The organism is Pelomonas sp. Root405 (assembly GCF_001425165.1).
Lineage (GTDB): Bacteria > Pseudomonadota > Gammaproteobacteria > Burkholderiales > Burkholderiaceae_C > Pelomonas.
This window is the reverse complement of the sequence record NZ_LMDU01000015.1, coordinates 165512-253822: the sequence shown is the minus strand read 5'-3', so window position 1 is coordinate 253822 and position 88311 is coordinate 165512. Positions and strand designations below refer to the sequence as shown.

Below are 88311 nucleotides of genomic sequence, written 5' to 3'. Positions count from 1 at the left end.
CACGATCTCTACAGACTCCGTCCGCCTAGTCATATTCACAGTCCTACTCCTATCCTCAAAGATAAGCGATGGACCGTGTCCGGTCATTCAGGGGGCTAGCTCATGCTGCAGCCTGTGCGGGGGTTCGATGAACTTTGGATTCGGGCGGAAGCAGCCATCAAATTGGAGATCGCCACCGGCTCCTCTGGGCACTGACCTGCCCGCGAGGCGCGGACCGGCAGGCCTTATGGCCCTCCTTCTTGCAATAATTAGCGGACGATGCGCCACCATATTTGGTCTGGCATTCTTCCAATGCATCCCGGCGTTTGCAAACGGCTTGCAGGCACGAACTTGCCAAGAGCAATATCCATCGTCGACGCTTGTCCGATCAGCATCCGGTGACGTGTACTGCATCCCAATATCGTCCTTGAAGGACGAGAAATTGTCACATGCGACTCCCTCCATAATCTGGATGGAGGTTATTTGGCCGGAAATGCTTGGGCGCCGCTTCAGCGGTACAGAAAGGAATCATCAATTTCTTTCCGAATCGGAAAAGGAGCAGACCCTGTCGATATCGTTGAATTCAGGAGTTCCGCGCGGCAGTTACCTCTTTAACAGGATGATTGGTGAGTACGCTGTTGATGAGGATCCTGCCACGATGGTTCCGGCCAACCCGAGCGTGCCGGATGATGTGTTGGACAAAAGAATTCGCGTAACGGTGGTAGAGGGTCTGCTGACTTATGAGATCGACCGCGAGAGGGTCAGGTCAAAATTTAGCGAAACTTCTCGCATCCTTGATCAAATCGCACTTGCCTCATACAACGATTGGCATATTCGGCGCGGCCAGAACGGTGAAATACAGACTTTCATTAGATGCACTACAGCCTTGATTGGCAAATCGACCGATTCGGCGGATGAGCATAAGCTGCCTGTGCCGCAGTGCATTCATGGCATGTTTCTAAATGAACGCCGTGACATTTATCTAGAACTACGCTATCGACGAAATATGCTGAAAGACTGGTTTGCGATCGAACGATCGGTGTCTAACTTTGTTTGCAGCCTGCGATATAACTAAACATTTGGAGGACTAGTGGCTGGCAGGCTCTGAGCTGGACCAGCCTTCTAGGATTTGGGCTGAATTTGCGTTCCAGCGCTCCCATGCCAACTCCGCTGACTGGTCAGCAGAAGTTGAACGTTGAATGCCAGCTTTTCGACGGTTCCGGGCCCAGTTCGAGTTCGGGCACTGCCCTGTCCCCAAGGCGTGGACCGGCAGGTCGTCGGCAGCGTGGTGCCCAAAGCAACGGTTCATTGAGGAAGCTCACCAATGGCCGCTTTCTGGCAAAGGCCTTCCGAACAACGAGTACGTCCAGCAGCGGCTTCAGAGGGCTGGCATCCTATTTCAATAGAAACACCAGAATTGCCGCTGCCATAGCCCCTTCTTCTCTTCAGGCGCCATCGTCTCGAGATAGACGCCATCGCTAAGACGCCAAATGCCGACAAGCAATCGCCGATGAGGCGGGTCCTTTTCAATGAGGTAGCCTATCCTTACTTTCAAACCGTTGGCTTCCACATTGCATACTCGCATCGTTAGCCCGCCTAACTTCGTGTATCTTCCGTAGTATCGAATGCCGTCAACTTCATAATCACCTCGAGGTCCATATTTGGTTGCATCTGGTATGCACGCCGCTTTGCCGTCGGTGTAACGTACATCCGCGATGTCCACCGCAGGGGCGACCATGTTAATCGGGAACATTACGAAAGCGCCCACTGCGATACACATAAAAATCAATACGTGTATCACCCATGCACTGCGACCGGTCAAAAAACGTTGTTCATTTGCCATGGACGGGCTCATTTATCTGTAGACCACAGGGCGAGTTTGATGGATCCCGCCAACTGTGGCCTAACCGATATGCCAACGGAGCGACTCTACTCTGAGGCCCATGGCGGACGACCTATGGGCGCCTTTGTTCTGCGTCGACGCTGTTTGAGAGCGTGTAGACGACGCCAATTTGGGTTAAGCAGTGTGGCAGGTCCTCAGCAAGATCTGGCACCATCGTTCGTTTAATATTGAAACCCTCATTCACCAATACACCACCTTCAAGTCTATGGCTCGATTTCTCTTTTCGAGAGTTCCATTGCGTATTAAGTAGGTCCAAAATTTCTTTTGGACGAAAGCAAATGCCGTCCAACGTGGGCGGTGGCGGGAGGAGAACTAATTGAATAACTACGATCTTGTCTTTTTCAGGCTGTACTCTTGAAACTCTTATCCATTGACTCGCAGCCGTTATGCCTCGTGACGAGCGTATCTTATTGCTATCGCCGACAAATCTATGAGGGCGGTCTTCCCGCGCATGCAGTGGCATTATTCTTTGCAGCTCTTCAATAGAAGGCGAGCAGATTTCTGCAACTGCCGCCGCCAGACGATTGATGTTTTTTTCCTCCATCTCGATTGAGACCGGGGTTGCGCAGGACGAAGCAATCGCGTTTTCAACACAAAAAGCAAAATAAATGGCTAATGAGGTTGAATTCCGTACGGTCATTTTTCACGGAGCCATGGTTGAAGAGTTGAGGTGTATGACCAACTTTATGAGCAAGGGTTCGGCGAAATCGGCTATGGGCACTGACCTGCCCTCCAGACGCGGACCGGCAGGCCGTCGGCAGCTTGGTGCCGACGGAGGACGGCACGGCAGCGCGAGCGGCCACTAGACTCGTCGCCGCTACCTGCATCAGCTAGCTCCTTCTTCTTCGATATGCTCTATTGGCTCTATTGGCTCTACTGGTTTAGTGGCAATACCCCTGGCACCGACGAATACGTGTGCTATTCAGAGATCGATGATGAAGGGTATTGGAATCGATACGTCGAGATCAGTTCGACGGGCGAAGCGCTTCGCTACAGCCGAGACTACGCTGCAGACAACGAGCACGAGGATTCATTAAAGGAATTCGGATCGGTGATCTCCATTTCCGCGAAGCTATTTGACGCCGTCTGGGCATCAACGCGTTGCGTGAACGCCTMTGTCTAGATCCGGAACCAGCGTGTTGCCTCAGCTCGGGCAGTGTCGACTTTGGGCACGAAGCTGCTGCCGACTCGACGACGACAGTCAGAAATGTGCCCGAAGCCGAAATTGATCGGGTGGCAGTCGGAGGTTGATTGCTGCCATTCGCCGAGAGCCTGGCGCGGGATGACAGCCGTCACCGTCACCTGGCCAGCCAGTGCCACCGTCGGGTGCGTCGCCTGGATGCGCGAGCTGCTCCGATGATCCGCATCGACGCGATGTGGCTGACGGCGCTGACTGAATTCGGCATCGAAGTGGTGAAGCTTGAATCGTCGCTCACGGCGCCCGACCCCGAGAACGGTCGTCACCTGCGCACCAGGCGCGATCAGATGGGTCACCTGGCCGACTGGTTCGACTGAGTTCCTGGGGCCGACACCAGCCGTCGCGGCCCGAGCGTCATCGCCTCGCGGATGGCAGCGACCACCAGTTCGGGGTTCTGGACGTGAATCCGGTGAGAGGAGTCCACCACGTGCTTGCGCGCTCGCGGGTAGAGCTGCCGAACGAACTGCCCGGTTTCCGGGCTCTCGTCGAAGACCCCGAGGGTCACCCCCACCGCCGTCTTGCTCTTGGGCACGTTGAAGAGCTGCACCACGCGCGTGTCATCGAAGGCGGGCATGGCGAGTATCGATTCGCCCGTGGCGTGGATCTCGTCCACCTCGTCGGCCTCGGCACGCGACAGCAACCAGCGCTTGCCCAGCTTGGCGTACCAGGGAAAGTCCTGCGGCTTCTTGATGAGGCGCGGGTACATCGCATCGACCAGCACCAGCGCCTGCACCTCTTCGGGGTAGCGGTGAGCGAACCACTGCACATACAGCCCGCCGAGGGAATGGCCGACGAGGATGTAGGGCGGCTTCAGCCCCTTGGCGGCGAGCAACGCCCGCAGCCCCTCGACGACGGCCTCGCCACCGCGCGGCCCCTCGGCCGCTTCGCTCTGGCCGTAGCCGGCGCGGTTGTGCGCGAGCATGGTCGCGTCCAGCGCGAGGCCGTCGATGACGGCGTTCCAGCTGTCGAGCGTCATGCGCGCGCCGTTTTCGAACACGACGACTGGGGCGCCGGCAGCAGGCCCGGCGACGCGCGCTTCGACGCGTCGCCCACGCACCGTCTCGAGCGTGGGCGGCGCCGCGAACGCCGGCGCCAGGCTCAGGCAGAGCGCAGCGACGGCGAACCAGCGGGACATGGGAAACGGCAGGGCGGGCGAGTGGGGTTTGATCATCCGCCCATGATCTGCAGCCGCGCTGCGTGGCTCAACGTCGATGCGACAGGCTGCATCTCTGGCCGCATGAGCGGCTCGGCCATGACCGGTTTCCGGGCACGCCTTCACAGCCCCGAGCCTGGTCGCCTAAGGGCCGCGCCGGAAGGCGCGGTTTCCCACGGGAAACATAAGTTCGACACATTGACCTTCACCATCCGCGGGACGCAGCGGCATTGTTTCGAACTCTTGACGCTCGGTGCGGGTCGGGGAAAAACAAAACCCCGGAAGGAGCGAGCCTGCCGGGGTTGTTTGACTTGGGTGCTGCGAAATCTTGATTTACTTCTTCGGATCGTCGCCACCAGCCCAGGCGATGAACAGCCACTTGCCACCTTCCTTCACGAGGACGTCCGTGTAGTGGCCGGTGACGCTCTCGCGTTCCTTCTTGTGGTTTTCGCGCGCCAGCATGTAGTAGTACTGGACGACCGCGACGTTGCCGGTGATGGTCGTCGAGATCGGCAGCAACTCGTATTCGAGCGTCGTGCTGTTGCTGTTGTCAAAGCGTGCCCAATGCTGCAGCGACGCCTTTCCGCGCGGCATCGGCGAGCCGGCTTCCCACATGCGCAGATTCGGATGGACCATGGTGTCGATCCAGCTCGTGTCCTTCGCGGCGGCGAGCTTCCACTGCTGCTGTTCAACCTTCCAGACGTCCTGCTGGTCATCGGCCCGTGCGCTGCCAATGAAGCCGGCCAGGGCCAGCGTCGTGGCGATCATCCAATGCGTGCGGTGTTTCATGAGCGGTCCTTGCTTGCGCTTTCGCGGGGTTGTGCGGAGCGCGTGACCAGCCGATGGTTCAGGTCCAAGCCGGATGTCCGTGGGGTCCGCCGGGCCAGTATGTTCGTCGCGGTGGCCCGCCGCAATGACCATCTTCCCGGCGTTCAAGCCTGCTTGGGAACCAGCTGCGCCGTCGTTGCGTTGCGATAGGGCGCGCAGAGCTGCTCGACATAGGCCTGGTGGCCGTGCAGGCCACCGGCGATGCGCGCGGCCTTGGTGTGGATGTCGCCGAGGAACTGGTTGAGCTCGCTCGGGCCCATCAGGTCGGCCACCGGGTGGTAGCTGTGCGGCGTGATGCCCTGGCCCATCATGACCTGGATCCAGGAGTTCTCGGCAAACAGCTCGTCGCTGGGGCGGAAGACGCGGGCGCTCTCGGTGAAGAGGTCGATGCGGTGCCTCAGCGTGGCGGGCACCTCCATCGTGCGCACATGGTTCCATAGCGCGGAGTCGCTGCGGTGGGTCACGTGGTAGTGCAGGATGATGAAGTCGCGGATGTGGGTCAGCTCGCGCTCGCACTGCAGGTTGAACTCGTTCACGTCGGCCGGGTTGATGCCCTGGGTCGGAAAGAGCTGCATCAGCCGGATGGCCGAGCGCTGGATGAGGTGGATGCTGGTGGACTCCAGCGGCTCGATGAAGCCGCTGGCCAAGCCGACGGCAATGCAGTTGCGGTGCCAGACCTTGTGGCGCTGCCCCGGCAGGAACTTGATGACGCGGGGCTGGATCAGCACCTCGCCCTCGACGTTCTTCTTCAGCATCTCGGGGGCGTCTGCGTCGCTGAGTTCCTTGCTGCTGTAGACCAGGCCGTTGCCGACGCGGTGCTGCAGCGGGATGCGCCACTGCCAGCCGAAGGGGTGCGCGATGGAGCGCGTATAGGGCCAGGCCTCGCGCACCGAGGCGGTCTGCACGGCCACGGCGCGGTCACAGGGCAGCCAGTGCGACCAGTCCTCGTAGCCCACGCCGAGCGCTTCGCCGATCAGCATCGCGCGAAAACCCGTGCAGTCGATGAAGAGGTCGCCGTCGATGCGGCTGCCGTCCTGCATCTGCAGTGCGGTGATGTCGCCGTCGCGGCCCTCGGGGCCATCCATCAGCACCGCGGCGATCTTGCCCTCGATGCGCTGCACGCCGTAGCCCTCGCTCATGGCTCGCAGGTATTTGGCATAGCGGCCGGCGTCGAGGTGGTAGGCGTAGTTGAGGCCGTTCCGCGGCACATGGCCGAAGCGGTCGGCGTAGGCGGCCAGCGTCTCGGGGTTGTAGTCGGTGTAGTCCCGGGCGATGCCGGCGGCTCGGCCCTTGAGCCAGAAGTGCTGGAAGCCGGCGCTCCAGTGGTCGTTGCCGGTGCTGCCGAAGGAGTGGAAGTAGTCCTGGCTGATGTCCTTCCAGCCCTCGAACTTGATGCCGAGCTTGAAGGTCGCGTTGGTCGCGGCCATGAACTCGGCCTCGGTGATGCCGAGCAGGTTGTGATAGGTCAGCAGCGCCGGGATGGTGGCCTCGCCCACGCCCACGGTGCCGATCTCCTCGGACTCGATGAGCTTGATGTCGAGCTGCTTGCCCAGCAGCTTGCCCATCAGGGTGGCCATCATCCAGCCGGCGGTGCCGCCACCGGCGATGACGACGCGGCGCGGAGGCTTGGTGGAGGTGTTCATCGTTTGAGTTGGGTCAGGAGTTGCGCGCGGGCCCGGCGCGAGGTGTCGTCGTCGATGGGGCCGAGCAGGCCGCGGGCGGCCGCGGGAATGTGCGCCCAGGTGCTGTCATCGGCATCGAAGACGAAATGCTGGAAGTGGTGCTGCCAGACGCGACGCTCCTTTTCGGGGAGGTCGCGGAGGGTCATCAGGGCGAGGTGAAGCGCGTTCAGCGGCGAGTCGACGTAGTCGGGCGTCTGGCGCCACCAGGCGTTGATGAGGAGGTTGACCGGCGCCAGCCCCTCGATGTGGTGGAACCACATGCTGGGGATGAAGATGGCGTCGCCCGGCGCCAGTTCGGCCACCTCGCCGGCGTCCAGCGCGCGTGCGAAGCGTGGGAAGCGTTCGAGGTCGGGCTTGTCGAAGTCGACCAGGCTGATAGGCTGGCCGGCCGGCGTCGGATCGAGCGGGCCCATGTAGAGGTTGCCGATCTGCTCGGGTGGAAACACCGTGAAGCGGCGCCGGCCGGCGGCGACGACGGCGAGGTTGTCCGGCAGGTCGTAGTGGGCGGCAATGCGGGTGCGGTTGCCCAGCCACAGGCTGACGAGGGCCTGGCTCGCTGCCTGCGCGCTCAGGCCCAGCACGTTGGCGTCGAGGAAGCCGGGCAGCACGGCTTCCACGGTGGTCGAGCCGACATAGAGGGCTGGAGGCTCGGGCGTCTCGGCGAGGCCCAGCAGGCCGGTCAGCACCTGGTCCAGCGTGGCGTGATGGCGGCTGAAATTGAAGCCCTGCAGCGTCTCGTCGGCATAGAAGACGCGCCCACGCGCGTCGGGCGCGAGCTGGAAAAGCCCGATGCGCATGCCGTTGTAGAGGCCCATCAGGTAGCGGGCCAGCGATTCGTCGGACTGGCGTGCGGCCTGCACCACGGGCCAGTGCGCGAAGCCGCCGCGGACGATGTAGGGCCGGTCGGCCGTCAGCAGCTCGGCGGGCAGGTTGTCGGGGTCGAACGGCCCGATCCAGTCAGGTACTGCACGCATGGGTCAACTCAATGCAGGCCGAGCGCCGGGCCGCTCCCAAGCCGGCCTGCGCTGGCGATGTGCCTGCGGCTCAATGCCGCAGGTATCGCCGTCCCCGCGGGGGACCGGCCAACGTAAGCGTTGGACGAGGGGCTCATCGATTCGCTCGCTCAACGAGGACGGGCAGCTGGGCCAGCGAGGCGATCTGCATGTAGATGGGCATCAGATGGCCCTCGCGCGCCAGCGCCTCCAGCGCGGCGCCGGGCAGGGCGGCCAGTCGCTCCTCGTTGATGGTGAAAAGGCCAGTCAGCCGGCTTTGTTCGCCGCTCTGCGTCTCGATGTCGAGAACGAAGGGCTCCAGCAGTTGGTGGCGCGTCAGCGCCTCGATGAAGACCGGCAGGTGCTGGACCTGGGCATGCAGGTGCTCCATCAGCGTCACGAGACGATCAAGGTAGTCGCTGAAGCCGCCGTGCGGCAGGAAGATGGCGGTGCCCACGTCGCCCTCTTCAGGCCGCACGATGCGCGGGCTGTCCATGTCGATGTGCAACTGCAGGCCGTCGTCAGGGGCGCGGCCGATCATGAAGGGATCGCGCTGCAGGGACATGGGCACGGCGGGGGAATCCCAGCCGTTGTGGGTGAGGAACAGGTTCTGGCCTTCTTCCAGGCCGAACAGGACGATGGGCTGAAAGCCGCCCTTGCCGGCTTCACCTTCCACCAACTGGAAGACGATGGGGAAATGGGCCTGCAGCTGGCGGAACTCGCCCGGCAGGGCCAGGGCGGATTGGCGGGCGTCGCCCAGGGCGGCCGAGCGCTCGGTGCGGACGCGCAGATGGCGGTGGGTGACGTTGTCGAGCAGGGTGGGGCGGGTCATGTCTCGATGTGGTTCTTGATGTGGTCGATCAGGCTGCGGTGGCCCGGCAGGGCGCCGACGAAGCGGCGGGCCTGGCGGGCGGCCTCGTCGAAGCAGGCCTGGGCTGCCTGGAGTTTGGCGGCGGAGAGACTCTGGGCGTCAGGGCGGAAACCCATGCCGTAGAGCACGTACTGGTAGCTGGCCGAGGGGAAGACTTCGTCGATGCGGCCGAAGTCATGGCGGGCCGGCGCGCGCAGCTTCCACATCGGCAGCAGTTCGCGCAGGCGCTCGGGCCAGCTGGCGGGGTCGCGGTGCGCGCGCCAGTAGTCGCTGTCGTCGCGGCTGCTGAGGGCGTAGTGCAGCTTCAGGAAGTCGATGACGCGGGCCCAGCGGTAGCTGAAGTCATCGTTGAAGCGGCGGGCGACGGCGTCCATGGAGGCTCGCGTCATTGGCAGCTCGTCGCAAAGGCGCTGGGCCGAGAGTTCGACCAGGGCCAGGGCCGACGCCTCCAGCGGCTCGATGAAGCCCGAGGACAGGCCGATGGCGACGCAGTTGCGCACCCAGAACTGCTCGCGGTAGCCGGGGTCGAAGCGGATGCTGCGGGGTTCGGGGCGATCTGTCGGGGCGCCGGTGGCATCGAGGTAGGCCTGCAGCGCGGCTTGTGCCTCATCGTCGCTGGCGTGTGCACGGGAGTAGACGCAGCCGACGCCGCGGCGCGTGGGCAGGCCGATGTCCCAGATCCACCCCTTGGCCCAGGCCGTGGCGATGGTGACCGGGGCCAATGGCGCTTCCGCCTGCGCGTAGGCCACCTGCACGGGCAGGGCGGCGTTGTTGAAGAGCACGTCGCGCTCGCTCTTCAGCGGTATGCCGAAGTGCGTTCCGATCAGGCGCGAGGTGAGGCCGGAGCAGTCGATGAAGAGGTCGGCCTTCAATTCACCATGCGAGCGCGTTTGCAAGGCAGCGATGTCGCCGTTCTCATGGCTCAGCACGGCGTCGACATGGTCGATGACATGGTGCACGCCGAGCTTGGCGATGGCGTGCTCGCGCAGCATCTGGCCAAACAGGCCGGCGTCGAAGTGATAGGCGTAGTTGGCCACGGCGCCAAACCCGGGCGTCTGCACCTGCTTGGGCGCACGACCGGCCTCGCAGACCTGCACCGAGGGGCTGACGACATCGGCGAAGGGGCGCTGGCCTTGCGTGGCAAGCCAGGTCTGCACGAGGTCGGCGTCGCCGTAACCGACGGGCAGCATGAAGGGGTGGTAGTAGCGGTCGCCTTCGCTGCCTGCAGCGCCGCGGGCCCAGCCGTCGAAGCGCGAGCCCTGCTTGAACGAGACCTGGCAGCGGCGGATGAACTCGGGCTCGGACAGGCCGATGCGGCGCAGCGTGTCGCGCATGGACGGCCAGGTGCCCTCGCCGACGCCTATGGTCGGCACGTCGCTGGATTCGATCAGCGTGATGCGCAGATCGGGATGTTCGGCTGCAAGCAGGCCGGCAACCAGCCAGCCCGCCGAGCCACCACCGAGCACCACCACTTCTCGCAACCTGTCGTCCACGCACCGGCTCCCGAAAACAAAAAAAGCCGCTTGCGCGGCCTCGCCAAACGGCGAACAAGGGCGGCACCCCAGAGCGCAAGCACCGCCGAACCAGACTTTGCCTCACAAGGAAGCGTCGGAAGCTCCCGACTTTCCTTGACCTTTCGGGCGGGCCGGGGAAGCCCCCGGCCCTGAAGCTGCCGCTCAGAACTTGTAGCGCGCGCCGACCATGATGCGACGGCCCAGCTGGGTGACGGCACCCATCTGGTTCTCGTTGCGCATGTGGGTGCGGGTGTACTCGTCCGTCAGGTTGATGGCTTCGAACTGCAAGCGCAGGTGCTGGTTGAAGTTGTAGCCCACGCTCAGGTCCAGCTGGCCATAGGGTTCGACGTACAGCGGCTGGGCGCCTTCCACGCCGCCGAAGTTGGCGGCCAGGAACTTGCCGCGCCAGTTGTAGGCCAGGCGGGTCGTGAAGGTCTCGTTCTCGAAGAAGCCGACCAGGTTGCCCGAGTCGCCCATGCCGACCAGCACGTCCGTCTGCGCACCACGCTTGTTGTTGTCGTAGGCCAGGTTGGACTTCACCTTCGTGAAGTTGGCCGACACGCCGAAGCCGCTGTTGCCGAAGATGTGCTGCGCGTTCAGCTCGATGCCGTTGATCTTGCTGGTGCGCGTGTTGTTGACGTAGGTGCCCAGGTTGAACAGCAGCAAGGGGTCGTTGGGCTGGGCAGTGATGGTGCCGAGCGAGGTGCCGGGCGTACCGGGGCTGACGCCGGGAGCGGTCGGGAAGTTCGCGAAGATGTACTTGCGGATGCAGTCGGAATCGGCACCGCAGCCGCCAGCCGTCTGGGCCTGGTTGTACATCGCGCTGCCGATCGGTGTGCGCAGGCCGAACAGGTTGGTCCGTGTGATGACGGCTTCGTTGTAGTCCTTCAGCTCCTTGCGGAAGTAGCTTGCCGCAACGTAGCTGCTCTTGGCGTAGTAATGCTCGGCGGAGAAGTCGAAGTTGCTCGACTTCAGCGGCCTCAGGTTGGGGTTGCCCACCGAGCCCGAGCCGCCATCGACACGGGCGAGCGGGTCGATTCGTTGCCCGCCCTGAATGGCGTTCCAAAGGGGGCGGCCGATGGTCTGGCCGTAGCTGACGCGCAGCTTGGTGTCAGAAGTCAGGTCGGCGCTCAAGTCGATGGATGGCAGGACGTAGTCGTACTTGCCTTCACGCTCTGCGGAACGCGTGCCGCTGAAGGTGATGGGCACCTCGTTGTTGGCAACCCATGCCACCGAAACGGGGATCTTTTCCGAGGATGGCGAAGCGACCCGGGTGCGCTCGTAGCGGGCGCCCACGGCTGCTTCCATTGGCACACCCCACTCCCAGGCCAGGTTGTACTGGCCGAACACGGCCTGCGACTTTTCCGTCGTGCGGTACTCGTCCTGCCAGTCGAATGAGGCCTTCAGCAGCGCGTCGGAGCCCAGGGTCTTGATCGCTGCGGCCCGCAGGTCTTCGAAGTTGAAATAGAAGAACTGGTTGAACAGACGCGAGTCGCCCGAACCGGGGATGCGGCTGAAGTACTTGCTGATCGAGTCGACCTTCCAGATGTCGTCCGGCAGGCCGACGGGGCCGCCCGCAGCGCCGCCGCCCCAGGTGTCGCGCTGCACGTTGGCGAAGGCCGAGCGGTTCTTGACGTCGGTCAGGGACAGGCCGAAGTCCAGGCTGCTGTCTTCGTTGATCTTCCAGTTGCCCTTGGTCTGCAACTGGCTGACCTGGTTCTTCTGATAGCTGTTGCCGAACACCGAGCCCTGCAGCTCCTGCTTGGTCGCGTCCAGCGCCGTGCCCGGCATGCCCAGCACCGGGAACTTGTTGCTGAAGTCGACAAAGGTGTCGCCGCGGTTCAGCGAAGCGGTGCCCAGCGTCACGGCGGTGCCCAGCGGGTCGTCGGCACCCGAGGTGGCGGTGGAGTGGTGGGCGTCGAGGTCGAAGCTCAGCGTGTCGGTGGCCTTCCACTTCAAGTTCAGGCCGACCTGCTGGTTCCTGTTCTTGGTCTGGATGCGCGACGCACCCATGGCCAAGTCAGCGTTGGCCATGTGCTCGCCGTAGATGACGGGCGAGGAGGGCGAGCCGGTCTGGAATTCACCGAACTGACCACCGTAGTTGAACCAGGCGGAGATGTCGTTGCGGCGCTGGCGGAACTTCTGCTCCGACATGACGAAGTCAAGCGTGCCGACCAGATCCTTCATCGGCTTGAACTGCAGCACCAGCTGGCCGTTCAGGCGCTCGCGATGCACGCCGGTGAACGAGTAGTTCAGGTTCTGCGGCACGCTGTAGATGGAGCCCACGGCCGGGCGGTTCTTGATCTCGGGCGACGTCTTGGGCAGACCGCCCCAGACGGCGTTCGGGCCGCTCCAGTCGTTGTCCTGGATGCCGTCAAACGTCTTCCAGCCGCTGCTGACGTTGGCCTGGGCGTAGCCGGAATCGCGCACTTGGTACGTGCCCATCAGCGCAATGCCGAACATGCCGTCGGCGCTTTGCGTGCTGTAGATGCCGCTCAGTTCAGGCGTGGCGTTCTTGCCTTGCTGCTCGCCGGGCAGGCGGCGGGCCGAGTCGTCGCTCACCAGCTTCACGCCGACCTGGGCGATGGTTTCCTTGGTGTCGAAGGGGCGCGGCGTGCGGATGTTGATGGTCGCGCCCATGCCGCCGGTCGGGCTGCTGGCGCGGCTGGTCTTGTAGACCTCCAGGGCCGCGACGGCGTCGGCGGCGAGGTTGGAGAAGTCGAACGACCGCGAGCTCGGCGCGCTGCCGTCGACACTGGCGCCGGGCATCTGGCGTCCGTTGAGCAGCACGAGGTTGAAGTCCGGGCCCATGCCGCGCACCGTGACGCGCGTGCCTTCGCCATTGCTGCGATCAATGGACACGCCGCTGATGCGGCTCAGCGATTCAGCCAGGTTGGTGTCGGGGAACTTGCCGATGTCTTCAGCAACGATGCCGTCGACCAGGCCCGAGGACGAGCGCTTCAGGTTGACCGAGGTTTCCAGCGAGCGGCGGATGCCGGTCACGATGACAGTTTCCAGCTGCGTGGTGCTGGCCAGTGCCTGGGGCACGGACGTGCTGGCGGTGGGACCCGCGTTCGGGTTGACGGGGCCCTGGCCGGGGCCGCCTTGCGCCAGCGCAGCGGCGCTGGCAAACAGCAGGCCGCTGGCGGTGGCCAGGGTCGTGAGGCGAAGGGCAGGGCGAGGCTGTCTCATTCACTTGTCTCCAGAGTTGATCTTGTCGTTTAGCGCTCATGACGAGCTGAAAGCGCTTTCAAGAATACGTCAGTGGCAGCGCTTTCAACCTAGGCAACACCCTCGGTCTGCGGCTTTGTCGCAACGCGTACGCCGGGTATTGCAGGAGGGCGCGTCGTCGGAGACATGTGACCGCTCCCATGGGAAGGAGTGCACGGAAAGTCCCGGTGTTAGGGGAAATTCTGGTTGAAAAACGGAGACCCGCTGAAAGCATTGAAAGCGCTTTCACTGGATGGTGCGTCGCTGCCGATAGTTCGGCCACATGGTTTACCCCGGTCGAACAACGGTCAACGCGGGTCGCGCGGCGCCGCCGGCTTCCGGTGGATGTACTTGCAGAGGCGGCGCCCAAGCCGCAGCGGCCACTCCCGCGTCCGCTTCAGGCGGTCAGCGCCTTGACGAGCGCTCGCCAGTTCAGCGCGCCATCCGGCGCGTGCTCTCACGCACAACCAGCTCGGGCCCCGGGAGGTCAGCCTTGGGCTGGCCACCGCGCAGCATCTGGAGCATGGCCGTCGCGGCCTCGACGCCAATCTCGTAGACCGACTGGCGCACGGTGGTCAGCGGCGGCATGGCGTAACGCGCCATGATGAGGTCGTCGAAGCCGACCAGCGACACATCGTCCGGCACGCGCAGATTGCGCCGGTGCAGGCCGAGGCAGGCGCCAATGGCCATCTGGTCGTTGGAGGCGAACAGCGCCGTGAAATGGGCGTCGCGCTCCAGCAACCGGGTGACCGACAGCATGCCGCCGGCCTCGGTGTAGTCGCTTTGCACGATGAGGTTGTGATCGACCGCGATGCCAGCGGCGCCCAACGCGTCGAAATAGCCGTTCTGGCGCTCGACCGCGTCGTCGTGCATGAGGTCGCCCGCGATGAAAGCGATGCGGCGGTGGCCTTGCTCGACCAGATGCTGGGTGGCCAGCCGCGCGCCCTGGCGGTTGTCGAAGCTGAAGCTGAACAGCTGGGCGCCGGACAGTTGGCGGCCGACGACGACAACGGGCAGGCTGTCCGACACCTTGGCCAGCTCGGCGTCGGAGATGCGGCCCGCCAGCACGATGACACCATCGACCCGGCGCGACAGCAGCGTCTCGATGGCCTTGCGCTCGTCTTCCTCGTGCCAGTTGCCGGACACGAACAGCGGCACATAGCCGGCCCGCTCCAACTCACGCTCGATGCCGAGCAGTGCTTCTCCGTAGAACGGGCTGGAGATGATCTGGGTGACGACACCAATGGAAAGGGTTTTGCCACCGGCGAGACCACGCGCCACGGGATTGGGCCGGAAGCCCAGGTCGCGAATGGCGGCCTGGACGGCGTCCTTCTTGGCTTCGGACACCGCGGCCGTGCCATTGAGGATTCGCGACACCGTGCTGGGCGACACGCCGGCCAGCTCCGCCACCTGTTCCAGCGTGACGACGCCATCCGGACGGGTTGAAGGCGCTTTCTTGGCGGTAGTTGGCTTGTCGTTCATCGGCAGTGGCAGGGGATGCGCGAGTGTAGGCGTGGCCGCTCGCGCTTTCGGGCCGAGCGCCGGGCCGCTCCCGAGCCGGCCCGTCTGGCGATGTGCTTGCGGCTCAATGCCGCAAGCATCGCCGTCCCCCAGGGGGACCGACCGAACTCGCCCGCGTTAAGCGGCCAGGGCGGGCGAGGGCCTCACAGTTTGGTGAACTTGATCCAGTTCAGGTTCCAACCGCCCTGAGCCGCAAAGACGCCAACGTTGTAGGTGCCGGCATTGATGTTGACGGTCTGCGAAATGGTCGTCCAGTTCTGCCAGCCACCGGTGTTGGGCACGCCGACCTGGCCGAGCGGAACACTGCCGGCATTCAGGTCCAGCGACAGCGTGCCGCCGGCGGCACTTGCGACGCGGTACTCGACGCGGTAGCTGCCGCTGGTGGGAAAGCTGATGCTGTTGTAGGCCATCCAGTCGTTGGTGTCGATCCAGCCCACGTTCTGGCCGCCCTCCGAGCAGGCTTCCAATTGCACGCCGGCCTGAGCGCTGAAAGCCTCGGCCTCGATCTGGCGCGACCAGGCCGTGGACACCTTGGAGACCACGACTGAGGTCGCCCGGTCGTTGAAGGCGTTGTCGACGAGGCAGCCGCTGTCGCCGGTACGGGTCACGCTGGCGCCGGTGAAGTTGTCGCCGTCGAACAGCTGCACCTGGTAGCCAGCGCTCACGCGCAGCGACGACAGGTCGTTGTCGTTCACGCCGCGGGCCTGCAGCTGCGCGCGCGTGTAGCTGCCTTCCGGCAGCGCGGCAGCATAGCCGCCGTAGTTGCAGTGCTGGTAGACCGTGGCCACGCCGCTGGAAGCCGGCGCGTACACGCGCACATAGTCCACATACATCTTGGCGGGCAGGGCAGCGGTGTTGACGTTAAAGCCCGGCCAGTTGCCGCCGATGGCAAAGTTCAGCAGCAGGAAGAAGTCGTTCTGGAACTCGCTGGTGCCATTGACGCCATTGGCGATGCTGGCCTCGTGGTACTTGGTGCCGTCCACATACCAGCGGATGGTGTTGGTGTCCCACTCGACGGCGTAGACGTGCCAGTCGGTCACGGTGGTGGCCAAGTTGCCGCTGTACTGGGCGTACTGGCCGGTGTGGTCTTGCCAGTGGATGGTGCCGTAGACCTTCTGCTCGTCGTTGATCTTCTCCATCACGTCGATCTCGCCGGAGGCCGGCCAGCCGACCTGCGGCAGGTTGGCGCCCAGCATCCAGAAGGCGGGCCAGGCGCCGAGGAAAGAGGGCAGGCGCATGCGCGCCTCGATGCGGCCGAACTTGAAGGTCTTGAGTCCCTGCGTCTTCATGCGTGCCGAGGTGTAGGCCATGCCGCCGAAGTTCTCGCGCTTGGCCGTGATGACCAGGGCGTTGTTCTCGATGGTGGCGTTCTCGCGGCGGTAGTACTGCAGTTCGTTGTTGCCCCAGCCGTTGGAGCCGGTGCCGGTTTCAAAGACCCAGTGCGGGCCGACGCTGCCGTTGAATTCGTCGCTCCAGACGAGTTGCCACTGGGCGTGGGCGAGGCTGCTGGCTGCGGCCAGCAAGGCCGCGGCGATGAAACGCAAAGATCTCATGAATGTCTCCTGTGGTGGTGGGAAATGCTCCGAGTACGTTGCTCAGAGCTTGGTGAACTTGATCCAGTTCAGATTCCAGCCGGCGGCCGGCGCGTAGACGCCGACGCTGTAGGTCCCCGCATTGATCGTCACGGTGTGGGAGACCGTGGTCCAGTTTTGCCAGCCGCCAGTGGCGGGGATGGCCACCTGCCCGAGCTGGATGCTGCCGGCGTTGAGGTCGAGCGCGAGCCGGGCGCCGCTGGCGCTGGCGACGCGGTACTCGACGCGGTAGCTGCCGCTCGTCGGAAAGCTGACGTTGCCGTAGGCCATCCAGTCGCCAGCGTCGATCCAGCCGACGTTGCGGCCGCCTTCGGAGCAGGCTTCGGTCTGCACGCCGCTCTGGTTGCTGAAGCTCTCGGCTTCGATCTGAAGCGACCAGGCCGAGCCGGTCCGGGCGACGACGGCGGAGGTGGCGAGGTCGTTGAAAGCGTCGTCCACTAGGCAGCCCGCGCTGCCGGTCTTGGTCACGCTGCGACCGGCAAAGTTGTCGTTCTCGTACAGCGTGAGCTGGTAGCCGCCGCTCACCCTGGCGGATGACAGGTCGTCGTTGCGCACGCCCAGCGACTGCAGTTGGGACAGCGTGTAGCGGCCTTCGTTCAGACCCACCGCGTAGCCGCCGTAGTTGCAGTTCTGGTAGACCGTGGCCACGCCAGTCGGCTGCGGGTTGCCGATCTCCGCGCGCACGGCGCTCAGCAGGCTGTTGGCGCCGACGGGGTCCTGTGACAGCTCCCAGATCATCACGCCCGCGCCCTGCTGCAGCGCCAGCCGCGTCTTGGCCTTGATGGTGGGAATGCCGTTGTAGGTGATGTAGGCGCAGTTGGCGCAGAGCTGGCCGATCAGATCGCCCTGCGCCGCCGCCGCGCCGAACTGGTTGACGATGTCGGAGAAGGCGTAGCTGGCCGCATAGCCGTTGAAGCCGTAGCCGTAGAAGGGCAGGCCCAACACCAGCTTGCTTCTGGGCAGCCCGCGCGCCTGCCAGGTGGCGATGTGGCTCTGCGCCATCGAATAGGGCGAATGCTCGGTGCCGACCGTGCCCCAGCCCGGCCCGACCGCGTCGTAGGCCATCAGCGTGACGAAGTCGAAGTGAGGCAGTGACGACACCGGCACCATGCCGCCCTCGTAGGTGGCCGTGGCAGCGGTGACCAGCTTGCCGGGCAGCGCGGCACGAAGGGCCTGGATGAAGGGCGTGTAGTTGCCGGCGTTGTCGATGGACGTCAGCAGGGCGCCTTCGATGTCGACGTCCACGCCGTCGAGGCCGTAGCTGTTGACGAACTGCACCAGGCTGTTGACGACCGTGGCGCGGCTGCTTGGTTGCAGCAGCGTCTGCCAATTGCCCGAGCAGCTGGGGATGACGCCGCCTGCCAGCGAGACCAGCACCTTGACGCCGGCCGCATGGGCCTTCTGCGCGACGTAGCTGATGTCCGCGCCGGTGGCTGCTTCCATGCAGGCGGGGTTGCCGCCGTTGAGAAAGCTGCCGCCCGGCGCCGGGTTCGCGAACGCGAGGTTGATGTGGGTCAGCTTGGCCAGGTCCGTCCGGTCGGCCACGGCGCGCAGGCCCTTGTATGACGGGATGTAGCCGACGACTTTGGTCTGCGCGAAGGCGGTGCCGGCCCAACCGAGAAGGGTCAGCGCAGCGAGGGAACGAAACAGTCTCATGGGAAGTCTCCAGGGTTGAGGTGCTGACCGCCGATGACTGCTTGAAGCTGAAAGCGCTTTCAAGACTAAGCGGACGAGTACCGGGGCGGCAACAGGGTTGTGTGCCAGAACTCAGGGACGGGTGGACCCCAGGTGAGGGTTTGCCCCCCCGCCCAGTCGCGCTGCGCTGAGCGGGCGCGTCTGGTTGGTCCCCCAAGGGGGACGGCGATGCAGCGGCGTTGAGCCGCATGCACATCGCCATAGGCAGGCCGGCTTGGAGTGGCCCGGCGCCCGGCCCGAAAGCGCCAGGCCCGGCGCGTCAGGGCAAGGCGTTCAGCGCGTTGCGCACGCCGTTCGAGAACGACTGTCCATCCTTCTTGTCCCAGTTGATGGACCAGGTCATCACGCCGCTGAACGTCGGGTAAGCCACCGCGGGCTTGATCGCGCCGCACTGGGCCAACCGGGTCAGGCAGTTCAGCGCCGCGGTGATGGTCGCGACGCTCGCCTGGCCTGAGTTGGCCGATGACGGTCCGGACGGGATGCCAAGTGACACCTGATCCGGACGCAGTCCCTGGAAGCGGTAGGTGCCCGTGCCGTTGTTGGTCGTGAAGCCTTCGATCAGCATCTTGCTGGCGCCGACCAGCATGTCGACGCTGCCCTCCGCCAGGCCCTGCGTGGCGTAGGGCGTGTACAGCGCGCCGTTGTTGTAGTACTGGACATGCAGCAGGTTCAGCTCGTTGCGCAGGCCATCGATGATGGGCAGGTAGGCGCCCCAGATGCCGCTGTAGGCCGAGTAGCCGCCCTGCACATACGGATGCTCGGGCGCCATCGACAGATAGAAGCTGCTGCCGATGCGGGCCCTGAGTTGCTTGACCGCGCTGATGAGGTTGTTGATCACCGGCGCGCCCGCCGTGACGCCCGCACCGCTCTCCAGGTCGATGTCGATGCCGTCGAAGCCGTACTTGCGCAGGATGGCCTCGACGCTATTGACGAAGTTGGCCACGTTCGTCACGTTGTTCAGCGTCACCGTGCCGTTCTGGCCGCCGAAGGACAGCACGACCTTCTTGCCCTTGGCCTTCGCTGCTGCAATGTCGGCGATGAACTTGGCCTCGCCACCGGCACCGGGGTCCAGGTTGAAGGTGATCGCGCCGTTGCCGCCGTCGTCGGCGAAGGCCACGACGATGACGTCATAGGCGTTCGGCACGTTCGCGATCGGGAAGGTCGGACCGGACGGGTTGGTGAAGTTGTGCCAGTAGCCGACCAGCTGGTGCTTGCCATTCGGCGACGGCGACGGGGCCGGGCTCGGGCTTGGCGAAGGCGAGGGGCTCGGGCTGGGCGAGGGAGATGGGGAAGGGCTTGGGCTGGGCGCCGGCGATGGGCTGGGCGCCGGGCCGGTGGTGCAGGCACCCTGCGAGGTCCACGGCTGGCCGCTGCCGGTGGGGCCGTTGTTGGTGGCGGGGTCGTTGCCCTGGGTCCACCAATTGGCCCTGTAGTTGGTCGCGCCCTTGCTGGCGATGGCGCCGCCGCCGTAGGCGGTGCTGCTCGACCAGACCGGTGCGCAGTTGCCGCTGGGCGCGGGAGCAGGGCTGGGCGCGGGTGACGGCGCTGGCGTGGGGGCGGGCGTCGGGGCAGGGGTGGGCGCCGGCGAAGGTGCCGGACCATTGGCCGCGCCGATGTCCGTCCACAACGAGGCATTGGTCGGGTTCCAGCCGGTGGAGGCGTAGTCCGTCTGGTTGACGTTGGCGCGGTAGATGCGGCCTTGGTAAGTGACGACGGTGCCGGCCGTGTAGTAGACATCCGGCGCCCAGGCGGGATAGCTCTGGGCAAAGGCGGCCGAAGAGAAGGCGAGTGCGCCGGCGAGCAGCCAGGGGCCAGCCGCGCGCGGCAGGGGAGGGCGCGAGATCATGGAGTTCTCCAAGGGGGTGGAAAGAGGAAAGGCCGCCCGCCGGTACTCCGGCGCGGCGGCAATTCAGCTCATGGGATGAGCAGCTTTACTTCCAGGGCGCGTTCTGCAGCGCCGGGTCGTCGACCAGGCCCAGCGTGTTGGCGACCTTTTTGCCGATGCTGCCGGGCGAGGCCAGCGGTGCGTTGCCGCAACTGCCGGTCGCCGTCTTCAGCGCCTGCCACAGCATGGCGCCGTCACGCGCGTTCCGGTTCGCCAGGTTGCTGGTCACGACCGCGTTCAGATAGCGCTCGACGGAGTAGGGCTGGTTGATGTTGACGCCGTAGCTGTTCTTCAAGATGACCGAACCTGTGCACTGCGCATCGGCGTTGTTGACCACCAGCTGCGCGCCAGCCCAGCCTTCCGGGGCCGTCTCGAAGCCGATCGACACGATGGTGCTGCTCGGGAACAGCTGGCGGTACTGCCGCCAGGAGGTTGGGCCGTCGAAGTTCTCGTAGCGCGCGTCGTAAGTCATGATGTTGACCAGGTTGAACGCGGTCTTCAGCGCCGGGTAGCTGTTGACCAGCTGGCGCTCCAGGCCGGCCTTGCCACCCCAGTAGCTGACGCCCACGCCCGCACATTGCGGATCGTTCTGCGTCGCACCCGTGCAGTCCGCGCCGGTGGACCAGCCCGCCACGCTGAGGATGCGCCCGCCGCCGGCCAGGTCGACCGCCTTGCGCATCGCCTTCACGGCGCCGGCATAGCCATCGAGGCCCTCGATCTCGTAGTCAACATCCAGACCGTCGAAACCGACGTCCTTCATGATGTTGGCCAGCGCCGTGATGGTCGGTCCGCTGCCGGCATGGCCTTCGGCGGACAGCGTGCTCCAGCTGTTGTAGGTCGCACCGCCCACGGCCAGGATGACCTTGATGTTGCGGGCGTGCAGCACGTCGATGGCGGCCTTGATATCCGACGGCCGGCCGTTGAAGTTGATGCCGGTGCCCGACCAGTTGTTGGCCGCCATGCCGCCCCAGGTGAAGTTGGGCTGCGCGAAGGCTGCCACCACATGGGTGTAGTTGGCGGGGATGCGCGCGAAGTTGCTGGCCTGGAAGACCTGGTTCATCGTCTTGCCGGTGGCATCGAACCAGTTGTCGCTCCAGCTCGGGTAGTAGACGGTGTAGGCGCGGCCGTTCTGGTTGGCGGACTTGGCGGCCGGATCGCTGAGGCCGGGCGCGGGTGCCGGCGCGGGAGACGGACCGGGGGAAGGCGCGGGGCTCGGGCTGGGCGACGGGGAAGGGCTCGGGCTCGGTGAAGGCGACGGTGCCGGCCCCGTCGTGCAGGCGCCCTGGGACGTCCAGGGCTGGCCGCTTCCGGTCGGACCGTTGTTGGTGGCCGGGTCGTTGCCCTGAGTCCACCAGTTCGCCTTGTAGTTGGTCGTGCCCTTGCTGGCGATGGCGCCGCCCCCATAGGCCGTGGCGGCCACCCACACGGGCGCGCAGCTGCCGGTGGGCGCCGGGGCCGGACTGGGCGCGGGCGTCGGTGCAGGCGTGGGTGCCGGGGTTGGTGCAGGTGCGGGAGCCGGGCTGGTGCTGCCGCCGATGTCGGTCCACAGCGAGGCGTTGGTCGGGTTCCAGCCTGTGCTGGCGTAGTCGGTCTGGTTGACGTTGGCGCGATAGATGCGGCCGTTGTAGGTCACGACGGTGCCGGCCGTGTAGTAGGTGTCCGGGGCCCAGGCCGGATAGCTCTGGGCGCTGGCACCGGTCCCTGCCCCGAGGGCGAAGGCGGCGGCCGAGATGACGGCGAGGCGACGCAGTTGCTGCGTGGAGATGCCGAGGGCGGGTTGCTTCATGGGAGGCGGTCCTGTGCTGAAAGCTCGAAAAGGCTCGTTGGAAGGAGGAGCCCGTTGGGGATCTCTCCGGCGGCTGACCTGCCTCTCCACGCAGGTTCTCCGAGCTGGCTTCAACTGGTATGCATCCAGTTTGCGACATCTGCCACCTCTTAAATACCACTTTGCAAACCAATCCTTAAGGCGTCACGGGTGTTAACCCCATATTGGGTGACAAAACGTTGCAGGCAACGGGTTCTAGGGAGGCGCGAGTCTGCGTGCCGGCTTGCCCTAGGGTTTGTGCTGCTGGGGCACCGGACGCCATGAAGCACAATCTTGAAAGCGCTTTCAAGATCATGTCAGAGACCCTCTCCTTCAACCGCCGTCATTTGCTCGCGGCCGCTCTCGGCGGCGGCGCGGGCTGGGCAAACGCGAAAGAGCGGCAGCCGCTGACCGTTGCCGCCTTCCCGCTCGTCGACGTCATTGCCAAAGACTTGCTCAAGGGCTGGAGCCAGCGTCACCCGGACGTGCGCGCCGAGGTCATCAGCCGCCAGTACGACGACCACCACACGGCGATGACGACGGCGCTGTCGACATCCGGCCATCTGCCCGACGTCATCGCACTGGAGACGAGCTATCTGGGACGCTTTTCGCTCGGTCTCGGCCTCGAGGACCTGTCCGCGCCGGCCTTCGGGGCGGAGCGTTTCAAGGACAGCTTCGTGTCCTTCGCCATCGACACGGCGCGCAATCGTCAGGGCGCCATCGTGGCCCTGCCCAGCGACATCGGCCCGGGCTCGCTGTTCTATCGCATCGACCTGCTGACGCAGGCCGGCTTGAAAGAGGCCGACCTGACGCGCTCGTGGGAGGACTACGTCGAAGCCGGTATCCAGCTCAAGGCCAAAACGGGCGCCTATCTGATCGGCGATGTGCGCCTGCTCAAGGACATCATCGTGCGCGGCGGCACGCCGCCGGGCGAAGGCCAGTTCTTCGACAACCAACAGCGCCCGCAGATCACGTCGCCACGCTTCGTGCGTGCCTTCGAGCTGGCGCAGAAGGTGCGCCGCAAGGGGCTGGATGCGCGGGTCGAGGTCTGGCAGAACGACTGGGCCGAGATGCTCAAGCGCGGCCGACTGGTCACCGAGATGTCGGGCGGATGGATGGCCGGCCAGATGGCCAACTGGGTGGCGCCCGGTACGGCAGGCAAGTGGCGCGTGGCCCAGCTGCCCGAGAACACCTATTGCTCCTACGGCGGCACCTACTACGCGATCCCGCGGCGCTCGGCACCCGAGCGCAAGCAGCTCGCCTGGCAGCTCGTTCAGGAGTTGACGCTCGACCGCCAGCGCCAGCTCGACGCCTTCCGCTCGCAGGACGCCTTCCCGGCGCTGCTCGCCGCCCAGCAGGACGCCTTCTTCGACCAGCCCGTGCCATTCCTCGGCGGTCAGAAGGCGCGCCAACTGTGGCGCGACGCCGCGCGACGCATCCCCGTCGTCAAGATGCACAAGCAGCACAAGTTCGCCGATGAGGTCATCAACGCCGAGCTCGACAACGTGCTCGAGTACGGCAAGCCCATCCCCAAGGCCCTGGAAGACGCCCAGGCCCTGCTCCTGCACAGGGCCAACCGCTGATGATCCGCCGCATCCCCGCCGCCTGGGCACCCTACATCCTCGTCGCCCCTTTCCTGATCCTCTTCGCCGTCTTCGGCCTGTTCCCACTGCTGTTCTCGCTGTGGCTGGCCTTCCAGTCCTGGGAGCCGACCAGCGGCCTGGATTCGATGACGTTTGTCGGTCTCGACAACTTCGCCTTCGCGCTGACCGATGGGTGGTTCTGGAAGTCGCTCTACAACACGCTATGGCTGGCGATCGCGGCGGGGCTACCGCAGCACCTCGTCGCGCTGCCGCTGGCCGTCTTCCTGCACCAGGCCTTCGGGCGCTGGCGCGGCGTGTTCTCGGGCGCGTACTTTCTGCCCTATATCACGTCCACCGTTGCCATCGCGATGCTGTTCGGCTCGCTGTTCTCCAACGACTACGGGCTGATCAACCAGGCCCTGCATGCCATGTTCGGCATGGAGAACATCAACTGGATGCGCTCGCCGGAGGCCATCAAGCCGGCCGTCGCCATCGTCGTGTTCTGGCGCTATGTCGGCTTCAACTTGGTGCTGTATCTGGCGGCGCTGCAGACCATCCCCAAGGACCTCTACCAGGCCGCCACGCTCGACGGTGCCGGCCCCTGGCAGCAGTTCCTGCGCATCACGCTGCCCGGCCTCAAGCCCATGATCCTGTTCGGCGTGACGCTGTCCGTCATCGGTGGCCTGCAGCTGTTCGAGGAACCTTTCATCCTGACCAACGGCAAGGGCGGCGCCGACCAGGCCGCCATGACGGTGGGCATGTACCTCTACCGCCTGGCCTTCGACTTCAGCGACTTCGGCGGCGCGAGCGCCCTGGCTTGGATCATGTTCGGCGTCATCGCGCTGATGACCTGGCTGACCAACAAGGCCTTCGCGGAACGGCAGGTGAAGGCATGACAAGAACCACATCACGTTTTGCGGCCTACGCCATCGTCGGCATCGGCGCGCTGATCATGCTGGCGCCGTTCTATTTCATGTTCGTGTTCGCGACGCAGTCGCGCACCGACATCTTCAACGTGCCGCCGCCGCTGTTCTTCAGCGACGAACTGCTCAACAACATCAAGGTGCTGACGACACGGCTGCCGTTCTGGAAGAACGTCGGCTGGAGCCTCTATGTCGGCCTGATGTCCACGGCACTGACGCTGCTGTTCTGCTCCATGGCCGGCTATGCCTTCGCGATGCTGCAGTTCCGTTTCAAGAGGCTGCTGTTCGCCCTCGTCATGGCGACCATGATGGTGCCGGAGTTCATGAAGATGATCCCCAGCTTCATGGTCATGGATGCGCTGGGCTGGATCGACACCCACCGCGCGCTGTACCTGCCGGGCGCGGCCAGCGCCTTCGGCATCTTCCTGATGCGCCAGTTCGCCGCCTCCACGGTGCCGCACGAGTTGCTGAACGCGGCGCGGATCGATGGCGCCAGCGAGCTGGGCATCTACTGGCGCATTGCGCTACCGCTGATGAAGCCGGCCCTCGGCACCCTCGGCCTCATCACCTTCATCAGCTCCTGGAACAACTTCATGGGCCCGCTGATCGTGCTGCGGAGCGCCGACAACTACACGCTGCCGCTGGCCCTGCGCAGCCTCTTCAGCACCACCAGCACCGAATGGGGCGCGCTGATGGCGGGCTCCGCCATCGCCACGCTGCCCCTCATCGTCCTGTTCGTCATTTCGTCGCGCCAGCTCATCGCGGGCCTGACCGCCGGCGCTGTCAAGTAAAGAAGAAGATCGTCCATGTCCCAAGCCCCCTTGCACCGTCCTTTGCATCAGCACTTTCCGCCCGATTTCGTCTGGGGCGTCGCCACCAGCAGCTTCCAGATTGAAGGCGCCGCCCACGTCGACGGCAAGGGCGAGTCCATCTGGGACCGCTTCTGCAAGCAGCCCGGCGCCATTGCGGACGCGAGCAATGGCGACGTCGCCTGCGATCACTTCAACCGCCTGGAGGAAGACCTCGACCTCATCGCGTCGCTGGGCGTCAACGCCTACCGCTTCTCCATCGCCTGGCCGCGCGTGCAGGCGCTGGGCCATGGCGAGTTCAACCCCAAGGGCCTGGACTTCTACGAGCGCCTTGTCGATGGCCTGAAAGCACGCGGCATCCAGGCCTGGGCGACGCTCAACCACTGGGACCTGCCGCAGGGCCTGCAGGACCGCGGCGGCTGGAACGACCGCGATACCGTGCACCGCTTCGTCGACTACGCCCGCCACGTGCAATCGCGCATCGGCGACCGCATCGATGGACTCACGACGCACAACGAGCCGTGGGTGGTCGCCACGCTGGGCAACGACAAGGGCATCTTTGCGCCGGGCATCAAGAGCAAGAAGATCGCCGCGCAGGTGTCCCACCACCTGCTGCTGTCCCACGGCCTGGCGCTGCAGGCGCTGCGCGCAGACGGCGCAAAGAGTCAGCTCGGCATCGTGCTGAATCTTTCCTCCTGCGTGCCTGCCACCGCCATGCCCGCCGACATCTCCGCCGCCAGCCTCGCCGATTCGCGCGGCCGCCGCTGGTATGCCGACCCGCTGTTCAAGGGCGCCTACCCTGACGACGTGCTGGCCGAGCTGGGCGCTGATGCGCCCGTCGTCGTGGACGGCGACATGGCCGCCGTCGCCCAGCCGATGGACTATCTCGGCGTCAATTACTACACCCGAAGCGTCGTCTCTGCCGGCGGCGAGGAGTGGGACGCCAAGGGCCGCGGCCTGCCGGTGTCGGACATGGACTGGGAGATCTACCCGCAAGGACTGACCGACCTGCTCGTTCTGCTCAAGCACGACTACGCGAAGCTGCCGCCCGTCTACGTGACCGAGAACGGCGGCGCCTTCAAGGACGACATGCTCGTCGGCGGCCGCGTGCAGGACGACGACCGCACCGCCTATCTGCGCGACCACATCGCCGCGGTGGCCAGTGCCATGCAGCAGGGCGTCCCCATGGCCGGCTACATGGTCTGGAGCCTGATGGACAACTTCGAATGGGCCAGCGGCTACCTCAAGCGCTTCGGCATCGTGCATGTCGACTACGCCACGCAGGCCCGCACGCCGAAGGCCAGCGCCGACTGGTACCGCGGCTTTCTGCGCAACTGGCGCGGCTGACACTTCATAAGAAAACAACGGAGACAAGACATGCAAGCAATCACCCGCGCACCCCGCCCCTGGCGCAGCTTTCTGCCCGCCGTCGCCGCTGCACTGACTGCCTGCGGCGGCGGCGGCGGCTCGGCCACTGCGGCCCCGGCGCCTGCACCCGTCGCGGCGCCCGCCCCGGCTCCTGCCCCCGCGCCGTCCAACAGCTGGACGCTGACCTGGAGCGACGAGTTCGACGATGCCGCCGGTACCGTGCCCAAGGCCGCCAACTGGAACTACGACCTCGGCAACGCCGAAAGCAACGGCTGGGGAAACCGCGAGTTCCAGTACTACACGTCCAGCCCGCGCAATGCGCAGACGGATGGCGCCGGCATGCTGGTCATCACCGCCGAGAAGGCCAGCAACCCCGGCCCCTGCTGGAACGGCAAGCCCTGCGACTACACATCGGCCCGCATCCACAGCAACAACAAGGTCAGCTTCACCTACGGCAAGGTCGAGGCACGCATGAAGCTGCCGACCGGCAAGGGCATCTGGCCGGCGTTCTGGACGCTGGGCACCGACATCGCCACCAACCCCTGGCCAGCCTCGGGCGAGATCGACATCATGGAGTTCGTGCCGCAGACGCCCAACTCGACCTACGGCACGCTGCACGGGCCGGGCTACTCGGGCGCGCAGGGCATCGGCAAGCCGGTCGACCTCGGCGCCCCGGTGATCAACGACTTCCACACCTACACCATCATCAAGCGGCCCAACGAGATCGTCTGGTACGTCGATGGCAAAGAGTTCCACCGCCTGACGCCGGCCAACCTTCCGGCCGGCGGCAAATGGGTGTTCGAGAAGCCCTTCTTCGTCATCCTGAACCTGGCCGTCGGCGGCGACTGGCCCGGCGCGCCGGATGCGACGACGCCGCTGCCGGCGCGGATGCTGGTGGACTGGGTGCGCATCTACAAAGAGAACTGATCGCACGGAGGCCCGCCATGCATCGTCTGCTCAGCACCCTTGCCCTTGTTGCCAGCCTGGTCTGCACGCCGGCCGCCAACGCCGCCGAGGTGAAGACCGCTTTCGGCAGCTTCAACGCGCCGGATGGCGTCACGGTGGTCAACCGTGAGGAGAAGCCCGACAAGGCCGGCAATCCCACCGGCATGGCGGTCTACTCGCGCACCGACGACCCCAAGGCCATCTTCATCGTCGTGTGGAGCTATGCCGAGCCCGACCCCGCCAAGCCCTATGACCCGCTGGACGGTGCAGTCAAGTTCGGCAACCCCGCCGACAAGAGCCTGACCCGTGACGCTGCCAAGCCGGTGCTGGTGGGCGGCGCGGAGGGCGGGCGCTATGAGCGCAAGCTGGCGAACGGCCAGCGCTCCATCAGCTACGTCGCGGTCAAGGACGGCCACCGGCTCATCGTGCTGCTCAAGGCCCCGCCGGGCAGCCCGTACAAGGATTTGATGGACCAGTTCGCCAAGGGCGTCGAAGGATTTGCGTGGGCACTGCCGGCCGAGACGGCCGCCTCCGGACCGGCGCCGTGATGGCTTGTGCGCGTCGGCCGCAGAATGGGGCATGCGCCTCCACAGCTTCATCAGCGACAACCTCGACGCGATCCTGATCGACTGGGTTGCCTTCGCTGGCGAGCAATCGCACGCGGCGGTGAACCTGGACAGGGTGGCGCTGCTGGACCGCGGTCGGCTCATCCTCGAAGAGATCGTGACCGACATGGGGCGGCCCCAGGATGACGAGGAGCGCCAAGCCAAGTCCGAAGGCAACAGTGCGACCGCGTCGACCGCGACGGATCTGCGGTCGCGCAGCCGCGCTAGGCAGCGCGAAAGGTAGGGCTTTCGCATCGAGCAATTGGTGGCCAAGTACCTCGCGCTGCGCGCCACGGTCCTGCGGCTTTCGAGCGCGGCCTCCAGCAGCGTGCACGTCCAGGACCTGGATGACGTCAACGGTTCAACGAGGCCGTGGACCAGGCCATTGCCGAGTCCCTGCAGGCTTCGTGACCGAAGTCGGCCGCGCTCGCTGCACTCCACTGGTAAAAGTACTGAGGGTGCTGTCCCGCATTCAGGTGACTGACGCTGCCAACGTCTAACAAGGCCCCGCTAAACTTTTTCAATGCGGAGTCCTTCGTGCCCTAGCGGCCGAGCGGCTTCGTTGAATTACAGCAATAGAGGCGTACAGCGCTCAGGTTGTTCCAGGGAGGGCTTGCTCAGTGGCGGCGATGTTCATCGCCGCCTGATCGTCAGCACAGTGCCGACGAATGGACGAGCGGGCGCGATTGCCGCGCCGCAGTCTTCCTCCTGGATCACCTTGACGTGCCGATGCCGGATACGCAGAGGTCATGGTGAATCGAGAAATGTTCCGTAAGTTCGCTCAATGCTGGGCGGTCCCGGCGGCGTTGCTTGTCGTCCAGACGGCGCACGCGTTGAGCGTCGGCAGCGGCGGCCAAGCTAGTTACGGACTACAGATTGCTGTCCCCCCTGGCGTAGCCGGCATGGCTCCGAACTTGGCGCTTAGCTATGTTGATGGCGGGCTTAACGGACCGGTCGGCGTCGGCTGGAGCGTGCAGGGAATCTCTACCGTGACTCGCTGTCCGTCAAGCAAGTTGATTGACGGCATTGTTGTTAACGGAGTAAAGGTGCTTACCGGCAGCCGGCGCAGCACAGTTCGTTTCGATGCGCAGGATCGCTTGTGTTTGGATGGTCAGCGGCTTATTGCGGTAAATCAAGCAGGCACCCCGGCCGGCGGGTCAGTTGATGACGCTGCGGGTATGAGCGGCGCCACCGTCCGAGAGTTCCGCACAGAAAAAGACAGTTTCGCGCGCATTCGTGCTTACGGCATGGCCGTCAGCGGCAATCCTGACGCTGGACCGGAGTACTTCAAGGTATGGACGAAAAGTGGCCAGATTTACGAGTACGGTACCTCGCCCGCCGGGAGCGTCGCATCCCAAGCACGCATCAATGCGCAGGGCACCGCGAAGGTTGCCGTTTGGGCCGTGAGTCGCATCAGCGATACGGTGGGCAATTACATCGATTTCAAATATGAGCAGCTCATCCGCCCGTGGGGAAGCGGTCCGACGCTGGCAGGGGTTGACGGCCTGGAGTGGAACCTGCGGGAGGTGCAATACGGCGGCAACGCCAGTTCCGTTAATAAAGTGGTTTTCAATTACAGCGACCGAGATGCCGCTACTACGTCGGCCGCGTCGGATCGAAGCGAGGCGTACCAAGGCAGTAGCAAGAACATCAGCATCCGTCGGCTAAGCAGCATTCAGACGTTTGTCAATTCAGCTAACAGGGAGGCGCTTGGAGCGGCTTCCTCAGCAGTACTGGTTCGCTCGTGGATGTTGGCGTATGAGATCAGCCCTCGCAGTGGGCGAAGCCGCCTCACCAGCGTAAAAGAGTGCAGCGATGCAGCAGCTAGCAAATGCCTGCCAGCCACGACGCTGATCTACAGCAATGGTGCGGCCCCCAATTTTGTGCTTCAAACTGGCTTTGCGACTTCGCCGCTTGCCACTGCTCAGTTAATCGACCCTCAGGGCGGACGAGGCAATCTGACAGGCGACTTTAATGGGGATGGCAAAACTGACATTATTCGCTGGAGCAACAACCCACTAGAAAACGAGCTTTGGCAATCTAGCGGTGGGGGTTCCTTTTCACGGATTCAGACCATGAATCTAAACAGCACGGATCGAGCGCTGTTTGACCGTGACGGCTGCTACTCATCTATTGTGATGGATTTTAACGGTGACGGCCGTTCCGACATACTAAGAATTGCTAAGACGACATGTGCGCATCCAACTAATATTTATATTTCAGAAGGCGCTGGTTTATTTACGGCCAAACCATTGCCGGCGGGGGTTAATCTAACGCAATCCAAAACGACTGTACAAAGTTATCGCACGTCCTGCACCGCTGTAGACAGCTCGCCGCCTACATCTCCGGCAATGGCAATGGCGGGTAAGCCGGCGTCCGATTTGAGTGATGCGCCTGCGAGTTTGTCGCCGTCTCTCGTCGCGTCGCCCACTGCGATCGGGAGTGGTGATTGTCTGCAAACGGTTTTCAGCCAGGGGCGCCGATTTCATTTGCTCGATGTAAATAGCGACGGCTTGCCGGATATTGTCACGACGCTCTTTCCACACACTATGTGGAACAGCGCGCGCGGGCAGATGCCCCACCTGAATCAACGTTGCAGTAATGCGGCGGCGTTTTTTGATTATTCAAATGATCTAATTTGCACGCAGGTCTATCTCAACAAAAACAACGGCGTGTTTGAAGAGGTGGTGAATCATCCCAATGCTAAGCATCTGCTTTACAACGACCCACCCGCAAGCGCATCGCGTGTCAACCCATATTGGAAGCCCCTAACCGAGGCTGATATGGATGGTGACGGGCTGATCGATATCGTCGCCAAGTATTCAGGGTTATGGAGAAGTAAAGGTGATGGCGAATTTGAACCGTTGTCTAATCCGGATTACGGTGCGCTTTGCGCCCTAAAAATAGATTTTAACGCCGACCAACGGGGCGACTGCCTGCAGCCCGACGCAAATCCGTCAAACCAAGTGTTGACAGTTTATGGCGGCGCGCTGCCATTCTCGACGGCATCTTTCAACCTGAAATCACCCGGCCAACAGTTGTATGCCGCTGATGCCGCCGGGAACCAGACTTTAGGCGTTATTGTTGAAGACGTCGACGGCGATGGGCGGCAGGATATTTTGCGATGGAGCAATACAACCTCTGAAAACGGTGTATTTCTGTCCAACGGAGACGGTTCGTTCAGGGTCAGTACTCCGGCGGGGTTGAATGCTTTACCTGAGCCTTTGACTAGTCTTGATGGCACTCGCTCGTTTATCACGGGTGACTTTCTGGGCAATGGCTCGCTGCAACTGCTTCAATTGCGCAGCGACTCCGCGCCCGGTGGCACTTATCCGCGAGGCGGCGGTTATGCAGCCAAAGCCAACGTGCTATTGACGTTGGAAGGCGACCGTACGCCCGTCGACCATCTCATCAGTGTCACAACCGGCTCAGGCGTTGTTTTTAGCGTGGATAGGCGTGAGCCGTTGACCACCTCTGAAAGCTATGCCAGTGACCGTGGTACACCCAATGCGGCGGCCAACGGGCAGGTGGACATTCAGCCACCGAGTTACGTCATCACTGCCGTAAGCAAGACTACTCCCGGTTACGGCTCGGTTCAAACGAAATACAGCTATCACGGCTTCAAGGCTGAAAGAGATGGGCGTGGGATGCTGGGTTTCCGCGAGACCAGGCAGCAAAACAAGGCGCCCAATGGGACCGACCTGACCGTCGTCACTCGCAACCTGCTCACGCATCCCTACATAGGTGTGGCTGGTGCCACCGAAACCTACCTCGGCGCATTTGCCAACAGCGCTGCCATCAGCGGATACACACCCCTGAGCCGCACCACATACAGCTATTGCGACAAAACGTCCGGGGAAACTGCCAGACCAGTTGCCACAGGTGGTGTCGCGCCTCTGCCCTGTATCACGACGTCGGTTATCCAGCGGCCTTATCTATCGGAGAGCTTGGAGGAAGGGTGGGACTTATTTGGCTCCGTCCTGCCGAGTGTTCGCACAACCAACCTTTACAACGACTTCGGCGATCCGACGAATATTGCGGTAGTTACCATAGGGAGCGGGGCAGGTGCTACACAGACCTTCAAGAAAACTGTAGCGAACGAATACCAAGCTCCGGAAACGTCTGGGGATAACTGGATTTTGGGGCGACTTCAGAGTGCAGCCGTCACACAGTCTGTATCTCCAGCAAACTTGCCAACGACTAGTGCGGGATTGGCGGGGAGAGCAACTCAAAGGGACGGAAATGTGCCCATAGTGCAGCCGCCGCCTCAACCCGTCAACTTGGCAGCTTTGTTGGCAATTCTGTTTGACGACTGAAGGACGTTGTTAGGCCGAGAGGTTTGAAAAGAAGTATTTTCTGGTGGTACTCAATTAAGTGCGTTATCGCGGTACGTCAGCCGCAAAATAGGAGGAACAGCGGTGAGAAAAATTATTAGATGGGGTATTTTGGCAATTTGCGCCATGGCTTCGTTGGTAGCTCAGGCGGCTCCCCCTACCGCAAGCACGCACCGGTGGTTTCCTTATCGGCCCATCGATGCGCCGCTTGCCAATGCAGCGCAGCTGACCGCGGTACAGGTGATCGAAAACGGGGACTTCATTCTGAGTTTTAGTAGTGATGTCGACCCTATCTGCACCACCGGCACGGCTGGCAATGGCAGTATTCAAAAGAATCGACTTTATTTCCGCGCCGGTTATGAGGACTTATCGGCTGCTGCCGTGAAGTCCCTGCTGGCCACGGCGCTGCTCGGGCTGCAGGGCGGAACTCAGATTCTGGTTATGTATAACTTCACGACCGGCACCTGCGATGGTCGATATCTGACTGCGGTAAAGAAGTAGGGTGTTGCGATAGGGTTGCTGCAGTCCGCCGCTGAGCAGCGCCTTGCTGCTTAAAACTGGGCACAGGGAGTTTTGTGAAAATACTTGAGAAGTATAGTGACGCAGCCATCTGCAACGTGACCATGTCGACGCGAGGTGTCGTCCTGGCTACGGTTCTGGCATTAGTGTCGGCCCACTGCGCCTACGCCCAAACTCCCGCCGACGTTTTCAATTACGCCCGCCAGAGTAGTTTCGAGTACCACCCGGCAGGCCATGCGCATGCAGGGTTGCTCAAGATCGAGCGAGTCGAGCCCAACAACCCTCAGTTGTGCGTCGAGACCGAGTACGGCTACGACGCCTGGGGCAACAAGGCGAGCGCCACGACCCGCAACTGCACCAACGCCAGCGGCTCTGGCGCGAGCGGGTTGGCGACGTTCACTGCGCGCACCTCAAGCAGCAACTTCACGCCTGGCGCGGGCTGGAACGCGCTCACCATTGCGGGCAAGTCAGTCTCCATACCAGCTGGCGCCTTTGCGGCCACCGCGACCAATGCGCTGAGCCAGTCGGAAAAGCGCCTCGTCGACCCGCGTTTCGGCGCCCTCGTCAAACTCGAGGGCCCCAACCAACTCACGACCGAGAACATCTTGGACGAGTGGGGTCGCGTTGTCGAAGAACAGCGCGCCGATGGCACCAGCACCAAGACCCAGTACTGCCTCATCGTTGGCCGCGCCAGCGATACCAGCAGCAACGGCCCCGGTTGCGGCAGCACGCCACCCTTGAGTGGGCGCAGCGATGAGATCCCGGTCCAGGCCTACAGCTACACCCAGGTCCAGGGTTTCCTCAAGAACACGTCGACCATCACCGGCCCCGCCCAGCGCGTCTACAAGGACCGCGAAGGTCGCGCCATCCGCCAGGTCACCGAAGCCTTCGATGGGGGTGGTGGTGCTACAGCGGGCCGCGTCATCGTCCAGGACACCGTCTACAACCTCTACGGCGTCGCCACCGTCACCAGCGGTCCCTACTTCCTGGATAGCGGCAGCGCTAACGTTGTCGGCAGCAACGACCGCACGCTGACCCGTATCACCGTGGATGCGCTAGGCCGCACCACCATGGTCGAGCAAAGCACCGACGCGCTCGATCCAAACGGCATCAGCACTTCAATTGCCGCGCACAACGGTGGTACCTATCCGGGCGCAATCAAAGTCGCCGTCACCCGCGTTGCGTTCAACGGGCTCAACACCACCACCACCAACGCGCTGCTCCAACAGCGCGTTGAAGAGAAGAACGCCAACGGCCAGCTCGTGCGCGTCACCGATGCGCACGGTGCGCAGATCGCCTACCAGCACGACGCCTTCGGCAACCTCCTGAAGACCCAGGACGCCCTGCAGAACCTCGTCACGCTCAGCTACGACATCCGTGGTCGCAAGCTCAGCATGAACGACCCCGACACCGGCACCTGGCAATACGTTTACGACGCCGTGGGCCAGCTGCGCGCCCAGCAAAGCCCCAGGCAGACCCTGGCCACGCGCACGACCATGGACTACGACCCGCTCGGTCGCATGACCCAGCGCGTCGAGCCCGAGTACACCAGCACCTGGGCCTACGACAGCTGCACCAAGGGCGTGGGCAAGCTCTGCGGCACCGCCACCACCCACGGCGTCGCCAAGACCTTCAACTACGACACCCTGGGGCGCCCCAGCACCAGCCGCGTCGCCGTCAGCGGCGGCCCGAGCTTCAACACCGGCGTGGCTTATGACGGCTTCGGCCGTGTGCAAACCCAAACCTACCCGACAGGCCTGCAGGTCAGCTACGACTACACCACGCGCGGCTTCCTCAATCAGGTCAAGTCCGTCCAGCAGCTCAACATCGTGGCCGATGCCAAGGCTGGAGAAACCGCCGGCGCCAGCGCGACATGGGCGGCCGGCAAAGTCATCTGGGCCGCCGGCAGCGTCAACGCACGGGGCCAGGCCGAGAACCAGACGCTCGGCAACGGCGTCAACAGCCGCGCCAGCTTCGACGGCCCCACCGGCCGGCTCAAGGACCTCAACGCCGGCCTGGGCAGCACCAACACGGCGGTGGCCTACACCTACACCTGGGACAGCATAGGCAATCTCAAAGGCCGCGCCGACCTCAACGGCGACGGCAGCACCGGCAACATCACCGACAGCTACGTCTACGACGCCCTCAACCGGTTGACGCAGTACACCGTGGAAGCCAGCGCCTCGGCCAGCCTCAAGCGCACCGTCGATCTGCACTACAACGCCATCGGCAACCTGCTGCACAAGAGCGACGTCGGCAACTACATCTACCCCGACTTCGGCAACAGCAGCGGCACCACCCGGCCCCGCCCGCATGCGCTGACCACGCTCAACCGCGTCAGCGGCGGCAGCATCACCTACGCCTACGACGCGAGCGGCAACGCCATCACGGCGACCGACGGCGCCTGGCGCCGCATCACCTACACCAGCTTCAACCTGCCCAGCGGCACCGTTGACCAGGCCGGTGCGGGCGGTGCCGAAGGCCCCAACGGCCTGCGCTACCTCTGGTACTACGACGAGAACCACCAGCGGCTCAAGGAAGTTCGCACGAACGCGCAAGGCACGCGCACCACCTGGAACCTGCACCCCGACAACCAGGGCGGCCTGGGCTTCGAGACCGAAAGCACCGGGTCCAGCGTCAACCTGAACCGCCACTACATCGCTGCGGGCGGCCAGACGCTCGTGGTCGTCACACGCGAGGCCTTGAGCGCCTATGCCGCCAGCACGGCCACCACGACGAGAAGCCTCGGCACGATCGCCGCCATCAAGGTCGAGTACTGGCACAAGGACCACCTGGGCAGCCTGGTGGCCACCACCGACCACGCCGGGGCAGTGACCAAGCGCTACGCCTACGACCCGTACGGCAAGCGGCGCCAGACCAACGGCACGTACGACGCCTTCGGGGCGCTCGTCATCGACTGGGTGGATGGCAGCAACCAGGGCACCGATCGGGGCTATACGGGCCATGAGCACCTGGATGACATCGGCATCATCCATATGAATGGGCGGCTGTTCGATCCGCTGACGGGGAGGTTCCTTCAGGCGGATCCGTTTATCCAGCAGATGGATGACTTGCAGAACTTCAACCGCTACAGCTATTGCTTTGGGAATCCGTTGAATTGCACGGATCCAACTGGGTACTTTAGTTTGAGGCGGCTTATAAAATTTGTAGCAGTAGTGGTTATTTCTTACTACCTGCCGGGAATAGTCCAAAGCTATCTAACCACCGCTGCAGGCGGAGTTAGTGGAACATTCGTAAGCTTTAGTGCAGCTGGTAAGGCAAGCTTGACATTAGTTGGCAAGTTGGCGGTTGCCGCCACTACGGGATTCGCTGCTGGAACAGTGCAAGGAGGCTCGCTCCAGAGCGGTATTCAAGGGGCGTTCAGTGCCATGCTATTTGCCGGAGTGGGCCAACACGTCGGTATGGCGGGCCTTGATAGCGCAGGTGCTGTTGTTGACGGAAGCAAGTATGCCTACGCCGTGATGCTTCACGGAGTGGCGGGCTGTATTTCAACGGTGGCAAGCGGAGGTAAATGTGGTCCTGGAGCGTTGAGTGCGGCATTCTCAAAAGCAGCGCTACCGCTCTCTGCAGGGCTTGGAGATGGTCCCGAAAGAATGCTTACGCACGCGGTGGTGGGCGGCACAGCTGCCACTTTGGGAGGTGGAAAGTTTGAGAACGGGGCAATGACAGGTGCGTTCAGCTACGCCCTAAATAATTGTCTGTATGCTAAAGAAGCGTGCTTGCGCGGGCTGCAGACTGCTTACGAAAGGATTGCAGTTCGATACGGTCCTGGGGCGACTAATATTGTGCGTATGGCAGGGGAGGCAGAGGGGGTGGGAACCTTCGGGGCTCTGCGCGGTGCAAAATCGATCTATCAGTCTGCTGTTGATGCCGGCGAGAAAATAAACCTGCACCATCCATGGCCAAAGTACCTCGGTGGTACCGAGGTGCAGGATTACGTTTCACTTCCCCAGTCAATACACACTGCGTATCATCGAGGTTTGGATGAGATTTATGGCCGATGGCTTGGGGGAAAAAGTTTCGAGGGGCTTGAGGCTGCGCAAAAGAATATTATCCTGGCTGAGTTTGAAAAATATACGCAGAAGTTTGATGCGGCTGTGGGAACTAGTATTTTGAAGGGGGCTTACAAAAATGGCTTCAGTACAAGTTCAGTTGTTAATCAAATTCCAAAATGAAACGCCTTAAAAATTCACAGTTGAGGCCAGGGGACTTCCATGAGTTCCCAGTCTGGAGATTTTCTGAGGAGGACGTGGATGGTGAGTGGTGGCTTGCGCCTGCAGTTCAGGGCCAGGTTGGTAACCTTGATGCCTTTGTTATCGGAGTTCCGGTTAAATATGCTAGCGGGGTGATGGGTTTTGGCGTCTTGGCGACATTGTCCGATCTAGACGACCCGGCATGTGTTCAGCGAGCCACTTTGTCGCTTTGGGATGGAATAGGTAATTGGTGTGTTATTTTCCCGCCTTGGCATCCGCTTGCTGCTGAGATGGGAATTTCCTCTGCGGCCCAAAAGTTGGGACTTGATGTGCGCGATTTATTTCCGGTGGCATTCGATCTGAGAAGTTACTTGGGCAGATCGGAAGATTGGTTGGTCGGAAGGTGGCCAGAATCAACGCCAACTCGAAGCGCCGCTGATGAGGCGTTGGATATGGCTCTCAAAAGCTTAAATCTTCCAAGGGCATGAAAATGCTTTGCGGCAGAAATTTTAGAACTAACGGAGAAATCGGGGTCAGGTCTCAAATCTAAAGTCCTTTGCCTTTGCCGCCGCTAACTAATTCCTAGCACGTAACCATGACTCGCCCACTGCGAATCGAGTTCCCCGGCGCGCTCTATCACGTCACTTCCCGAGGTGACCGGCGCGAGGACCTCTTTACGGATGATTCGGACCGCGCGGAGCTGCTGGCCGTGATGGCCCAGGGGCTGTCGCGGTTTGATGCGGTGTTGCCGGGCTATTGCCTGATGAGCAATCACTACCATTTCGTGCTGAACGAGAAATCGGGGTCAAGAAATCGGGGTCACGTATCAAATCTAAAGTCCTTGCCTTTGTCGCGACTCATTGCTGATTGCTAGCAACCAAACATGACTCACCCACTGCGAATCGAGTTCCCTGAGCGCTCTATCACCTCCCTAGGCACTCGGCGCGAGTACATCTTTGAGGATCACCGCACAGCGCGATGAGGTAGCGAAATTCAATGTTGTTTCTGTTGACTGGAGTTAACCATGCTTTTTAGCCGACGGCTCCCGGCAATCCTTTTCTGCGTATTTGGGGCACTCGCTCTTGGTGGGAAGGTGGGTGCGGCCAGCACCTACATCATTATGGACGGCACCATCATCGATGTTGCAAACACAGTGAACGGCATGCAGGCTTTTGCCGTGCTAGTTGCTGGTGCAACTGGGCCGTGTTCCATGCCGACGCCTGGCAAGCAGGGTGCTTGGATCATCTTTCCGGAAAATAAGGCGCAATCACCGGCTACCCATCGCATGGCACAGCAATTGGCGATGCTTGCGCTTGCAACCGGCAAGAAAGTGCGGATTGCAAACTATCAGGATGCCAGCTGTTTCGGTGCCAGCTTCATCTCGATAAGTAATGGCCCTTCGTCCACGGACTAGGTGTAGCCGCTAGCCAATCGAATATCGGTGCACTGCCTATTGGTGTGGGGCACGCTGATGGGGTGAGTTCGCTGGAGCGGGCGTGTGTTTTGACCTAAAGTTGATTTGCTGTTGAGACATAACCAAGGTAATTTTCTCTGGGTATCAGACGAAAGTATGTATGAATATGAAGCCAATATTTTTGGTGCTTGTCATTCTTGTATGTCCTTCGCTTGCATTTTCGCAAGAAACCAGGGTCTATTTAAAGGAGGCCCATATCATCGTGTCGCTGGCTGCGTCGGGTTCAACGCCTGATGGGTTGCAGATACGGGGGCTTAACCACAAGGATCAAAGAATCAACGTTGCCATATACGGCTTGGAGTCGCTGCAAGGTGGCAAGCAGGTGAAAGCAGACTGCGGCAAATTCTTTGCAATGGCCAATGCCATGCCGAAGATGCGCATGGAACTCTATGTCTCGGGCATGGCGCCTTCAGTGGCAGCGTCAGCTGATCCGCGCGGGTACCGAGCGATCACGTTTCAAGTTACGGGGCAGCCTGTGACATCGGGGTGCGTGCTGGCAGACAGCACCAAATTCAATGATCAAACCAGCTCGTCGGTTATCTGGTACGAGTTCCCGTAGTTCGTTGGTATCAAGGCTTTCCTGTCGTGCTGGTGCAGCATCCGGAAATCGACATGCCGCTGACCGCGCTTGACTTGCAGTTGATGACAAGGGCGGCGCCGGTGGTGTGGTGCGGCGCAGATCGGCTTGCGCGGCAGTGCTGGCCATGCTGATCTTGCCCAGTACACCGGGTGCGAGCCGGTTGAGCGGTGCCCGCGTCGCTGAATGGGCCCCTTGGGTTGCCGGGGCGCTGCTCTTTTCGGCGCTGGGGCTCTGGTTGTCAATCTGGTGGTGGGCTCAGTCCGTGAACGTTCAGCCCGTTGACCAGTCGAATGGGCCTTCGACCGCCCGGTTGGCGACAGCGCAGAGCGCCTTGACGCCAACCGACGCCGTCGTCCAGCCGGATGCGGTGCTGGGCTTCCTTGCGTCTACCGCCAAGGACATGGGGCTGGCTTGGGTGTCGGTGCAGGTCGATATGCCGCCTGCCGCACCCGGGCAGGCGCCCCGGCTGGACGTCTGGCAGGCCCAGGTCACGCTGCAAGGCGGCTATCCGGCGGTCAAGCGCTGGCTGCGTGAAGCCGTCGGACGCTACCCGCAACTAGTGCTTCAGAGCGGCCGGTGGGCTCGGGCCACAGGCGCAGCCGCCGTTACAGCAGGTGGGGCCGAGGCACTGGATGTGCAACTGCAGCTGGTATGGCTGCAGCGGCCGGCAGCCCAGCTGTCGGGTGCCTCGGCGGCAACAGGCAGTGGGCAGGCGCCGAGGTGACGGCAACGATGGCGAAGCTAACTCAGCGCCTGCGACGCCTGGCGCGCGTGCGCTGGCTTAACCTGGCCACGGTGCCTGGGCTGGGGCGTTTGTCGCCACTGCTGCGCTGGGCGTTGGTGGGCAGCAGTGTCGCGACGTTGGCCGTGCTTTTATTGCCGGAGCCGCCGGCGGAGGGCGTGACGGCCACTGCGCTGGACCAGGCCGATGCTTCGGGCCGGCTTTTGCCGTCGACGGCCGCGAGTGCTCCACCCGGAACCTACTGGCACGCTTATGCGGCACGCCAGCCGCCAGAGTTCGCTGAGGCGGAGCGCGACCCGTTTGCGCCTGAGGCGCCCGCTGTAATGCCGGCTCCGCCACCAGCGGTTACCGTGCCCCCCCCCGCGCCAACACCGCCACCGCCGCCACCTGCGCCGCAGTTCCGCGTCGTTGGCTGGTTTGGCGTCGAAGGTCAAGCTCAACAGGTGCTGCTGACCGACGGGCAGATCGAGATCGTGGCTCAGCCCGGCCTCGCGTTGCCCGACGGTTTTGTCGTGCAGTCCATCGATGCGCAGCGCCTTGTGCTGCGCTATCCCCCTACGCAGACCGACTACGCGTTGTCCCTGCCCGCAAGCTTGGCTGAAAGCCGTTAACTTGCGGGCCCGTCCCCGAAGTAACCCTGAGAACCGGATCGTGAGTCGTCGTCTGCCTTATTGGCCCCGTGGTTGGGTCATCGCTGTTCTGTTGGGGGTGGCCTTGCTTGCGTCCGGCTGCGCTGAGCAGCGTGTCCGCAGTGAGGCGGATGAGGCACTGGCCCGTGGTGCCTACGACGAAGGCGTGCGTGTATTGCGCGACGGTGTGCAGGCGAATCCGAGCAGTGCGCTGTTGCGATCAGGCCTGTTGCAAGCGCGCCAGCAGGCACTGGAAGCCTGGCTGCGCGAGATTCAGCAGCGCCAGGGCGCAGGCGACATCGCCGGTGCCCAACGTGCGCTGGACAAGGCGCAGGCGGCTGACCCTGACAACCCGCGGCTGCGGGCGCTGAAGGCCGAGCTTGAAATCACCGCACGCCAGCGTGCCGCATTCGCCGAGGCTCAAAGTCAGGTGGACAAGCAGCGGCCCGATCTGGCGCTGGCCGTCATCTCTCAGGCGCTGCAGGACAACCCCCAGCACGCCGAGTTGCTGGCGCTGCGCCGCAAGCTGGAGGCCGACATGCGCACTCGTGAGCAGGGCGCCTCCCGCGACGTGCTCGCCCAATCAAAGCTGGTGTCGCTGGACTTCCGCGACGCCACCCTGCGCATGGTGCTGGACCTGATCAGCCGGCACAGCAGCGTGAACTATGTTGTCGACCGCGACGTGAGGCAGGAGTTGCGCGTCACGCTGCTGTTGAAGGACGCGTTGGTTGACGATGCACTGAACCTGCTGCTGGCCACCAATCAATTGACGAAGAAGGTGGTGGACGCCCGCACCATCGTGGTCTACCCCAACACCCGGGAAAAGGCCAGGGAGTACGAAGAACAGGTCGTCAAGGTCTTCTACCTGAGCAGCGGCGACGCCAAGGGCGCAGCGGCATTCCTGAAGTCGATGTTGAAGGTGACCGACCCCTTTGTCGAGGAGCGCACCAACATGCTGGCAGTGCGCGACTCCATCGAGAACATTCGCCTGGCTGAGCGGCTGATCGGGTTGTACGACGCCGTGGAGCCTGAAGTGCTGCTGGAACTGGAGGTGCTGGAGATCAACACCAACCGGCTGAGCGAGCTGGGCGTCAAGTTCCCGTCTTCGCTCTCGCTGACACCCCTCGCACCGGCGGGTGCGACTCAGCTGACGCTCCAAAATATTGATGGAATCGGGCGTGATCGAATCGCGCTGGGCTTGGGGGGCGCAACCGTTAACCTCCGGCGCGAGACGGGTGACTTCAGCACCTTGGCCAATCCGCGCATCCGGGTCAAGAACAAGGAAAAGGCCAAGGTGCTGGTTGGCGACAAGATACCGGTCATCAGCACCGTGACGGGACAGACCGGCTTCGTGTCGGACAGCATCAGCTATCTCGACGTGGGCTTGAAGCTCGAAGTCGAGCCGGCCGTCTATGCCGACGACGATGTGGGCATCAAGGTGTCGCTGGAGGTCAGTTCCCTCGGCAACTCGGTGCGAACGGCCGCGGGTGCCTTGGCGTACCAAATTGGCACTCGCAACGCGAGCACGTGGCTGCGGTTACGCGACGGTGAGACGCAATTGCTGGCCGGCCTTATCAGCAAGGACGAGCGGACGAGTGCCAATCGCCTGCCCGGCATCGGTGATCTGCCGGTGGTGGGGCGGCTGTTTTCCTCGACTTTGGACGACGCGAAGCGGACCGAGCTGATGCTGGCTGTCACGCCGCGAATCTTGCGCAATGTGCAGCGGCCCAGCGCCAGCGAGTCAGAGATTTGGATCGGCACAGAGGCCAGGCCGGGCCTGAAGCCTGTGCGGCTACTCAAGCCGGCCCCGCCGGACGTTGCCGCCGCGTCCACCATGCCCGCTGCTGCCGCCCCCGGTGCCGCGCCAGCAGATGCGCAAGTGGCCGCATCTGCTGCTGAGGCTACTGGCGCGCAGCTGACGACGCCTTTGAAGTTGAAATGGCAGGCGCCTGACGCGGCGAAGGTTGGCGAAGTCGTCACGTTGAGCCTTGCGGCCGAGCAGGCTGCCGACCTGCGCGCCCTGCCCATGGAGCTCAGCTTCTCGCGCGACAAATGGGCCTTCGTCGGCGTGGACGAAGGCGATCTGCTCGCGCAAGGCAACACGCCCACGTCGATCGTGCAGACCGGTCAACCCGAGGTGGGGCTATGGAGCGTGTCGGTGCTGCGGCGGCCTGCCAGCGGTGCCTATGGGGCCGGACGCGTGCTGAGCCTGAAGCTGCGGGCTCTGCAGCCCGGTGACACGATGGTGGCCGTGCACAGCGCCAGGGCGTTGTCGTCGCGGGCGGACGCCGCGCTGGTAACGGACTTGCCGGTCCACAAAGTACGCATCGCGCCATGAAGCAGCGGGGCTTTTCCGTGATCGAGTTGCTGGTGGTGCTGGCGTTGTTGAGCGTGCTTGCGACCGTGGCGATGCCCTTGGCGCAGACGGTGCAGCAGCGCGAGCGCGAGCGCGAGCTGAAGCGGGCCTTGTGGACGATCCGGGACGGTATTGATGCCTATCGCCGCGCGGTGGATGAACTGCCGCCCGCGACCTTCGAGCGCACGGCGTCGGGCTACCCACCGAGCCTGCAGGCGCTGGTTCAGGGGCTGCCGGATGCGCGCGCTGCGGGCGGGCGCAGGCTGTTCCTGCGCAGCATTCCGCGCGACCCCTTTGCGACGACCGATCTGCCTGCCGATCGCACATGGAAGCTGCGCAGCTATGCCTCCGACGCCTCTCGCCCTCAAGCCGGCGATGACGTCTACGACGTCCACTCCGGTTCCTCGGTGGTCGCCCTCAGCGGGCAACCCGTGAGCGAATGGTGATTTCACGTCGCCGCATGCTGCAAGGCTTCACCATCATCGAACTGCTGGTGGTGCTGACGGTCATGGCCATCCTGCTGGGCATCGCCACACCGCGCTACGTCGCCCATGTCGATCGGGCGCGGGAGACGGCGTTGCGGCACAACTTGAAGGCCATGCGCGAGGCCATCGACCAGTTCCGGGCAGACCGTGGGGTACCACCCCAGAATCTGATCGAGTTGGTGCAGGCGCGCTACCTCCGCGAGGTGCCCGAAGACCCCATGACGGAACGCCGCGACAGCTGGGTCTTCGTGCCAGCACAGACGGCCGCGGGGGGCGCGGTCGGTACGCCAGCGGTGGCGCCGTACGCCACTGTGCGCAGCGGTGCCCTAGGCGCGGGCAAGGACGGTAGGCCCTATGCAAGCTGGTAACGCAGCGGGACTTCGAGCGCCATGCGCGGGCTTCACATTGCTTGTGATGCTTGGCTTGCTCGCCCTGCTCGGATTCGGGCTGTCCATGGCCGGGCCGGCCTGGCGTGACCAGGTCCAGCGTGAGCGCGAGACGGAGTGGCTGCGCATCGGAACGCTGTATGCCCAGGCTCTGGACAGCTACGTTCAGAGTGCGCCCGGTTCGATGACGCAGCCACCGGCGCAATTGGATGATCTGCTGCTGGACACCCGCTTCATCGGCGTGCGCCGCCACCTGCGGCAGACCTACACCGACCCGCTGCAACCGACGTTGCCCTGGCAGTTGCTCCGCGATGAGGAGGGGCGCATCGTGGGCGTCTTCAGCAGCTTTGAGGCGACGCCCTTCCTGACTCAGCCGCCGGCCGGCAGTCGAGTCCAATGGAGGCCCCAGGGGTCTGGCTACTCGCGCTGGGCCTTCGTCGTCGCCGCTCTGCCCACCAATCCTTCGGCATCCATCCGATGAAAAGACTTACTTCGCGCCGCAGAGGCTTCACCTTGCTCGAACTGCTCGTGGTGATTCTGATCATCGGCATGCTGACGGGCATCGTGGCGCCGCGCTTAATGGGGCAGATCGGCCGCTCGGAACGCACGGTGGCCCGTGGCCAGATTGATGCGCTCGACAAGGCCATCGAGTCGTTCCGCCTGGACCTGGGGCGCTACCCGACCAACGCCGAGGGCCTGCAGGCACTGGTCCAGGCGCAGGCCGCCGATTCCCGTTGGCGCGGGCCCTACCTCAAGGGAGGCGTGCCCATGGACCCCTGGGGCAGCCCGTATCAATACCGCTCGCCAGGTAGTTCGGGTCGGGACTTCGACTTGGTCAGCCTCGGCCGTGATCGTGCAGCCGGTGGCAGCGGCGACGACGCTGACATCACCAACTGAGCTTCTAGGCGGCCATGCGTTTTCAAGTCAGGGCAATGGAGTCGCTGGACGCTGGCAGCGTCATGGACATGGAGTGGACAGCTGCTGATGAAGCGCAGGTGCGGGCTCAGGCCCGCGCCCAGGGGCTGGCCGTGCTGGCGGTCCATGCGCTGCAGCCTGCGGATGCGCCAACCCGTGCGGCCCCGCGCTGGAAGCCGACTGACCTTGCCTGGTGGTGCAAGGAGCTGCACACGCTGGTGTCGGCCGGCATGACCGCAGTCGAAGCGCTGGAAACCTTGCAGGCCCAGTCGTTGTTGCGCGGCACCAGCGATGCGCGGAGCCAGATCCAGGCAGCCCTTGTCGCCGATCTCTACCGCGGGCTGCCCTTATCTCAGGCGATGGCCAACGAGGCCGGATTTCCGCCCGTCTTGGTCGCCAGCGTGCGGGCGGCGGAGCGAACGAGCGCGTTGTCAGGGGCGCTGGAGGACTATCTGCGGTATCACGAAGTGCTGGACCAATTGCGCCGCCGCGTCATCAGTGCGGCGATGTATCCGCTGCTTGTCGCCAGTGTGGGGTTCATCGTGAGCGTGTTCCTCATGGTGGTCGTCATGCCCAAGTTCCTGGGATTCCTGGAGGGCACGCGGGCCAGCCAAGCGCCGATCACTTCGATGCTCTTCGCTTTCAGCCATTGGCTCCAGTCGAACGGCATCCTGGCGGCGGGCCTAGGCTTGATGGCAGCGGCGGGGCTGGCCTGGAATTGGCGCGCTGGCAACGTCGGGCGGGCCTTGCTTTGGTTAGGGCGCCAGATCCCGCCGCTGGCGCGAACGATGTGGGCGTTCGAGATGACCCAGCTTTACCAGTCACTGGCGCTGCTCTATCGGGGCGGCTACCCGATTGAGGAGGCCGTCGGCATCTGCCAGGCCTCGTCGCAGACGCGTCATGCGCCAATTGCGGACTCGCTGGAGCGCTGCCAGCAGGCCTTGCTCCGCGGGCAAGGCCTGTCACGCGCATTCGCCGATGCTGGCTTAACGGATGGAGTGTCGGTGCGATTGCTGGCCGTCGGGGAGAGATCCGGTGGGGTCCACGGCATCCTGCAGGCCATCGCACAGCGTCATGCGCAAATCGTTGCGGATTTCGTCGACCGGGCGATGCGTATCGTCGAACCCCTGCTCCTGCTGCTCGTGGCGACGCTGGTGGGTTCGGTCGTGGTGTTGATGTACCTGCCCATCTTTGATATTGCCACCGGGTTGCCATCATGAACGAAGCTGCTTGGCGCGCCGACCTGGTGGCGGCGCGACATCGCTGGTCGAACCAAACCGGCAGCGGCCGGCTCACGGTGTGGGACATATTGACCCGTGACTTGGCGCTCGTCCCGCACGAAGCATGGACGGACCGCTTGCGCCAGATGGGCATCCAGGTTCTGACTTTCGCCGATGTTCGACCGATTGAGCTGCTCGCGCCGGGCTGCCTGCAGGTGGGTTTGGAATCGAATCCGGGTGCGCTCATGGTGGCGATGGAGGATCCCTGGGATGACGAATTTCTTGCAATGCTCGCGCGTCGCCTGGGCCGTCTGCCTGGGCTGGCCACGGCAGCCGCAGCTGACTTCGACCGGTGGACGGCGCAACTCGGTGCCACACCTGTCGATGCGAAGTCGACCGTGACGCGATCCACCGACGCATCGGATGTACAAGCGGACGGAGTGATCGGCTTTGTTGCCCAGGCCTTGCAGGAAGCAATTGCCCAGGGCGGTAGCGATATCCACTTCGAGACTGACCGCCGGGGATTGCTGGTCAAGCACCGTGTCGATGGTGTGTTGCGGCCGGGCGGCCGGATCGAGCCCGTGCAGCGCGCAGAGGAAGTGATCTCCCGCATCAAGGTGCTTGCCAAGCTGGACATCACAGAGCGGCGTATTCCTCAGGACGGCCGGGTGCGATACGAGCTACCTTCCGGTGCTGCCATGGACTTGCGCGTGTCCATCATGCCCAGTGTCCATGGCGAGGACGCGGTCCTGCGGCTGCTTGATCGGGCACAGTTGCGAACGGCCGAGGCGTCCGTGTCCCTGGATGCGCTGCAGTTTGATGCCGCCAGCGTGTCGCGGGTGAGAGAACTGGCGCAATTGCCGCACGGCATGCTGCTCATCACGGGGCCTACTGGTAGTGGCAAGACCACCACTGTGTACGGCATTCTGTCGGAGCTGAACTCTGGCGAGGAGAAGATCGTCACGATCGAGGACCCCGTCGAGTACGAGCTCCCAGGCGTGCTCCAGATCCCCGTCAACGAGCGCAAAGGCCTGACGTTTGCCAAGGGCCTCAGGTCCATCTTGCGCCATGATCCCGATCGCATTCTGGTCGGCGAGATCCGAGATGCTGAGACCGCCGAGATCGCCGTGCAGTCGGCGCTGACTGGACACCAAGTGTTCACGACAGTCCATGCCAACAGCCTGTTCGATGTGACTGGGCGCTTTCGCCACTTCGGTTTGGACATGTTTGGTTTTGTGGCGGCATTGAACGGGGTTGTGGTCCAGCGCCTCGTGCGCGCCTTGTGCAGCAACTGCTGCGGTGAGCGCATGGCGACGGACCGCGAGCGGGATTGGCTGGCGAGGCAAGGCTTCGAGGCCGCGAATCACGTGCCCCAGGTAGTGGGTTGTGACCACTGCAAAAGCACGGGATACAGCAAGCGATTTGTCCTGGCCGAGGTGCATGCGGTCGATGACGTCCTGCGGGACCTCATCACAGGGCAGCACGCCATATCGGCACTGCGCTCCCATGTGGCCGCATCAGGGGTACCTAGCCTGAGCCAGCAGGCCGCGGTGGCCATCCGGGAGCGGCGGACCAGTGTTGAGGAGGTCAGGCGTGTCGTGGGCTTGGCGTAGCAGACTGCGGCCACGTGCCACGCTCATCATTGGCAGTAGTTTCTGGGGGGCGCACACTGGGGGTGCGGCGCAGCCGTGGCAGTGGGGCTCGAGCCAGACCTGGCAGGAATCGGTGAAGCTGGCCTCGGGATCCTTGAATGCGCAGGGAATCCGGCCGGAGGTACAGGTCTGGCTGTCAGGGGCGCTGTGCCCGGCCCTGTGGCTGACGCCGCCGACCGGGTTGCTTGATGACGCAGAGTGGCAGGCGTGGGTGACGACCATTGCCGCCGCACGGCACCCGGTGGGGCAGGAGGGCGAGTCTTTTCTTGTCTGGGCAGATGACGATGCAGCGGGGCCGATCCTCGCCTGTGCCTGGCCATGCGCGTGCCTAAGGGCGCTGGAGGCAGCTTTGGGCACCAGCCGGCTTGTGTCGGTCAAGCCGCTCTGGGGTCAGGCATTCAGCGCGCGTCATGCCGTGACGAACATTGGAAGGGAGCGTTGGGCGGCGTACGACGGCGAAGCGCTTACGTCCCTCGATTGGGAAAACGGTAGGGTGACTGGTGCCGTAACCGTCGAAGGCCTGCGGGAGGGCCAGCAGGCGCTTGCCGTCTACCAGCGGCGACTCGCGACGGCCGATGTCGACAAGGCCTTTCTGCTTTGGCTGGAGAAGAGCGGCATGGCCGATGGCGCGGCATCAGGTCAGCCTGCATGGTCGGAGGTGTCGACGTGAACGTATTTCGCAACATTGAGTTGCTGCCCCTTCGACCTCGCCCTTGGCTACGTGCAGCTCTCACCATCTTGCCCGCCGTGCTGGCTATCGCGCTTGGCGCTGACGCAGCACGCCGCTATGTTGAGCATGAGCAGCAAGTCGAGCAAGCGCGGCTGGTAGCTGAGAAGCGCCAGGCAGCCGTACAGCAAACCGCAGCCGGGAACGCTGAGCGTGACATGCAATTGCGTCGCTTCGACGAGATGGTCGCTCCCTGGATGTCGGTGGTATCTTTTCCGTGGGATGAGCTGTTGGCGTCCACGGAGCGGCTGAGGGCGCCGGGTGTGAGGTTGGTGTCGCTTAGCGTCGACGCTCAGCGCAGCATGGCGCGCGTCGTTCTGGAGTGCGGCAGTCCATCGCAGGCCACTGAGTTGAGTTCGTTGCTGAACGAGGGTTACCCGCTGGGCCAAAGCAAATGGCGACTCCTTCGCACTCGCGTCGTGGCCGGCTACACAAATCTCGTCGAGGCTGAGCTCGAATTCATGCCGACGTTGGTGGTTCGCTGACGCAGGCGGTGCGACGCCATGCCGGTCACATCTCCAGCCTCTCCCCCGCGGCGTCGAACCACATCGTCTTGCCCCCATCGAAGCCAAACCTTACCCTGGCACCTTCCTGCACCTCCGGCTGGCCCGGCAGCACCGCCGACACCGTGCTGCCCGCACAGCTCAGCCAGACGACATGCTGGTTGCCAAGCGGCTCGACCAGCTGGACCTCGGCCTCGAAGGGCTCGCCCGCAGCAACGCGCACGTTTTCCGGCCGGATGGCCAGCGTCAGCACTTCGCCTTGCGGCCGTGAGGCCAGCGCGGCGGGCAGCGGCACGCTGAAGGCCGGCGACGCGAACACGCCGCCTTCGCCCACCTGGCCCTCGACCCGGTTGATGGCCGGCGACCCGACGAAGCCGGCCACCAGCAGGTTCTTGGGCTTCTCGTAGACCTCGGCCGGCGTGCCAATCTGTTGGATGACGCCCTGGTGCATGACGACGATGCGCGTGGCCAGCGTCATCGCCTCGACCTGGTCGTGGGTCACGTAGATCATCGTGTTGCCCAGGCGGCTGTGCAGCAGCTTGAGCTCACGGCGCAGGTCGGTGCGCAGCTTGGCATCGAGGTTGGACAGTGGCTCGTCCAGCAGCAGCACCTTGGCCTCGCGCACCACGGCGCGGCCGATGGCGACGCGCTGGCGCTGGCCGCCCGAGAGCTGGCCCGGCTTGCGTTCCAGCAGCGCCGTCAGCTGCAGCATGTCGGCCGCGGCGGCCACGCGCTTTTCCAGCTCGGCCTTGGGCGTCTTGGCCATCTTCAAGGGGAAGGCGAGGTTCTCCTTGACCGTCATCGTCGGGTAGAGCGCATAGCTCTGGAACACCATGCCGACGCCGCGCTGGCTGGGCTCGGCGCGCGTCATGTCGTGCTCGCCGATGTGGATGCTGCCGCCGCTGACTTGGTTTAGGCCGGCGATCGTGTGCAGCAGCGTGGACTTGCCGCAGCCCGAGGGGCCGAGCAGCACGAGGAACTCGCCGCTGTTGACGTCGAGGTCGAGGCCCTTGATGACCTCGTGGGTGCCGAAGCGGATGCTGAGGTCCTGGATGTGAACGCGGGTCAAGGCTGTCTCCTGGTGTCGGTGCTGTTGTTCGGGTTCTGCAAGATCCTGGCGATGGCCTGCTGCGCCACCTGTGCAGGAATGTCGCGGTTCCAGTAGTCGCTGACGGCGTTCTCGAGCGCCGTCAGTTGCTCGGGCGCCAACAGCATCTCGGTATTGCCGACCAGCCGGCCGGCATCGCGCAGTGCGGCCGCGCCCAGTCGCGCGCAGGCGTCGAGCGTGCGAGTGTCGAGGTCGGTGCGCACGGGCACCGAGCCCTTGCGCGCACTGAAGGCAAGCTGCGTGGACGGCGCCGTCGCGACGCGGGCCAGCAGCTGCTGCGCGGCGCGGGCGCTGCCGTCCTTGTCTTTCGGAAAGACCAGCACGTCGCCATCGACGATGTAGGGCGAACGCGGGCTCAGGCCGGTCGCGCAGCCGTAGTCGCGGCCCGGCTGCTGGCCGGCAGCCGTGAACTCGCCCTTGACCCAGTCACCCATGAACTGCAGGCCGGCGCGACCGCTGATCAGCAGCGCGGTGGTGTCGCTCCAGCTGCGCCCGGGCGAGGCGGCGTCGACATAACGGCGTAGCTTCTTGTAGTTAACGAGCACGTGGCGCAGCGCCTCGCCCTGCAACGCTGCGGCATCGCGGTCGCGCAAAACGGCGAGATACAGCTCGCGCCCGCCCTGGTTGGCCAGCATCGCGCTGAAGAGGTTCAAGTCCTGCCAGGGCTGGCCGCCATGGGCCAGCGGGATCAGCCCGGCGGCCTGCAGCTTGTCGAGCGCGGCAAAGAACTCGTCGATGCTGCGCGGCTCCTGCCGGATGCCGGCTTTGGCCAGCGCGGCCTTGGAGCTCCACAGCCACGCTGGCATGTGGATGCTGATGGGCACGGCGTAAATATGGCCGTCCACGCGCACGGCGTCCATCAGCACGGCCGGCAGCGTCTCGGCCCAGCGGTTCTGTGCGGCGATGTCGTCTAGCGCATTGAGCCGGCCCTGGCGGGCCAGTTGCACGAAGGACCGGGAGGGGTTGAACTGCGCGGCGGTCGGCGGGTTGCCGGCCTTGATGCGCTCCAGCACGACGGCGCGCGCCTGCTCCGACGCGACGACGGCCAGGTCGCGCCACTGGCCACCGGCGGCGCGGTAGGCGTCGGCCAGCGCATGCATGGCCGCGGTCTCGCCGGGCGACGTCCACCAGTGCACGACGTCGACCTGCGGCCCGGCCTGCGCCGTGGCGGCAAGCAGGGACGTGGCGAGGACACAGGCGCGGCGCATCACGGCATCATTACCGACTATTAATAAACTTAATATCGTATTAACCATGAGGGCTGACACCGCTAAAGTCTGCGTCCCATGAACCTGCTGCTCGCCGAAGACGACGCCCTGCTGGCCGACGCGCTGCAGCAGCAGTTGCTTAACGCCGGCTTCAAGGTCGAGTGGGCCGAGAACGGCGCCGTGGCCGAGTACCTCCTGCGCAAGCAGGACTTCGACATCGCCATCCTCGACCTCGGCCTGCCCATGGTCGACGGACTGACCGTGCTCAAGCGCGTGCGTGAGGCCGGCCGGACGCTGCCCATCCTCGTGTTGACCGCGCTTGACGCGCTGGAGCACCGCGTCGCCGGGCTGCAGGCCGGTGCCGACGACTACCTGACCAAGCCCTTCGACTTTCCCGAGCTGGAGGCGCGCCTGCATGCGCTGCTGCGCCGCGGCCGGCCGGCCGGCGCCGCGCAACAGCTGCGCGGCCTGACGCTGGACCGCGCGGCACGCCGCGCCAGCGTGGGCGCCCAGGCGCTGGAGCTCAGCCCGCGCGAGTGGACGCTGCTGGACCTGCTCGTCGGCGAGCGCGACCGGGTCGTCACCAAGCAGCAGATCGCCGAGGCCTGGGGCAGCGACGACGGAGGCTCCATCGAGGTCTATATCCACCGCTTGCGCAAGAAGCTCGAAGGCTCGGGCCTGGCCGTGCGCACTGTGCGCGGCCTTGGTTATCTGCTCGAAGCCACGGCCTCACCGTGACCGGCCGCTCGCTGCATCGCCAGCTGCTGCTGTGGCTGCTGCTGCCGCAGATCGTGCTGTGGACGGTGGCCGCGTTCGGTGCCTACCGCGTCGCCAGCCGGCATGCCGACGAGTTGGTGGACGCCAGCCTGCTGCAAGCGGCCCGCGCACTGGCCCGCCAGATCCGGCCGACGGCCAGCGGCCTGTTCGTGGACCTGCCGCGCTCGGCTCAGGACATCCTGGCCGCCGACCCGGAGGATCGCGTCATGTACGCCGTCAGCTCGCCCCCGGGCCAGCTCTTGCTCGGCGACGCGCGCCTGCCGCCGCCGCCGCGCACGGCCGCGTTGGGGGAGCCGGTGTTCTTCGACGCCACCGTGCCCGAGGCCATGCGCGTCGTGTCGCTGGACCTGCACCTCGGTGCTGCCGGCGCGGCGGACTCCGCGCTGCGCGTGCAGATCGCCCGCTCCAGCGCGCCGCGCGAACTGCTGGCGCGACGCATGCTGCTGGACACGGCGCTGCCGCTGTCGCTGCTGATCGCGCTGATGAGCATGGGCGTCTGGGCCGGTATCCGCAAAGGCCTCAAGCCGCTGGCCGAGCTGCAGCGGCAAATGGAAGGCCGCCGCGCCGATGCGCTCGACCCCGTGCAGCTGCAGGCCGCCCCGCCCGAGGTGCGCGCGCTGGCAGGCGCCGTCAACGAACTGCTGGGCCAGGTGCAGCAAAGCCTGGCCACGCAGCGCCGCTTCATCAGCGACGCGGCGCACCAGCTGCGCACGCCTTTGGCCGGCTTGAAAAGCCAGGCCGAGCTGGCGTTGGAGGCGACCACCGACCCCGCATTGCGCCAGCGCCTGGAGCGCGTGCTGCTGAGCGCTGTGCGCAGCGCCCGCCTGGTGTCGCAGCTGCTGGTGCTGGCGCGCGCCGAGCCCGAGGCCGTGGCCGCGCAGGGCTGGCAGCCGGTGGACTGCGCGCGCCTGGTGCGCGAGGTGGCCGCCGACTGGGTGCCGCGTGCGCTGGCCGGCAGCTGCGACCTGGGCGTGGACATCGTCGGCGAAGGCCACGCCGTGCAGGGCGTCGAGCTGCTGCTGCGCGAGGCGGTGGTCAACCTGATCGACAACGCCGTGCGCTATGCCGGCGCTGGCGCCACCATCACCGTGAGGTTGCGGCGGGCGGGCGACGATGTGTGGATCGACGTCGAGGACAACGGCCCGGGCCTGGCGCCCGAGTTGCGCGAGCGCGGCTTCGAGCGCTTTGTGCGCGGCGCGACGACCGGGGACGGCTGCGGCCTGGGCCTGGCCATCGTGCGCGAGATCGCCGAGCGCCATGGCGGCAGCGCTGCGCTGTTGCCGGCCGCGCCGAGGGGCTGTCTCGCGCGGCTGACCTTGCCGGCCGCATGACTGGCGACAATCGCACCATCCCACAGCGAGCCACCGTCATGACCACCCGCACCGTCTTCGGCGCCTGCCCCCACGACTGCCCCGACACCTGTGCCATGCAGGTCACCGTCGAGAACGAGCGTGTCATCAAGGTGCAGGGTCGCGCCGACCATCCCAACACCCACGGCGCGCTGTGCACCAAGGTCTCGCGCTACCCCGAGCGCACCTATCATGCCGAGCGTCTGCTGCACCCGCTGAAACGGGTCAGCAAGAAGACCGAGGCGCCCCGTTTCGTGCAGGTGAGCTGGGCCGAGGCCATCGCCGACATTGCCGCGCGCTTGAAGGCGATTCCGGACCCGCAGACCATCCAGCCCTACAGCTATGCCGGCACCATGGGCCTGGTCCAGGGCGAGGCGATGGCGGGCCGCTTGTGGAATGCGTTAGGGGCTGCGCGGTTGGACCGCACCATCTGCGCCTCGGCCGGCGGCGCGGGCCTGGCAGCCACCTATGGCCACAAGCTCGGCATGCACACGCGGCACTTCGCGGGCGCTAAGCTGATCATCATCTGGGGCAGCAACTCCATCGCGTCGAACCTGCACTTCTGGACCTATGCCAACCAGGCCAAGCGCGAAGGCGCCAAGCTGATCTGCATCGACCCGCGCAAGACCGAAACGGCCGACAAATGCCACCAGCACATCGCCGTGCTGCCCGGCACCGACGGCGCGCTGGCGCTGGGCCTGATGCATGAGCTGATCGCCAACGATTGGCTGGACCGCGACTACATCGAGAAGCACGTGGACGGCTGGGACGAGCTGCGCGGCAAGGCCCTGGACTGGCCGCCCGAGCGCGTCGCCGAGGTCTGCGGCATCAGCGCCGACGAAGTGCGCAACCTAGCGCGCGATTACGGCACGATCAGGCCGGCCGCCATCCGCATGAACTACGGCCTGCAGCGCGTGCGCGGCGGCGGCAATGCGGTGCGACTGATCGCACTGCTGCCCTGCCTGACCGGCGCCTGGCGCCATCAAAGCGGCGGCGTGCTGCTGTCGGCCTCGGGCTGGAATGCGCCGTTCAAGAACGCCGATCTCGAACGCCCCGACCTGCTCGCCGGCCGCCAGCCGCGCATGGTCAACATGAGCACCATCGGCGACGCGCTGCTGCAGGCCGACCCGCCCATCGCGGCGCTGATCGTCTACAACAGCAACCCGGTGGCGGTGGCGCCCGAGTCGCCGAAGGTCGTGAAGGGCTTCCAGCGCGACGACCTGTTCACGGTCGTGCTCGAACACTTCATGACCGACACGGCCGACCTGGCCGACTACGTGCTGCCCGCTACCACGCAGCTCGAACACCTGGACGTGCACACGTCCTACGGCCACACCGACGTGTTGATGAACCAGCCGGCGATTGCACCGCTTGGCGAGGCCAAGCCCAACACGCAGATCTTTCGTGAGCTGGCCGCGGCAATGGGCTTCACCGACCCCTGCTTCAGCGACAGCGATGAGGCGCTGGCCGCTCAGGCCTTCACCGCCGACATCGACATGGTGCGGCTGCGCGAGCAGGGCTGGCTGCCGCTGCCGATTCCCGAGGCACCGTTTGCCGAAGGGGGCTTTCGCACGCCCAACGGCCGCGCCCAGGCCGCGGGCGCCGACTTCGTGCCCAACTACGAAAGCGCCCAGACCTCGCCCGAGCTGGCCGCCCGCTATCCGCTGGCCATGATCTCGCCGCCGGCGCGCAACTTCCTGAACAGCAGCTTCGTCAACGTGAAGAGCCTGCGCGACATCGAAGGCGAGCCGCTGATCGAAATGCACATCGGCGACGCCGTCGAGCGCGGCCTGGTCGATGGCGCGATGGTCGCCGCCTTCAACGACCGCGGCCGCTATGTCGCCCGGCTGAAGGTCAGCACCCGCGCCCGGCCCGGCGTTGTCAACGGCCTGGGCGTGTGGTGGCGCAAGCTCGGCGCTCAGGGCAGCAATGTCAACGAGGTCACACACCAGCGGCTGACAGACATGGGCAACGCGCCGGCGTTCTACGACTGTCTCGTTCAAATCGAAGCCGCTTGAACTTGCGCGTATTGCTTGTTGCAGCCGCGGCGCTCGCCTTGAGCGGCTGCAGCGCCGTCGGCCACTGGGGCCAGGCGGCGGGTGGCCATCTCGGCATCGTCCGCGCGGCCAAGCCGGTGGACGCCTGGCTGGCCGACCCGGCCACGCCGACGGAGCTGGCCGAGCGCCTGCGCCTGTCACAGCAGATTCGCGATTACGCCAGCAGCCATCTCGCGCTGCCGGACAACAACAGCTACCGCCGCTATGCCGACCTCGGCCGCGCCGCCGTGGTCTGGAACATCGTCGCGGCGCCCGCGCTCAGCTTCGACCTGAAGACGTGGTGCTATCCCATGATGGGCTGCGCCGGCTACCAGGGCTGGTTCAACCTCGACGAGGCCCGGCGCCGTGCCGACCTGCTGAAGGCCGAGGGCTGGGAGGTGCAGGTGCAGCCGATTCCTGCGTACTCCACGCTCGGCTGGAGCCGATGGCTCGGTGGCGACCCGCTGCTGAACACCTTCATCCGCTATCCCGAGGGCGAGCTGGCGGCCATGATCTTCCATGAGCTGTCGCACCAGCGCGTGTACGCGGGCGACGACACCGGCTTCAACGAGGCCTACGCCACGGCCGTCGAGCAGATCGGCGCGCGCCAGTGGCTGGCGGGGCGGCCCGAGGCGCTCGCCGCTTTCGAAACTGGCCGTGCACGGCGGGCGCGCTTCCTGGCACTGGCGCGCGAGGGGCGCGAGCGGCTCAGGGCGGTGTATGCCGGCCCGGCCGAATCCCGCGCCGCCGCCAAGGCTGCCGTCATGGCCGAGCTCCGCGAACGCGCGCCCAGAGAGGCGCCGGGCTACGAGGCCTGGTTCCAGCGCGCTAACAACGCCAGCTTCGCCATCCTGTCAGCGTATGACGAACTGGTGCCGGCGTTCATGCGCCTGTACGAGCGCGAGGGCCGCGACTGGGTGAAGTTTCACGCGGCCGTCGAGCGGCTGGTACCGCTGTCGCGCGAGGAACGTCGGGCTACATTGCGGAGCCAAGGAGGTTCCGATGTCCCTGATCCTGCGACGCGCACGACCCAGTGACGCGCAAGCGATAGCCGAGCAGCTGGCCGACCCGGAGATCTATCCAGGACTGCTACAGGTGCCGTATGCCAACGTGGAGCTGTGGCAGCAACGCTTGAACACGGCGCCCGTGGCGGGCTCACCCGAACTGTTCCTCCTGGCCGAGCGGGAAGGCCGCATCGTCGGCAGCGCGGGCCTGCATCCGGCAGGCACCCAACTGCGCCGTCGGCACGCCATGATGCTCGGCATCTCGGTGCTGGCGGAAACCCAGGGCCAGGGTGTCGGCGGCGCGCTGATGACGGCGTTGCTGGACTACGCCGACAACTGGGCGCAGGTGTTGCGCATCGAGCTGACCGTCTTCAACGACAACGCGCGCGCCATCCGCCTGTATGAACGCCATGGCTTCGAACGCGAGGGGTTGCACAAAGCCTATGCGCTGCGCAATGGGCAGTATGTCGATGTGCTCGCCATGGCGAGGCTGCATCCGAGGCAGCCGTTGGTTTAAGGTTCGCCGATCTGACTTGGCTGGTGCCGCGGATTGCGCGCGCTGCTCCCAGACAAAACCTAATGCGGCGGCGCCGAGCAGATCGCTCAGGCGATGGACGTGGGGCCGGTATCTTGTGCCAGTGGGCCGCCGGTGCGCCAGCCGAACAGGCCGGCCAGGGCTGCAGCCAGGCCGGCGAGGACGGCGGTGACGCTGGCCACGCGCAGCAGTTGGCGGCGTTGCTGACGGCTGCGCATGGCTTTGCGTGCGGGGTTGCGGGCCAGCTCGTGCATCAGCGTGACCTCGTGCTGGCGCTCCTCGATGGCGCGGGTGAGTTCGCCGCCCTGTTCCAGTCGACGCGCCAGCTCGCGCACGGCGTCCAGCTCACGCTTGCGAATGCGCAGGCCCGGCGCCCTCAGCGGGCTGCCCAGCGCCCGTGCACGCAGGAACAGGGCCTTGGCGGCAAGGCGGTCGGGCTGGCAGCCCCAGCCGGCGTCCAGGCAACTGGCCAGGTTGAAGGTGGCGTCGGCATGGCCCTGGGCCGCGGCAGCTGTGTAGAGGGCCACCCCGCGGGATGCGTCGGGGTCGCCTCCCCAGCCTGCCACGAGCATGCGGGCGAGGTGGAACTTGGCGGTCAGGCTGCCGGCGCTTGAGGCGCGCTCCAGGCGCTCGCGAGCCTGGACCGGCTCGCGCGGTACGCCCAGGCCTTCGAGCTGGCACAGGGCCAGCATGGCCAGGCCTTCGGCACTGTCGGAGTCGGCGGCGACGCGGAACCAGTAAACGGCTTGCTCGTGATCGGGCTCGGCGGCGCGAAAGTGGTTCAGCCCTTCGGTGAGCGGGTCGAGGCTGTGCGGGTTGGGGTCGACAAGGCGCATGGGTTCTCCCTGGGCGCGAGTTTGTCGCTCGCTTTTTAGGCGCAGAAGTATGCGTGCACAGGCGGGCAGAGGGTCTGGCAGATGTGACACGAGGCTTCTCGCGTAGAGTGCGGCGCACCAGCAACCGCTGGCCTGCCAGACCGTGCAAGCGCAGCGGGTGTCAATGGCATTCACCGACCCAAGGAGAGCCGACGTGGCCGAGATCCGCATTCACCGAGACCACGCGCTGGGCCTGACGAAGGCACGCGAGATCGCCTGGAAATGGGCCGAGCAGGTCGAAGAGAAGTTCGACATGGCCTGCACGGTGCACGAAGGCGCCGACGGCGACACCGTGGAGTTCACCCGTTCAGGCGTGAAGGGCGAGCTGACGGTGGCGGACGACCACTTCGAGCTGGTGGCACAGCTGGGTTTCTTGCTTGGTGCCTTCAAGAAGACCATCGAGGGCGAGATCGAGAAGGAGCTCGACTCGCTGCTCGCCGCAGGCGCCAAGAAGAAGGCGCCGGCCAAAAAGAAACCGACCTGAGGCCGGTTCGTTCTGCGCGCTGTGGCGCGCTTACTTCAAGGACTCGATCAGGTCGATGTACTGCTGCATCGCGTCGTCGTTCGACGTGCCCTTGAGCTCGTTCCAGGCGTCCCACTTGGCGCGGCCGACCATGTCGGTGAAGCCGGGGCGCTTGCCATCAACGTCGCCGGCGCTGCCCTGCTTGTACAGCGCGTAGAGCTTGAGCAGGGTGGCGTTGTCGGGCCGCTCGGACAGGTTCTTGGAGTCGGCGACGGCGGCTTCGAATTGGTCTTTCAGGCTCACGGGGTTCTCCAGGCTGATGAGGGCCTGTTAACACGACGGCAACGGGTCACGTTGTGCCCAGAATGGCCGCGAGCAAGGCGCAAACCGCAGCCGGGCTGAGTGCCCGGCGAGGATTTGCAACGCCGCGCGCGGCCATTCTGGGCACAACCCTTCGGGAAAGTCCGCAGACGGGGCCACTCGGCGTTGCACCGCTTGCCCGCACATGAGTGCGGGCGGCGCGATGCGCCTTGATTGGCTCCCGTCTGCGGACTTTCGTGACCCATTGCCGTCGTGTTAACAGGCCCAGTGGCGTCGATTCTCATGACAATCGACGGGGGCCCAGCAGTTTAGGCCGCGAGAACAACATATCGAGGAGACTGAATGGGCCAGACCAGCGAACGCATGTCCAAGGTGGATACCGCCTGGCTGCGCATGGACACCGAGGCCAACCTGATGATGATCGTCGGGGTCTGGTCGATCCGCCCTGGCATCACGTTGGCCGCCCTGCGGGAGCGGGTGGCCGAGCGGCTGCTGCAGTACCCGCGCTTTCGCCAGAAGGTCGTCGAGGATGCCTTGCTCGGTGCGCAGTGGGTGGTGGACCGTGACTTCGACATCGCCCGTCATGTGGTCGCCGAACTGCCGCTGCCGCTGCGTGGACAGAGCCGCGACCAGGTGCTGCGAGAGCGCGTCGCCGAGCTGTGCTCGGAGCCGCTGGACCCTGCGCACCCGCTGTGGCAGTTCCAGCTCATCGAGGACATGGGCGACGGCACCAGCGCTCTGATCGCGCGCATCCACCACTGCATTGCCGACGGCATCGCGCTGATCGCCGTAATGCTGTCCATCACCGATGGCGGCAAGGCGCCGCCCCAGAGGGCGAGGGCACGCGCTCCCGAGGTCGAGGAAGAAGCCGACTGGCTGCTGGACGCCTTCCTGCGCCCCCTCAGCAACATGACCGTGAAGGCCATCGGCCTGACAGGCAAGGGCGTCTCCAAGGGTGTGGACACGGTGATGTCGGCGGGCACGCCGATGGATGCGTCGATGGAGATGGCCCGCATGGGCTACCAGGCCGTGTCCGACGTGGCCGCGTTCGCGTTGATGCCCGACGACTCGCCGACCAGGCTCAAGGGCAAGCCCGGCGCGACCAAGACGGTCGCCTGGGACGACAGCCTGGCGCTGGACGAGGTGAAGGCCGTCGGCAAGGCGCTGGGCGCGTCCATCAACGATGTGCTGCTGGCCTGCGCAGCCGGTGCCATTGGCCGCTATCTGGCCGACAAGGGCGAGGACCCGGCGGGCAAGGAGATCCGCGCGATGGTGCCGGTCAACCTGCGGCCGCTGGAGCACGCCTGGCAGCTGGGCAACCGCTTCGGCCTGGTGCCGCTGGTGTTGCCCATCGGCATCGCCAACCCGGTCGAGCGGCTGTTCGCGGTGCGAGCGCGCATGAGCGAGCTGAAGGGCAGCTTCCAACCCGTCATGGCCTTCGGCCTGCTGTCGGTGGCGGGGCTGCTGATCAAGCCGGTGCAGCACGCGATGCTGAACATCTTCGCCAGGAAGGCGACGGCCGTGATGACCAATGTGCCAGGCCCGGCCGAGGCGCTGAAGTTCTGCGGCGCCACGGTCGAGAAAGTGATGTTCTGGGTGCCGCAGTCCGGGGACATCGGCATGGGGGTCAGCATCCTGACCTATGCGGGCCGCGTGCAGTTCGGCCTTATCACGGATACCGGGCTGTGCCCCGACCCCGAGGCCATCATCGCCAACTTCGCGCCGGAGTTCGAGAAGCTGCTGATGCTGTCGCTGATGATGCCATGGGATGGCGACACGGCCTGAGCCGCCGCCCGCCTACTTCGGCTTGGCGGGCGCCGCTGCGCTGGTCGGCGGCCTCTTCGGTTTCGCCTTGCCGGCCGAGGGCGGGTGGGCGAAGGCGACCGTGGCCGGGTCGGCCTTCTCCAGATAGAGCGCGTACTGCGCTTCGTCGCAGGGCTTGGCGTCGTTGTAGTAGCGGTTGTCGCCCTTGTAGCGCTCCCCGGTGAAGGCTGGGCCCGGGGCGCCCGGTGGGTGGTGGGCGCTGTGGCTGGCGTAGCTCTGCGAGCATCCGTCGCGCAGGAACGCCTGGGCATGGTCCGCAGGCGTGTTGGTAGCGAGTGCAGGGAGGGTGGAAACCAGAGCGGCAATGGCCGTTGCAAGAACTCTCATGGCTGACCTCCAAGGACGGCTAGGAGTGATATCTAGATTAGGCCCAGCTGGCCTGAATTGCACGTGAGTTGCGGGTCGACAAGACGGCGCTGAAAACAAAAAGGCGCTCCGGAGAGCGCCTTGTAGACAAGCGGTGGAGCCGTTCAGAGGCGGAAGGGCTCGGCCTTCTTCTTGGTCGTCGGGCGGCCGGCGGCGGTCGGGTAGGCGTTCATCACCTTGGCCGGGTCGGCCTTGTTGTCGAGGTAGGCGGCGTATTGCTGCGAAGTGCAGGGCAGCAGCTTGCCGGGCTTGGCCTCGCCCTTGTACTTGCCGTTGGCGTAGACGAACTGATACTCGTTGGACGCGACCGGCGTGGCGATGCTGCTGGTGTCGCTGTAGCTCTGTGCGCACTCGGCGCGCAGCTCGGCCTGCTCGGGCGTGCCCTTGTTGCTGGCTTGGGCGGAGAAGGCGGCGGCGATGGCGAGGGCAGGGATCAGGAGCTTCATGGCGCGGTCTCGTTTGGGGGGTGGCTGATGGGTGCGAAGCTTACGCCGCGAGGGCCGGGCTTGCACCCCCGGAGGCGCGGGAGACCGGGTCGTGACGCAGTTCACGAACGACCGGCCGCACCGTGAACTACTCCTCAAGTTCCTCTTTTGCCAGCTCGATGTCGAGCAACTCCATCGCGTCCATCGCCTCGCAGGCGGCCGCGTCGGCGTACAGCTTCTCGGCTTCCTTCATGCGCTTGTCGCCCTCCAGCATGACCAAGCCGTTGGCGCGCTCGATCATTGCGATGGCGCTCGTCGGGTTGAGCTTGATGGCCTGCTCGAACATCTTCAGCCCGGTGGCCGCATCGGCGCCTTGCGTGCGGCCGAGCAGCTTGCCGACCTTGTCGATGACCTCAGCGTGGAAGGCGCCCAGCGCGATATGAGCGTCGGCATGCTTGGGCGCCAGCGTGATGGTGGTCTCCAGCGCGTTCTTCACCTTGCTGCCCAGCCCTTGCGCCAACGCCTTGGCCACGCTGATGCCCTGGCCGTAGCGGCCGATGGCATAGGCCTGCCAGTAGTAGGCATTGGGGTTCTTGGGCTCCTCGGCCTGCTGGGCCTCGGCGCGCTCGGCGATCTCCAGGAACATCTCCAGCTTCACCTTCTCCTTCTTCTCCAGGTAGTTGGCGTAGATGCCCTGGGCCTTGTTGGCGACGGTGATGCCGGCGCCCCCGGCGGCGAGGCCCGCGTCGTACGCAGCCTGGAAGTCCCCGGCGTGGAAGTGGGCCCAGGCTTGCAGGACGGCGGTGTCCTTGGGCAAGGGCTCGGCGTCGCCGGCATGCAGCCGCGCCCAGTGCTTCTTCAGCGTGGCCGGCGTGTAGACGAATGCGCTGTTGTCGTAGGGGAAGGCGGTCCACTTGGCCATGGCTTGTCTCCTAGGGTGATTGGTATTGACCGGCGAGCTTGAAGAGGTGGTCCTTGGACGCTTGCTCAAGGTAGGGTAGCAGCAGGCTCAGCGCATGGAAGGCGCCACGCATCAGCGCTGCACCGGCACGATCGGGCTCCAGCGCGTGGCGCGGATCGCGCACGTATTCGTAGCTCAGCCAATAGCTCACGACGACGACCATCGCGTTGGCCGTCGGTGCGGCCTCGCGCAGGTCCATCTTCAGCGCGCCGCCCAGGTGCAGGCCTGACAACACATGGCGCATCGCCTGCTCCTTGGCGGCGAGCAAGGTCTGGAAATGGGTCTCCAACCGGCGGTTCTTGAATAGCAGGTCGTTCAGGTCTCGGTAGAGGAAGCGGAACTTCCAGATCAGCTCAAACAGCATGTGGAAGAACAGCCAAGCGTCCTCGACATTGCGCACGTTGTCAGCGGCCGCCAGCAACTCGTTCAGCTCCGCCTCGTAGCGGCCGAAGAGGGCGTTGATCAGCTCGTCCTTGGCCGGGTAGTGGTAGTAGAGATTGCCCGGGCTGATCTTCAATTCGGCCGAGATCAGCGTCGTCGACACATTGGGCTCGCCGAAACTGTTGAACAGCTCCAGCGTGACCTCGAGGATGCGCTCGGCGGTGCGGCGTGGGCGTTTGGGCGTGGGCATCGCGGGGCATTCTGGCAGTGATCGGCGCTCAAGGAGGGGCGACTTTTAGAATCGCGCCCCATGCCGAATTCAGCCTCCCCGCCTGCCATCTCCTTCGAGAACGTCAAGAAAACATACCGGGGAGGGCAGGTCAAGGCGCTGGATGGGGTCAGCTTTGACATCCATTGCGGCGAGTTCTTCGGCCTGCTCGGCCCCAACGGCGCGGGCAAGACAACGTTAATCAGCGTGTTGGCCGGCCTGACCAAGGCGACCGAAGGTCGCGTGCGCGTGATGGGCCACGACGTCGTCGACGACTACGCCGCCGCCCGCAAGGCGCTGGGCGTGGTGCCGCAGGAGCTGGTGTTCGACCCTTTTTTCAGCGTGCGCGAATCGCTGCGCATCCAGAGCGGCTACTTCGGCGTGCAGCGCAATGACGACTGGATCGACGAGCTGCTGCACAACCTTGGCCTGGCCGACAAGGCCAACGCCAACATGCGCCAGCTCTCCGGCGGCATGAAGCGCCGCGTGCTGGTCGCCCAGGCATTGGTGCACCGCCCGCCGGTCATCGTGCTGGACGAGCCCACGGCGGGTGTCGACGTCGAGCTGCGCCAGACGCTGTGGCAGTTCATCGCCCGGCTGAACAAGGAAGGCCATACGGTGCTGCTGACGACGCATTACCTGGAGGAAGCCGAGGCCCTGTGCCAGCGCATCGGCATGCTGAAGAACGGCCGCATCGTGGCCCTGGACCGCACGTCGCAGCTGCTGGCCGGCACGGCGTCGACGATGCTGCGTTTCAAGACCGATGCGGCGCTGCCACCGGACATCGCAGCACGGGCGCGGGTGACGGGGCGCATCGTGCAGGTCACGGCGCATGACGCCAACGAAGTCGAGTCCACGCTGGCGGAGTTGAGGAAGGTCGGGGTGCCGGTCGAAGACCTGGAGATCGGCCGCGCTGACCTCGAAGACGTGTTCCTGGAAATCATGCAGGGAGAGCACGCATGAACGGTGCCTCGACCCTCTTCAAGAAGGAAGTGCTGCGCTTCTGGAAGGTCGCCTTTCAGACCGTCTGCGCACCGGTGCTGACGGCCGTCATGTACCTGCTGGTCTTTGGCCACACGCTGGAGGACCATGTGAAGGTCTACGACAGCGTCGGCTACACGCAGTTCCTGATCCCGGGCCTGGTGATGATGAGCGTGCTGCAGAACGCGTTCGCGAACAGCTCGTCCAGCCTGATCCAGAGCAAGATCACCGGCAATCTCGTCTTCCTGCTGCTGACGCCGCTGTCGCCCCTGGCCTGGTTTGTCGCCTACGTCGGCGCGGCCGTTGTGCGCGGCTTGATGGTCGGCGCGGGTGTGCTGCTGGTCACTGTGTGGTTCGCCCCGCCGGGGATGGACAACATGCTGTGGGTGCTGGCCTTCACGGTGCTTGGCGCCGGTCTGATGGGCACCCTGGGCCTGATCGCCGGGCTGTGGGCCGAGAAGTTCGACCAGCTGGCGGCCTTCCAGAACTTCATCATCATGCCGATGACCTTCCTGTCCGGCGTCTTCTACTCGGTGCATTCGCTGCCTGCCTTCTGGCAGGGTATCAGCCACCTCAATCCGTTCTTCTACATGATCGACGGCTTCCGCCGCGGCTTCTTCGGCGTCAGCGACGTGTCGCCGTGGATCAGCCTGGGCGTCGTCGGCATCAGCTTCGCGGTCGCAGCTGGGCTTGCTTTATCGCTGCTGAAGAGCGGCTACAAGATACGTTCCTAGAATCCGGGGTTTTCCCCGAGGACCGATCCATGGCCGACCCGACCCCGCAAGAAGTGCGCGATTTCATTGCCGCAGGGCTGCCCTGCGCGCATCTCGAAGTCGAGGGCGACGGCCGCCACTTCTTCGCGACCATCGTGTCTGACGAGTTCAATGGCCTCTCCCGCATCAAGCGACACCAGCGCGTCTACGCGGCGCTCGGTGAGCGCATGCGCGAGCAGATTCATGCGCTGTCGATGAAGACCTTGAGTCCCGAAGAATGGAGCGCGAAATGAGTGGCCTGACCCTCGCCCTTTCCAAGGGCCGCATCTTCGAAGAGACGCTGCCGCTGCTACGCGCCGCCGGCATCGAGGTGCTGGAAGACCCCGAGACCTCGCGCAAGCTCATCCTGCCGACCAACCGCGACGGCGTGCGCGTGGTGCTGGTGCGCGCCAGCGACGTGCCGACCTATGTGCAATACGGTGGCGCCGACCTCGGCGTGGCCGGCCGCGACGTGCTGCACGAGCAGGCCCTGGCCCAGGGCGGCTCGCACGGCCTGTACCAGCCGCTGGACCTGAAGATCGCCCGCTGCCGCATGAGCGTCGCCGTGCGCGCCGACTTCGACTACGCCGCCGCCGTCAAGCAGGGCTCGCGCATCCGCGTGGCGACCAAATACACCGAGATCGCCCGCCAGCATTTCGCCGACAAGGGCGTGCACGTCGACCTCATCAAGCTCTACGGCTCCATGGAGCTGGCGCCGCTCACGGGCCTGGCCGAGGCCATCGTTGACCTCGTCTCCACCGGCGGCACGCTGCGGGCGAACAAGCTGGTCGAGGTGGAGCAGATCATGGACATCTCATCGCGCCTCGTCGTCAACCAGGCCGCGCTCAAACTCAAGCGCGACCTGCTCCGCCCGCTGATCGACGCTTTCGCCGCGGCCATTGCATGAAACTTGTTCGCCAACTCTCCACCACCGACGCCGACTTCGCGGCCGAGTTCGAACGCCTGCGTTTCTGGTCGGCGGCCGACGATGCCGCCATCGAGGCCCGCGTCGCCGAGATCCTGGCCGATGTGCAAAAGCGTGGCGATGCGGCCGTGCTGGACTACACCGCCCGCTTCGACCGCATGGCGGTCGACAGCGTCGCCGCACTGGAAATCACCGCAGGCGAATTGCAGGCGGCGCTGGCCGCCATCACGCCGGCCCAGGCCGCCGCGCTGCAGGCCGCCGCCAAGCGGGTGCGCAGCTATCACGAGCGCCAGATCGAAGCCTGCGGCCGCAGCTGGAGCTACCGCGACGAAGACGGCAACCTGCTCGGCCAGAAGGTCACGCCGCTGGACCGCGTCGGCATCTATGTGCCCGGCGGCAAGGCAGCCTATCCGAGCAGCGTGCTGATGAACGCCATCCCCGCGCAGGTCGCGGGTGTCGGCGAGATCATCATGGTCGTGCCCACGCCGGACGGCGTGCGCAACCTGCTGGTGCTGGCTGCGGCCGCCGTGGCGGGCGTGCACCGCTTGTTCGCCATCGGCGGCGCCCAAGCTGTGGCGGCACTGGCCTATGGCACGGCCACCATCCCGCGCGTCGACAAGATCACCGGCCCGGGCAACGCCTATGTCGCGTCGGCCAAGAAGCATGTGTTCGGCCAGGTCGGTATCGACATGATTGCCGGCCCGAGCGAGATCCTCGTCATTGCCGATGGCAGCACGCCGCCGGACTGGGTGGCGATGGACCTGTTCAGCCAGGCCGAGCATGACGAGCTGGCGCAGAGCATTCTGCTCAGCCCCGACGCCGCCTTCCTGGATGCCGTCAGCGCCAGCATGGAGCGCCTTGTCCAGGAGATGCCCCGCGAGGCCGTCATCCGCGCATCGCTGGCCGGCCGCGGCGCGCTGATCCTGACGCGCTCGATGGAAGAGGCCTGCGAGATCAGCAATGCCATCGCGCCCGAGCACCTGGAGATCAGCGCCGCCGACCCGCAGCGCTGGGAACCCTTGCTGCGCCACGCCGGCGCCATCTTCATGGGCGCGTACACCAGCGAATCGCTTGGCGACTACTGCGCTGGCCCCAACCACGTGCTGCCCACGGCCGGTACCGCGCGCTTCTCGTCGCCGCTGGGCGTCTACGATTTCCAGAAACGCAGCAGCCTCATCGAGGTCAGTGCCGAGGGCGCACAGACGCTGGGCCGCATTGCCAGCGAGCTGGCCCATGGCGAGGGCTTGCAGGCCCACGCGCGCGCTGCCGAATTGCGCCTGCGCTAGCTCACCCTTCAGAAGACACGAAGTTCGTGCAACACGAACTTCGTGTACTCTTCGGGCCATGAAGAACGTCACCGTGTCCATGGATGACGCCGTGGCCGAATGGGCCCGGCTGGAGGCGGCGCGCCGCAACACCAGCGTGTCGCGCCTGCTCGGCGAGCTGCTTGCCGAGAAGATGCAGCATGACGACGTCTACGAGCGCGCGCTGCAGGACTGGCTGCATCGTGAACGGTCATGGTCGTCCGACGGGCAGCCGTATCCCGGCCGGGGCGTCCTGTGACAGCGCCCGTCTTTGTCGACACCTCCGTGCTGCTCTTTAGCGAGGACGGCGCTCGCCCGGCCGAGCGTGAGCAGGTGCTGGCGTGGCTGCGCGCGTTGTGGGCGACGCGCACCGGTCGTGTCTCCGTGCAGGTGCTCAGCGATTTCTACCTGCTCGCCACCCAGCGCGTGAACCCGCCCATGCCCCAGGGCGATGCGCGCGCCGAGGTGCGCCGCTACCAGCACTGGCAGCCCTGGCAAACCGATCAGGCGACCGTCGAATCGGCCTGGTCGCTGGAGAGCCGCTTCGGCCTGCCTTTTGCCGACGCCCTGGTCATCGCCAGCGCGAAGGCCCAAGGCTGCACCCGCCTGCTGAGCCTGGCCCTGCCGCACGAAGCCGTCTTCGACAGCGTGCAGGTGCTCAACCCACTCGTCACCGCGCCATGACCGCTGCACTGGACAAAGCCCTCGCTCAAATACGCCCCGATGTGCGGGCGGCGCATGCCTACGTCGTGCAGCCCAGCGCCGGCGTCATCAAGCTGGACGCGATGGAGAACCCCTACCGCCTGCCGCCCGAGCTGCAGCAGGCGCTGGGCGAGCGCCTCGGCGCGCTGGCGCTGAACCGCTACCCGGCCGAGCGGACAGCCCAGCTGGCCCGCGCGCTGGCCCGCCATGCCGGCGTCGGCGACGACGTGGGCGTCACCTTGGGCAATGGGTCCGACGAACTCATCGGCCTGCTGACCATCGCCGTCGCCAGGCCCGGCGCCACCGTGCTGGCGCCCGTGCCGGGCTTCGTCATGTACGAGGCGCTGGCCGGCCAGCAGCGGTTGGAGTTCATCGGCGTGCCGCTGCGCGCCGACGACTTCCAGCTCGACGAGGGCGCGATGCTGGCCGCCATCGACAAGCACCAGCCCGCGCTGATTCATCTGGCCTATCCCAACAACCCCACCGCCACGCTGTGGGACGCGGCGGTGATCGAGCGCATTGCGAAAGCCGCGCCAGGGGTCGTTGTCATGGACGAGGCCTACCAGCCCTTCGCCAGCGCCGACAGCCTGGCGCTGATGGCCCGCCAGCCGAATGTGCTTGTCATGCGCACCATGAGCAAGTTCGGCCTGGCCGGCGTGCGCATCGGCTACCTGCTGGGCGCGGCCGAGCTGGTCAACCAGATCGAGAAGCTGCGCCCGCCCTACAACATCAGCGTGCTGAACGCCGAAGCGGCCTTCTTCGCGCTGGAGCATGCCGAGGTCTACGCCGCCCAGGCGGCCGAACTGCGACAGCAGCGCGAGCGCCTGTTCGCCGCGCTGCAGGCGATGCCCGGCATCACGCCCTGGCCCAGTCAGGGCAATATGATCCTCGCCAGGGTGCAGGACGCGGCCGCCACCTTCGCGGCACTGAAGGCACACGGCGTGCTGATCAAGAACGTGTCGGCTCTGCACCCGCTGCTCGCGAACTGTGTGCGCCTCACCGTCGGGACGCCCGACGAAAACACCTCGCTGCTCCAAGCGCTCGAAGCCTGTCTGTCATGACCACACCCCCCGTCACTTCACGAGTAGCCGAAGTCACCCGCAACACCCGCGAGACGCGCATCACCGCGCGCATCAACCTCGACGGCACGGGCCAGTCCAAGCTGCAGACCGGTATCGGCTTCTTCGACCACATGCTCGACCAGATCGCCCGTCACGGCCTGATCGACCTGGACATTCATTGCGAGGGTGACCTGCACATCGACGGCCACCACACGGTCGAAGATGTCGGCATCACGCTGGGCCTGGCCGTGGCCAAGGCCGTGGGCGACAAGGCCGGCCTGACGCGCTATGGCCACAGCTATGTGCCGCTGGACGAAGCGCTGTCGCGCGTCGTCATCGACCTGTCCGGCCGCCCCGGCCTGCACATGGACGTCAAGTTCACGGCTGGCAGCATCGGCGCCTTCGACACGCAGCTGACTTTCGAGTTCTTCCAGGGCTTCGCCAACGCCGCGCTGGCGACCGTGCACATCGACAACCTCAAGGGCCACAACGCCCACCATCAGGCCGAAACCATGTTCAAGGCCTTCGGCCGCGCGCTGCGCATGGCGACGACGCCGGACCTGCGCTCGGCCGGCGTGATCCCGTCGACGAAGGGGTCGCTGTGACCCGGACCGTTGCCGTGGTGGACTACGGCATGGGCAACCTGCGCTCGGTGTCGCAGGCCGTCATGCATGCTGCACAGGGCCAGGGCTTCGATGTCGCCATCACCTGCGACCCCGATGTGGTGCGCGCTGCCGAGCGCGTCGTGCTGCCCGGTCAAGGCGCCATGCGCGACTGCATGGCCGAGCTGGCGGCCTCGGGCGCCAAGGAAGCCGTGCTGGAAGCCGCCGCCACCAAGCCGCTGCTGGGCGTCTGCGTGGGCATGCAGATGCTGCTGGACCACAGCGAGGAGCAGGACACGCCAGGTCTCGGCCTCATCCCCGGCCGCGTGCAGCGCTTCCGGCTCGAAGGCCGCTTGCAGGATGACGGCAGCCGCTTCAAGGTGCCGCAGATGGGCTGGAACCGCGTGCACCAACCGCGGGCCCATCCAGTTTGGGATGGCATTCCCGACGAGAGCTGGTTCTACTTCGTGCACAGCTTTTATGCGACGACGGCGTTGCCCGAGCACAGCGCCGGCGAAACCGATTACGGCGGCCGCTTTACCTGTGCCGTGGCCCGGGATAACATTTTTGCGACCCAATTCCACCCCGAGAAAAGTGCCGCGCTGGGCCTTGCGCTCTATCGCAACTTCCTTCACTGGAACCCCTGACCGTGTCACCCCGGTCTGCACCTTCTCGCCTCCCGCCTTCTCCTCAGCCCTCTAGTCCTCGGCCATGCTGCTGATCCCTGCCATCGACCTCAAAGACGGTCGCTGTGTCCGCCTCAAGCAAGGCGACATGAACGACTCCACCACTTTCGGCGAGGACCCCGCCGCGATGGCGCGGCGCTGGCTGGATGCCGGTGCGCGGCGGCTGCACCTGGTGGACCTTAACGGGGCCTTCGCGGGCAAGCCGGTCAACGAGCCCGCCATCAAGGCCATCATCAAGGAGATCGGCGACGAGATTCCGATCCAGCTCGGCGGCGGCATTCGTGACCTCGACACCATCGAGCGCTATCTCGACGACGGCCTCAGCTACGTCATCATCGGCACCGCTGCGGTCAAGAACCCCGGCTTCCTGCGGGATGCGTGCACCGCCTTCGGCGGCCACATCATCGTCGGCCTGGACGCCAAGGACGGCAAGGTCGCCACCGACGGCTGGAGCAAGCTGACCGGCCACGAGGTCGTCGACCTGGCGCTGAAGTTCCAGGACTACGGTGTCGAAGGCGTCATCTACACCGACATCGGCCGCGACGGCATGCTGACCGGCATCAACATCGAGGCCACGGTCAAGCTGGCGCAGGCGCTGACGATTCCCGTCATTGCGTCGGGTGGCCTGTCCGACATTGCGGACATCGAGCGCCTGTGCGCGGTGTTCGGCGACGGCGTTGAGGGCGTCATTTGCGGCCGCTCCATCTACACCGGCGCGCTGGACTTTGCCGCCGCCCAGGCGCGGGCGGATGAGCTGATCCCAACGGCAGGGTGAACGAAGCCCCTCGTCCAGGCGGGCGCCGCTGAACGCGGTCCCCCTGGCCGGCCCCCCGAGGGGACGGCGATGCTTGCCGGATTGACCGGCAAGCCATCGCCCAATGGGCCGGCTCGGGAGCGGCCCAGCGCTCGGCCCCCAAGGCCATCAACCGCGGCGACGCCGGGCTGCGAGACCGAGCACGCCCAGGCCGCCAAGCATGAGCCCATAGGTCTCGGGCTCGGGCACGGCGGTGACGAAGGCGCGAATCTCGCCGCCGGGGAAGGTCGTCGAGTGGATATTGAAGTAGGCGTTGCCCGACAGCAGGTTGCTGATCAGCCGGGCCTCTGCCCCCGCCGCGGTGCCGCCGCTGGCAGTCACGAAAGTGGCGCTGTACTGGTTGGTCTGGGTCAGGTCGATGATCCGGTTGTACGAGCCCGACGTCGCACCGAGAGGGAAGGACGGCAGGATGCCGCCCTGGGCCAGCGCCACGCCGGCGGTGCCGGCATTGGGCAAGGCGGTACAGCAGTGGATGTGCGCGTTGCTGGTGTTGCCGGACAGGCCTGACCAGGTCGCGTTGATGAGCAGGGTATGACCGTCATCGTCGTACTCCAGCGACAGCGTGCCGGTGCCGGTGGCGCCCGAGGCTTCAGGCGCGAACGTCCCCGCAAAAAGCACCGAATGCGCCGATGCGGCGGTGGCGCCCAGCGCAATGGCGGTGGCGAGCAGGGCATGGGTAGGCAGTCTCATCGTTTTCTCCGTGGGGTGGGTTGAGCACCCGCGATTGGGCGCCGCTTCAATCGCGCTGCGAAGCCCCTAACCATCGAAGGAATAATTCGGCTTCCTTTCACGTATCCCCGTCATGCTCGCCAAACGCATCATTCCCTGCCTCGACGTCACCGCCGGCCGCGTGGTCAAGGGCGTCAACTTCGTGGGTCTGCGCGACGCGGGCGACCCGGTGGACATCGCCGCCCGCTACAACGAGCAGGGCGCCGACGAGCTGACCTTCCTCGACATCACCGCCACCAGCGATGGCCGCGATCTGATCCTGCACATCATCGAAGCCGTCGCGTCCCAGGTCTTCATCCCGCTGACGGTGGGCGGCGGCGTGCGTGCCGTGGCCGATGTGCGGCGCTTGCTGAATGCCGGCGCCGACAAGGTGTCGTTCAACTCGGCGGCGGTGGCCGACCCGGCGCTGATCCGCGCGGCCAGCGACAAGTACGGCGCGCAATGCATCGTCGTCGCCATCGATGCCAAGCGCCGCGCCGAAGATGACCCCAGAGGCAAGGGCTGGGACGTCTACACCCATGGCGGGCGCAAGAACGTGGGGCTCGACGCTGTCGAATGGGCGCGCCAGATGGCCGAGTTCGGTGCCGGCGAGATCCTGCTGACCAGCATGGACCGCGACGGCACCAAGAGCGGCTTCGACCTGGAACTCACGCGCGCCGTGTCCGACGCCGTGCCCGTTCCCGTCATCGCCTCGGGCGGTGTTGGCACCCTGGACCACCTGGCCGACGGGGTGTCGCTCGGCGGCGCCGACGCGGTGCTGGCGGCCAGCATCTTCCACTTCGGCCAGCACACGGTGCGCGAGGCGAAGGCGCTGATGGCCGCGCGCGGCATCCCCGTGCGTCAGTGATGGGTGAAATCCGCATCATCGGCGGCCAGTGGAAGCGCTCCAAGCTGCCGGTCGTCGACCTGCCCGGGCTGCGCCCGACCGCCGACCGCATCCGTGAGACGCTGTTCAACTGGCTGGGTCAGACGCTGACCGGTTGGCGCGTGCTGGACGCCTTTGCCGGTAGCGGCGCCCTCGGTTTCGAGGCAGCGTCGCGCGGCGCGGAGGCCGTTGTCATGCTGGAGCGCGAGGCGGTGCTGGTGGACGGGCTGCGCGCCAGCCAGAAGCGCCTGCAGGCTACCGCCATCGTCATCCACCGCGCCAACGCGCTGAATTGGATGACGGCCTGCGCGGCGCGCTTCGACCTCATCCTGCTCGACCCCCCGTTCGCCGACAACCTGTTCGACCGCGCGCTGGCTGCCGCCGTGCCACTGCTGGCCGAGGGCGGGCTGATCTATGTCGAATCACCGCATGACGTCGCGCCGCCCCCGGGATTCACCGCCTGGCGCCAGGGTCGGGCGGGGGCCGTGCACTACCAGTTGCTGCGGCGCGAGGACAATCCCACCCCATGACCTCCCGCATCACCATCACGGCGATCTATCCCGGCACGTTCGACCCGATCACCCTCGGCCACGAGGACCTGATGCGCCGCGCCGCCGCGATGTTCGAGCGCCTGGTGCTGGCGGTTGCCGTCGGCCATCACAAGAAGACGATGTTCTCGCTGGACGAGCGGCTGGAGATGGCGCAGGAAGTGGCCGCCCCACTCGGCAATGTCGAGGTCATCGCGTTTGACGGCCTGCTGCGCGATTTCGTGCGCGCCCACGCCGGCCGCGTCGTCGTGCGTGGCCTGCGCACTGGCGGCGACTTCGAGTACGAGTTCCAGATGGCCGGCATGAACCGCAAGCTCATGCCTGAGGTCGAGACCATCTTCCTGACACCCGGCGAGCGCCACCAGTACACGTCCAGCACCTTCGTGCGCGAGATCGCGACGCTCGGTGGCGAGGTGGCGGAGTTCGTGTCGCCCGGTGTGCTGGCGCGCTTGGACGAGCGCTGCAGGAAGGGGGTCTGACGATGGCGCTGATGATCACGGACGAATGCATCAACTGCGACGTCTGCGAACCCGCCTGCCCGAACAACGCGATCTCGATGGGCGAGGACTTCTACAAGATCGAACCGGGCAAGTGCACCGAATGCGTCGGCCACTTCGACGAGCCGCAGTGCGTGATGCTGTGCCCGGTCGCCTGCATCCCCATCAACCCGGCCCACGTCGAAAGCCGCGAGTCGTTGCTGCTGAAGTACCAGCGGCTGACGGCCGCCGCTACTTCGGGAACACCGCTTTAAGCACCTCGGCCAGCCGCGCGCCGGCGATGGTCAGCTGCTGGCGTTTGATGGCATTGGCCCTGGCGGCGTAGCCGCTGGGCAGGGTCAGGTTCCACTGCGAGCCCTGCCTGTCCGAGAACTTCAGCCCGTCGAAGGCCGCGCCGGCCTGGGCCAATGACTGCGTGGCCCAGCGCTCCGGCCAGCCAGCCGGGTCGCCCGCATTAGGTTGGACCCGCCGCGCCTGGGCCAGCCAGGCGGCGTCGACGCGCCGGGGGCGGAACTCGTCGGGCACGTTGTCCCAGTAGGCGTGCAAGTTCTTCGGTCCGGTCGGGCTGGCCGGCACCAGGTTGAAGCTGTTGCCACCAATGGTGAAGCTGGTGCGATCAAAGCCGCCCTTGTCGGGATCGACACGCCGGCCCTGGGCGTCGAGATAGACGCTGCCGACATGCAGGGGTTGATGAATGTCACCCACCAGATGCACAAGGGCAAGCAGGGCTTCCCGCTGGCTCTTGAAGTTGGGCTGACCGGGCGCAGGCCGGCCCTGCAGCACCAGGATGGCCGCGCGTGAGGCGCCCGCCACGTCGTCGACCCGCGTGCCCGTGAAGCCCAGCAGATAGCGGCTGCGCTGCACGGCGATATCGGCATAGTGGGTCTGCTTGTGGCAGCTGTCTTCATCCGAGCCCATCACGCATTGACGGTCGTTGCGGCGCACGTAGTCGGCCATCTCGGCGATGCGTTCCGGCGTCTCAAGCGGGGCGCAGGCCGGGTACTTGCCGGGCGAGGGATAGGTGTAGCCCTGGCTGGGCGAGATGCCCTTCACGCAGTCGCCCCACAGGGAGGCCAGCGGCAGGGAGATGTCGCCGAGCAGCGCCGCGACGCGTGCCTCGGCGGGGCTGCCCTTGATGAGGCCGGCGGCGATGGTGGCGACGGTCTGGTGGCCATCGGCGCCCCAGGCATGTGCAGCCAGCGGAAGGGCGAGCAGGGCGGTGGCGAGCAATCGGCGCATGCGGATTCTTCAGTCGATCAGACCCGCGATCTTGCCTGGCTGGAAGTGCAGGTCGATGAAGTCTGCCAGCCCGTCGAAGACAGCATCCAGTGACCGGCCTGAGTGGCCGAACAGCGCCTGCAGCACGGCCGGCTGCTCGAACAGGCCGTGCGCGTAGACACCCAGCACCTGGCCGGCCTGCCAGCCGATGGCCTCGCCCGCGTCGTTGCGCAGCGCAACCTTGGGTGGAGGAAGGCCGGCGTGGGGCTGGGTGCGGCCGTGGCGGATCTCATAGCCGCCGGCCTGCACACCGGCCAGCGCCTGCCAACCGCCGTCCATCGTCGCGGCGAAGCGGAACTCCGCGCTGCGCAGCAGCTTCTCGGTCTCGAACACGGTGACCAGCGGCAGCAGGCCCAGGCCCGGCGCATTGCCGTCCACGCCATGCGTGTCGATCAGCGCCTCGCCCAGCATCTGCAGGCCGCCGCAGATGCCCAGCACGCGGCCACGGTGGTTGTTGATGGCGGCGTCGAGCTTTTGCGCGCGCAGCCAGGCCAGGTCGGCCGCGGTGGACTTGGAGCCGGGCAGGATGATCCAGTCGGCGCCTGCCAGATCCTTGGGCTCGCGCGCCCAGCTCAGGCGCACGCCGGGCAGCTGGCGCAGCGGCTGGAATTCGTCGAGGTTGGAGATGCGCGGGTAGGCGACGACAGCGATGTGCAGGCCGCTGCCGGTTGCCGAGTGATCGAACACACCGTCCTCCTCGGGCAGGCCATGGCCGCGCCACATCGGCAGCGTCGCGATGGTTGGCACGCCGGTCAGGCGCTCCAGCTGCTCCGGCCCCGGTGCCAGCAGGCCAGCGTCGCCGCGGAAGCGGTTCAGCACGAAGCCGCGCACGAGGCCGCGCACGTCTTCGGGCATCAGCTGGTGCGTGCCGTACAGGTGGGCAAAGGCGCCGCCGCGGTCGATGTCGGTGACCAGCAGGCAGGCCGCGTTGGCGTCGCGCGCGGTGCCGAGGTTCACATAGTCGCTGGGCGCCAGGTTGATCTCGGCCGGCGAGCCGGCGCCTTCGATGACGACGACATCGTTCTCGCCCATCAGCTCATGCAGGGCCGCCCGCGCGCGCGGTTTCAGCAGCGCGCTGCGCTCGCGCCAGGGCATGCGCGAGAGCGCGGCGTCCACCTCGCCGAGCACGACGACCTGGCTCTGCGTGTCGGCCTCGGGCTTGAGCAGCACGGGGTTCATGCGCACCTCGGGCACACGGTTGGCGGCCAGGGCCTGGAAGTACTGGGCGCTGCCGATCTCGCCCATCAGCCCGTTCAGACCTGGCACGACACGGGCGTTGTTGCTCATGTTCTGGGCCTTGAACGGCGCGACCTTGAGGCCTTGCCGCGCGTACCAGCGGCATAGCGCGGTCGCCAGCCAGCTCTTGCCCGCGCCGCTGGTGGTGCCCAGCACCATCACCGCTTTGCTGCTCATGCGTCTTCTCCCTCGATGTCGAGCAGGGCCCGCTGCAGCGCCTGCTGGGCGGCCGGTGGCTGGGCCGAGATGCGCACCCAGCCGGGCAGGCCAAATGATGCCGCGTCGCGCAACTGGATGCCGTGCTCGCGCAGCCGCAGTCCGATGTCCGGCCGCGGCGGGCGGACCAGCCAGAAATTGGTGCAACTCGGGCGCTGCAGCCAGTCCAGGCCGGCGAGCAGTGCGCGTTGTCTTGCCGTCCATTCCCGCAGTTGGATGCGTGCGTTGGCCAGCCAGGCTTGCGTGTCGTCGCTTGGCCACTGCATCAGCAGCGCGACACCCTCGGCCGACAGCACCCAGCTCGGCGCCAGCGACAGCGCGTGCGCCCAGACCGTATCAGCGGCCGGCGCCACGAGGTAGCCCGCGCGCACGCCGGTCAGGCCCAGGGCCTTGTTCGGGCAGATCAGCTGCCAGGCGCCGGGTGGCGGTGCGGGCGCGTCGCCCTGCAGGCGCAACGGTTCATAGGCGCGGTCGACGACGACCAGTGCGTCCAGCGCAGGCCATGTCGCCACGCTGGCGCCGGTCGGGTTGCACGGCTCGCAGATCCAGACCAGGGCCGGTGCGCTGGGACGGATGTCCGACGGGCTGGCATAGGGCCGCACGGCCAGGCCGAGCGCCTGGGCGGCCAGCGTGTAGTCGCCAAAGCCCGGCTGCGGCACCCAGACCTCGCGGCGGCCGGCCAGCATGGCTGCCATCGTCATGCGGCGTATGCCCTCGGCGCCGCCCGCCGTCGGCAAAACCAGCTCGCCGTGGCCCTCAGTTCGGTCGAGGTGCCGGCGCAGCGCGCGGTAGTGCGGGTCGGGGTAGCAGGATCGGTCGGCCCGCTGCACCGCATGCATCAGCGCCGGCGGTGGGCCGAACGCGCTGGCGTTCGTGGAGAAGTCGTGCACCACCGGCAGGCCATCGTCCGGCCCGCCATGCTCGGGCAAAAACATCGGGTTCATGCCCTGAGCGCCCAGGCAAGCACCGCGATCAATGCGGCGCCTGCGATGACCGCCTGCAGGGCGACCGCCCGCGCGGCGTGCAGATCACCAGGCCGCACGACCTGGCCCCCGGCATGCAGCACATAGACACCCGGCTTGGCCAACCGCCGGTCCAGCCGCAGGGCCATCGCGGCCATCGGCCAGCCGCTGTTGGGCGACGGCGTGCGGCGCGCTTCGCGCACCAGCCGCAGCAGCGACGGGGGCAGCAGCACCAGCGCCGTGAGCCGCGCCGGCAGCCAGGACAGCAGGTCGTCCGCACGCGCCGCCCACTTGCCGCACCACTCGCGCTGGTCCCGGTAGCCCCACATGGCATCCGCGGTGTTGGCAAAGCGGTAGATGGCCGCACCCGGCAGACCCAGGATGGCGAACCAGAACAGCGGGGCGATGACGGAGTCGTTGAGGTTCTCGGCCAGCGTCTCGATGGCGGCTTCGCGCACCTCGATCTCGGTCAGCGCCGACGTATCGCGGCTGACGATGCGGGCCAGGCGCGCGCGGCCGGCGTCCAGCGATTCGTCCAAGGCGGTTTCCACAGCCAGCGCTTCGTCGGCCAGCATGCGCCAGGCAAGAAGCGGCTTGAGCAGCAGACCGATCAACGCAGCCGCGCCGACCAGGCGCAGCGGCGAGTCCCAGGGCTGCAGCAGGATCAGCACCCAGCCCTCCAGCCACAAGGCGATGAACGCGACCAGCGCGGCGCCCACGAGCCAGGCCAGCGCGCCGGTGATGAAGCCCAGTGATGGCGGCAGCCGCGTCAGCTTGAACAGGCCGAGGTAGCGCCCCATGCCGACGACCGGATGCGCCCAGGCGGGGGGCTCGCCGAGACGGTCCACCAGCAGCGCCACCCCCATCGCTAGCGACAGCATCAGACTCATGAGCGAGGCGGCTTGCATCAGCGCAGGGGCGGCAGCCGGGCCACCAGGCCGCTTTTGAGCCGCTCGGGGCGGCGGTCCCAGGCCAGCAAGCCGTCACCCGGCTCGGCATGCTGGGCAGCGACGGCCAGCAGCGCGTCGACGCTGGCCTCGTCAGACGCCAACTGACCGAACAGGTAGCTGTGCTTGCCCGCGGCCTGCAACGCCACTGTGCAGCTTTGCTTGCAGGCGGCCATGCAGGCTTGGCCACGGATGGCGAGCGCCCAGTCGCGCGCCAGCACCTCGTTCTCGACGGCCTCCAGCAGCGCCTGGCCCTGGCCGTCGGCGCAGGTGGTGCAGATGATGAGCACGCTCAATCCTCGATTCCCCGCTGCGCCGGCACGCCGACGTGGTAGTGGTGCTTGACCAACGTCATCTCGGTGACTGTGTCGGCCAGCTCGATCAGCTCGGCCGGTGCGCCGCGGCCGGTCAGCACCACATGCACGTGCGGCGGGCGCTCGCGCAGGCAGGCCAGCACCTCGTCCAGCGCCAGCCAGCCGTAGCGCAGCGGATACATGATCTCGTCCAGCACGATGAGGAAATGATCCCCCGCGCGGATCAGCGATTGGGCGCGCCCCCAGCCCTCGCGGGCCAGCTCGGCGGAGTGCGCCAGGTCCTTGCTCTTCCACGAGAAGCCGTCGCCCAGGCCTTCGATGGGCACGCCGAGCTGCTCGAACACGCGGTGCTCGCCGAAGCGGGCGCTGGGCACCTTCATGAACTGGTAGATGCGCACCGGCTTGCCGCGGCCATGCGCCCGCAGTGCCAGGCCGAAGGCGGCGGTGCTCTTGCCCTTGCCGTCGCCGGTGTGCACGATCACCAGGCCGCGGCGCTCGCCGCTGGGAATGACGCGTTCGCGGTCGACGGGAGGTTTCTCGATTTCCATGGGTCAGCCCTTGAAGAAGGCGGCAATGGCCTCGGGGTTGGACGGGAAGTAGTGATGCACGTAGCTCGCGCGCAGCGAGCCGTGCTGGTAGACGGCCTCGGCGGTCTGGCCGCCATTGGGGTTGCTCGCCCGCGCGATGGGCACGAGCGAGGTCTCCAGCGTCGAGTAGTGATAGCTGTGGCCGCGCAACGGGCCTTCGGGCCAGGCTATAGCCTGAAGGCCCAGTGCAGCCAAGCGATGCTGCACATGGGCGCGGCCAGGCAGCAGGCCTGCCATGCGGTGGGTTTCGCCGGTGGCGTCGGTCAACGTGTCCAACAGCGCCAGCATCCCGCCGCATTCCGCCAGCAGCGGCTTGGCCGAAGCGATGTGGGCGGCCAGCTCGGTGGCCAGGGTCGGATGGGCGCCGAGCTTCTCGGCATGCAGCTCCGGATAGCCGCCGGGCAGCCAGACCGCGTCACAGGCGGGGAGTGCTTCGTGGCGCAGCGGTGAGAAGAACACCAACTCGGCGCCGAGCGCGCGCAACAGGTCCACATTGGCCGGGTAGATGAAACCGAAGGCGGCGTCGCGGGCGATGGCGATGCGACGGCCTGCCAGCAGACGTGGGAGCGCGGGCTCGGCGATGTCCTCGAAGCTCAAAGGCCTGAAGGCCAGTCCCGGCCGCAGCCCGGCCTCCCAGGCGTCGGCCCAGGCGTCGAGCTGGGCGTCCAGCCCCGGCTGCTCCAGTGCCTGCACCAGGCCGAGGTGACGCTCCGGCAGGATGAGCCGGGGCTCGCGCGCCAATGCGGCGATCAGCGGCAGGTCGGCGGGCAGGCCTTCGCCCACCATGCGGCCATGCGCGGCGCTGCCGATGCGGTTGGCGATGACGCCGCAGTGATGCAGCTCGGGCCGGAACCGTTGCAGGCCCGTGGCCAGCGCCGCGAAGGTCTGGGCCATGGCCGAGGCGTCGATGACGCAGACGACGGGCAGCCCGAAGGCGGCGGCCAAGTCGGCGCTGCTGGGGGCGCCGTCGAACAGGCCCATGACGCCTTCGACAAGGATGAGGTCGGCCTCGGCCGCCGCCCGCGCCAGCAGCGACTGGCAATGCGAGAAGCCACCCATGAACAGGTCGAGCTGGTAGACCGGTGCGCCGCTGGCGCGTTCCAGGATGCTGGGGTCGAGAAAGTCCGGCCCGGTCTTGAAGACGCGCACGCGCCGGCCGCGCCGCGCGTGGCTGCGGGCGATGGCCGCGGTGATGCTGGTCTTGCCCGCGCCGGAGGCCGGAGCGCTGATCAAGAGGGCGGCGCAACTGTTCGTCATAAGGGCAGGGCGACCCAGCGCCCTTCGATCTGTGCAATGTGAAGGCTGGGGCCGAAGACTCGCCGAAGCGCGTCGTGCGTGGCTGCGTCGGCCGGCGCGCCGGTGTGCACGATCTGGCCGTCGGCCATCAGCACGAGGTGGTCGGCCTGTAGCGCCAGGTGCAGCTCGTGCAGCACGCTGACGACACTGTGACCAGCGGCGACGCGCGTGCGCGCCAGCGCCATCCAGTCGGCCTGGTGGGGCGGGTCCAGGTGGGCGAGCGGCTCGTCCATCAGCGTCAGCGGCGCGTCGACCGCCAGCACGCGCGCCAGCAGCACGCGCTGGCGCTCGCCGCCGGACAGCGAGCCCAGGCGGCGTTCGCGCCACGCCCAGCTCTGCGTGGAGGCCATGGCGGCCTGCACGGCGGCATGGTCGGCGTCTGTAGGCGGCGCCAGCCAGGGGCGGTGCGGCAGGCGGCCGAGCATGACGACGTCGTGGGCGGTCAGGTCGTCGGCGCCGGTCTCCTGCTGGCCCATCCAGGCGAGCTGGCGGGCGCGTTCGCGGGACGGCCATTCGGTCAGCGGCTTACCCGCCAGTTGCACGGACCCGTCATACCGTTGCAAGCCGGCAATGGCGCGCAGCAGCGTCGACTTGCCGGCGCCATTGGGACCGACGATGGCCGTCCAGCGAGCTTGCGGAATCGTCAGCTCGATGTCGCTGATGAGGTCGCGGCCGTCGATGCGCACGCGCTCGATGCGGGCTTGCAGCGCATTCATTTGATCAGTCCGCTCCGAAGTGCACGGCGTTTGCGGGCCGAGCGCCGGGCCGCTCCCAAGCCGGCCCGCGTTGGGCGATGTGCTTGCGGCTCAATGCCGCAAGCATCGCCGTCCCCCCGGGGGACCGACCGGGCTCGCCCGCGTTCAGCAGGGCGAGACTGGGCGAGGGGCCTCATCTCTTGGGGGCTCCACGGCGATGCATCAGCACGAGCAGGTAGACGCCGCCAAGCAACGCCGTCACCAGACCCACGGGCAGCTCCTGAGGCCGGATCAGCGCACGCGCCAGCACGTCCGCCGCCAGCAGCAAAGCGCCGCCGGCGGCTGCCGACATGACGATCAAGCGGCCATGCAGCATCGGGCACAGCGCGCGTACCAGGTGGGGCGCGACCAGGCCGACAAAGGCGACGATGCCGGTCTGCGCCACGGCCGCGCCGGTGGCCAGCGCAAACGCGCAGATCAAGGCCAGCCGCATCAGCCCCATGCGAATGCCCAGCGACGCTGCGGTGGCCTCGCCCAACGTCAACGCATCCAGCGCCGGGCTGGCCAGCAGGCCGATGACCAGCGCCACCGCAGCGCAGGCCACCATCACCGTGACGCTGCTCCAGCCCAGCAGGCCGGTGTTGCCGAGCAGGAAGGCCTGCATGGCACGCAGGATGTCCGGCGCCCAGAGCGTGGCCAGACCCGTGAGCGCGTTCAGCACGACGCCGACGACCACGCCGGCCAGCAGCAGGCGCAGCGTCTGCTCCACGCCGCGCGCGAGGATGAGGGTCAGGCCCACGCCGACCAGCGTGCCGATGAAGGCGATGCCGGTCAGGCCGACATGGGCGAGCAGCGAAGACGTCTGCGGCGAGATGCCCGTCAGCGCCAGCGCGATGGCGACTGCCAGGCCGGCGCCCGACGCGCTGCCCAGCAGATAAGGGTCGGCCAGCGGATTGCGGAACAGGCCTTGCGCCATCGCGCCGGCCATGCCGAGCAGAGCACCGGCGCACCACGCGCCGAGCGAGCGGGGCAGGCGGATTTCCCACAGGATGACGCTCATGCTGTCGTCGCCCAGGTCGGCCCAGCCGGTGCTGCCGATGAGCACGCCGGCCAGCACGCCGCCAACGCCCACGGCGAACAGCAGTGCGAGCAGCAGGCGGGGGCGCAGGTTCATCAGGACGCTGCCTTCTCGCGAAGACACCTGGCCATGATCTGCGCAGCCTCGGCCATGCGCGGGCCGGGGCGGGCCAGGATGTCGCCTTCCTCGGCTTTGAAGATGCAGATGCGGCCGCGCTTGATGGCGTCGATGCGGTCCCAGCCGGGGCGCTGCGTCAGCCCCTCGGAGCCGCGCTGGCCGATCATGATCAGGGCCGGGTTGGCCTTGACGACGAACTCGGCGTTGATCTTGGGGAAGGGGCCAAGGTCGGGCGGGATGATGTTGCCGGCGCCCAAGCGAGCCAGCGTCTCGCCCATGAAGGAGACGGTGCCGGCCGCGTACAGGCCGCTGGCGACTTCGTAATAGACACGCATGCCGCGCGCCGCAGGTGGCACGCTGCTGGCGGCTGCGGCGACGCCGGCTTCGATGTGGCGCCAGACGCGCTGCGCATCCGGCACGCCCAGCACCTGGCCGATGATGCCGAGCACGCGCTGCACATCGCGGTAGCTGCGCGGCTCCAGCGCGATGACCTTCATGCCCAGCGCCCGCAGCCGTTCGGCGACGCGCGAGGACACGGCCACCAGCACCACGTCAGGCTTGAGCGCCGCGATCATCTCGACATTGGTGTCTTCCATGCCGCCGAGCTTGGGCAGGGCGTTCACTTGTGCCGGGAAGTTGGAATAGCGGTCCACGCCCACCAGCCTGTTGCAGGCGCCCAGTTCGCAGACGGTCTCGGTCAGCGACGGCAGCAGGCTGACGACGCGTTGCGGCGTTGCGGCGAGCGTGGTGGTGTGGCCGAGGTCGTCCTTGATTTCGACAGCCGAGGCCGGCAGTGCGACCGCGAGCAGCAGCGCGAAGAAACGTTCAAGCATCGTCTGAATCCTCGATGGGCCGCGTCCAGGCCCGGCCCGCGACCATCAGTGTCAACCGGCCGCACAGGCTCGCGATGTCCTGGTTCAGGCGGCCCAGTTCATCGACGTAGTGGCGCACCTCGCGCCCGAGCGGCGACACGCCCCAGCCGACCTCGTTGGAGACGAAGACGACCCGTGAGGCCAGCCGCGGCAGCAGGGCCAGCAGCGCGGTGCGCTCGGCCTGCCAGCCCGCCGCGTCGGGTGCGCTGTGCATCGGCATCAGCCAGTTGACGAGCCACAGCGTCAGGCAGTCGACGACGACCAGGGTGCCCGCGTCGTCGGTTTGCCGAAGGGCCGCGCCGAGGTGCAACGGCGCTTCGATGGTGTCGAAGCGCGTGGGCCGCGCAGCGCGGTGGTGATCGATGCGCGCCCGCATCTCCTCGTCGGCTGCCAATGCCGTCGCGACGACGACGACCCGGCCCGGCCAGCGCAGCGCCAGCCTCTCGGCCTGTCGCGACTTGCCGCTGCGCTGGCCGCCGACGATGAGCTCGTGGGCACTCATCAGAGGGTGGGGCTCCAGCGCAGGGAGACCAGCACGGTGCGCGGCGCCGAAGCGAAACCGTAGGCGGTGGTGTGCTCACGGTCGAAGGCGTTGTCCAGGTTCAACTGCAGCTTGAGATCGCGGCCGAGCTTGTACTGGGCGTTGAAATTCAGCAGTGCATAGCCACTCAAGCCGCGAGTGTTGGCCGCGTTGTCGAAGCGGTGGCCCGAGGCTTGCACGGTGGCACCCAGCAGCCAATCGCCCAGCGCCGTGTCGGCGCCGAGCGTGCCCAGGCGCTTTGCGCGCCGGGCGAGCAGCAGGCCGGTGCTTGCGTCGGTGGGCTTCTGGAAATCCATCGTGGCGCGCAGCGTGACGCTGCCGAGCTTGGTGTTGCCGGCCAGGCTCAGGCCCTGCAGGCGCGCTGCCGACACGTTCTGGTAGCAGCCGAAGGCGCTGTTGCAACTGCCCGCCGCGCCGAAGACGATGAGGTTGCTGATGCGGTTGCGATAGGCAGTGGCCGTTAACTCGCTGTCGGCGTTGCCGTATTTCAGGCCCACCTCGACATTGCGGCCGCGCTCCGCGTCGAGCGGCTTGACACCGGGCTTGCTGAGGTCGGGGCCGTAGACAGTGCCCTGCTGGTAGAGGGTCGGCGCACGGAAGGCGTTGCCCACCGAACCGACGATGCGCAGGCCGGCGGCGATCTCGTAGCCGGCCAGCAGCGTGCCGGTTCCCACAGCGCCGAACTCGCTGTCGTCGTCGTGCCGCGCGTGGGCCTGCAAGCTGAAGGCGCCAGCATTGAGCAGATAGCCGGCACCCAGGGCATTGCGGTGGCGCTTGCCGACGCCAGAGGTCACGAGACCGCTGTTCTGCAGTTCGTCCTCGATGCGCTCGCCCTGGAAGTTGATCTGCTGGCCCTTGGCGATCTGGTAGGAACCGGTCAGCGCGAGATTGCGCACGTGCGTGTCGGTCAGATACGGCGAGGGCGACGTTTCGTAGCGGTCGCGTGACTGGCCTAAGCTCAGCTGGGTTTGCAGGGCAGGCGCCCATTGCGCCGTCCAGGCGAGTCGCTGGGCATTGGTGTCCTGCAGCGTGCGGTCGTCCACCAGCGGGCGCGACCGGGAGCCGTCGTACTGACCGTTGGCGTGGTTCTTGATGAAAATGAGTTCGGCGCGGTGCCCTTCGGCCAGTTGGGCGCCGATGCGGGCGGTGCCCTGGTACTTGCGCCAGCCATCGCGGTCGGGGACATAGCTGAAGGCGCTGTCCGGCGTGGTGGCATTGAAGCCATCGCTCTCCTCGCCGGCCAGCGTGAAGGCGAAGTCGACGATGCCGGCGCTGCCGAACAGGCCGCCATCGACCTTGCGCGTGGCCAGATTGCCGAGCGCGACGCCGAAGTCGGCGCTGATCTTGCCGCCAGCCTTGCGGGTGAAGATCTGAACGACGCCGCCGACGGCGTCGGAGCCATAGATGGCGCTGGCCGGGCCCTTCAGCACCTCGATGCGCTCGACCTGGGCAATGGGAATGCCCTGCCAGCTGGCGCCGCTGCTGGCCTGCGAATCCATGCGCACGCCGTCGACGAGGACGAGGGTGTGGCGCGTGTCGGCGCCACGCAGGAACAGCGAGGTCGACGCGGCAGCCCCGCCGTTGCGGACCATCTCCGCGCAGCCGTTGTTGCGCAGCAGGTCGGCCACGCTGGCGGCGGCCTGGCGTTCGATGTCGGCGCGGGTGATGACGGTCAGGTCGGCCAGCACTTCCGACAGTTTCTGGGGTGAGCGCGTGGCCGTGGTGACGACGGTATCCAGCTTGTTCTGGGCTTGGGCAGACGAGGCCAGCGCCATCGCGGCCAGGGCGAACAGCGACCGACGGGCCGCGAGGAGGGAATGGGACATGAAAGAGGAACGCAAACGAACGCTCAGCCGCACTGACCCCCGCAGCAAGGCTGAAAAACGGCCACCTGGCGAATGCGCGCGGCGGCCCCGTCGTTGGCCGGTATCCGGGCTGATGGAACGCCGTTCAACACCTTCCCAGCGCTTTCGCACCAGTGGTTTGTTGGTTGAACAGAGAGGCGAGGCCTCGTCCACTTACCGTTGCGGGGACAGCTCAGGTTAGGTTCGCCACGGTGTGGTCCGCCCTCCTGATTCCCGTTGAACTGCCGCCGGCTTGAGACCGGTAGCGAGCACCAACGGCGCGGATTCTATCGGCCGCTGTCGCCGGGCTTTTTGGGTTTGACAGTCTTCGGCGGCTTGATCGTCGTGACGAGGGGACCGCTGGCCGCCTGCGCGGCCGGCGGCAGCGCCTGCAGGCCGACCGCCTGGCTGCGCTGCCGGCGCCCTTCAGCTTCGCTGGCCCGCCGGGCCTGCGACAAGGCCGCGGCCTGCTTGGCCTCGGCCAGATGGCGCTCGCGCGCGGCCCGGCTGTCCGAAGCGCTGGGTTGGTCGTAGTCGACGTTGCTGCCGGCTGCGCTGCCGTTGGGGCACGGCGAATCGCGCAGGTCGCGGCCGTCGGCGCCGCAGCGGTAGACCTGGGCGCGCCGCACCTCGGTCTGCGCGACGGCGGGCAGGGCGGTGCCGAGGGTCAGGGCCAGCAACAGGGGCTTCATGGCGCCGGAGTTTCTCCTGGCGGCTGGGGCTTGGGTAGTTTGGGCCGCGGCGGTTTCGCGTGAATTTTGGCCAGGGCCCTGTCCATCTCGCCGCGCAGCATCAGCTCGACGGCGCCGTAGCTCTTGTCGATGCAGTCCTCCACCGCCTGGCGCTCGGCCAGCGGCGGCTTGCTCAGCACATAGCCGGCGACTTCGTCCTTGTGGCCGGGGTGGCCTATCCCCAAGCGCAGCCGCCAGAAGTCGCCGCTGCCGAGCTGGGCCTGCATGTCCTTCAATCCGTTGTGGCCGCCATTGCCGCCGCCCTTCTTGAACTTCATCTCGCCGGGCGGCAGGTCCAGCTCGTCGTGGATGGCGAGGATCTCCTCGGGCGCGATCTTGAAGAAGCGTGCCAGCGCAGCCACCGACTTGCCGGAGAGGTTCATGTAGGTCATGGGTTCGAGCAGCCAGATCGGGCCGCTCGCGCCGGGTGCGCCATTCACGCGCGCCACGAGGCCGTGATAGGCCTTGTCGGGCTGCAGGCTCGTTTTGAGGCCGCGCGCCAGCCCGTCAATCCACCAAAAGCCGGCGTTGTGGCGAGTGTCTTCGTATTCAGCACCCGGGTTGCCCAGGCCGACAAGCAAGCGAATCATGGCGCGGATTATCGAGGCCCCTCGCCCAGTCACGCCCGCTGAACGCGGGCGCGCCTGGTCGGTCCCCCGAGGGGACGGCGATGCTCGCGGCATCGAGCCGCAAGCACATCGCCCAAGGCGGGCCGGCTTGGGAGCGGCCCGGCGCTCGGCCCGCAAAAACAAAAAGGGCTCCCGATGGGAGCCCTTTAGCTTGGCGCGCGGCCAGCGGGAATTACTTCTTCTTCTTCTTCTTGCCGTCGTCGGCGGCCGGGGCGGCGGCGACGATGACTTCTTCGGCCACGGGCTCAACCGGCGTCGCGATGACGGGGTTGGGCTTGCCGTGCGTGACGACCTTGACGCCCGCAGGCAGCTTGACGTCGTTGACGTGCAGCGAGTGGCCCTTGGTCATGCCGGACAGATCCACCTCGATGAACTCGGGCAGTTGCTGGGCCAGGCAGCTGATCAGCAGCTCGGTCACGACGTGGTTGACCGTGCAGTGGTCGAGCTTGACGGCCGGCGACGTTTCTTCACCGATGAAGTGCAGGGGCACCTTCTTCGTGATCTTGGTCGTGGCGTCGACGCGCTGGAAGTCGCAGTGCAGAACTTGCGGCTTGTAGGGGTGCATCTGGAAATCGCGCAGCAGCACTTGCGTGGTGGCGCCAGCCAGTTCCATCTCCAGCAGCGTGCTGTGGAAGGCTTCCTTCTTGAGGGCGTGGAACAGCGCGTTGTGATCGAGTTCGATCATGACGGGCTCACCGGCGCCAAAAACAATGCCCGGCACCTTGCCGGCCACTCGCAGGCGGCGGCTCGCTCCGGTCCCCTGCAACTTGCGCTCAAAAGCGACAAACTTCATGGTTTTCTCCAAAAGAGAACGGCACCCGCGACCAGGCGCCGTTTGAAAAAGCCGTCTTGCGACGGCATGGTTTCCGCTCAGAAGTTGTTGTTCTGTTCGGAGGAAAGGGAGGGCCCCGCTTGCGGGAGGGACCCTACTCGGACTGGCTAGAAATTGTTGTTTTGTTCCGAGAAGAGGGAAGTGACCGACTCACCGTCGGAAATACGGCGGATGGTTTCGGCAAACAGGAAGGCCACCGACAGCTGGCGGATCTTCTTGCAGGCCTTGGCCGCGTCGGTCAGCGGAATGGTGTTGGTGATGACGACCTCATCCAGCTGCGAACCGGCAATGCGCTCGATGGCCGGGCCGGACAGGATGGGGTGGGTGCAATAGGCGAAGACGCTCTTGGCGCCGCGTGCCTTCAGCACCTCGGCCGCCTTCACGAGCGTGCCGGCGGTGTCGATCATGTCGTCCATGATCACGCAGTTGCGGCCATCGATCTCGCCGATGACGTGCATCACTTCGGACACGTTGGCGGCGGGGCGGCGCTTGTCGATGATGGCCAGGTCGCAGCCGAGCTGCTTGGCCAGCGCGCGGGCGCGCACGACGCCGCCGACGTCGGGCGAAACGACCACCAGGTCTTGATAGTTACGGCTCTTCAGGTCCGACAGCAGCACCGGCGACGCGTAGATGTTGTCGACCGGGATGTCGAAGAAGCCCTGGATCTGGTCGGCGTGCAGGTCCATCGTCAGCACGCGCTCGACACCGACGGTTTCCAGCAGGTTGGCGACGACCTTGGCCGAGATGGGCACGCGGGTGGAGCGCGGGCGGCGGTCCTGGCGGGCGTAGCCGTAGTAGGGGATGACGGCCGTGATGCGACGGGCGCTGGAGCGCTTGAGCGCGTCCGCCATGATCAGCAGCTCCATCAGGTTCTCGTTGGTCGGCGCGCAGGTCGGCTGGATGACGAAGACGTCACGCGCACGCACGTTCTGCTGGATCTCGACGGCCACTTCGCCGTCCGAGAAACGGCCGA

Annotated in this window: 88 protein-coding genes and 1 riboswitch (1 of these 89 running past the window's edge); of the genes, 49 read left to right on the top strand and 39 right to left on the bottom strand. The window is 65.8% G+C overall.

Translation table 11 applies throughout. From position 1 onward, the window contains the following. Window positions 1-406: 406 nt before the first annotated feature. Entirely contained in the window at window positions 407-1054 is a 648-nt protein-coding gene (locus ASC81_RS27220) for a hypothetical protein (RefSeq protein WP_156392371.1), read from the top strand. Between the two features lie 324 nt (window positions 1055-1378). Here ASC81_RS27220 and ASC81_RS27215 read toward each other — a convergent pair whose 3' ends face one another. Further along, on the bottom strand, window positions 1379-1822 hold the full coding sequence (locus ASC81_RS27215; RefSeq protein ID WP_156392370.1) for a hypothetical protein: 444 nt from the start codon (window positions 1820-1822) through the stop codon (window positions 1379-1381). A 112-nt stretch (window positions 1823-1934) separates the two neighbouring features. After that, complete coding sequence (locus ASC81_RS27210; RefSeq protein ID WP_156392369.1) at window positions 1935-2522, bottom strand: hypothetical protein; 588 nt, start codon at window positions 2520-2522, stop codon at window positions 1935-1937. A gap of 716 nt (window positions 2523-3238) precedes the next feature. Here ASC81_RS27210 and ASC81_RS27990 point away from each other — a divergent pair. Then, window positions 3239-3397 carry a hypothetical protein gene (locus ASC81_RS27990; protein ID WP_156392368.1) on the top strand — a complete coding sequence of 53 codons (159 nt, stop codon included), beginning with the start codon at window positions 3239-3241 and terminating at the stop codon, window positions 3395-3397. Here the strand turns inward: ASC81_RS27990 and ASC81_RS22740 are convergent. The 12 genes from ASC81_RS22740 to ASC81_RS27585 all read right to left on the bottom strand — a co-directional run bounded on the left by ASC81_RS22740 (window position 3373) and on the right by ASC81_RS27585 (window position 21809). After that, complete coding sequence (locus ASC81_RS22740) at window positions 3373-4251, bottom strand: alpha/beta fold hydrolase (RefSeq protein ID WP_056272508.1); 879 nt, start codon at window positions 4249-4251, stop codon at window positions 3373-3375. The two genes, ASC81_RS27990 and ASC81_RS22740, sit on opposite strands and share 25 nt — an antisense overlap. Window positions 4252-4566: 315 nt before the next feature. After that, a complete protein-coding gene (locus tag ASC81_RS22735; protein ID WP_162245948.1) occupies window positions 4567-5022 on the bottom strand; it encodes a nuclear transport factor 2 family protein in 456 nt (151 codons plus the stop codon). A 143-nt stretch (window positions 5023-5165) separates the two neighbouring features. Continuing rightward, window positions 5166-6704: a tryptophan halogenase family protein gene (locus ASC81_RS22730; RefSeq protein ID WP_056272503.1), complete on the bottom strand. Its 1539-nt coding sequence runs from the start codon at window positions 6702-6704 to the stop codon at window positions 5166-5168. Next, entirely contained in the window at window positions 6701-7717 is a 1017-nt protein-coding gene (locus ASC81_RS22725; protein ID WP_056272501.1) for a cupin-like domain-containing protein, read from the bottom strand. Before ASC81_RS22725 ends, ASC81_RS22730 begins: the two co-directional genes overlap by 4 nt. A 133-nt stretch (window positions 7718-7850) precedes the next feature. Next, on the bottom strand, window positions 7851-8567 hold the full coding sequence (locus ASC81_RS22720; protein WP_056272498.1) for a SapC family protein: 717 nt from the start codon (window positions 8565-8567) through the stop codon (window positions 7851-7853). Then, window positions 8564-10099 carry a tryptophan halogenase family protein gene (locus ASC81_RS22715; protein WP_056272496.1) on the bottom strand — a complete coding sequence of 512 codons (1536 nt, stop codon included), beginning with the start codon at window positions 10097-10099 and terminating at the stop codon, window positions 8564-8566. The genes ASC81_RS22720 and ASC81_RS22715 overlap by 4 nt, the downstream gene beginning before the upstream one ends. Window positions 10100-10282: 183 nt before the next feature. Next, window positions 10283-13312: a TonB-dependent receptor gene (locus ASC81_RS22710; RefSeq protein ID WP_056272494.1), complete on the bottom strand. Its 3030-nt coding sequence runs from the start codon at window positions 13310-13312 to the stop codon at window positions 10283-10285. 450 nt (window positions 13313-13762) lie between these two features. Then, window positions 13763-14812, bottom strand: coding sequence for a LacI family DNA-binding transcriptional regulator (locus ASC81_RS22705; RefSeq protein ID WP_056272491.1), 1050 nt, complete (start codon window positions 14810-14812; stop codon window positions 13763-13765). 182 nt (window positions 14813-14994) lie between these two features. Continuing rightward, window positions 14995-16404, bottom strand: coding sequence for a carbohydrate-binding protein (locus ASC81_RS22700; RefSeq protein ID WP_056272489.1), 1410 nt, complete (start codon window positions 16402-16404; stop codon window positions 14995-14997). A 42-nt stretch (window positions 16405-16446) separates the two neighbouring features. Next, complete coding sequence (locus ASC81_RS27590) at window positions 16447-18099, bottom strand: glycosyl hydrolase family 18 protein (RefSeq protein WP_056272487.1); 1653 nt, start codon at window positions 18097-18099, stop codon at window positions 16447-16449. Window positions 18100-18397: 298 nt separating this feature from the next. After that, window positions 18398-19984, bottom strand: a complete 1587-nt coding sequence (locus ASC81_RS27985; RefSeq protein ID WP_082536742.1) for a chitinase — start codon at window positions 19982-19984, stop codon at window positions 18398-18400. An 85-nt stretch (window positions 19985-20069) separates the two neighbouring features. Beyond that, on the bottom strand, window positions 20070-21809 hold the full coding sequence (locus ASC81_RS27585) for a glycosyl hydrolase family 18 protein (RefSeq protein ID WP_056272484.1): 1740 nt from the start codon (window positions 21807-21809) through the stop codon (window positions 20070-20072). 332 nt (window positions 21810-22141) lie between these two features. Here ASC81_RS27585 and ASC81_RS22680 point away from each other — a divergent pair, with 332 nt between their 5' ends. The 25 genes from ASC81_RS22680 to ASC81_RS22590 all read left to right on the top strand — a co-directional run bounded on the left by ASC81_RS22680 (window position 22142) and on the right by ASC81_RS22590 (window position 48778). After that, entirely contained in the window at window positions 22142-23410 is a 1269-nt protein-coding gene (locus ASC81_RS22680) for an ABC transporter substrate-binding protein (RefSeq protein WP_162245947.1), read from the top strand. Then, a complete protein-coding gene (locus tag ASC81_RS22675) occupies window positions 23410-24306 on the top strand; it encodes a carbohydrate ABC transporter permease (protein ID WP_056272478.1) in 897 nt (298 codons plus the stop codon). The genes ASC81_RS22680 and ASC81_RS22675 overlap by 1 nt, the downstream gene beginning before the upstream one ends. Beyond that, entirely contained in the window at window positions 24303-25124 is an 822-nt protein-coding gene (locus ASC81_RS22670; protein ID WP_056272474.1) for a carbohydrate ABC transporter permease, read from the top strand. Before ASC81_RS22675 ends, ASC81_RS22670 begins: the two co-directional genes overlap by 4 nt. 15 nt (window positions 25125-25139) lie before the next feature. Continuing rightward, a complete protein-coding gene (locus ASC81_RS22665; RefSeq protein WP_056272471.1) occupies window positions 25140-26489 on the top strand; it encodes a GH1 family beta-glucosidase in 1350 nt (449 codons plus the stop codon). Window positions 26490-26519: 30 nt separating this feature from the next. Further along, window positions 26520-27437, top strand: a complete 918-nt coding sequence (locus ASC81_RS22660; RefSeq protein ID WP_056272468.1) for a family 16 glycosylhydrolase — start codon at window positions 26520-26522, stop codon at window positions 27435-27437. Window positions 27438-27454: 17 nt separating this feature from the next. Beyond that, a complete protein-coding gene (locus tag ASC81_RS22655) occupies window positions 27455-28003 on the top strand; it encodes a hypothetical protein (RefSeq protein ID WP_056272465.1) in 549 nt (182 codons plus the stop codon). 31 nt (window positions 28004-28034) lie between these two features. Further along, window positions 28035-28304, top strand: coding sequence for a hypothetical protein (locus ASC81_RS22650; RefSeq protein ID WP_056272464.1), 270 nt, complete (start codon window positions 28035-28037; stop codon window positions 28302-28304). A gap of 505 nt (window positions 28305-28809) precedes the next feature. Further along, window positions 28810-32376 (top strand): FG-GAP-like repeat-containing protein, encoded by a 3567-nt coding sequence (locus tag ASC81_RS26725; protein ID WP_082536741.1) that lies wholly within the window; start codon window positions 28810-28812, stop codon window positions 32374-32376. Between the two features lie 102 nt (window positions 32377-32478). Continuing rightward, the gene (locus ASC81_RS27195; protein WP_156392366.1) at window positions 32479-32895 is read left to right on the top strand and encodes a hypothetical protein; all 417 of its coding nucleotides are present in this window, start codon (window positions 32479-32481) and stop codon (window positions 32893-32895) included. A 122-nt stretch (window positions 32896-33017) separates the two neighbouring features. Continuing rightward, complete coding sequence (locus ASC81_RS22645) at window positions 33018-37109, top strand: RHS repeat domain-containing protein (RefSeq protein WP_082536740.1); 4092 nt, start codon at window positions 33018-33020, stop codon at window positions 37107-37109. Further along, complete coding sequence (locus ASC81_RS27190; RefSeq protein ID WP_156392365.1) at window positions 37106-37615, top strand: hypothetical protein; 510 nt, start codon at window positions 37106-37108, stop codon at window positions 37613-37615. The genes ASC81_RS22645 and ASC81_RS27190 overlap by 4 nt, the downstream gene beginning before the upstream one ends. Before the next feature lie 107 nt (window positions 37616-37722). Then, the gene (locus ASC81_RS26720; protein WP_082536739.1) at window positions 37723-38001 is read left to right on the top strand and encodes a transposase; all 279 of its coding nucleotides are present in this window, start codon (window positions 37723-37725) and stop codon (window positions 37999-38001) included. A 150-nt stretch (window positions 38002-38151) separates the two neighbouring features. Next, on the top strand, window positions 38152-38541 hold the full coding sequence (locus tag ASC81_RS27185; RefSeq protein WP_156392364.1) for a DUF5992 family protein: 390 nt from the start codon (window positions 38152-38154) through the stop codon (window positions 38539-38541). 160 nt (window positions 38542-38701) lie between these two features. Then, entirely contained in the window at window positions 38702-39160 is a 459-nt protein-coding gene (locus tag ASC81_RS22640) for a hypothetical protein (protein ID WP_156392363.1), read from the top strand. Window positions 39161-39512: 352 nt separating this feature from the next. Beyond that, complete coding sequence (locus ASC81_RS22635) at window positions 39513-39905, top strand: hypothetical protein (protein ID WP_156392362.1); 393 nt, start codon at window positions 39513-39515, stop codon at window positions 39903-39905. Between the two features lie 8 nt (window positions 39906-39913). Next, window positions 39914-40534, top strand: a complete 621-nt coding sequence (locus ASC81_RS27180) for a hypothetical protein (RefSeq protein WP_156392361.1) — start codon at window positions 39914-39916, stop codon at window positions 40532-40534. Between the two features lies 1 nt (window position 40535). Continuing rightward, window positions 40536-42890, top strand: a complete 2355-nt coding sequence (locus ASC81_RS22630; protein ID WP_162245945.1) for a general secretion pathway protein GspD — start codon at window positions 40536-40538, stop codon at window positions 42888-42890. After that, window positions 42887-43354, top strand: coding sequence for a type II secretion system protein (locus ASC81_RS22625; RefSeq protein ID WP_056272449.1), 468 nt, complete (start codon window positions 42887-42889; stop codon window positions 43352-43354). The genes ASC81_RS22630 and ASC81_RS22625 overlap by 4 nt, the downstream gene beginning before the upstream one ends. Next, a complete protein-coding gene (locus ASC81_RS22620) occupies window positions 43348-43761 on the top strand; it encodes a type II secretion system protein (protein WP_056272446.1) in 414 nt (137 codons plus the stop codon). Before ASC81_RS22625 ends, ASC81_RS22620 begins: the two co-directional genes overlap by 7 nt. A 46-nt stretch (window positions 43762-43807) precedes the next feature. Beyond that, window positions 43808-44260 (top strand): hypothetical protein, encoded by a 453-nt coding sequence (locus ASC81_RS22615; RefSeq protein ID WP_056272444.1) that lies wholly within the window; start codon window positions 43808-43810, stop codon window positions 44258-44260. Then, window positions 44176-44676 carry a type II secretion system major pseudopilin GspG gene (gene gspG / locus ASC81_RS22610; RefSeq protein ID WP_369820872.1) on the top strand — a complete coding sequence of 167 codons (501 nt, stop codon included), beginning with the start codon at window positions 44176-44178 and terminating at the stop codon, window positions 44674-44676. Before ASC81_RS22615 ends, gspG begins: the two co-directional genes overlap by 85 nt. A gap of 14 nt (window positions 44677-44690) precedes the next feature. Next, on the top strand, window positions 44691-45914 hold the full coding sequence (locus ASC81_RS22605; RefSeq protein WP_082536737.1) for a type II secretion system F family protein: 1224 nt from the start codon (window positions 44691-44693) through the stop codon (window positions 45912-45914). Further along, entirely contained in the window at window positions 45911-47527 is a 1617-nt protein-coding gene (locus tag ASC81_RS22600; protein ID WP_056272437.1) for a GspE/PulE family protein, read from the top strand. The genes ASC81_RS22605 and ASC81_RS22600 overlap by 4 nt, the downstream gene beginning before the upstream one ends. A gap of 112 nt (window positions 47528-47639) precedes the next feature. After that, window positions 47640-48236, top strand: a complete 597-nt coding sequence (locus tag ASC81_RS22595; RefSeq protein WP_156392360.1) for a hypothetical protein — start codon at window positions 47640-47642, stop codon at window positions 48234-48236. Between the two features lie 68 nt (window positions 48237-48304). Continuing rightward, complete coding sequence (locus tag ASC81_RS22590; protein WP_156392359.1) at window positions 48305-48778, top strand: hypothetical protein; 474 nt, start codon at window positions 48305-48307, stop codon at window positions 48776-48778. 25 nt (window positions 48779-48803) lie between these two features. Here the strand turns inward: ASC81_RS22590 and ASC81_RS22585 are convergent, their stop codons facing one another. Then, window positions 48804-49865, bottom strand: a complete 1062-nt coding sequence (locus tag ASC81_RS22585) for an ABC transporter ATP-binding protein (RefSeq protein ID WP_056272429.1) — start codon at window positions 49863-49865, stop codon at window positions 48804-48806. Next, window positions 49862-51112: an ABC transporter substrate-binding protein gene (locus ASC81_RS22580; RefSeq protein WP_056272425.1), complete on the bottom strand. Its 1251-nt coding sequence runs from the start codon at window positions 51110-51112 to the stop codon at window positions 49862-49864. The genes ASC81_RS22585 and ASC81_RS22580 overlap by 4 nt, the downstream gene beginning before the upstream one ends. Before the next feature lie 78 nt (window positions 51113-51190). Between ASC81_RS22580 and ASC81_RS22575 the strand changes: the two genes are divergently transcribed. Genes ASC81_RS22575 through ASC81_RS22555 form a run of 5 tightly spaced genes read left to right on the top strand, consistent with a single transcriptional unit; the run spans window position 51191 to window position 56795 of the window. Then, on the top strand, window positions 51191-51850 hold the full coding sequence (locus ASC81_RS22575; RefSeq protein ID WP_056272422.1) for a response regulator transcription factor: 660 nt from the start codon (window positions 51191-51193) through the stop codon (window positions 51848-51850). Beyond that, a complete protein-coding gene (locus tag ASC81_RS22570) occupies window positions 51847-53220 on the top strand; it encodes a sensor histidine kinase (protein WP_056272419.1) in 1374 nt (457 codons plus the stop codon). The genes ASC81_RS22575 and ASC81_RS22570 overlap by 4 nt, the downstream gene beginning before the upstream one ends. Window positions 53221-53258: 38 nt before the next feature. Then, complete coding sequence (locus ASC81_RS22565; protein WP_056272544.1) at window positions 53259-55256, top strand: molybdopterin-dependent oxidoreductase; 1998 nt, start codon at window positions 53259-53261, stop codon at window positions 55254-55256. Beyond that, window positions 55253-56311 carry an aminopeptidase gene (locus ASC81_RS22560; protein WP_056272417.1) on the top strand — a complete coding sequence of 353 codons (1059 nt, stop codon included), beginning with the start codon at window positions 55253-55255 and terminating at the stop codon, window positions 56309-56311. The genes ASC81_RS22565 and ASC81_RS22560 overlap by 4 nt, the downstream gene beginning before the upstream one ends. Then, window positions 56277-56795, top strand: a complete 519-nt coding sequence (locus ASC81_RS22555) for a GNAT family N-acetyltransferase (RefSeq protein ID WP_056272414.1) — start codon at window positions 56277-56279, stop codon at window positions 56793-56795. Before ASC81_RS22560 ends, ASC81_RS22555 begins: the two co-directional genes overlap by 35 nt. Window positions 56796-56881: 86 nt before the next feature. Here ASC81_RS22555 and ASC81_RS22550 read toward each other — a convergent pair whose 3' ends face one another. Continuing rightward, window positions 56882-57649, bottom strand: coding sequence for a tetratricopeptide repeat protein (locus ASC81_RS22550; RefSeq protein WP_056272413.1), 768 nt, complete (start codon window positions 57647-57649; stop codon window positions 56882-56884). 193 nt (window positions 57650-57842) lie between these two features. Here ASC81_RS22550 and ASC81_RS22545 point away from each other — a divergent pair, with 193 nt between their 5' ends. Then, window positions 57843-58172, top strand: coding sequence for a polyhydroxyalkanoic acid system family protein (locus tag ASC81_RS22545; protein ID WP_056272408.1), 330 nt, complete (start codon window positions 57843-57845; stop codon window positions 58170-58172). Between the two features lie 30 nt (window positions 58173-58202). On the opposite strand, the gene ASC81_RS22540 is transcribed toward ASC81_RS22545, so the two are convergent. Further along, complete coding sequence (locus ASC81_RS22540; protein WP_056272405.1) at window positions 58203-58454, bottom strand: acyl-CoA-binding protein; 252 nt, start codon at window positions 58452-58454, stop codon at window positions 58203-58205. Window positions 58455-58814: 360 nt separating this feature from the next. On the opposite strand from ASC81_RS22540, the gene ASC81_RS22535 reads away from it, so the two are divergent. Continuing rightward, entirely contained in the window at window positions 58815-60257 is a 1443-nt protein-coding gene (locus ASC81_RS22535; protein WP_056272402.1) for a wax ester/triacylglycerol synthase family O-acyltransferase, read from the top strand. A gap of 12 nt (window positions 60258-60269) precedes the next feature. On the opposite strand, the gene ASC81_RS22530 is transcribed toward ASC81_RS22535, so the two are convergent. The 4 genes from ASC81_RS22530 to ASC81_RS22515 form a co-directional block, all read right to left on the bottom strand. After that, window positions 60270-60623, bottom strand: a complete 354-nt coding sequence (locus tag ASC81_RS22530; RefSeq protein ID WP_056272400.1) for a hypothetical protein — start codon at window positions 60621-60623, stop codon at window positions 60270-60272. 143 nt (window positions 60624-60766) lie between these two features. Then, on the bottom strand, window positions 60767-61108 hold the full coding sequence (locus ASC81_RS22525; RefSeq protein WP_056272397.1) for a hypothetical protein: 342 nt from the start codon (window positions 61106-61108) through the stop codon (window positions 60767-60769). Window positions 61109-61235: 127 nt separating this feature from the next. Continuing rightward, window positions 61236-62009: a hypothetical protein gene (locus ASC81_RS22520; RefSeq protein WP_056272396.1), complete on the bottom strand. Its 774-nt coding sequence runs from the start codon at window positions 62007-62009 to the stop codon at window positions 61236-61238. Window positions 62010-62019: 10 nt separating this feature from the next. Then, entirely contained in the window at window positions 62020-62679 is a 660-nt protein-coding gene (locus ASC81_RS22515; protein ID WP_056272393.1) for a TetR/AcrR family transcriptional regulator, read from the bottom strand. Between the two features lie 60 nt (window positions 62680-62739). On the opposite strand from ASC81_RS22515, the gene ASC81_RS22510 reads away from it, so the two are divergent. From ASC81_RS22510 to hisA, 11 genes are all read left to right on the top strand, one after another. Further along, window positions 62740-63660, top strand: a complete 921-nt coding sequence (locus ASC81_RS22510; RefSeq protein WP_056272390.1) for an ABC transporter ATP-binding protein — start codon at window positions 62740-62742, stop codon at window positions 63658-63660. Then, window positions 63657-64412: an ABC transporter permease gene (locus ASC81_RS22505; protein WP_056272388.1), complete on the top strand. Its 756-nt coding sequence runs from the start codon at window positions 63657-63659 to the stop codon at window positions 64410-64412. Before ASC81_RS22510 ends, ASC81_RS22505 begins: the two co-directional genes overlap by 4 nt. Before the next feature lie 29 nt (window positions 64413-64441). Then, window positions 64442-64684 (top strand): BolA family protein, encoded by a 243-nt coding sequence (locus ASC81_RS22500; RefSeq protein ID WP_056272385.1) that lies wholly within the window; start codon window positions 64442-64444, stop codon window positions 64682-64684. Then, the gene (gene hisG / locus ASC81_RS22495) at window positions 64681-65337 is read left to right on the top strand and encodes an ATP phosphoribosyltransferase (RefSeq protein WP_156392357.1); all 657 of its coding nucleotides are present in this window, start codon (window positions 64681-64683) and stop codon (window positions 65335-65337) included. Before ASC81_RS22500 ends, hisG begins: the two co-directional genes overlap by 4 nt. After that, window positions 65334-66641, top strand: coding sequence for a histidinol dehydrogenase (gene hisD, locus ASC81_RS22490; RefSeq protein WP_056272381.1), 1308 nt, complete (start codon window positions 65334-65336; stop codon window positions 66639-66641). The genes hisG and hisD overlap by 4 nt, the downstream gene beginning before the upstream one ends. 58 nt (window positions 66642-66699) lie before the next feature. Continuing rightward, window positions 66700-66918: a hypothetical protein gene (locus ASC81_RS22485; RefSeq protein WP_056272379.1), complete on the top strand. Its 219-nt coding sequence runs from the start codon at window positions 66700-66702 to the stop codon at window positions 66916-66918. Continuing rightward, window positions 66915-67343: a PIN domain-containing protein gene (locus ASC81_RS22480; protein WP_235533741.1), complete on the top strand. Its 429-nt coding sequence runs from the start codon at window positions 66915-66917 to the stop codon at window positions 67341-67343. The genes ASC81_RS22485 and ASC81_RS22480 overlap by 4 nt, the downstream gene beginning before the upstream one ends. Continuing rightward, on the top strand, window positions 67340-68422 hold the full coding sequence (hisC, locus tag ASC81_RS22475) for a histidinol-phosphate transaminase (protein ID WP_056272373.1): 1083 nt from the start codon (window positions 67340-67342) through the stop codon (window positions 68420-68422). Before ASC81_RS22480 ends, hisC begins: the two co-directional genes overlap by 4 nt. After that, window positions 68419-69027, top strand: coding sequence for an imidazoleglycerol-phosphate dehydratase HisB (gene hisB / locus ASC81_RS22470; RefSeq protein ID WP_056272370.1), 609 nt, complete (start codon window positions 68419-68421; stop codon window positions 69025-69027). The genes hisC and hisB overlap by 4 nt, the downstream gene beginning before the upstream one ends. After that, window positions 69024-69671: an imidazole glycerol phosphate synthase subunit HisH gene (gene hisH, locus ASC81_RS22465; protein WP_082536736.1), complete on the top strand. Its 648-nt coding sequence runs from the start codon at window positions 69024-69026 to the stop codon at window positions 69669-69671. The genes hisB and hisH overlap by 4 nt, the downstream gene beginning before the upstream one ends. Before the next feature lie 64 nt (window positions 69672-69735). Further along, entirely contained in the window at window positions 69736-70485 is a 750-nt protein-coding gene (gene hisA, locus ASC81_RS22460) for a 1-(5-phosphoribosyl)-5-[(5-phosphoribosylamino)methylideneamino]imidazole-4-carboxamide isomerase (protein WP_056272367.1), read from the top strand. 147 nt (window positions 70486-70632) lie between these two features. On the opposite strand, the gene ASC81_RS22455 is transcribed toward hisA, so the two are convergent. Continuing rightward, complete coding sequence (locus ASC81_RS22455) at window positions 70633-71214, bottom strand: CHRD domain-containing protein (protein ID WP_056272364.1); 582 nt, start codon at window positions 71212-71214, stop codon at window positions 70633-70635. A gap of 112 nt (window positions 71215-71326) precedes the next feature. On the opposite strand from ASC81_RS22455, the gene hisF reads away from it, so the two are divergent. From hisF to ASC81_RS22435, 4 genes are read left to right on the top strand one after another with little or no spacing between them, the layout of a single operon-like run. Then, window positions 71327-72100, top strand: a complete 774-nt coding sequence (hisF, locus tag ASC81_RS22450) for an imidazole glycerol phosphate synthase subunit HisF (protein WP_056272361.1) — start codon at window positions 71327-71329, stop codon at window positions 72098-72100. After that, window positions 72100-72648, top strand: coding sequence for a 16S rRNA (guanine(966)-N(2))-methyltransferase RsmD (rsmD, locus tag ASC81_RS22445; RefSeq protein ID WP_056272359.1), 549 nt, complete (start codon window positions 72100-72102; stop codon window positions 72646-72648). The genes hisF and rsmD overlap by 1 nt, the downstream gene beginning before the upstream one ends. After that, on the top strand, window positions 72645-73145 hold the full coding sequence (coaD, locus tag ASC81_RS22440; protein WP_056272356.1) for a pantetheine-phosphate adenylyltransferase: 501 nt from the start codon (window positions 72645-72647) through the stop codon (window positions 73143-73145). The genes rsmD and coaD overlap by 4 nt, the downstream gene beginning before the upstream one ends. 2 nt (window positions 73146-73147) lie before the next feature. Continuing rightward, the gene (locus ASC81_RS22435; protein WP_056272352.1) at window positions 73148-73417 is read left to right on the top strand and encodes a YfhL family 4Fe-4S dicluster ferredoxin; all 270 of its coding nucleotides are present in this window, start codon (window positions 73148-73150) and stop codon (window positions 73415-73417) included. Here the strand turns inward: ASC81_RS22435 and ASC81_RS22430 are convergent. The 16 genes from ASC81_RS22430 to ASC81_RS22355 all read right to left on the bottom strand — a co-directional run. Further along, window positions 73395-74402: a S1/P1 nuclease gene (locus ASC81_RS22430; protein ID WP_056272350.1), complete on the bottom strand. Its 1008-nt coding sequence runs from the start codon at window positions 74400-74402 to the stop codon at window positions 73395-73397. The two genes, ASC81_RS22435 and ASC81_RS22430, sit on opposite strands and share 23 nt — an antisense overlap. A 9-nt stretch (window positions 74403-74411) precedes the next feature. Continuing rightward, window positions 74412-75854 carry a cobyric acid synthase gene (locus ASC81_RS22425; protein ID WP_056272345.1) on the bottom strand — a complete coding sequence of 481 codons (1443 nt, stop codon included), beginning with the start codon at window positions 75852-75854 and terminating at the stop codon, window positions 74412-74414. Beyond that, window positions 75851-76837 carry an aminotransferase class I/II-fold pyridoxal phosphate-dependent enzyme gene (locus tag ASC81_RS22420; protein ID WP_056272343.1) on the bottom strand — a complete coding sequence of 329 codons (987 nt, stop codon included), beginning with the start codon at window positions 76835-76837 and terminating at the stop codon, window positions 75851-75853. Before ASC81_RS22420 ends, ASC81_RS22425 begins: the two co-directional genes overlap by 4 nt. Continuing rightward, complete coding sequence (cbiB, locus tag ASC81_RS22415; RefSeq protein ID WP_156392356.1) at window positions 76834-77745, bottom strand: adenosylcobinamide-phosphate synthase CbiB; 912 nt, start codon at window positions 77743-77745, stop codon at window positions 76834-76836. Before cbiB ends, ASC81_RS22420 begins: the two co-directional genes overlap by 4 nt. 17 nt (window positions 77746-77762) lie before the next feature. Then, on the bottom strand, window positions 77763-78092 hold the full coding sequence (locus tag ASC81_RS22410) for a DUF1636 domain-containing protein (protein WP_056272338.1): 330 nt from the start codon (window positions 78090-78092) through the stop codon (window positions 77763-77765). Window positions 78093-78094: 2 nt separating this feature from the next. Then, a complete protein-coding gene (cobO, locus tag ASC81_RS22405; RefSeq protein WP_056272334.1) occupies window positions 78095-78664 on the bottom strand; it encodes a cob(I)yrinic acid a,c-diamide adenosyltransferase in 570 nt (189 codons plus the stop codon). Window positions 78665-78667: 3 nt separating this feature from the next. Then, the gene (locus ASC81_RS22400) at window positions 78668-79960 is read right to left on the bottom strand and encodes a cobyrinate a,c-diamide synthase (RefSeq protein WP_056272332.1); all 1293 of its coding nucleotides are present in this window, start codon (window positions 79958-79960) and stop codon (window positions 78668-78670) included. Continuing rightward, window positions 79957-80715: an ABC transporter ATP-binding protein gene (locus ASC81_RS22395; protein WP_056272328.1), complete on the bottom strand. Its 759-nt coding sequence runs from the start codon at window positions 80713-80715 to the stop codon at window positions 79957-79959. Before ASC81_RS22395 ends, ASC81_RS22400 begins: the two co-directional genes overlap by 4 nt. 172 nt (window positions 80716-80887) lie before the next feature. After that, window positions 80888-81868 (bottom strand): iron ABC transporter permease, encoded by a 981-nt coding sequence (locus ASC81_RS22390; RefSeq protein WP_056272326.1) that lies wholly within the window; start codon window positions 81866-81868, stop codon window positions 80888-80890. Continuing rightward, window positions 81868-82722 (bottom strand): ABC transporter substrate-binding protein, encoded by an 855-nt coding sequence (locus ASC81_RS22385; RefSeq protein ID WP_056272323.1) that lies wholly within the window; start codon window positions 82720-82722, stop codon window positions 81868-81870. The genes ASC81_RS22390 and ASC81_RS22385 overlap by 1 nt, the downstream gene beginning before the upstream one ends. Continuing rightward, window positions 82715-83263, bottom strand: a complete 549-nt coding sequence (cobU, locus tag ASC81_RS22380) for a bifunctional adenosylcobinamide kinase/adenosylcobinamide-phosphate guanylyltransferase (RefSeq protein ID WP_056272320.1) — start codon at window positions 83261-83263, stop codon at window positions 82715-82717. The genes ASC81_RS22385 and cobU overlap by 8 nt, the downstream gene beginning before the upstream one ends. After that, window positions 83263-85128 carry a TonB-dependent receptor domain-containing protein gene (locus ASC81_RS22375; RefSeq protein ID WP_056272315.1) on the bottom strand — a complete coding sequence of 622 codons (1866 nt, stop codon included), beginning with the start codon at window positions 85126-85128 and terminating at the stop codon, window positions 83263-83265. The genes cobU and ASC81_RS22375 overlap by 1 nt, the downstream gene beginning before the upstream one ends. Window positions 85129-85205: 77 nt before the next feature. Then, window positions 85206-85438: riboswitch (cobalamin riboswitch) on the bottom strand. Next, window positions 85434-85838 (bottom strand): hypothetical protein, encoded by a 405-nt coding sequence (locus ASC81_RS22370; RefSeq protein WP_056272312.1) that lies wholly within the window; start codon window positions 85836-85838, stop codon window positions 85434-85436. (Overlaps the previous riboswitch by 5 nt.) Beyond that, window positions 85835-86467: an aminoacyl-tRNA hydrolase gene (gene pth, locus ASC81_RS22365; RefSeq protein ID WP_056272310.1), complete on the bottom strand. Its 633-nt coding sequence runs from the start codon at window positions 86465-86467 to the stop codon at window positions 85835-85837. The genes ASC81_RS22370 and pth overlap by 4 nt, the downstream gene beginning before the upstream one ends. A gap of 211 nt (window positions 86468-86678) precedes the next feature. Continuing rightward, window positions 86679-87299, bottom strand: coding sequence for a 50S ribosomal protein L25/general stress protein Ctc (locus tag ASC81_RS22360; RefSeq protein ID WP_056272539.1), 621 nt, complete (start codon window positions 87297-87299; stop codon window positions 86679-86681). Window positions 87300-87445: 146 nt separating this feature from the next. Beyond that, on the bottom strand, window positions 87446-88311 hold the 3' portion of the coding sequence (locus ASC81_RS22355; protein ID WP_056272308.1) for a ribose-phosphate pyrophosphokinase. 97 nt of this gene lie beyond the right edge of the window; only the last 866 of its 963 coding nucleotides appear in the window; its start codon lies beyond the right edge, outside the window — the gene reads right to left on this strand; it ends in the stop codon at window positions 87446-87448.

What these genes read in the sequence shown, in the direction of transcription:
- ASC81_RS27215 (WP_156392370.1), bottom strand. Translation starts at nt 1,822, where the DNA reads ATGGCAAATGAACAACGTTTTTTGACCGGTCGCAGTGCATGGGTGATA.
- ASC81_RS27210 (WP_156392369.1), bottom strand. Translation starts at nt 2,522, where the DNA reads ATGACCGTACGGAATTCAACCTCATTAGCCATTTATTTTGCTTTTTGT.
- ASC81_RS27990 (WP_156392368.1), top strand. Translation starts at nt 3,239, where the DNA reads ATGATCCGCATCGACGCGATGTGGCTGACGGCGCTGACTGAATTCGGC.
- ASC81_RS22740 (WP_056272508.1), bottom strand. Translation starts at nt 4,251, where the DNA reads ATGATCAAACCCCACTCGCCCGCCCTGCCGTTTCCCATGTCCCGCTGG.
- ASC81_RS22735 (WP_162245948.1), bottom strand. Translation starts at nt 5,022, where the DNA reads ATGAAACACCGCACGCATTGGATGATCGCCACGACGCTGGCCCTGGCC.
- ASC81_RS22730 (WP_056272503.1), bottom strand. Translation starts at nt 6,704, where the DNA reads ATGAACACCTCCACCAAGCCTCCGCGCCGCGTCGTCATCGCCGGTGGC.
- ASC81_RS22725 (WP_056272501.1), bottom strand. Translation starts at nt 7,717, where the DNA reads ATGCGTGCAGTACCTGACTGGATCGGGCCGTTCGACCCCGACAACCTG.
- ASC81_RS22720 (WP_056272498.1), bottom strand. Translation starts at nt 8,567, where the DNA reads ATGACCCGCCCCACCCTGCTCGACAACGTCACCCACCGCCATCTGCGC.
- ASC81_RS22710 (WP_056272494.1), bottom strand. Translation starts at nt 13,312, where the DNA reads ATGAGACAGCCTCGCCCTGCCCTTCGCCTCACGACCCTGGCCACCGCC.
- ASC81_RS22705 (WP_056272491.1), bottom strand. Translation starts at nt 14,812, where the DNA reads ATGAACGACAAGCCAACTACCGCCAAGAAAGCGCCTTCAACCCGTCCG.
- ASC81_RS22700 (WP_056272489.1), bottom strand. Translation starts at nt 16,404, where the DNA reads ATGAGATCTTTGCGTTTCATCGCCGCGGCCTTGCTGGCCGCAGCCAGC.
- ASC81_RS27590 (WP_056272487.1), bottom strand. Translation starts at nt 18,099, where the DNA reads ATGAGACTGTTTCGTTCCCTCGCTGCGCTGACCCTTCTCGGTTGGGCC.
- ASC81_RS27985 (WP_082536742.1), bottom strand. Translation starts at nt 19,984, where the DNA reads ATGATCTCGCGCCCTCCCCTGCCGCGCGCGGCTGGCCCCTGGCTGCTC.
- ASC81_RS27585 (WP_056272484.1), bottom strand. Translation starts at nt 21,809, where the DNA reads ATGAAGCAACCCGCCCTCGGCATCTCCACGCAGCAACTGCGTCGCCTC.
- ASC81_RS22680 (WP_162245947.1), top strand. Translation starts at nt 22,142, where the DNA reads ATGTCAGAGACCCTCTCCTTCAACCGCCGTCATTTGCTCGCGGCCGCT.
- ASC81_RS22675 (WP_056272478.1), top strand. Translation starts at nt 23,410, where the DNA reads ATGATCCGCCGCATCCCCGCCGCCTGGGCACCCTACATCCTCGTCGCC.
- ASC81_RS22670 (WP_056272474.1), top strand. Translation starts at nt 24,303, where the DNA reads ATGACAAGAACCACATCACGTTTTGCGGCCTACGCCATCGTCGGCATC.
- ASC81_RS22665 (WP_056272471.1), top strand. Translation starts at nt 25,140, where the DNA reads ATGTCCCAAGCCCCCTTGCACCGTCCTTTGCATCAGCACTTTCCGCCC.
- ASC81_RS22660 (WP_056272468.1), top strand. Translation starts at nt 26,520, where the DNA reads ATGCAAGCAATCACCCGCGCACCCCGCCCCTGGCGCAGCTTTCTGCCC.
- ASC81_RS22655 (WP_056272465.1), top strand. Translation starts at nt 27,455, where the DNA reads ATGCATCGTCTGCTCAGCACCCTTGCCCTTGTTGCCAGCCTGGTCTGC.
- ASC81_RS22650 (WP_056272464.1), top strand. Translation starts at nt 28,035, where the DNA reads ATGCGCCTCCACAGCTTCATCAGCGACAACCTCGACGCGATCCTGATC.
- ASC81_RS26725 (WP_082536741.1), top strand. Translation starts at nt 28,810, where the DNA reads ATGGTGAATCGAGAAATGTTCCGTAAGTTCGCTCAATGCTGGGCGGTC.
- ASC81_RS22645 (WP_082536740.1), top strand. Translation starts at nt 33,018, where the DNA reads ATGTCGACGCGAGGTGTCGTCCTGGCTACGGTTCTGGCATTAGTGTCG.
- ASC81_RS27190 (WP_156392365.1), top strand. Translation starts at nt 37,106, where the DNA reads ATGAAACGCCTTAAAAATTCACAGTTGAGGCCAGGGGACTTCCATGAG.
- ASC81_RS26720 (WP_082536739.1), top strand. Translation starts at nt 37,723, where the DNA reads ATGACTCGCCCACTGCGAATCGAGTTCCCCGGCGCGCTCTATCACGTC.
- ASC81_RS27185 (WP_156392364.1), top strand. Translation starts at nt 38,152, where the DNA reads ATGCTTTTTAGCCGACGGCTCCCGGCAATCCTTTTCTGCGTATTTGGG.
- ASC81_RS22640 (WP_156392363.1), top strand. Translation starts at nt 38,702, where the DNA reads ATGAATATGAAGCCAATATTTTTGGTGCTTGTCATTCTTGTATGTCCT.
- ASC81_RS27180 (WP_156392361.1), top strand. Translation starts at nt 39,914, where the DNA reads ATGGCGAAGCTAACTCAGCGCCTGCGACGCCTGGCGCGCGTGCGCTGG.
- ASC81_RS22625 (WP_056272449.1), top strand. Translation starts at nt 42,887, where the DNA reads ATGAAGCAGCGGGGCTTTTCCGTGATCGAGTTGCTGGTGGTGCTGGCG.
- ASC81_RS22620 (WP_056272446.1), top strand. Translation starts at nt 43,348, where the DNA reads ATGGTGATTTCACGTCGCCGCATGCTGCAAGGCTTCACCATCATCGAA.
- ASC81_RS22615 (WP_056272444.1), top strand. Translation starts at nt 43,808, where the DNA reads ATGCTTGGCTTGCTCGCCCTGCTCGGATTCGGGCTGTCCATGGCCGGG.
- gspG (WP_369820872.1), top strand. Translation starts at nt 44,176, where the DNA reads ATGGAGGCCCCAGGGGTCTGGCTACTCGCGCTGGGCCTTCGTCGTCGC.
- ASC81_RS22605 (WP_082536737.1), top strand. Translation starts at nt 44,691, where the DNA reads ATGCGTTTTCAAGTCAGGGCAATGGAGTCGCTGGACGCTGGCAGCGTC.
- ASC81_RS22600 (WP_056272437.1), top strand. Translation starts at nt 45,911, where the DNA reads ATGAACGAAGCTGCTTGGCGCGCCGACCTGGTGGCGGCGCGACATCGC.
- ASC81_RS22580 (WP_056272425.1), bottom strand. Translation starts at nt 51,112, where the DNA reads ATGCGCCGCGCCTGTGTCCTCGCCACGTCCCTGCTTGCCGCCACGGCG.
- ASC81_RS22575 (WP_056272422.1), top strand. Translation starts at nt 51,191, where the DNA reads ATGAACCTGCTGCTCGCCGAAGACGACGCCCTGCTGGCCGACGCGCTG.
- ASC81_RS22565 (WP_056272544.1), top strand. Translation starts at nt 53,259, where the DNA reads ATGACCACCCGCACCGTCTTCGGCGCCTGCCCCCACGACTGCCCCGAC.
- ASC81_RS22555 (WP_056272414.1), top strand. Translation starts at nt 56,277, where the DNA reads ATGTCCCTGATCCTGCGACGCGCACGACCCAGTGACGCGCAAGCGATA.
- ASC81_RS22550 (WP_056272413.1), bottom strand. Translation starts at nt 57,649, where the DNA reads ATGCGCCTTGTCGACCCCAACCCGCACAGCCTCGACCCGCTCACCGAA.
- ASC81_RS22535 (WP_056272402.1), top strand. Translation starts at nt 58,815, where the DNA reads ATGGGCCAGACCAGCGAACGCATGTCCAAGGTGGATACCGCCTGGCTG.
- ASC81_RS22530 (WP_056272400.1), bottom strand. Translation starts at nt 60,623, where the DNA reads ATGAGAGTTCTTGCAACGGCCATTGCCGCTCTGGTTTCCACCCTCCCT.
- ASC81_RS22525 (WP_056272397.1), bottom strand. Translation starts at nt 61,108, where the DNA reads ATGAAGCTCCTGATCCCTGCCCTCGCCATCGCCGCCGCCTTCTCCGCC.
- ASC81_RS22520 (WP_056272396.1), bottom strand. Translation starts at nt 62,009, where the DNA reads ATGGCCAAGTGGACCGCCTTCCCCTACGACAACAGCGCATTCGTCTAC.
- ASC81_RS22515 (WP_056272393.1), bottom strand. Translation starts at nt 62,679, where the DNA reads ATGCCCACGCCCAAACGCCCACGCCGCACCGCCGAGCGCATCCTCGAG.
- ASC81_RS22510 (WP_056272390.1), top strand. Translation starts at nt 62,740, where the DNA reads ATGCCGAATTCAGCCTCCCCGCCTGCCATCTCCTTCGAGAACGTCAAG.
- ASC81_RS22505 (WP_056272388.1), top strand. Translation starts at nt 63,657, where the DNA reads ATGAACGGTGCCTCGACCCTCTTCAAGAAGGAAGTGCTGCGCTTCTGG.
- ASC81_RS22500 (WP_056272385.1), top strand. Translation starts at nt 64,442, where the DNA reads ATGGCCGACCCGACCCCGCAAGAAGTGCGCGATTTCATTGCCGCAGGG.
- hisG (WP_156392357.1), top strand. Translation starts at nt 64,681, where the DNA reads ATGAGTGGCCTGACCCTCGCCCTTTCCAAGGGCCGCATCTTCGAAGAG.
- hisD (WP_056272381.1), top strand. Translation starts at nt 65,334, where the DNA reads ATGAAACTTGTTCGCCAACTCTCCACCACCGACGCCGACTTCGCGGCC.
- ASC81_RS22485 (WP_056272379.1), top strand. Translation starts at nt 66,700, where the DNA reads ATGAAGAACGTCACCGTGTCCATGGATGACGCCGTGGCCGAATGGGCC.
- hisC (WP_056272373.1), top strand. Translation starts at nt 67,340, where the DNA reads ATGACCGCTGCACTGGACAAAGCCCTCGCTCAAATACGCCCCGATGTG.
- hisB (WP_056272370.1), top strand. Translation starts at nt 68,419, where the DNA reads ATGACCACACCCCCCGTCACTTCACGAGTAGCCGAAGTCACCCGCAAC.
- hisA (WP_056272367.1), top strand. Translation starts at nt 69,736, where the DNA reads ATGCTGCTGATCCCTGCCATCGACCTCAAAGACGGTCGCTGTGTCCGC.
- ASC81_RS22455 (WP_056272364.1), bottom strand. Translation starts at nt 71,214, where the DNA reads ATGAGACTGCCTACCCATGCCCTGCTCGCCACCGCCATTGCGCTGGGC.
- hisF (WP_056272361.1), top strand. Translation starts at nt 71,327, where the DNA reads ATGCTCGCCAAACGCATCATTCCCTGCCTCGACGTCACCGCCGGCCGC.
- rsmD (WP_056272359.1), top strand. Translation starts at nt 72,100, where the DNA reads ATGGGTGAAATCCGCATCATCGGCGGCCAGTGGAAGCGCTCCAAGCTG.
- coaD (WP_056272356.1), top strand. Translation starts at nt 72,645, where the DNA reads ATGACCTCCCGCATCACCATCACGGCGATCTATCCCGGCACGTTCGAC.
- ASC81_RS22435 (WP_056272352.1), top strand. Translation starts at nt 73,148, where the DNA reads ATGGCGCTGATGATCACGGACGAATGCATCAACTGCGACGTCTGCGAA.
- ASC81_RS22430 (WP_056272350.1), bottom strand. Translation starts at nt 74,402, where the DNA reads ATGCGCCGATTGCTCGCCACCGCCCTGCTCGCCCTTCCGCTGGCTGCA.
- ASC81_RS22425 (WP_056272345.1), bottom strand. Translation starts at nt 75,854, where the DNA reads ATGAGCAGCAAAGCGGTGATGGTGCTGGGCACCACCAGCGGCGCGGGC.
- ASC81_RS22420 (WP_056272343.1), bottom strand. Translation starts at nt 76,837, where the DNA reads ATGAACCCGATGTTTTTGCCCGAGCATGGCGGGCCGGACGATGGCCTG.
- cbiB (WP_156392356.1), bottom strand. Translation starts at nt 77,745, where the DNA reads ATGAGTCTGATGCTGTCGCTAGCGATGGGGGTGGCGCTGCTGGTGGAC.
- cobO (WP_056272334.1), bottom strand. Translation starts at nt 78,664, where the DNA reads ATGGAAATCGAGAAACCTCCCGTCGACCGCGAACGCGTCATTCCCAGC.
- ASC81_RS22400 (WP_056272332.1), bottom strand. Translation starts at nt 79,960, where the DNA reads ATGACGAACAGTTGCGCCGCCCTCTTGATCAGCGCTCCGGCCTCCGGC.
- ASC81_RS22395 (WP_056272328.1), bottom strand. Translation starts at nt 80,715, where the DNA reads ATGAATGCGCTGCAAGCCCGCATCGAGCGCGTGCGCATCGACGGCCGC.
- ASC81_RS22390 (WP_056272326.1), bottom strand. Translation starts at nt 81,868, where the DNA reads ATGAACCTGCGCCCCCGCCTGCTGCTCGCACTGCTGTTCGCCGTGGGC.
- ASC81_RS22385 (WP_056272323.1), bottom strand. Translation starts at nt 82,722, where the DNA reads ATGCTTGAACGTTTCTTCGCGCTGCTGCTCGCGGTCGCACTGCCGGCC.
- cobU (WP_056272320.1), bottom strand. Translation starts at nt 83,263, where the DNA reads ATGAGTGCCCACGAGCTCATCGTCGGCGGCCAGCGCAGCGGCAAGTCG.
- ASC81_RS22375 (WP_056272315.1), bottom strand. Translation starts at nt 85,128, where the DNA reads ATGTCCCATTCCCTCCTCGCGGCCCGTCGGTCGCTGTTCGCCCTGGCC.
- ASC81_RS22370 (WP_056272312.1), bottom strand. Translation starts at nt 85,838, where the DNA reads ATGAAGCCCCTGTTGCTGGCCCTGACCCTCGGCACCGCCCTGCCCGCC.
- pth (WP_056272310.1), bottom strand. Translation starts at nt 86,467, where the DNA reads ATGATTCGCTTGCTTGTCGGCCTGGGCAACCCGGGTGCTGAATACGAA.
- ASC81_RS22360 (WP_056272539.1), bottom strand. Translation starts at nt 87,299, where the DNA reads ATGAAGTTTGTCGCTTTTGAGCGCAAGTTGCAGGGGACCGGAGCGAGC.